The following is a 115,343-nucleotide window of genomic DNA, read 5'->3' on the forward strand; positions in this document are numbered from 1 at the left end:
AGCCTGTACCTTTTGCTTCTGCACATCATATACCATTAGGCCGCAATCGCCAAACACCGTATCGTTCATCGGTACGCCGTTCTTCAGCAGCAGCTCCTTCGCAATGGGATGTCCAACGCCAGCCAAATCACCTGTTACGATCAAATCATAATCGCCCGGCGAGCGGCCTGTATCGTTAAAATGAGCTTGGATCGTATCAACCGCTGCCGGAGCCATTGCTCCCCCCATATTAAACGGATCCGTAATTCCCAAATCTATGACCTTGCCAATGGTCGCGCATTCCACGACTGGACCTTCACCTTTATTGGCAACGATTGCAGCACCCGCGCCGGTGACCGTATATTGTGCAGTTGGCGGCTTCTGAGAGCCATACTCGGTCGGATAACGGAACTGCTTCTCCGCTGTACAGTTATGGCTGCACGTACCGGCAAGCACTTGGCTTCCAGCGCCTGAATTCACAATCAGCGAAGCGAGCGCCAGCGTCTCCATCGACGTGGAGCAGGCGCCAAATACGCCTAAATAAGGGACACCTAATGACCGTGCCGCGAAGCTATTGCTAATAATTTGGTTCATCAAGTCTCCGCCGATATAAAATTGAAGCTGATCCCTTTCGATACCTGCGTTCTGAATGGCAAATTCGGACGCTTGTTCCAGCAGCAGCCGCTCCGCCTTCTCCCAGCTTTTCTGCTGCATATCGAGCTCGGGATGGACAAGATCAAAGTCAGCTGCGAGCGGGCCGTCTCCCTCATCAGGACCGACGACAGTCGCTTCGCCAATAATGACCGGACGATTCTCGAACCACCATGATTGTTTTCCTCGAAGCATGTTACTGCCCCCCAGTGCCCAATATGAGATGTGCAATACCAACAAAAAATGCAGCGACCGTTCCGAAGACAATGACAGATCCAGCCAGCTTGAACATATTGCCGCCAACTCCGAGAACGAGCCCTTCACTCCGGTGCTCCAAAGCGGCTGAGCACATGGAGTTCGCAAATCCTGTTACCGGTACAGCAGAGCCTGCGCCGGCCCACTGCGCTATTTTGTCGTATACCCCAAGGCTCGTTAAAATAACCGATATAAGAATAAGTGTTGCAACTGTAGGATTGCTGGCAGCTTCCTCACTCATTCCCATCAGATGAACGTACATCTCCTGAATAACTTGTCCAAGCACGCAAACCGCACCGCCAAAGACGAAAGCCTTCAAACAATTCGCCAAAATCGAGCGGGGAGGCTCCATTGTTTTGGCGTATGCCTGATATTCCTTTGGCGACATCGACATCTTTTTGTAATTATGCCTGCCTTTGCTTTTGGTAGCCACTGCTGCAACCTCCTTCTATGCTGCGGTTCTCGGCACGACCGAATAACATAACCGCTTTGCTTCATTATTTGTAACAGCAGAGGGCATTATGCCAGCAAAAAAAAGGATTGCCCAAGACCAGTAAACCAGTCAAAAGCAATCCTTTCTCATAAACAAATAGCTAACAATAAAATGACAAGCAAAACGTACAAAATGAGCACGAGTATGCTTATAGAAAGCCGTTTTTGCCGCTTCTTGGACATCACGCTGCTCCCCTCAAACGGGCTTTTTACCTACAGCATATGCCCAAACACTCACATTGGGAGCTTATCCGCTGCTTTTTTCATTAGGCATTTGGTTAAAAACGAGGGAAGAGAGCTCACAAAATGAGCTCTCTCCTACTTTGCTTATTCAAGTTTTATTTCGACCAAAGCTCTACGCGGTCCTTCACCATTTTTGTGAATTCTTCATTCAATTTCGCTACGCCTGCATCTTCAAGATCCTTCAAGAATGCATCGTATACTTTATCAAAATCAGCCGGTTTAGCAAGAATCGCTTCTGGAATACGTTTTTTCATAATATCTTGCGTTTTTTGGAAAATAACGTTTGCTTGGGAGCCAGTTTCGAATGGAAGCGTCCAAGCCGCGCCGTATTTACGCTCTGGGAATGCATCGTCTGCTGGCCACAGATCTTTATACGTTGTTGCGCCGTAAGCTGCAAGCGTCTTTTTGTCTTCTTCCGAGTAAGCCGTTTGAATTTGCTCAGGGAATGTCGTCGTGTAGTAGTTACCGGATGGATCCTTCACGCCGTCTCCGTAACGGGCGGATATCAAGTAGTTGCCGATACCCGTTGTTTTCTTGAATGTGTTGTTATCGTTTGATTTTTGTTCTTGAACGTCAGCAGGAATGACGCGCTTGCCGTCTTCTACATTGTAATGCTTGCCTTCAATACCCCAGTTTACGAGTACTTGACCTTCATCGGAAGCCAGGTAATCCAGGAATTTGATCAGACGAACCGGATCCTGTGCATCTTTCGTGATCCCAATTCCGAAGCCAGTAAGGTAACCAGTGCCTTGGAAGGAATGATCTTGGTACGTTTCGTTCAATGTTACAGGGAAACGAGCGTATGTCGAACCGAATTTGCCTTCAGCTTTCAAAGCGTTTTCAGCTTCGCCGTAATCCCAGTTTTGGTCGATAAGACCAAGAACGCGGCCGGAAGCGATTTTTGCTTTGTACTGATCGTATTTTTGAACGAAGCTTTCTTTGTCAAGCAAGCCGATATCGTTCATGTGGTTCAGCCAACGGAAATATTCTCTTTCTTCAGGACGCTGGTAGTGCATGATTGCTTCATGAGTATCTTGGTTAATGAAGAACTCGCCATCATCCGGAGCGCCGGTTGCATAGAAAGCCGGGTTTGTTACGGAAATCAGAATTTGCCATTCGCCGCCGTTAAGCGACATACCGATTGTTGGTTGGCCGTCTGCTGTTTTTGGATTTTTCTCAATATAGGCTTTGATTGCAGCTTCGTAATCTTGAACGGTTTTGATTTCCGGGTAGCCGGCTGCTTCAAGCACTTGGTGCTGCAATTGGAAGCCGCCGCCTGCATCAAAGTACGTTTGCCCTACGCCGCTTGACGGCAGTATATAAATTCCATCGTCATCCTCGCTCCAGCGAAGACGGTTAAAGTATTCGCCGTAAACCTTTTTAATGTTAGGACCATGCTCTTCGATCAATGGACGAAGGTCGATCAATGCGCCAGCATCAACCAATTTGCCTGCGCTGCCCTTAGGCATAACCAAGTCCGGATACTCATCGCTCGCTACCATAAGTGCGAACATGTCAGAGTCAGTACCGCCAACAGGGAATTCTTGTTTGAGTGTAATTCCTGTTTTTTCCTGAATGAATTTACCTACATCGGACTGCATATCATCCCAGCTCGGGTTGTTATCGCCGGATGCCATACGGATCGTAATTGGCTCAGCTGCCGGCTCATTTGTTGCATTAGTTGAACTATCTGGCGTTGTCGTGTTATTGCCGCCTTCATTATTCGAATTGCCGCATGCTGTGACGAATACGAATACGAGTGCCAACATCAAGCTAAGAGCCATTTGCATCTTTCTTTTCATTTCGTTAAAGCCTCCCTTTTTTCTGTGCGTGATTTGCATGTATATAACAGGAAACCTGCTATTACCAAAATTAGCTTTTTACTGCGCCTAGTGTCATTCCTTTAACAAAATACTTTTGAAGGAATGGATAGACGAGCAAGATTGGTACAGTAACGACGATCGTAATCGCCATCTTAATGGATTCAGGCGATACCGCCGCCATCGATTGTTGTGCGTTCGGGTCGCGGTAGTTGCTGCCCGTCTGTGTAGATAACAGCACCTTCATCAGCTCGTACTGAAGCGTCGTATTTTCCGGACTCCTGTTATTGAACAAGTACGTATCAAACCAGGAATTCCAGTGTCCGACAGCTATGAACAATGCGATTGTCGCAAGTACGGGTTGACAAAGCGGAAGGATAACCTTCCAAAATATAGTCCAATCATTCGCACCGTCAATTTTCGCTGATTCTTGAAGCGCATACGGAAGTCCGTCGATATACGAGCGGATCACGAACACGTTCCAAACGCTGAGCAGTGCAGGAATGATGTAAACATAAAAGGTTCCAATCAAGCCTAAGCTTTTCATCAATAGAAAGCCCGGAATGAGTCCGCCGGAGAAATACATCGTGAGAGCAAACACAACCGACATCCATCTTCTAGCCTGAAAATCAGGTCGGCTTAACGTGTAAGCCATCATAGACGCTGCCACAACCCCGATTGCTGTACCGACTACCGTCCGAATGACGGAGTTTTTAAAGCCGGTAGCTAAGCCCTCAAAGCCGAAAATCGTCTCATAGTTTTTAAAGGTGAATTCACGCGGATAAATCGTCAGACCGCCTCGAACGGTATCCACTGAATCGTTAAATGAAATCGCGAGTACATTTAAAAACGGATATAAGGTTACAATAGCTACAAACGCCATGAATACGTAGATGAAAATGTCGAACACTTTATCGCCAATATTTTTTTGAACAACTCCTTGCATGTGCCCCACCTCCTATATGATCGATTCTTTGGTGACTCTCTTGTATATTCCGTTCGCGATAAACACTAATAGGATGCTGACTACGGAGTTAAAAATACCGATTGCCGTACCGTACGAATATCGGCTCATTTGAATACCGTACTTCAGCGCATACAAATCGAGTACCTCTGAAAAATCGGATACCAGAGGGTTGCCAAGCAAGAACTGCTTTTCGAAGCCAATGCTGATTAAGTGTCCAATAGACAAGATGAACAGAACCATAAAGGTTGTACGGATGCCAGGCAGTGTGATATGCCACATCTTGCGGAATCGGCCTGCGCCGTCAACCGTCGACGCTTCGTAAAGCTCAGGATCGATGCCTGCCATCGCCGCCAGGAATATAATCGAGTTCCAGCCCATTTCCTTCCACAAATCCGAAGCCGTTACTATACCCCAGAACCAGCTGCCCTTAGCCATAAACTGAATGGGCGCATCGATAATGTTAAGCCACATAAGCAATTGGTTTACCGCTCCGCCGTCTGTCGAAAGCATCTTCGATACGAGTCCGGCTACGACAACCCATGAAACAAAGTGCGGCAAGTACGAAATCGTTTGAACCGACCGTTTGAAAAACTGACCTCTCATCTCATTTAACAATAAAGCGAATATAACAGGAACCGTGAAGCCTACAACTAGTCCCATCGTACTCATGGCCAGCGTATTTCGCAAAACGATATAAAATCTTTCATCTTGGAATAATTCAATGAAATTTTCAAATCCGACCCATTTCTGATCGAGAATTGAATTTTTTGGTTTGTAATTTTGAAAAGCGGTAAGCCAGCCCCATACAGGTACATAACTGAAAATAAAAATCCATATAACGAATGGAAGTGACATCATGTACAAGTAACGCTGCTGGAAAGCTTTGAACCAGAACCGGTTCCTTTTGTTCGTCGACACTGCTTTCGGACTACCTTCTGTTAGCGGTTTCATCTGTGCTCCTCCTATCTTTGTAAGCTTCCTCTTTATCTGTGATAGCTTACCCTCTCTTATCTGTACTTATCATAAACGATAGAGACCATTCCTTTACACCCGATAAATTAGACCTAAAATCATATCAAAATAAGCTCTTTCAAGCGCTTTCATAACCAGTGGTTACAGTTTGGGAAGTACGAAAAAAAGACACCCTCAAGCTTCGATTTCATAGAAACGAAGCGTTAAAGGCGCTTTTTGCTCACAGAACTATTAGATTTTAATCGGAACACCTTACTCGATGCCAGATTTGCCGGTGACGCTTTTGAACGATGACGGCGAGACACCCTTGTACTTTTTAAACTTGCTGTGAAAATAATCGACGTTTGCGTAGCCGACACGTTCCGACACCTGATGAACCTTGAGCCCTTCCTGCAAAAGTTCAATCGCATGCTGTATACGAACCTGATCCAAGTAAGTATTAAAATGATCGCCCGTATAGTTTTTGAACATTTTGCCTAAATAGCCGCTATTGTAGTTAAAGAGGTCCGCAAGCGTCTCAAGCTTAATGTTTTCATTGTAATGCCGTTCAATAAAATCAGTCATTTGCTTCATGACGGATAAGCTGTCCGACTTACCGATCTTCAGCACGAGATCCGACAGCCGCTGCTTTAGCTGCAAAATCATTTCATTATAATGAAACGCGAGATAAATGGCTGTGATCATCGTTAAATCCTCCTGAACGGATACTTGCGGATTTGACGTTGCAGCTTTGTTCAACACAATCGTAAGCAGCTGCGCCCAGCTCGACTTAACAGACTGCTCAGAATGATCGTGCGCGCATATGTGGTCCGATGCCTCCTGTACCGCTTTATCTACGCCTTCCTTATTGCCGATATCGATCATGTAATACAGCTTCTGAGCAAGTGTATCGATGGAAAGCTCGTCAGCCTGATCATGTTCTTGCCGCTGCTGATCATCTGTTAGCGATGCCATATGAATCTGCTGTCCCTGCAGCATGAATCGTTGCTCCAATAGCCCGCGGACCGCTTCAGACCAGTCTTGCAGCTCAAGCAGCTCGCGAACCGGTTCGCTTGCGGCTGCGGCGAATCTTACCCTTGTGCCGCACGCTTCTTCGATCCATTGTCTCATTTGCTCACGGGAGCCGTTTTGCAGCAAATAATCCTTAAGCAATATACCAACATAAGGCTCGGCAGAAAATACCCATCCGATCTGCTTCTGCTGGATGATTTCTGCAAGTTTCTTTTTCAGAGTAGCATTCATTGTAAGGGAATGCTCCCTGCTGTATAGCTCAATCAGAAGCAATTGATAATATTTCGCTTCTGATCCTAATAATGACTTGAATTCATGACTGTCTGCGGTCTCCAAATCCAGCTTGCCTGCAGTAAGCTTCTGAAGCAACTCCTCACGCAGCAGGACTGTCGTTTGCTCCGAGCTCAGCTGTATTTCGGATTGTTTTTTTAATTGCTTGCTAATCCGCTCTACATAGCTCTCGAGCTCATCCTCGTCAATCGGCTTAAGAATATAACCGTCTACACTGTGCGCAATCGCCTGCTTCGCATAGCTAAAATCAGCATAACCGCTTAAAATCAAGAAATGACAGACCGTATCCGTCTTCCTCACTTCTTCGATCGCTTGGAGTCCGTCCATCCCCGGCATCCGGATATCAATTAAAATGAGATCGGGACTAAGCGCTTTATGCTTCTCGACCGCTTCCCGGCCGTTTGATGCATCACCGATAACGGTAAAGCCGTATTTGGCCCAATCAACTAACGTTTTTAATCCTTCTCGAATCATCGGTTCATCATCGACGATTAACACCTTATGCATGTGGATGACCCCCTGCCGGAATTTCAAACGTAATGGTGGTACCCGAGCCCAATTCACTATGAATCGTCAGACCGTAGGCTTCGCCATATATCATTACTAATCGCTGATGGACGTTGCGCAGACCGATCCGGTACTCTTCGTCTTCTTCCATATCATGAAGCGATTCGCTGATTTGTTTAATTTTATCTTCGTTAATTCCGACGCCATTATCGGCTACTTCAACATGAAGCACTTGATCGCATAGTTTCGTCGTTAACGACACGAAGCCGCCCTCCGCTATATTTTCCAGCCCATGTACAACAGCATTCTCAATTAATGGTTGAATAATAAGCGGTGGAATTTCGATGTCTTGTCCGGAATCGTCAATATCAAGCCGGAATGTCAGCCTGTCGTTTCCGTACCGGAATTTTTGAATCTCTAGATAACAGCGGACGATTTCAAGCTCGTCCTTCAAAGCAATCTTTTTGGTGCCGACTTCCAAATTACGCCGGATCATCTTGCCCAGCATACGGACGATCACGGATATTTCCGTTTCTCCTTTAATGTGGGCTTTCATGCGAATCGATTCGAGCGCATTGAACAGAAAATGAGGATTAATTTGACTGGCCATCATCTTCAGCTTAATCTCTTTCTGCCGCAGCTGCAGCTGTGCTTGCTGGTTATGCGATTCCGCAACCTCATCCATTAGGCCGCGAATGCTGACAACCATGTTGTTGAATTGTTTAGACAATATGCCGATCTCATCGTTCCCTGTCACATTCGATATAACGTTCAAATCGCCCATCGCAACTTTGTTTAAATCTTTATTCAGCACGAGCATCCGCTTCGCTAATATCGTTGAAAAAATATAAATCAATATGAATGCAATGACGAGACTTAGCATAATGATGCCGAAGCCAAGCAGGCTGATCCGGTTCGCTCCGCTTACAATGCTGTCAATCGTAAATACCGATACGATTTTGAGTCCGTTTTTGCTCGATGCCGGCAGCAAATCCTCAACAACGATTTTGGAAGGCTTGCCGTCGAATTTGAACTCGTACGTGCCTTCCGCTTTATTCGTTAATTGGCTGGCGAAATCCAGTTCGGAAATGTTTTTGCCGACCCAATCCGGATTTTTAGCCGCAATCATATAGCCGCTATCGTCGATGATCATCGTATCGAACGGCTCTTGGCTAATCATCGCGTTCAACTCTTTTGGATTGACGCCAATAACAAGCATGCCGCTAGTCCGATAGGTAGGAAACGTGATTTTGCGAATGAGGCTTAAATAATCTCTGTTATTTTTCGTTTCATCATTTATATACGCCCAATGAATGCCTTCCTGCTCCATAGCTGACTTATACCATGGCGTTTCGGCAATCGTTTCAGTCACCTTCAAAAATTCCCAGTTATCCAATATCGTCATGTTCGTCGTATAAAACCGAATGTTATAAATTTCACTATAAAGCTCAATATACTCACGAAAATCGCGGTAATCCCAGAATGCTTCCACAACGTCGAATGTCGACTTATATTGCGTATTGATGACATCCGTCAATCGTTTGTCGACGAGCAGCTTGTCTGAAATTTCGATCGGCATCCGGATAATATCAAGCGTCTGCTTCTTGACCCGTTCGACATTGTTCGTGATTTGCTGGGTCGCTTGATCGAGCACATTTTGGCGAAACGCAACCGTCAGAAAGATGCCGACGATCAGTACAGGAACGAAGACAACGAGTATAAATGAAAAAATAAGCTTGTTTTTAATGCGGATACTGTTCATTTTGTTAGCAAGCTCTTTGATGTTAAACATCCTATAGTCGGCCTCCTCCTACATTAAGGAAAGCGTTTACGTTTATATGCATTTTTTTAAAGCATCCTATATTATAAAACGATTCAAACATCATTCATACATGACCTATTGGTTATTTTATCATATAAAAATTAGAGGCGGTTATGTAAAAAATTCCGCCCTATTTAGAGCGGAATCCGGTATGACGAATATTCCTCAATGATATGCTCGCCCTTGTTATACACCCACTTAAATGAAAACCGATCGCCTAAATAGCCAGTCCGGCTTCGAATATCCGGCAGAATGACAGCCTCGAAGTTATCCGCTATGACTTTTTGAAGGCCAATAATCCGTTCTTTATTCGAAGCGCATTGCTGCTCGGCCTCGTGCTCCGTTTTCGCCGTCTGCATAAAGTAAGCGAGAGCAGTCTCTTTGTCATCTACATGTTCAGGCAAAGGATGTCCCGAGCCGCGGAATATTTCTTTTACCGTAGTTAACCAATCGCTATACAAGTCCATTTGAATATCACTCATCGTATAAAAGCAACTCCTCTCTCCCAGATCATCGCTATTCTCCAGAATACTGCCGCAACAGGCAAAATGCAACTCTTGAAAACTTAAGGAGCCGCACCAGATCGGGTCATCGACCTTCCGGGCAGCTCCTTTTAAGTTGCAGTACTATTAATGAATTTGGAAGAAGCTTAGCTTCACCGTACCGCTTAAGCTAATGACAAGGTTGTTGTCGTTGCCCGCTCCGGACAAGCTTATACTGACCGACTGCCATTGCTGTTCACCGCTTGGACTCACTCTGCAAGCACCAACCACAGCGCCCGTGGCGCTTCCCGTACGAATGGTAAGCTCGCCGCCGTTCGATCCGCCGCTAACTCGCGCTTCCATAGTGGATGAACCGTTCGACCAGTCGATATCTGCAAATTTAATCCAGCCATCCGGCTGCGACAGACGTACGCAAGTGCCGCCTTCTTTGCTTTCGTCCAGATATACATTAGCGTAATCGTCATAGTTCTCTGCACTCGTTTGCAGCGACAAATCGCGGGCCGGAATCGTCTCGCCGTCAATTCGAATGGATGCGGACACCTTAGCGTCAGCGGAAGAACCGCCAGCCGTAAACGTATATTCGGCAGCTTCCAGGCAGAACCGTCCGCGGGTTACATCCCACATCGCGAGCTCTTCCGCTGGTACGATCAACTGAACGTTCTTTGTCTCGCCTGGCAGCAAGCTTATGCGTGTAAAACCGACCAGCTTTTTGAGCGGACGCTGAACGCGGGAGCCCTCTGTGCGAACGTACAATTGTACGACCTCATCTGCTTTCACAGACGCTTCGTTCGTTACCTCTAGCTTTACGGTTACTTCGCCTTCCATGCTCGTGGCATTGTTTGCAATTACAAAACCGCTGTAGCGGAATGAGCCGTAGCTCAGACCGTGGCCAAACGGATATAACGGCTCTCCATCGAAGTACAAATAAGTCCGTTTCCCTTTTAAAATATCGTAATCCATCAAATCCGTTAGCTGCTCTTCCGATTTGTACCAGGTCATATTCAGGCGGCCAGCCGGCGAGTAATCGCCGAACAGGACGTCTGCAAGCGCATTACCCAACTCTTGTCCTGCATGCGACAAGTAGATGATCGCTGGTATTTGCGCGTTGACTTCGTTCAGCGTAAACGGATAGCTTCCGATAACGACAACAACCGTATTCGGGTTAGCGGCGTATACCGCGCTGATTAATTCATTCTGGGATGCGGCAAGATCCAAGCCTGGACGGTCAATTTCCTCTTTACCGTTAATCAGGGGGTTGTTGCCGACAATGACGATTGCCGTCTCGGCTGCCTTCGCTGCCGCTACCGCTTCTGCGATGCCGTCAATAACAACGTCCTTTGTGAACAGCTCATTTGGACCAATAGTGTTCCCCTCTGCAACGACTAACGAATCCGCTCCTCCGTTTGGCGCTGTAACCAGCTTGCCGTTCCATGTCCGAATCGTAAATTGGTTGTCCTCTTGCGCATCGAGCTTGAATACTTCTTTTACATACCAACCGAACGCTTCGTTAGCTGCCGCGGCGATGTTCACGTCGTCTGCGCTCGTCAGCAGCTTGCCGGAAGCTTTACTCTCGAGCGTGCAGCTGCCCCAGCCCCAATCGGTTACTTCAAAAGTTTCGCCAACTGCTTCCGCTCCCCCGGCTTGCAAGCGGCCGTCATTGTCCGCTGCTGCGCCAATCGCCCCGCCGTTAGCCGCGGATTTGAGAATGACGCGGTCATTGCCGCTGCTGTAGGTAACCGTTTTCCCTTCAAGCTTGCTCTTCACGCCATCCAGAGGAGTCACTTTGTATGGAAGCGAGCCGGAGTACCAGTCACGGTAAACGACATCCGCAAGCGGTCCGATAACAGCGACACTATTCAGCTTTTCTTTGTTTAATGGCAAAGCATTGTTTTCATTTTTCAGCAAAACGATGGACTCCCGAGCCGCTTGCAGCGACAATTCGCCGTGTTCAGGGGCGCAGAGCTTTGATTCCGGCATGTTTGCATACGGATTTTGATCAGCAGGATCAAATTCACCTAACCGGAAACGAATGCGGAACGTGTTAATTAGCGCTTTATCCAAATCCTGCTCCGTGAGCAAGCCTTCCTCCAACGCTTCCCGGATGGCGGCGCATGACTTCTCTTTATCGTCCGTAATGCTGTCGATACCGGCTTTAATCGAATGAGCAACGGCATCCTTATAAGAATCATAGTATTTGTGATCGTTTACGATACCTAGCAAATCGCCCGCATCGCTAACGATGAAGCCGTTCATCCCCCACTCCTCTTTCACCACTTTGTTTACATCTTCATGCAAAATGGTCGGCGTACCGTTGACGGAGTTGTACGACGTCATCATCGAATGCGCGCCGCCCTTTACGAAGGCCGGCTTGAATGCCGCTTGATAATATTCCTTCATGTTGCGCGGATCGATGCTTGCCGAGCAGCTCCCTCGATTGATTTCATTGTTGTTGCCGATAAAATGCTTCAGAGTCGCAACCGCTTTAAAGTAAAGCGGGTGATCCCCTTGAATGCCTTGCACGAGCGAAGCCGTGAGCTCGCCTGTCAGCTTCGGATCCTCGCCGTACGCTTCCTCCGTCCGTCCCCAACGCGGATCACGTTCCATATCGACGGTTGGCGCCCATAGCGTTAATCCGTTAATGGCAGGATTACGCTGGAAGTAGACGCGCGCTTCGTCACCGATAACGGAGCCGATTTCCTTCAGCAGCACCGGGTTCCATGTGCAGCCGAGTCCGATTGGCTGCGGAAACGTCGTTGCTTCGCCGAGCCATGCCATGCCGTGCGCTGCTTCCGTACCGTGCTTATAGGCTTTAACGCCGAGTCGTTCAATTTCTGGCTGGTATTGGACCATCGATTCGATTTTCTCTTCGAGCGTAAAGCGGGAAACGAGGTCGGTAACGCGCTCCTCAAGCGGAAGCTCAATATTTTCAAATGGAAAACGTGTGTTCGTCGTCATCGTCTTTATCTCTCCTTAAGGATTGCTGGTAAAACGGTATACCACTCATTCACTTTCGTTTCGAATGGCTTGGATGCATCAATAATGGTTCCATCCGGGGTTTGAACGACGATTGCCGACGCGTGCCGCAGACTGCACAAAGCACCGTGGGTCGATTGGATGCGGGCAGTAATCAGCTGGCCGGCTTGCCATTCTATATCAACGATGAAGCCGCCTCTTGCTTTTATCCCTTTCACGTAACCGCTTGGCCAAGCTGCCGGAAGCGCCGGAAGCAGCACGATGCCGTCCAAGTGACTTTGCAGCAGCAGCTCGGCAATGCCTGCGGTTCCGCCAAAGTTGCCGTCGATTTGAAACGGCGGATGATCGTCGAATAAATTCGGATGCGTCGACCGTGCGAGCAGCGTATGGATAAAACGGTATGCCGACTCTGAATCCTGCAGCCGTGCATATAAGTTAATAAGCCATGCGCAGCTCCAGCCCGTATGACCGCCGCCATTATTAATGCGGCTCTCCAGTGATAATCTTCCCGCTTCTACAAGCTCCGGCGTCTCATCGTTGTTAATGGTTGTTCCCGGATATAAGCCGTATAAATGGGAAACGTGCCGATGTCCAGGCTCCTGCTCTTCAAAATGCTCATGCCACTCCTGCAGCAAACCGTTTGGCGATATTTGCAGCGGCGGAAGCTTGCGGATCGCTGCAGCAATCCGCTCGACCAATGGCTCATCGATATCAAGCAGCCGCGCAGCTTCCATACAATGGTCAAACAGCTCGCGTATAAGCGTAATGTCCATAGCCGAAGACTCAGCCACGCTGCTGGCCTCGCCTTCCGGTGTCAGAAACTTGTTTTCCGGAGACGTGGAAGGTGATGTCATAAGAAGCCCTTCCTTATTCTCCTTCAGCCAGTCTAAACAAAACAAAGCTGCGCCTCTCATTAGCGGATACGCTTTTTCGCGTAAAAAATCAACGTTGGGATTATACAAATAATGCTCCCATAAATGCTGCGTAAGCCATACGCCGCCAAGCGGCCAGAACGCCCAGCTTGGGTGCCCGGCAGTCGGAGTGGACGTCCGCCATAGGTCAACGTTGTGATGCGCGACCCAGCCTTGGCTATTATAGTGAATAGCCGCCGTGCGGGCGCCGGTCTGGCTTAGCTCTTCAATCATTTGAATCAGCGGCTCATGGCACTCACTCAGATTGCCGATCTCCGCTGGCCAATAGTTCATTTGCGTATTGATGTTCGTCGTATAGTCACTGTTCCATGGCGGCTGTACCCGGTCATTCCATATCCCTTGCAGGTTGGCGGGCTGCGTCCCCGGCCGCGAGCTCGCCATTAGCAAGTAGCGGCCATACTGAAAATATAACGCTTCCAATTGCGGATCCTGCCCGCCTATCTTGTATGCATCGAGCCGCTCGTCTGTCGGCAGCAGCCCGTTAGGAGTTTGTCCCAAATCAATCTGCACCCGCCGGAACATGCCGCGGTGATCCTCCATATGGCGTTCGCGGAGCTGATCGTAGCCGTATGCCGATGCGCTGTCTTGTACACGGCAGTTTTGCTCCCGAAGCTCCTCCTTACTCTTCTTCGGTTGACTATCAAATCTCACAAAGCTTGTTGCGGCGCTGAGCATAAAGGTAACCGAACGCGCGCCTCGAACATCAATTTGATTGTCGCTGCTTACCGAAGCTGCTCCTCCATCCACCTTTACATGAAGCCTTGCTTGGAACGTTACACCACGGTCCGCCTCATATTGGACCGCCTTCGGATGGTCTCCCATATAATTGTCTGCAACATGGCTCGGGCATCGTCCGTCCAGCACAATAACGCTGCCGTTCTCAGAAGATAGCTCAAATTGTACAGAAGAATAAAGCGACGCCGTTAATGATAGAAATTGGTCACCCTCTGCGTCATAGCGCATACAAAGAACCTGATCAACGGCGCTCACGAATACTTCCCGGCTGTATACGGTATTGCCGATCTGAAAGCTGGTCGACGCAACGCCGGCATCAATATCCAGCTGGCGATTATAGTTCGCAGCCTGAGCAACCTTCTGATCAAAATGCTGCTCTACAAATAAATCCCCCATCGGTTGATACGCTTCGACATTCGTACCAAGCATCTTTGACTGTACAAGCTGCTCCGCCTCTACAAAGCGCTTCTGCGCAATCAACTCACGAGTACGCTTTAAATAACGCAATGCCTCATAATTGTTCGTATCGCGCGGAAAGCCCGACCACAGCGTATCTTCATTTAATTGAATTCGTTCCTTATCAATACCGCCGAACACCATGCCTCCCATACGGCCATTACCGATCGGCAATGCTTCTTCCCATCTCGAAGCCGGCTGCTTGTACCAAAGTGTCCACGGATGTTCCTTCTCTGCCCATTTTTCCATGTCTCAATCTCCTGTTATCGCTTTCACATTATCGTTAGAAAACGGTTATTATTCATCATAACGGAATTTCCATGTCATAAAGTACCCGTTAGATTTCATGAAAATTCATATAAAAATTAGTGCTAAAATAAAAAAACCACGGATCAACGAATTCCTGTTAGATGATACGGACTGCATGATTTGATATATATTATTTCAGCCTTAGCCTTTGCTTTAAAAATTGGATATTTTATCTAATTATCTCATGAAAACAACGCGAATTGTCCAGGTACACAAGCGCTAGCAAACTTGATATGCTTTTTTGTAAGCGTTACCATTGATCTTTCTAGAACAACAGCGCCATGACGTTCGCCGTAAAGCTGAATAAAAGGAGGTATCGGTATGATATTGGAAAAGCGGAAACGGCCTCTCCGGTTCTTTCTCTGATACTATAAATTCTACTATCCTTAAAAAAAATAAAAAAACGGAAGCCTGGTGAGGCATATGTTTGGGGCGAAGACTCATTTGCTAATGACGATGCCCGAACAGTTCGTTCCCTTTTACATTGAAAGCATAGGATTTAATCCGGTGCAGGAGACGGTCATTCGTCAAGACGGTTATTCATGTTACCATTGGTTGCAAACGGCTTCAGGCGAGGGTGAAATTATCCTGGGAGGCCGAAAATTTACACTCCCACCTCACCACGGCATCCTATTAATGCCGTATGCTGCTCATCGGTATCGTAAAATTGGCGATAGATGGTCTACTTACTATTTGACCTTCGATGGCACGAAGGTCACTCCATTCCTATCCATTTTAGGCATTCTATGTTCGACGGTCTATGATTGGTCAGCCGGTACGGAACTGGAAAAAGCTGTTGAACAAATGCTGGAAGATGCGCTGCTTACCCAAGATTTAACGGGCTTGGATAACTCGGTCGGCATCTACCGTTTCCTTGTCAATCTGAAGAAGCAGGGAAGAACCAATAGAACGCCTTCCATACAGAGCCTTGTCGAACGATTAACGCCGCTGCTTAAATATCTCGATACAGAATATCACAATCCTGATCTTGGCATGACTGATATGGCCGATCGCGTACAAATTAGTCAAAGACATCTTAATTCCTTATTCAAACAGGCCTTCGGCAACACGCCATACCAATATCTCATCAAGCTGAGAATCCGCAAGGCAAAGGAATTGCTGGCCAACCGACGTTCAAGCCCCATCCATCACATTGCGGAAATGGCAGGCTTTCGTGATTCCAGCCATTTTATCGCGACATTTCGCAAGCTTGAGCGGCAAACGCCCGAACAATATCGAACAACTTAAGCTCCGTTTATTACATGGCATGAATGAAAAATGTATGGATTTCAATAGAATAAAAAACCAAGGCCTAATCCAACCTCTTCGAGATTGGACAGGCCTTTTCATATTCAATTGGATCAGCTATTAGGAAGCTTCGCCTACAACGCTTGTACCGCTCTTCGTGATCGTGTAATTGATGACCGCACCGCTCCAGAAGTGGAACTTCAGGTTGACTACTCCGTCATTCACTTCATTAAAGAAATTTTGTGTAAGCGTAATTTGATTGTTAGTGTAGGAAGGCGAGAACGTATAGGTGAATTCCTTGAACGAGGTCCAGTTTTGCGGACCGGCATTGCCGCCTGCAGCGTACACGGCCTCCATTGTTGCAAGACGGTCGCCGTTGAAGGCTGTCGGAATCACAAAGCCGCTTGTCGTACCGGAAGCGTTTTGCAGCACCGGCGTATTATAATAGAGCACATGGATGCTCCAATTGGCGCCTGCGCTGAATTGGGCCGTCAACACCGCCTTCTCGCCGGTCCCGCCAGTGGTTAGCTTGGAGAGATAACTTGCTTTGACGGTCAATGTGCTGCCGCTCAACGTGTAGTCTCTGCCCGATTTCAAAGTGCTGTTTCCGTTCTTGAGCGAGACAAAGCTATTGCCATTCAAGTTCAGAGCGATCGAAGCGTCCGTAACCGAAGCGCCTTGCTTGATGAAGATCTGATCGGTTGCGGCGGTAGACGAACGACCTGTCAGGCTTGCCTTGATGACATTATAAAGCTCCGGATCATTCCACTGGAATGTGCTGCGGTTAAAATGCTGGCCGTTATCCCACAGCATATGGGTTATGCTTTTCGATTTGGCATACTGGGTGAAGAACTCAAAATACTTCAGCATCTCGCCATGCTCGATTCCACCCACGCCTCTGTCGAAGCCGAGCAGTCCATATTCGCCTATGACTACGGGAATCCCATTAGCTACAAACGTATTATAGAGACGGTCAAACGATGAAGTGATATCGGTAATCGATGTGTCATTAAACTTGGTTTCGCCCGCGATGTTTACGCTGAACGGCCAATATCCGTAATAATGCACGGTGGCAATCAAATTCGTATCATTCAGACTGGCCATCGTATTATTGAGCGAATCCAAATATTCTTGCGAGGAATTGGTCCATATCGTCGGCAGCACGAGCGGGCGAACGGCATTTCCTCCGCCGGACGACCTTACAATATTGAAGAAGGACGTATTAATCTCATTGAGCAGCGTCAATTGCGTCGCCGTATCAACGTTAAAGGTCGGTTCGTTGATGCTTTCGAACATCAGCTTGTTGGAATGATTTTTGAAGTGGTTGGCGATTTGAGTCCATGCCGCATTATATTTGGCCAGCATTTCGTCATGATTCGTCCCCATCGTGTTTAGCCACAACCATGAGTCATGGTGGAGGTTGATCATGACATATAGACCCGCATCCAGCGACCAGTCAACAACTTGCTGTACCCGGGCCATGAATACAGGATCGATCGTATAGTCCGGAGCGGCGCCCATCCGGTGGTTCCATGTAATCGGAATCCGGATGCTCTTATAGCCCTGGGCGGCAATCTGTTGAATCAATGCTTGGGTAATTGCCGGATTGCCCCAAGAGGTTTCGTCGCCTGTCGCGTCGAGCGAATTGCCTAAGTTCCATCCGGGCTGCATCGCGTCGACATAGGTCTGCATAGGCGTTGCAGCAGAAGCCGAAGTCGTGAATGAAAACATACTCATAAGCAAGGCTACGGTCATCATAATTCCAAAAAAAGATTTTTCACTTCGTAACGTCATCGAAAGTCTCCTTTGACTAAGTAATTTGATAAAGCTTCAAAAACCGTCCTAAAGGGATTGAAGTATATTTGTAAGCGCTGCCTTTTTTAAAAAACACATCCCTCCTTTTGTTGCTGGCGGCTTTCAGTGGGTCTCGATGTTCTAATACCTCTCTTATGATACAGGTTATCTCTTCTTTGAAAAATATGAAAAAAAAGAATATAAAAAAACGGAAATGATTGAGACCGTCAAATGCCTGTCCTTTTCAACTTTAAGAAATAAAGAAAAGCGTGAATCCTTTGCGGAATCCACGCTTTTGTACTTCACTTCTTATAACCCGGCAGCGTTAAATACTTTATCGAAGCCAGCCTTCGAGCGTAATATAAGCTCTTCAGGTGACTGGTTAGGAGCCTCCGCCGTTAAAATCTCTTGTGAAACGGCTCCCTTGTAGCCGATTTTTTGCAGCGCCTGAAGAAACCCGACCAAATCGATGACGCCTTCCCCCGGATAAATACGTCCGTTGTCTAGCGCTTCCGAGACCGGTACATTCGGCGCGTCATTAATATGAACATGTACGATTTGATCAGCCCGAAGCGACTCTATCTCGGCAACGGTCAGCCCATTAGTGTACCAATGATAAGAATCGAATAACAAGCCGACATTGCTCTCGCCAATGGCTTCGATCCAATCCAGCGTCTCCGCGAGCGTCCATATAAATGGATTCGCCCAACGCGTTCGCAAATGATGCGGACCTACGAATTCAAGCCCGAGACGAATGCCGTATGCACCGAGAATTTGTGCGCATGTACGCAATCTGCTTGTCGCGAGAGCCATGAAATGCGCTGCTTTTAAATCAGTCGAAGGTAAAATGTACGTACAGCAGCTTTTGCAGCCGAGCGCAGCTGCCGCGGCAGCTGATGAAGCAAGCTTTTTCAAGCCTTCCAGAAATGCCTCTTCTGTCGTTCTCCATTCCACGGGCAGACCAATAGAGCCGATCACAACGCCGCTCCCGGCAAGCAGCTCGCGCGCTTTTTCTACGCCATGACGCTCTACGAACGCGGCAGCATCCAAATCTACTGCTTGAAATCCATGTGCTGCGGCCAGCTCGATCAAACGTTCGTCGCTCTCAATACGGCCAAGTCCGGCGCCGGTTAATCCTCTTAGCATTCGGTTCCCTCCTCTTATATCGTTATTAGGATTAGTTCAGATTCCAATCGAGCTTCACTTCATTGCCCGTACGGGAAGATTCATAGATCGCGTCCAGCACTAAATTATTCGTTAATCCAGACAAAGCCGATGTAATCGGCTGCTTGCCTTCGCTGATACAATCCAAGAAATGACGGCTTAAGCGTGCACGCTCGCCTTCATCGTTATCTGCTTTACGAAGCTCCGTCTCGATTGGACGGTCGAACTTCTCCGTCAACAGCTTACCTTGACCGCCGCGATAGCTTGCGCCGCCTTCCGATCCCATTAAATGGATGAACGGAGTATTGTCCGTATCCATATGAACGGCCCAGCTCACTTCGAGCGACAGCGTGCTGCCGTCTTCCATTTTGATCAAAGCGGTTGCCAAATCCTCTACGTCGTAAGTACCGTTCCAATTCGGCTTGCCCCATGTGCCGATTCCTTTGCGGCTTGGACCAAATTCCGCATAAGTGGCGCCATATACCGATACCGGCTTCGGATTGCCCATCAAATACAGAGCCAGATCAAGCATGTGAACGCCGATATCGATGAGCGGGCCTCCTCCCGATTGATCCATTTGCGTGAACCATGTTCCCCAGCCCGGAATGCCTTTGCGGCGGAACCAGCCGGTTTTTGCCGTATAAATTTTGCCGAGCTCGCCCCGGTCAACTTGCTCTTTGATTTGCATGGGAACCGATTCCCAGCGCATTTGATGACCAACCATAACAACGGAATTTGACGCTTGGCTGGCTTTCAAAATTTGACGGGCGGCATCGCCGTTTATTCCCATCGGCTTCTCCAGCAGAACATGCTTGCCGGCATCAATGGCCTGGATGGCAAGCGGTGCGTGAAATTGGTTAGGCACGCCGATGATGACCGCATCCACGTCCGGACGCCGGATCAGTTCTTCGGGAGACGCAGCAACGTTTGCGATACTGTATTGCTTTGCTTTCTCCTCGGCTAGCGGTAAATACGCATCGGTAATCGCTGTAATTTCGCACAGATCCGTTAGCTTTGAAAATTCGCCGGCATGAACGCCACCGATGTTTCCTGCACCAATAATGCCAATTCTAATTTTATTTGTATTCGCCACGTTGTTTCCTCCTAAAAAGGTTGCGGAGCAAACTTAGCTTCGTAAGCATAAGCTTAAAACTGCTCTCTTTATTTATGTTAGAATAAACGATAAAAGAAAGCGTGCTTGTTTTTCGGAAAAAGTCTCAGTTTTTCGGAGGAATCGACTAAAATATGACATACTATCCCGACTATTTGAAAACGTATCCAAATATGAACACGTCTTCTCCTCTTCATATTAGCTTAAACCGGCTTTATCACGGATTTCGTCCTCACCGCCACGATTTTTTGGAGTTTTCGTACGTTGTTGACGGTAGAGGCTCGGAGTCGATTAATGATATGAGGCATCAGATGCTGCCCGGAACGTTTACATTTGTTCTCCCTTACCAGGTGCATGAGCTGTTTACGGAGCCGGGCAGCACGTTAGTTTTATATAATTGCATGTTTAGCATGGACTTATTGATGGAGCCGGGACAGGAAGAGGGCCTGCTGGACTTAATTGACCGAAATACGATGCCGTCGTTTGCGCAGCTGGATGGGCAGGATAATGAACGAATGCGTTGTTTAATAGAGGACATGTTTAACGAATATAAAGGGCAGGAACCCTGGCGGCGAACGATGCTGCAGGTCAAGCTGAAGGAGATATTAATTGGTTTTGACCGATATCGCCGGAAAACAGCGCCGACACTTACCGTTGCGAATCCCGCTTCCAAAACGAACGCATCGGTATGGCCGATTATCCACTATATCCATAGCCATTATCAAGATGATCTCGCGTTATCCGATTTAGCGGTCCGTTTCTCGCTCAGTGTCTCTCGTATCAGCGAGGTCATCAAACAAACGACCGGGCAAACGTTCGTTCACTTCCTGCATGATTTACGCCTTCGCCATGCCTGCAGTCTGCTCGTCTCCACTGAAATGAGCGTTGCAGAAATCGCGCTCGAGGTCGGGTACGGCTCCTACAAAACATTCTCCCGCATCTTCCGGGAAATAAAGGGTGTCGTACCGAAGGACTACCGGAAAATGAAGCTCGGCATTTAGCCACATATATCGGTTTTTTTTGATTAACAAACAGGAGGCTGTCTCGAAAGTAGAAACATCTACTTACGAGACAGCCTCTGTTCTGCCATGCGTTTACTTTACGAGGACGTCGATCAGAATCACGATGACAAGCAAAGCGTAAAGTACAAGCGACACAACCATTAATGTCCGCTTACTCACAGCGCTACTCCCCTTCCAACACCGTTTAGGCTATACACCACTATTGTATGTGGACGGGAACAACGCGGAAATTGTCCGAACAAAAATACGATCGCGAATTTTATTTTCTATTCATATGCATCCATCGCTATCGAATGCCAGTCATAGGAACAACCATTTTACTAAAAACACAACAACACCTGCAGTTAAGTTAAACCATCCGAGAAAACGTGATACTTTTTGTTCCTTGTTCCTTGCAGCGGAGTGATGTCCTTTTGCATCGAAGACTAATATAAACAATCCGCTAAACAACCATAAGAATATGCCGTAATTGAGATAACTAATGGAATAGCCGCCGCCAAGCAAATTCGGTTTCCTCCTTAAATTCAAAATTGACAATCGGCTATCTAGCTTTCATGCCGATCCGTCTAACTTTTATGGTTACTTTAACATCGAACGTCATCTTTTTGTACATCTCTCTCCATCGCTCTGTGGTTTGAATATGCTTATTCCAATAGCCAGGTTCTTTCGCCCTCACATATTCACCGAAACCAAATATATCCGAACCTTTTTCCTGTGTTTTTTTTATAATATCCGAGTAAAGTTTCACCGAAGCCTCGGTTTGTTCTTGTTCGATTTCTTTGAGGATGTTAGGATCATTAATATTTATTGCCTCACTGATTTTTTCCTCTAGATTAACCTCGAGAGCAGTTGTAATCGTGAAATGAGGTATGCCGTTTTTGATTCGAACGTCCAATTTTGAGTTGCGGTGGGTAGCACCGGTTATTACCGTTTCGGATGAACCATCCAGCTTGACAAACACTTGATACCCCGCGGGATTCATCCCTTTAATTGCCATATAACCGCCTATTTCAAGCGGTTTCGTTATGCCTACCATTTTATCGGCTACAAAATAAGCCAAGCCTTTAATCTCTACATTTTGTTCTTTCTTAAGGCTGACATAAGGCAGAAATCCTTCTTGTCCTTTCTTAGAAGAATTACTCCAAAATATTCCTAGATAATCTTTCGGAAACTTGCCCATCCGGATGCCTTCATCCAACGTTGACATAAGGTAGAGGGTAGGCACCCGCGCTAATTGTGGCGCAGCCTTCATGATCTCCAGCGCTTTTCCTTTTGAAATCATCATCCATGCCATTCTGCGCACTTCCGAATTACGGCGGAAATAATCATTGACATTTCCCAGTCCTTTTTTTGCTAATGCTTCAGATACAACGATGACACGCAAGTGACCAAAAAAAAGTCTGCTGGAGAGCTGTTGCTGTAAATTCATAAAAGCATCATCGATGGAATGACCTACTACATCAATGATCCATACGGTTTCTGCCGAAGCACCCTTTCCTCCTCCGCCTTCACCCGGTCCGAGCGGAATCCGTCCCGGAAGGGCAATTTGAACGGCAACGCGAACCAGTCCTCTTTCCGGAGCTGGAAACGTGCCTTTAAGATGGGTAATGTCATCCTCTTCTCTCTCGGCTTCCGGCTCTGCGACGTCAATAGATACGCCCAAAACAACGGCTCTTTCCTCAATCTCCAGCCGGTCCCAGCACCCTGTAAGCAATGGCATCAAAACAGACACGGCGCACAATACTTTAACTGTTTTTATCCAAGTTCTTTTCTCCAACAGGATTACCTCTCTTTTTACGAAAGATAGAAATCAGCAGCAGCAGGCCCGGATAGCCGATGGTAAGGGAGAGTCCGATGCGTCCAACGGTTTCGATAATGCCATACAACTGTACAATGTTTTGAGGCAGCATGGCCGTTATAAAGACAAATGGCAAAATGAATAAAGAGAATATTTTATGGTCACGCAATCGAAACAGGTGATTTATCGCCTGAATAGTAAGAAAATAACTAGAAAGCAAAGTGGTAAATACAGCGGTAACCCAGACAGCGAGAAATGCCGCATCGAGACGCTCTAAAATATTGGCAGGCAGGGAGGTCGCCTTCGCTAATTCCAGAGTCGGCCAAAGCAGCTGCTTTATCTCTTCTGCGCCAAATACACTAACCGCGGCGACGACGAGTATGACGTATAGGCCGCCGGCAATAAGCATTCCAAATATACTAGCCCTCATCGCCCTCTCAGGCCGCCGCATGGAAGGAATGACTAAGGTCATGATGAAGGAGCCTTGAAATAGCGCAGCAATAGTTAAAATACCTTTCATCGTCCCATTCGGTTCATTGCCCCATATAGGCTGCAGATTGATTACATCGCCATTATTCAATGAAAGCGCGACGATCAACAAAGCCGGAAATAAAAGTAATGGAAAATAAAAATGATGGATGTAAGCAAATGTCGTGGTGTCATTGCGTGTTGAAATGGCTGCGAGCAGCAGCATAACGATAACGGTAACTTCTACAGGGGTTGTTTTCAGTACTGAAGTAACGACGACTTCGCCGAACTCACGTGCGGCGAGAGATGTTAATACGGCAAAGAAAACGATAATAAAAGCACTGCCGAGCCAAGCAAACCATTTCCCAAGGATGTCCTCGCTGTATTGAACGATTGATTTATTAGGAAACCGCATACCAAGCACCGTAATGAATACCAATCCGACAAAGGCTACCATCATACCGAGAAAGGTAACGAGAGGAGCTCCTGAATCCGCTGCGCGTACGGCAAAAAGCGGGAGTGGAAGCACACCTACTCCGATTATGGTGCTAATAAGAATGGCGGCTGCTTGGATGACGGTAATCTGGCGAGTCTCCATTAATGTCAACATCCCTTCTTATTTTTGATATTTCGATGGATCAAGCACATTTTCTTCCGTATTCTTGAGATCTTCATAAGTATGCCCGCCTAATTTTGTCTCATCTACAGGCTGCAAGAAGGCTGGTCTTTTCCTCATCCACCATAGAGGGCCTCGCACCAACAAATCCTTCATTCCTTGAAAATCTCCGGGAACAAGCGGGCTCAAGTAAGGAACGCCAAACGATTTAAGTGACAAGAGGTGATTCGCAATAACGATCAGTCCGATCATGACCCCGTAAAGGCCAAAGACACCCGCCATAATAATGAGCGGAAAGCGTAAAAGCCGCAGTGCGAGTGCCGCATTATAAGCTGGTGTCGCAAAGGAACCGATTGTTGTTAACGCGATAATGACGACGGTAATCGGGCTGGCAAAGCCGGCAGCCACGGCAGCCTGTCCGACAACAAGTACGCCGACGATGGAGAGGGCGCCCCCGACCTGCTGAGGCAAACGGATCGTCGCTTCGCGCAATACTTCCATTGATATTTCAATAATCAATACTTCAATGACGGCCGGAAAAGGAACACCCGCTCTCCCGCCTGCTACGGCTACGGCAAACTCCGTCGGAATCAACTCCGGATTAAAGGAAATGATCGAAACATAAAGCGAGGGAAAAACTAATGAAAACATTAAAGCGATAAGCCTTGCCATACGAATAGAGCTCATTAACAAATATCGTTCGGTATAGTCCTCTACGGTTTGATAAAACTGGCTGAAGACGGTTGGAATAACCAAAGCTAAGGGAGACCCGTCGACTAAGATGGCAATCCTTCCCTCCAGCAGGTTTGCAACTACTTTATCCGGACGTTCCGTATACTGAACTTGAGGAAACGGCGAAAGATGATTATCCTCGATATACTGTTCCAGATATCCCGAATCCAGCACGGCATCAATATCGATTTTGGAAAGGCGTTTGTTCAGTTCCTTCACAAGATCCGGATTTGTAATGCCTTCCATATAAAAAACAGCTACCGTTGATTTCGTTCTGCGGCCGATTTCCATCGTTTGGATTCGAAGATCGGTCGATTGCAACCTGTATCGGATCAGACCGATATTCGTCCCAATCGGTTCGATAAAGCCTTCCCGCGGACCTCTAATCACCTGCTCGGTTGCCGGTTGATCTATAGATCTCTTTTCAATACTGCGCATACCTACAAAAAAAGCTTCTTCAATTCCTTCAACGGCAATTACAGTCCCGCCACGCAAAATGCCTTCAACCAAAGTAGCGAGTTTCTGTTCCGACTTCCCTTCGCTGTGGTACAGGGTCTCGTTCAACAGAACATCCTTTAATTGATCCTGCTCAATGGATCTTCCTTCCAGATGAGAGGGGGGATACATTAATGGTTTTAAAATATCCTCGTTTAACAACGTTTGATTGATCATATTGGAAAAGTAAAACATGGCAGCCGGGTACTTCCCGAATACATGGAATTTGCGCATGCTAAAATCGTCGTTCACGCCTAAGATGCCCTTGATAAAAGTGATGGTATCTTCAAGATTGCCGGTTACTCTATCATTTTTATGCTCTTCTAAAAAAAGACTCGGAACAGCGGCATTCGATTTTGTTTTCGACTTTTTGAACCCTCTAAGCATAGAAATCTCACTCACCGTCCAATCGCTATAATAGAATTTCTCTAAAAGAAGGAAGTAATTACTCCTTCTAATCTTTTACATATCATAGCGGTTTTAATCATTTAGCTGACCCGGTTTGATTGTTTCCCCGCGATTAAACCAGAAAAAGACGATCCTGTTCCGACAAAATTGCCGGGTTCAGAATCGTCTTCTTGGATCGAACCAAATCTAACTGCTTTATTTAAAATCCCGTCTTCGGAATTTCCTTCGGACATTCCCCGTAAGGCTCGATTTCTCCTATCCGAATCTCATACATCCGGTCGTAAGCCTGCCTCATTGCTTCGGTGAACGGGCGGTAGGGCTGCTGGCAAACGTCAACCGCACCGATCTGATAATTCTCTCCGTCGAACCGTCCCAATACGGGCTGATCGTTTAATTGAAAATAATGGACGCCGATTAGCTCCGGAATAGATGCCGCCTGCTCTACAAAGTAACGATAGGCCAGCCCTCTGTCCTCCTGTGTTGCAACCGCGCGAATACCGTAAGCCAGCATTCCAACGTCAGCGGCTCCAAAATGAAACTCGCCAATCATGACTGGTATATTCAGACGCTTACTGATCCGTTCGATTAGCTGCCGATCCGGCTGAAATTGATAACAATTAATCGAAAATACGTCGAATAGCTCACAGCCCTCGAGCAGATCGTCATTGGCAACCCATGCATACCGCATCCCCAGATTCAAGTGATGGGGATCCGCTTCCTTGCAATAACGGGCAGGAACCTCCACATAACGGCGTATCATCATCCGGTTGAATGCTGCAAAATCTTCTTTGCTTGCACTGCTTTCAGTAATTTCAACCTTCCGACAATCCAAAAGCTGTTCAAAATGCAGGTAAGAGGTTTCCCAGGCCGCATTCAAATGGCCAATAACCTCATATTTTTCCTCTACCCAAGCGACAAACCGCTTTTTACAGTCAAACACGAATGGATGCCGTAGCATTTCCTCCGTCAAATCCAATCCGTCAACAAATGCCCAGTGGGGTTCGTTCCGCATAAAATAGCCTACTAATCTGCGATCCTCCTTAAAGGAAAGCAGCTGCTCCGCAAATGCCATTGCATTCTGCTCATATTCCGGGCTAAACACATCGGGAAAATCGCGAAAGATCGTAGCCTTCGTTGTTGGGAAATCGAACATCGGATACACATACGGGAGCTCGGAGCGGCCGATAAAATCTGCTCCCGACCAATTCCCGACCGTATTGATTCCCCATTCCTTTAACCGGTGCTCCGTAAGGTCGGCCCAAGCCTCCCGCCATTCCTCTCCAAAGGCGCAAATCAAGTTGCTCACAGCAAAGCTGTAGCTATGGGAGCTCCATGCGTCGCGAAACGGTCCGTCCACAGCCGGAAGCGGAGGGATCAGATGCTCCATTCCATTTACCCGCATGTGATCATGCGGGTTGACGCAATCCATTCCCGTACTGAACAGCGCATAACCCTCAGGATCAACGAACCACCAGTTTTTACCGTCGAATTCTGTGCGAAAATAGCCGGAAGGTTCAAAACAAAGCTTCTTCCATCCTCCGTAATGCCCCATACTCGCATGCGTTTGATTATTTTCACGCGCTGTATCCCGCTCCTTATTGAGCATATGGATAAGCTCTTCCAGGGACTGAGTCTTTCCAGCCCAATCCTTACCCGTTAATTGACCAAGCTCATCAATGTAGGGAGCAGCTTCATATTCGAAATCCGGCAGCGAGCGGCTTAGCGTTAGCCCGGACAATTCAAAGCTTCTCACTGCAACAGATTCAATCGTCGAAATGGCAAAACCGCTTATGCGCCTCCGGTCAACGGAAGAATCGCCCCGCAGCACGGATTGCATAATGCCCGGGTACCGGTCAAGAAACAGTCTTTCCCCATTCAAAGCCTGCAAAGGCAGGCAAATCTTTGTTTTCACATAAGGCAGCAGGCCGTAATGGACGGTAATCGACCGGTTTCCTTCTTCGTAAAAGGTAAACAGCAGCACCAGCACATTATGAGATTCATGGTATGCCTCTGCGGTTAGATAATCGTATTCAGGCCAGTCTACCGTTCGGCATTGGGACTCATCCAAGCGAATGCTACCGCCATCTTTGCCGGTTACTACCTGAAACCGGTTTTTTTCCTTGATGTTCAGCTGCGAAGCTGAATCCGTATGAAACGAGGCTGCCGAGAAAACATAGGTCATGCTTCACCCGCCCTTTCTATTCTTTTACAGCGCCGAGCACGATGCCCTTAACGAAATATTTTTGCAAAAACGGATAAACGAGCAAAATAGGCAGTGCGCCGATAAAGATCTGAGCCGCTTTGACGGTACGCTGTGACAGGTTTTCCAAATCCTCCGGATTGATGCTCATCTTGCTGAAATCCTGCTGAACGACGACAGTCTGCAGGAAAGTGGCCAGCGGATACTTCGACGTATCCATCATATAAATGAGCCCGTCGAACCAGGAATTCCAATGCCCTACAAGCGTAAACAGCGTAATCGTCGCAAGGGCAGGCATCGATATCGGCAGATGGATATAAAACAAAATCCGGAACAGCCCGGCACCGTCGATCAGCGCCGCTTCTTCGAGCTCGCCGGGAATCGTGCGGAAAAAGTTCATCATCAGAATCATATTATAAACGCTTAATGCCGGCGGCAGTACAAGCGCCCATATCGTGTTGATCAGACCAAGGTTAGTAATAAGAATATAGCCGGGAACCAGCCCTCCTGAAAAGAGCATCGTAAACACGAAAAACCACATATAGCCGTTCCGGCTTTTAAATTCCTTATATTTCTTGGACAAGGCATATCCTGCGAAAATGATGACCGCCATTCCGATTCCGGTTCCCAGAACGGTACGATATACCGAATATAGCAGAGCCTTTATAAAAGCAGGATTATCGACCGTCTTCTGATAGGATTCAAGTGTGAAGTCCACCGGCCATAAATTGACGATGTTGGCCGTCGCTGCCGACTTCCCGCTCAAAGACACAGCAAACACATGAAGAAGCGGCAAAATGCAAATCAGCGACATCGTAATGAGAAACAAATGATTAAAAACGTTAAATACCTTATAGCCGTTCGATTTATAGTACATGGCTTCTCCCCCTCTCTCTTAGAAAATCCTGTAATTCGCGAATTTATAAGCCATTCGGTACGAGATGATGATTAGTACAAAGCTAATGATTGATTTAAACAATCCCACCGCCGTTGCAAAGCTGAAATCCCCTTTAAGCATGGCTGAGCGGTACACATAGGTATCAATGACATCCCCCTTGTCGTATACCAAAGGGTTGTACAGGTTAAAAATTTGGTCGAAGCCCGCGTTAAGCACATTGCCCAGCTGCAGCGTCGCCACTACGACAATAATCGGCAGCATGGTCGGAAGCGTGACGTTGATTGTCTGCTGCAGACGGGTCGCCCCATCGACCTCGGCAGCCTCGTACAATGCGGGATTCACGGCTGTAATCGCAGCCAGATAGATGATCATACCGAATCCGAATTCCTTCCATATATCACTGACGACGACAACGAACCGGAACCAGTCTCCGTCGCCAAGAAAGAATATAGGCTGCGAGCCGAACCAATCGGTCAGCATCCGATTGACCAGTCCGCCCTTAACCGACAACAGGTCAATCAGAATGCCGCCAAGGATAACCCAGGATAAGAAATGGGGAAGGTAGACCAGTGTTTGGATGCCTCGTTTAATACCGCTTTTGCGGATTTCATTAAGCAGTAAAGCGAATACGATCGGAACAAACAATCCGCAAACGATCTTTAACACCGAAATGATCAGCGTGTTCCAAATGACCTGAACAGATTCATCAAACATGAATAAAGACTGAAAATGCTTAAACCCTACCCAATCCGATTTAAAAAATCCGAGCCATGGCTTGTAGTCCTGAAAAGCCATAACAAGTCCGAATATCGGGAGATAATGAAACACCAACGCAATGATTAACGCCGGTAGTATCAATACGTGCAGAGGCCAAGTCTTCTTAAACCCCCTCTTCCATTTCGACTCCGCTCTGACCGCGGGAGTATGTGCGGAAGGCTCACTCAGCCCGCTCCTCATACGCCAATCTCCTCTCTATAATTACCATGATTACACTTGCAAACGCTTCTGCTACTATTATATCAACGGGCTTCGTCCCAACCTATGATAAGGTCTTAACATCTATATCCCCACTCATAACCTGTTTCATTAATCTCAGCCCGGGCGGTGACGATCATGATAAAATATAAAATATTCCACAAGCTTCTCATCATGCTGGCCGTATTGCTCGTTCCGGCCACGCTGCTGTTTGCGTATGCCAACCAGACGAGCGAAAACGTTGTCAAGGAAACCTTGGAAAATTCAGCGTCGAAGCAGCTTGAATTTACGATGCAGCGGCTGGAGCAGTCGTTAAGGCAGCTCGAAATACAAACGTTATTGCTTGTGAACGACTCCAGCATCAAGGCATATGCCAGTTCATGGGAGTTTCCCGAATACGTCAACCATTTGCTCATGCGTAAAAATGTGGAAGAGAAGCTTATACTGCAAAGTCAGGTAGATTCGCTTATTCATGAGTTGACGGTTTATTGGCCAGCGAGCGAGGAAGTCATATCAACGTCCGATCAAGCGGATTTTAACCGTGTACTGCTCTCCCATACACCTAAAAACCGGTGGCTGGTCCGCAAAGAGGAAGGACAGCTATCCTTTCATCTCTATTTCACGAACCCTTCGATTACAAAACCCGATTTGTCGAATGTCGTATCCATCGTGGAGACAACCTTCACGAGCGACTATTTGCGGTCGGTTCTCGAGGGGCTTGATTCCTCCGGTAACGGCAACTCCTTCTTTTATTTTCCCGGGGGAGAGCTGATCGCTAATGATGAAGTGAACGGAAATATGATCTCGCTCTTGGAGAAAAAGAACGTATTCAATTATACTTCCTCCTCTCAGCCGCAGCTTACCGTGTTAGAGATGGACGGCGTGGAGTATTTGATTCAAACGATTCACAGCCCTTCGCTAGGCGGCATCCTTGTCAGTTATATTAAAATTAACGAGTTTCTTAATCCATTGAACCATGTAAATTTGCTCGTCAACGGCAGCTTAATTTTGTTGTTTATATCCGGTGTTGCGATTTCCTATTTGTTTTACCGGCATTTCCGGATTCCGTTCGGCTACTTAGTCAGAAAAATTGAAAATTTGGGTGCAGGAGATTATACAAGCAGAGCGACTGTCAAAACGAACAACGAATTCGACTATTTATTTGAACGCTTTAATGATATGGCCTCGCGTATACAAGCTCTGATCGAAAACGTATACGAAGAACGCGTACGTACGCAGGAGGCGGAATATAAACATCTTCAATCGCAAATCAATCCGCATTTCTTGTACAACTGCCTTTTCTATATTGTGAGCATGGCGAATAAATCGCCCGAAGCCGTCATTTCCATGGCTAAAAACCTGTCCCAATTTTACCGCCACATCACCCGGAAAGCGGGTACCGACACGACGCTGGCTGACGAAATCCGCTTGATAGAAAGCTATCTTGAAGTGCAATCGATGCGCAACAAGCGTCTTCGGTACGAAATCGATATTCCGGCGCCTATGCTCGAAATGTCAGTACCTACCTTATTGCTGCAGCCGCTTGTAGAGAATGCAGTCGTACATGGCATAGAGCAAAAACGTGAATCTGGACGCATTCGAATCATCGGCGTAAAAGTAAATAACCAATTCCGGATAACCGTAGATGATGATGGCACAGGCTTAAGCAGCGAAGCCCTTCAAGCGCTTATGAACCAGGTTCACAATCGTCAATCAGCGGACGAGACAGGCTGCGGCTTATCGAATATCCACCATAGGCTGATCCATCGTTTTGGACCCGAATCCGGATTATCCTTTTCAACCAATGAGTGGAAGGGCTTTCGGGTAACCCTTCAATTATCGTATAGGACACAGGAGGAGTCAGTCACATGAACGTCTTATTGGTAGATGATGAAGATTACGTACTCGACTACTTAAAGGAAGCGATACAGTGGGAGGAATATGGGATCGAAGAGGTATATGGCGTTAGCTCAGCGGAGGAAGCGCTCGACATTTCAGGACGTGTGCCGATCTCGGTTATGGTGACGGATATTCAAATGCCCGAGAAGAGCGGCCTGGAGCTGCTGAGGGAGATGCGGCACCAACACCCGGAGACAAAGGTCATTTTATTGTCCGGCTTCTCGGAATTCGAATATGCCAAGAAAGCCTTGCAGCATGGCGCCGCCGATTATTTATTGAAGCCTGTCACCGGAGACGAAGTTACTGCTTCTTTGTTTAAAGTTCTTGCCCTAATCGAAGATGAGAATCGGCAGCGTAAACATTTATTGGCGGCTAAAGATGTGCTTCAGCTTGGTCTCACGCGAATGAGGGAGCATCTGCTGTTAGATATGCTGCTCGGCAACCGTTACTCTCCAGAGGAGCTGGAACGGCAGCTGGACACGCTCCACCTGCCGTTCGCTCCCGATCAGGAATGTTTTCTGGCATTGATCCGAATTGAAACCGGAAACGAAGCCGCACGGCATGAGGACTTCGAGCTGCTTAGCTATGCCCTCCTTAATATGGCGGAAGAGATTTTCTTTCAGCAAATCAAGGCAGTTCCATCCTTGTGGTCATGTAAGGATTCACATCGTTTTGTGGCCATTGTCCTTCCTGCCGCGGCATTCGATGGGAATGGAATCACCCGGAAAATAGAAACGCTTCAGCAAGCCGTCCAGACGTATATGAAAAGAACGGTGTCTATTTTGTTGACGCGTCCATTCGTATTCCGGGAGGACATTCACCGGCAATATTTGCTGGCATTGAACACCTTCTGGCGGTCAATTGGTACTCGCACCGGTCTTTTGCTCACGATGGACGAGGCCTCCGACGCTGCTGAGTTGAGGCCGTTAACACGGCTCCATCAATCGCCGACGATGCTGCAGCTGATGGAAACGGGGCGATGGGACGAGGTTGAGGACAGGCTGGATCAAATTATCGAGGAGCTTGACTCCCCCGTCTGCCGGACGCAGCAAAACTTGATGGAGGTCGTCTATTACTTGTTCAGCAGCTTCTCCTACATGGCCCATAAACAAGGAGACTCGTTTTCAGAAATGATCGGGGACGTTTCATTCCTTGATTACCCTATATATTTTCACTCTACCGCCCAAATAAAGGAATGGGCATTGCCTTTAATGGAGCAGTTTCAAAGAGCGGTATCAGAGCCCGCTTCCGGCCGTAGCCATATTATCCGGCAAATACACGATTTTATCGAGGAACATATGCAGGAGGATGTCTCCTTGACCAGAGTCGGCGAGCATGTGTATCTCCATCCGGTCTATTTATCGCGCCTGTATAAGAAGGAAACCGGAGAAAGTCTCTCCTCCTATATTTTACGCGTGAGAATGGAGAAGGCGGCCCGCATGTTAAAATCTACGAACAAGAAGGTCGCGGATATCGCCAAAGAGGTCGGCTACCAAAAAACGCAATATTTTATTCGTTTGTTCAAAGAGCACTATAATTGTACGCCTCAAACTTTCCGGAACAACTGAGGAAACGGCAGCTTTATGAATATCAAAATAGGAACTGCCGATTCATTAAGAGTCGGCAGTTTTCTTATTATATTCACGCTTATGTTTTCTATATTCTTGTTTATTTCACCACTTATGGCCGGACCGGTTGAAAATAAAATACTAGCAGATCCACTTACCCCCTCATTAATTAACTCGCTTATTGCGGAGCCAAAAAAAAATAGGGAGCCCTTAGGGGCTCCCTGACTTGCGTTATTTGCTGATGCTTGCGTACCAATCGTTTACTTCTTTTTCCATACTGTCTCCGCCTTTGCTTTTCCAATCAGCCACGAATGCGTCGAATTTGTCCAGCGGTTCATTGCCGTAAATGATTTTGGCGAAGGTTTCAAGCTCCATCGTTTTCAAGTTATCGCCCTTGCTCCGCATCGTTTCAGTCGGAGCTCCCATGAACTCGTTCGGGGAATTAAGATTTTTCATCTGGAAGTTTAACGCGCCTGCCCGAATTTGTTCCTTATCCGAAGTCGCAATCGATTTCTGAGCAGTCGTCTCCGGTGTATTGCCTTGATAGACAAAATCATAATCCTGCGATCCCTTAAACGGAATGCTAGGATTGTTCCAGAACAAATTGTATTTGCCGGAGGACGCCGCCGCCTCCAATGGAGTCGGGAACTTCTTCGAATCGTAGACCGGTTCGCCGTCTACCATGGCATAATCATAGCCCTCGAAGAAGCCGTATTTGAAATCGCCTGTGCCAAACGAACTATCATAAATTTTGTCCATATAGTAGAAGAAAGCATCCATATGCTCAAAATCTTTGTTGAACATCATGACTTTCCCCTCATTAACAGAGCCGGTATAGCGGGCAGACTTGCCGTCCGGTCCCTCAGGAAGCGGATAGGCTCTAAGCAGGGCATCGGGATTCGTTCCTTTCACATCCCCGAGCGGCCAACCATTCGCCCAGAAAGGTGCGGCAATCATACCTGATTTGCCTTGTATTAAGCTTTCCGTCGCTTTCACCTCGTCAAGAGCAGCTAGTTCCGGATCGAGGTAGCCTTTCGCGTACCATTCTCTCAGCTTGCCGAGACCATCCTTGATTTCCGGTTGAACCGAGCCGTATTTCAAGCTGCCGTCCTCTGCTTTCTGCCAAGCCCCCGGAATAAACTTTCCTGTATAAGCACCGAAGACAAAGCTGGCATCGGACATCCAGTTGGACAGACCGTTGCGGGCGGAGAAGCTGAAGCCAAACGTATCGTCCTTGCCGTTGCCGTCCGGATCCTGTTTAGTGAAAGCCTCCATGACCTTCTCGAATTCTTCAATCGTCGTTGGCGCTTCCAGCTTTAACTTATCCAACCAATCCTGCCTGATCCAAAGCACCGGATTCGTTCCGTCTCCTCCGGAGAAGATCGGCAATCCCATCAGCTTCCCGTCCATTTTCACTTGATTGAACGCTCCGCTGTTGTCCTCGTAAATTTGTTTCATCCGCTCGGAAGCATATTGATCAAAGTCCTGCTGAATATCCTTCACTTTACCGGATTGGATAAGGTCTGAAATAAGGTTCACATCTTGTACGATGAATACATCGGGCAGCTGGTCTTGTGTTGTAAGCGATAATCTGATCTTAGTGTGGTAAGCAGCATTGTCGGGTGTGTCCCAAAGATCCTTGATGTTGATGCCCAGCTTCTCTGCCGCCCATTTATTATGAACGTTATTATGAATGTCTTCTCCATTAATAAAGGTGTAATCCGATCCTACTACGCGTGCAGTCGTGATCGTAACCGGCGGCTCAAATTTCCCGTCGGCATTTTGTGCGGATTTCTCCTCGCCGGAAGGCGAATTAGTTGAATCAGGAGGAACTACGTTGTTATTTCCACCTGTAGAACAACCTACAATCGTTACAAGAACACAAACTAGCATGACCGCTATCCATCTTCTGCCTTTCATTTCATTACCCCTTTTCCACTCGTCTTCTAGTACAACTTAATCGTAGCAAAAGAATAGAAACCGGGATATGCCCCAATCTAAACAATCATAGCCTTTACATAAACTGACCCTAATAAATAAAGGGCTATCCCAAAAGGCCATAGACCTTGAGGGATAGCTCCTTTTTCGCGGGCTATATTGGATTCGGTACATAGCCCTACCTATCCAGCACCGGATAGTCGGTCATTCTCCTAAACTTTCATAATAACGGGAGATCTCGATGATCATCGCTCCCATTCGTTCCGTTTCCGGAACAATAATGCGCGTCACGCCGTACTCTTTCAAAGCTTCGGCAGTCACTTTGCCGACAGCTGCTGCTAGAACCTTCCCATTAAATGCGGCTAATAGTGACTTTTCACGCCCCGTTTCAATCGCATACCTGAACAAATATCGCACCTGTACCCCTGTCGTAAAGCAAACCGTATCAACCGATCCTTCCTCTAATTCGGATAAAATCGTTTCCAGCGTGCTTGTTTCCGGCGGAGTATGTCTATACGGCAGCACCGATTGTACATATGCTGCGCCTTTATCGACCAAGAACGACTCTAACTCCGGAGAAGGCTCACCGTGCAGCTGAATCCAAACGCGCTGACCTTTAAAATCGCAAGCTTCCAGATTTTGCATAAGACTGTGTACCGTCCCATCTTCATCACTCACAACCGCATTAAGTCCCGTTCTCTTAAGGAAAGCTGAAGTCTTATAACCTCTTGTAGCTATTTTCGCTTGAGTAAGGACATTTAAAATGGCCTCATCAATGCCCAGCTTTCCGGCTGCTTTTACTAAACTTTCCGCTCCAATCCCAGTGGTCAAAATGACCCAATCGGCTCCCTCATTAGCAAGCTGCTTCAGCTGATCGGATATTATTGTCTCATCAAATACCGTTAATCCTTGAAGAGAGCGAATAACCGGCGTACCGCCCTGCTTCTCTATAATAACTCCCATTTCATCCGTTTTTTGCGAGCCTGCAATTACAATCCGTTTGCCTTTCAATGCTGCTGTTCCCATAAAAGTTAAGCCACCATACTTTCATAAATTTTATTTATTATATCATTCATTAGATGCCTTTTTCGATTTCAGCCTATATATTTTTTTAAAACGATTACCGCATTGTGTCCACCGAAACCAAAGGAATTCGATATTCCTATTTTCAAATCAGCTTGGCGGGCCTCATTCGGTACATAGTCCAGATCACAAACAGGATCCTGCTGCTCCTGATTAATGGTAGGCGGAATGATTCCTTCCTGCATGCTTTTCACCAAAGCGATGGCTTCCACCCCTCCTGCCGCGCCGAGCATATGGCCAATCATCGATTTATTCGCCGTAATGGGAATACGGTAAGCATGTTCGCCGAATAGTTTTTTGATCGCAACGGTTTCCGATTTGTCACCAATTTCCGTACTTGTGGCATGCGCGCTAATCATATCTACCTCTTCCGGTTGAATGCTCGCTTCAAGAAGGGCTTGTTTCATGGCTTGATAAGCACCAATCCCCTCCGGGTGAGTAGCTACTACATGATAGGCGTCCGAACTAGCCCCATAACCAATGACCTCCGCATGAATTCGAGCGTTTCTATTCAAGGCGTGTGATAGTGATTCCAATATGAGAATTCCCGAACCTTCGGACATCACAAATCCGTCTCGTCCCGCATCGAACGGCCGGCTGGCTCGAGAAGGATCATCATTCCGGCTCGATACCGAGGTAGCGTTTCCAAAGCTGGCAAGAGATATATCCGTTATGGCCGCTTCTGTTCCCCCGGCAATAACGACATCTGCGCCTCCTGAACGAATAAGCCGCCATGCTTCACCGATCGCTGTATTACCGATGGAGCACGCGGTGACCGGAGCTAAAGACGGCCCCTGAGTCCCGAACTTTATGCTGATCATCGCCGCAGCCATATTCGCTATCATCATAGGCACTAACGTCGGGCTTACACGTTCAGGGCCACGTGCGTGCAATAGCTCTGCTTGATTCAACAGTGTTTGAATCCCCCCGATACCTGAACCAACGTATACTCCCATCCTCTCACGATCAACCTTATCAAGTGAGAGGCCGGAATCCTCCAGAGCTTGTTCAGCAGCAGCTAATGCGAATTGGCAAAACCGGTCCATCCGGCGCGCCTCTTTGCGGCCAAAGCGTGCTTCCGCATCAAAATCTCGAACAATACCTGCTATTCTCGACTTGTGCCTGCTGGTATCAAATGTATCAATCGTTGAAATGCCCGATTCCCCTCTAATCAAGCGGCTCCAAAATTGCTCCACATCATTTCCTAGGGGTGAAACTATTCCCATCCCTGTTACAACTACCCGTTCCATTGTATACCCTCCTCTGGAGTTACCTTTATGGAATGTAGTTTGTCATAGTTATTATCCTATTACAAGTTGTCGTTTATTATAGTATAATATGTAACACCCTAACGTTACTGCAAAGGCGGATCCTATGATTAATCGTGAAACGAGACTGCAAGCGCTGTCTACCTTTTTAAAATCTAAGCGTGCCAAAATACTCCCTGAGACCGTTGGTTTTCCTTCCGGAACACGCAGAAGAACTCCCGGCTTAAGAAGGGAGGAAGTCGCTCAGCTTGCCGGAGTCAGTCCTACCTGGTACACCTGGCTCGAGCAAGGCAGGGATATTAAAGTTTCAGCGTCGGTATTGGATTGCGTAGCGGCTGCGTTGCAGTTGAATGATGACGAACGCAAATATTTATACGACTTGGCGCTGGAGACAGGTCATGGAGCCATTCTGCTAAAGGAAGAGCTGTCTGAGATCACTCCCTCTTTAAAAAGAATATTGCAAGAGCTTCGCTTTTGCCCTACCATCATTTCTGATCGTCGCTGTCAGATCGTTGGATGGAATCACGCGGCCTCACATGTCTTCTTGGACTTTGAACAAATACCGGCCGAGCAGCGAAATATGATTCAATTACTATTTACCCGGAAAGAATTTCGGCGGTTAGCGGGAAATTGGGAGCATTTTGTTGGCGGGTTTCTTGCTATTTTCCGGGCTTATTACGGGCAATATGTACAGGACGAATGGTATGATCGTTTTATTAATGAAATGAAGGGAAGCCATCCCGAATTTGCATACCTGTGGGAGCAAAGTCAAGTCAGCTCTGCTCCGGATGTTTTGATTGAATTCCGGCATGCCAAAGGGGGTAAAATGCTGTTCCACCTGACATCCTTACAGGTCCAAGGCAATACCGATCTGCGATGCAGCGTCTATACGCCTGCGCCCGAAACGTCTACGGAATCTAAATTAAGGCGGTTAATGGAGCGTAATGATTGATATGCAAGGTCATTTCCACGCGGGAAAAAGAGGGCGAATGGGCGTAGGAAACTTCATTCCTGCAATGAAAAGGATACCGATCGCCCATGCTGTAATCATACAGCCCAGAAACACCCACTTTTCCGCACCTTGCCCGTATTTTCGCCAATACTGAAATTGGTGCACCGCAACAACAACTGCCCCTAGAGTGAACAAAGCAAGAGGTAACCACATCACTTTTTGACCTCGTCTTCCGGGATAAATAGTGGCGCTCCAATAGAACCGACACCGGTTATCTTGGCGCTTACTTTCCAATTGATCGTTTGATTCGGATACATCTCCGGCCAATCCTTTTCAATACGTTTCCAATAATCGGGGTACTTCTTATAGATCATTGCTCCCATTCCTGAACTGTCCGCACGAAATTCTTTTTGCAAACGGCGAAACAATGATTGGAATGTTTTTTCCATTTCTTCTGAGAAAGCTTTGTTTAGCTTCCGGATTATTTCGGGGTTCGATAGATCAAGATTGGTACGATTGTCAAGAATGCGCCCATAAGCCTTTACTTGAAAGGAGAATTTCGGTTCACCTTTTGAGAGGGCCACCTTGCGCTGCAGCTTTAAACGGTCAAGACGTAAGGAGAGGTCCCCTTTCACCTTAGGGATGCGGATCGTCATGCTTCCGCCCGTTTTTCCGCCCAGCATGCCTGTCAAGGCAACGGCCTCTTTCCCCTTCACAAAACCTTCCAGCTTGTTGTCGCGAAATATTGCGATACCGCTCATTATGATTTTGTTTTCTTTCGTTTTGGCAAAGCTTGCCGCTATTGGTTGCTGCCCGGGCGTAGTTGAAGCGATAAAATAATCTTTTAATGAAGTCGGAATACGTGTTTTTCTGAGGCTTATCTCCCGAAAGAGTTCCACATCGAAAGTTTCCAGCGGAACTTGCATATCCATTAGCTTTTCTGCTTTTGTGTTTTCGGCTACGACCAACAAGGTGCTTAACCGGTTCATCGGATTACGGCTGATCTGATCGAGAATATCTTTAATTCCCTTGCGGGCCAACGGCTCACCTATAAGATAAACTCTGCGGTGAGAGGTTACGATGTCCCGGGACAGCATGCGCTCCGCTTTAGAACGCGTTTCGTCGATATTACGTCCTTCCGTAACAACGTGGGTGACGGGTTCCTTCCTTTTTTGTCCTGATCCAGACTCCCCCGGCCCACCAATCCGGATCGGCTCTGCGATATGTGCATGTACCCGATAAATCCCCGGTTTTTGTCCTTCGTCTACTCCGGTTATCATCACAATGGCCACGTCTACGATTTCTCTTCGATCCCAGCATCCCGTACAAATCCATAGCGCTAGCAGCAGGACGGGAACTAAAGAGGAAAGTTTTCTTTTCAAGCCGGATCCTTCCTCCTCTTTTTATGGTCGTTCAAAGGGCTGTCGAATGATTAAATTTTTTAAGCTTTTCCATGAAAACGGAGCGATCGGTGTCAGATAAGGCAGCCCTGCGGAGCGGAGTCCGGTCAAGTAAATCTGGGTAAAAAACAAACCTAACGCTATTCCGAAAAATCCCAATCCTCCCGCCATTAAGAGCAGTATGATACGAAGTATTCGAATGGCAAACGTCGTCTCATAATGGGGAATCATCAGGGAGGCGATGCCTGTAATGGAGACGACAATGATCATGGGAATGGAAACGATGCCGGCCTGAACGATCGCTTGTCCGATGACCAATGCGCCGACGACGCTGACAGCTTGAACCAATACACGCGGCATTCGTACAATGGCTTCGCGTATGGCTTCAAAGATGCTTTCCATGATTAATGCTTCGACAAGTGCGGGGAAAGGAGAGGCTTCTCGGGATGCCGCAATGGATAGAAGCAGATTCGTAGGCAGCATTTCATTATGAAAAGTTGTAATTGCAACATAGAGGGATGGCAGCAGCAGGGCCGATAGAATAAAATATGCCCGAATCCAGCGTAAAAACGTGGCGCTGCTGTAAGATAGATAAATATCTTCTACCGTTTCAAAAGCGTTCCAGAACGTAAATGGAAAAAGCAATGCAATCGGCGTATTGTTGACGACTACAGCGACTCTCCCTTTCATCAGCGCATTAGCGACAACATCCGGCCGCTCCGTTTTTTGTACGGTCGGAAACCAGCTCAGCGGCCGGTCTCTAATGGACTCCGCAATATAATTGCTGCCTAAAATATCTTCCAAATGGACACCGTCCAATCGTTTGGACAATTCCTCCACCAGTTCGCCCGGAGCTACCTGATCGAAGTATAACAACCGGACTTCGGTATGTGCGACCGATCCAAAATGCCAAACCTTCATCCGGAGCTTTTCGCTTTTCGTGATGCGACGAATCAGTGCAATATTGGTGTCAAGATTTTCCGAGAATGCTTCCTGGGGACCAAGAACGGCTGTCTCGATGTGAGGCTCGGGCACACCGCGAGTCGGGAAAGCTGCGAGATTCGCTAATATCACCTGATCTCTTCCGCATATAGCGACTGCAGCCATGCCGGATAAAATCGCTTGCACCGTTTGTTGATAATTATTCGTCTGCTGCACGGAAGGCGTTTTGATTGAAAAGGGCTCCGTCTCATGGTTTGCCGATAACGGTTCGACAATCTCACGCTCAATCCGCTGTTGGTCGGCAAGGCCGGAAATATACACGATTAGGGAAGAGCCTACTGAACGAAAGACCAGATCGGGCATGGAGCCTAAAGTGGTTTTCAACTCCTCCGCAAACTGTTCCAAGTCAGCCTCATTTGATAAACGTATCGTTTGCTGTTCCATCCTAGCTCCCCCCTATGCCGACGATTTTTTTAAGCTTGATTACGAGTAAAGTCAGCATCGGAAAAATGACGAAAAAAGGCATAAAGACGACCCATATGGCCCATTGATGACCGGTAAAGAGATGGCTGCTGAGGCTCTCTGTCATGTAAAAAGCGAATAGGAATACAATTGCCGATACGGGGATAACGGCAGATCTGATGTTCACTTTCCAGAGATCCGAGATCATCGCGCATGCCGCGTAGGTGAAGATCGAAATTTTGAACAGCACGCCGATCAAGAAGGCGGTTACGATGAACGGATCGATATTTTGGATAAAATCCGCAAAGTTGACCAAATGAAACGTTGTCATCAGCGGGAAGAAAGAACGGGCAAAAAGCTCCGGCCCGATTGAACTGATCGCCAAAATATCCAAAACGATAAATATTAACCCAGCCGTTGCGCAAGACAGGATGGCTGCTTTTCGGAAGTTTTTGGGCGGCATCGTCTTTGACCAAAACGCGGCGAAAGCGAAGGCTTCCGAATACGGTACGGTCAAGTTTCCCGGAATTGCGGCTGTAATGATCGGTTTCCATTCTGCGGCGACCGGAGTCAGCAACGACAAGTGAATGGTACCCGAAGCGACCAATAAAATGACTTCCAGCAGAAAAATGATGAAAATAACAGGAACATTCAATTCCGCCAAACGCCCCATTCGTTCCACCCCTGCATAACAAATGTAGGAAACCAGGAGCTGGAAGAGAACCATTGTTATCCCGATCGGAGTCTTCGGAAGCAAAAACGTACTCGTCAGTTCTCCGATGTCACGCAAATCCCGTCCGGCTGAATAAATAAAAATAAAAACATAAATCACGCATAGGATCGATCCAACATATCGTCCAAATGAGCCCGTTAGTAATCCGGACCAATTCTTGTCAACATTCGTTTCATAAAGTTTCGAATATAGCCATAGGAGGGCGGCGCCAAAAAAAGTGCTGATGCAAGCGGTAATCCATGCGTCCTGTTTAGCAGTGCTTGCAATACCAAAGACAACGCTGGTTCCCAATAAAAACAGAAGCACGAGGCCATACAACTGCCATGTGGTTAAAATCTTCACTATACCAATTCCTTTTTTGTATTATTGTTCCATTTCATTCGTATTTGATGCAGTTGAACTAAAAAAGAGCCCTCGCATTCAAGGACTCGAAAGGTTAAAACTTATAATGAAGCGTAGTGATTGATTTTTTTCTCACGATTGTTTAACAATGCTCTTCCATGACGACAGCATTCGCTGCCGGTCATTCTCGGAATCAATCATGGCTTTAAGCTTTTTTAGTGTACTTGGGCTATTCCATTGCGTACGTTTTTCGAAGAATTTGCTCGATAACCCGTAAAACAAATGAGGAAACAAGAGATCAGCATAAATAATTTGGCATTCATCATCGCTAAGAGGATGGACCTCGCGGTAAGCGCGGAGCATTAAAACGGCTTTCGAAGAGCTCCATCCATGTTTCTTCATTACTTTATTGAATATTTTACGTATATCTCTTGCCGGCAAGTCAAAGGTTAACGAATCCATGTCAATAATGGCTATGCCTTTATTCGTTTTTATCAGATTGGCCGCTGCAAAATCCTGATGACAAAGATTTTTTTGCGCAGTGACTTTGTTCACCCAATTTGTATAATAGTTGCTTTGAATCCACTTTAAGGCTTCTTTCCCTTGGCTTATGAAGTTATCGGCATAAAGAAGATACAATTTCTCGAATTCATTGCTGCTGCTTTTGGCCATTTTTTTATAATTTTCCAACCGTTCTATATACCGTGCATAGTTTTGCGCCCAACCCCCTAAATGTTCTCTTTCGTTCGTCGTAAAGTTCGATTGAAATCCTCTTGATGCTAAATGGAACTTGCCAAGCTCTTTCATGATGCTAAGGAGGTCTGATGTTTTGTAAGTAGGCTTGGTGCCTCGTACAGCGTCGGACAGAATGTAACAATTGCCGCTGCTGTCTTGAGAATATTCTTTGCCTGCACTTGTTTTCACCATAGCGGGAATAGGTGCACCGTTTTTTTGCAAATGCTTAATGGCTTGAATTAAAAAGAGCAGCCTCTTTTGGGTTGCGGGCGATTTTTTCAATATTTTTGTTCCTGAGCCAGTAACTATGGTCCAGGTTGCTTTTTTACCCTTGTCGGAAATTAGTTGAACTTTCCTCACTCGAAGAGGGTATTGGGACATAATGGAGTTAACCGAATTTACATTCTCCTGCATGAACGTTACCTGCCTCATTATTGATTTTTTTTACGAGTGAGGGCGATGCTGTTACGTGAACGCAGCTTACGCGCGACTTTCTTTTTGGATGTGGTCAAAGCGGAGAACGATGTCGGTTTACTGGAATAGGCATTCAAATAAATATTGTTCAATCGCTTGGCTACATGCTCGAATGTATAGTTGCTTTCTACCAGCTGCCTTCCTTTTAGCGCCATTGCCATAGCCTTTTCTTTTTTGGTAAGCATATAATTTATCGCTTTGGCAAACGAAGTCGGACTTGTATAATCGCGGACAATATAACCGTTCTCCTTATGCCTGATAACCTCGGCGTTGCCGCCGCGATCGGTTGTAATGACCGGAACGCCTGCTGCCATGGCTTCATAGTGAACGCGTGCTAAAGGCTCTTGCCATTGTGAGCTGCACACAAATACATCGCCCATCGAAAAGTAATTTTGGATTTCATTAGCCGGAACGAACTTTGTGAATATGACCCTGCTCTTATAGGGTTTGGCTAATTTCAACAACCATTCCCCATAATCGTCAACGGTGTTGTCACTGAACCATTTTCCCCCCACGATGACAAGAACGGCATCCGAATGCCGCTTCAGCACACGCTCCATGGCCTTAATGAGCAAATGAGGCCCCTTTTTGACGCTGAGCCGTCCGACAAACAGTACAACCTTCTTCTTTTGAACGCCATAGCGGGTCCGTAACTGCTCGCGAATACTCTTTCCTCGCGCCGTCCAAACCGGGTAATAACGATCGGGATCAAAACCGGAATATACCGGCACGACTTTGTTCTCGGCTTCGGGGATGCGGTCCGTTACGGTTCTTTTAATGAAATTACTGACGGTAGTTATTTTGTTTACGTATTGTACGCACAGCTTTGCTTCCTCATCGGTAATTTTGTTGTCGGCAAACATCTCATTATGAAGGCTTAACACAAAACGGCTGGATGGAGATGCAGCTTTATACTTTAAGACATTTACTGGACGGTTAAAAACATGAACGACATCGTACGTGTTTTTTTTAAGCGATTGACATACTTCTTCCACGTACTGTTGACTCGGGAAACGAATGTATTTGATGCCGCTACGCGTCTCTTGATCGGGCAATGACTCATCTGTCACCGAATATATCGTTAATTGATGCTTACGGGCGAGAAAAGGAGAAACTCCATCTATCGTCATTTGAATAGCCCCTCCCTTTATGGCAGGGGAAGGAAGTTTCTCTGTACAAATGAACGCCAGTCTCATGCAGAGACAGCCTCCCGTCATTTATAATAATGAATGAAATAGGCAAGCTCTTCGGCTAATCCTTCCGTCAGACTTACCTTTGGTTCGTATTTCAAAAGACGGGCAGCCTTCGAAATATCAGCCCATGTATGCATAGGCTCACCGCGCATTGCTCCGATGTTCACAATATGCGCCTGTTTTCCCATCAAATTCTCCAACGTATGAATAACATTCATGATCGAAGACCGTTCCTTGCCCCCGATGTTAATGGTTTCTCCTATCAGAGAAGGCAGGCTTGCAACTGCTGCCGTCGCTTCGATACAGTCGCTGATATACGTAAAATCCCTCGACTGCGTACCGTCTCCAATTAATGTAATCGGTTCACTCGCAATCATTTGTTTAATAAAGCGATGAAACGCCATATCCGATCGCTGACGAGGCCCATATACCGTAAAGTAACGCAGTATGACAATGGGAACACCGTCGTTCTTCCAGTACACGCGGCACAAATGTTCTCCGGTCAATTTACTTACGCCGTAAGGCGAGAGCGGGGCCGTGATTCTGTCTTCCGGCACTCTCCCGGATGTTTCTCCATAGACGGAAGATGTGGATGCATACACAAATTTTTGAACCTTGGAATTGCGGCATGCTTCAAGCAGCTGCTGAGTGGCGAGTATATTCGTTTCCGCATAATGACGGAAATGGTTCCCCCAACTAGACCGTACTCCGGGTATGCCGGCTAAATGGTAGACGATATCAACGTCTTCAAGCGTCTTCACCCAATCGATTTGCAGCAAATCTGACGTAACCAACATGAATTTGGGATGTAAATGGAAAGTTTCAATGTTTTTGGTGCCAATGATTTTCAACTCGTCGCGAACGAAAGCATCGATTCCGATGACTTCATGTTTACCGCTCTTCAGTAAAAATTCGCAAAGGTGAGAACCAATGAACCCTGCAGCTCCAGTAACAACAATTTTCATGTCCGTTCAGCGCCTGCAAATTTAAACCCTTTCGCTTCTATCATTTTTAGTATATTCATGTAAATTTCTGGTTGTGAACGGTTAATTTTCTTTACGGCTCGCAACAATTCCATATTGAGCTGTTTGGTCAACTTCGTATTGCATAATTCGTATTTCTTAAGCTTGTCTATATTTAAAGTTTTCATTACATCACCCCACTCAAAATCTAGTAATATACTATATTAATTGATTGTGAAGAAATGTAACGGCCAATTTGTAAAAAAAGAAAAAAACAGCCCTTCCACAGTGGGACAGGCTGATTTTTAACATAAATCTTAGTTTACTCGATATCGTCTTCCGGGTTTGGTTTAAATTTATCAGCTAAATTGTTATTGCTGCCTCTAGTTGGAACGCCTGCTGCACCCTTAACACCGGTTTTTTTGCCATCCTTATGCTTATCTTCCTTATGCTTATCTTCCTTATGCTTATCTTCCTTATGCTTATCTTCCTTATGCTTATCTTCCTTATGCTTTCCGTCAGCCTTACCACCGGCATGCTTACCATCATCCTTATGCTTATCATCCTTATGCTTATCATCCTTATGCTTACCATCAGCCTTACCACTGGCATGCTTTCCTTCCTTATGCTTTTCTTCAGCCTTACCACCGGTATGCTTTCCTTCCTTATGCTTACCTTCGGCATGCTTACTTTCAGAATGCTTACCATCAGTATGGTTGTTTGAGCTTTTAGGCATATGCATGTTACCTCCTTCGGGATGTTCCTTATAATATATGTTTGGATTCTATTATTCGTAACTAGACATCTGACCGTTTTATAGAATAGTAGCTCTATTAAATGGAAAAACTGACATCCAACTGATGGATGTCAGTTTGAATGTCAGTTTTTTATTACTCAAAAATCGTTTAGTCCGCTACCGGGACTCTAACGGACACATTGTCTATATGAATGGTGGCGTTATCGTCATACCAGACACGGAACTGATAAGCATGCCCGTCGACAAAATCGGCATCGATGACAAAATCCTGATAGACGCCGGCCGATGTGAAGTCAGTACGCAGGATCGCTTTCTCGCCGACCACTCTGTTGCCTGTACCATCAAAAATATCTAAGTTCAATACCCGATTGGCATTGCCGGTATTAATGTCGATTTTCATCCGGAACATGACCTTATGGCTGCCTGACGGAAGATCCGAAACGCCCGGTCCGTGCAGCATGTGGCCTGCGCTATGCTCAGTCATGTTGGCGGACCAGCTGTCACCGGCTGACGCTCCGGTATTGTGGCCAAATTCGCTCTCGGCTTCAAATAAACGGTACGCATAGGTATTTGCTACAAAAATCGGGAGCTCCGCTTCCAGTCCGTTATAAGCAGATTTGACAATGGCTGCGCCGCTGCCAAGCACCTTTAACAGCCCATCATCGCTGATACTGACGACATCGCTGCCACTAACGACTGACCAGTCGGCTTCCGCCGTCAGATTGACGTCAGGCTTTCCGGCCTGAACCGCTTTTCCCCACGCCTGAAGCTGTTTTTCTTCTGCGTCAGTTCCAAGAGCCAGCGACTCCACGTCACCACCTCCGAATTTAAAGTAAATGGCGTTCGTTTCAGAAACAACCTGGTCCGGCATATCCAACCGCACGTGATCCACCTTGATGTTTGCGGTATCGTCATAATACACCCTAAATTCATAGGTACTGCCGAGCGAGACGGGTACATCGATAAGAGTATAATCCTGATAAACACCGGGCGCCGCAAAATCGCTTCTCATCAGATCTTTGGAAATGATAACTTGGTCGAGACTTGGGCTGTAGACGTCGAGCAATGCGACCCGCTCGTCAATATCAGTATCCGAACCGCCGCTGATCATCGCCTTGAAGGTAATATCGTGTACACCCGTCGGGATGTCGGCCACATAAGGACCGTACAGCATATGCCCTGGACCATGCAGCTCCTTATTGGCCGTCCAGCCGTCTCCATCCAGCTTTCCGGTGTTGTGTCCAAAATCATTCTCCGCCTCATAGATGCGCTGTGCGAGATTGCTGTCCATAACGACAGTTACGCTATCGATTTTCACATTAGCGTTGCCATCATACCAAACCCGAAATTCATAGGCGTGGCCTTGGACAAAATCCGCTTCAAGCACCAGATTTTGATAGACGTTAGATGCTTGGAACTGTGAGCGTGATACCGCTTTTTCCGCCACTACCCTGTTGTCGGTGGCATCGTAAATATCCAGGTTCAATACCCGGTTGTTGTCGGCTACGTGATTATTGATCATCGTCTTGAATTTCACATGGTGACGGCCAGCCTTGATATCCGCGGCCCCGGGCCCGAACAGCATATGGCCCGCAGCATGCTCTGCCTCATTCGCTGACCAGCCGTCTCCATCCTGTTTCCCCGTGTTATGTCCGAAATCCGTTTCCGCTTGATATACCTTGTTAGGTATATCGTTATTTTGCTGCGGGACCTGTTCCTTGATCAGCCCTACCATTTCGACCGGCGTTACAACCCTGACATCGTCATCCAGCTGATCGATGACCGCTTTTACGTCATCCATAGATTTGGACCAGGCATGAACCAGGACAAGAGAATATCCCGCCGCGCTCTTTGGATTTCGCGGAGCGGCATTGATGTGATTGACGACAGACGCATTATCGCTGCCGGCATTCCCCTGCCAAAGCATCTCTCTCGGCGTTATGACCGGCTTTCCGTTTGCCCATTTAATAGCGCCATTCAACGCCTTATGATTGCTGTATTCCAAATAAATAACACCGTCAACGTTAGGCTGCGCCGTATATTTATCCCAAAGCCCGGCATTATTGAACGCATTGAAGTCGATGACTTCCACCAGCCCCAAATCCATTCTGCCCATGTAATTATTCAAGCGTTCCAAATGCTGGTCGAGCTCCGCAGCCGGATATTTGCTCGGATACATATATCCGCCGCCAGAAGGACCGACTACAAATGCATCCTTCCCGGTTGCATCCTCATAAAACCGGTTAACGACGGAAGGAGCCAGATCGATCATGCTTGGCGATACCGCCCATCCCATGTCAAAGCTGCCGCGATTTTCGTTACCGAACCAAGGTTTTCCCTTCTCGCCCAGATCATTGAGCATCCATTGTATATTGTCGCCGTCAGACATAACAAACGACACGTAATGCACATTGTACTCTGCCGCAGGCGGCTCGCTTGCTTTTTGCTTAAGGCTATCCAGCTCAAAACCGCTAAGCACCGATAAGTTGAATGCGTGATCGGCCGGCAGTGTAAAAAGCCCCGCTTCCGAGCTCGGCATGATGAATTGGTCTTCCCCCCTCGATGCATCGCCCCATCCGAGCACGACAGAGTCGTCATCCGCTTCAGCCATTACCGCATTACGAAATGCGCTGTTTCCATCATAAAACATAAACGCACCTGTCATAGCCGCATAGTCCCTGAGCTTTGGTCCCATTTCTTCTTTCTGCTCGATCAACAAGTTATGCTTCAATTGGTTCCAATAGTTTTCTTTTACCCAATTCTCATCCTTGCCTGTTAAATCCATCACCTGCTTGTAGTCTTCCGCTTTCGTGACATCGCTTTGCTCAAGCAATACAGCATCCTTGAGATGAGCTAGAGATGAAGCAGCGTTAATGGAGCTGTTGCCTTGTTGCCAGAGCAGGTAGCCGTTAAAATACTTTTTATATTTTTTCAAAAGCATCCAAGGATCGTTGTAATATTTTAATTTGACGCCGTATTTGTCCTTTAGATCCGTGAGCCACAGCCCATAATTTCCTGATTCCGGCAAAATGTAAATTTGCTCCGATGTCTTATTGGCGATTAAGCCTTGGAGGGAAGCGATCATCACACTTTCTGTTTCAGACATGTCGTTAAGTCTGATTACGTTAAGCTTCTCGGCCCGGTAAGCGGCTTTTTCATAATAAGTGCCGCCTTGCTGATTCGAATCCGAACGAGCATCAGCATAAGAAGTCGTCCAGCCTGCCAGCAATGCTCCAAACAAACAAACCGTTAACGTTAGAGCAAAAAGCTTTTGCATGATATTCCTCCTTCGTTTATGTTCCGTATAAAGAAATGCCGGCAATCTCTGCTGCCGGCATTTCATAGAGCAATCCTGTTACCACTGCAAGTTAACGGTAATACCCTTCGGCGCTCCCGGATACCGGATCAGCACCGTTCCCGATATCGAATCATAATGGAATTCCGCCGCGGTGCCTCCGGCCGTCACGATCCGCGGTTCGCCCGGAACGCGAACCCTCGTGCTCACGTTTACATCCGACGGGGACTCCGACACGAAAGAAAATCCCGTCTCATCAAGCTGCTCCTCGCGAATCCGGGACGAACTGACGAGTATGCCGGGAACGCGAAGCTTCTCGTTAGATTTATTTAAATCATAAAGCAGGCTGTCTTCACCGGGCTTCAGCTCAACAGAATGCCGCACCGGAAGGTCAGCCTCGAACAAATCAAGGAACAGTCCCTGCAGGACAACCGGCTTTTGCGATTCCGTTTCGTCAAGCACGTGAGTGATCAAATAAGGACCGCGCTTCATTTGAAGCAAATCGATTTCCCTGTATTCGCCTTGCTCGCCGCGGATTTCGAGCGCCCGCCTCACGTTACTCCGTACCTGCTTTGCTCCGGAATCCGTGCGAGACAGTACGGCCGGGTTCACCCGGTGTATAAGGACAGCTCCGCTGCCTACCTTGTGCTCGCCTTCTTCCGGGTTTCGGCTGAGTCCTAACGACTCGAACAGATGCTCTTCGGGCCGTTCATAAGCTCTTCGACCCTTCGCACGGTTCCACCATTCGCGGACGGAGTGAAACGGATCGGAGCCATCCCCGACATAGATTAGAACTCCCCCCTCTCTCACCCATTGCCCGATCGCCTGATGGATGCCCGGATGCTCCGGCTTCATGAATTCGTAGCTGAGCAGCAGCACCCTGTAGCCGTCTATATAACCGGGAAAAGTCATGATGTTGTCAAGCTGTACCGGCCTAAGCGGGATTCCGCCCTTCACGAGGGGCAGCGCTAAGCCATAGAACGCGGACCAATCGAGCAGCTCTTGCTGCTCCGCCGATAATCCGTCGGCAGCCGTTGTTCCGTCATATTTGAAGGTTTCGCCGTGCCCGCTTTCGTCCGGTACAACGTCGCCCCTCTGATACATGGCCGAGTTGGAAAGACAGAGCCCAATCCCTGACGTGTAAGAGTTTCCTCCATCTTCCTCTTCGTGATTGTGCATGTCGCGAAGCACGTACATGACCGTCAGAAGTACGGTGGCATAATCGCCGGGAATCGTCTCTTTGCCTTGACCGTTCTCCGTCGGGTAGCTGCCTTCGAAAACGCGGCGCGGCCAAGGACACACCTCGTATTGCTTCACCTCGGGATGAAGTAGAGAAGCAACGACGGTAGAACAGTAATTTTTACGGTAATCGCTCCAGCTGTAGCCGGGGTTATCCTCGATGGGATCATGCAGAAACCACATTTCCCGCCCAGTTCCGCGGGTGAGCTCCTGCATGATTCCGTATTCCAGGTACGCAGTCTCGAAGGTCCGCTCCCGGCGCAAGCCTTTGTAAACGTTAGGCGTGCGCGCTGTCCCCGTCCAGATTTGGGCGATAAAGCCATCGCAGCCCGGCATCGAGACGAGCAGCGCTTCAGGACTTATAATCCGCCATTGCGTGTAGTTAATGAGACTATGAGTGGGAACGTAGAAGCGTACCGTCCTTCCGTAGGTAACAAGGGAATACTCTTTCATTTGGCTGCAAAGCCGGTCGAGGGCCCGGTAATACATCGCCGCCTTCAGCTTAGATGCCCGGTATTGAGCATCCGGAGAAGAGTGGGGAGGAATCCACTCCTCCCCGTAATAATTCAGCCACTCCCGCTTGAAAGCATCCGAGTAACCGGAAGCCGCCCAAAATTCCGGTTCCTCCAGATGGATAGCCTCGGCGCCGCAGTCGATTGCCCGTTTGATATGGGACGCCAAATATTCGGCAAACGATATAGTCGGCACCATGTAAGGTACATCCTTACCGTGGAGCAGATGCTTGCCGCTGCGGTCGGTTTGAGCTTCATCCCAATGATTGCGCCCGTCGAAACGGCCGTACAAATAATCCTGATATTCGCCCCATGATACGCCCGTCATCAAATGGATTGTGTACCCTGCCTTCTTCCAGCCTTCGATACGCGCAGGCAGATCCTTCGAAATACCATAAACCATGACGAAATCAGTCCGTAAATCGTACTTCGGTCCGTATGGACGCGACTCCTGAAACCCGGTCCATTCCTGCCGTTCATCCGCATTCGTATTCAATGCGCGAAGCCCCCTTTAATTCGGCATTCCCATCGTTACCACTTCTTTGCCTTTAAGGTTATCGTTCACAAATTGAATCGCTTCCGGATAACCCGTCTTGTTCATTTGTCCACGAAGGTCGTTAATAATCTTGAGCGCCGCCTCGTCGGATTTTGCAAAAATCGCTTCTTTCCATACGTCGCCGATTTTGTCTATAGACGGCTTCAGCATTTCCCATTGCGATGATTTCATCATGACATCTCCCGGATTGTATGCCGATATGACGCTGATGCCGTTTGGACGAAGAATTTTGCGGGCGTTATCCATGGCAGCGAGTCGATCTTGATCGGCCCAGATATCTCCTCCACCGACGGAATTGATACGGTCCTGACCGGAGAGGGATTCAAAGCCAATGCCGATGCCTTCATTTTTCTTAAGCTTGCCTGTTGTGTCAGCCGTAAATTTGTCAAACCATTCCTTCTTCGCTACAGGCTTGCCGTTCTCCATATCCCAATGTACGCCTTGTACGCCGTATCGTACGAGCAGAAATCCTTCGTCGGACGCAAGATAGTCCAGCAGGCGAAGCGCTGCGTCCACATTTTTGGATTTTTTCGGAATAATGGTTACGTTATTGCCTTGAATAGATAGATCGGCCGGACGGTTCGGTTCGGCACCGGCGCGCTCCAACGGACCGACCGGTACATAGTCAGAGCCTGGATGCGCTTTCACATAGTCCTTAGACGAGTCGAGAATAGCCGGATAGTGCGCGGCCAGCACGGCAATGCGCCCCTGCTTAATTTTCTCGTTCGCGATCGGATCAGTCTGGGTGAACGCTTCCGGATCGAGCAGCCCTTCCGCAAGCAGTTTGCGGTAGTACAGCGTGTAGTCTTCATAGGCTTTCGTGAAAAAAGTGTTTTCCAGCGTGCCGTCGCCTTTGTCTATATAACCCGAGCCGTAAAACATCGTATTGCCGATTCCGACGGCCCAACCATTATGAAAGCCGCCTAGCGGAATGACCGGCATTCCATTTTCTTTTAGACCCGCATCCTTGATCTTCTTCAGGAAGCTGTACAAATCGTCCTTCGTTTTGACCGATTGCGGATCTACCCCGATCTTCTCTGCGATGTCCTTCCTCACATAGAAGCCATACAACCAATCCATTGCATCCTCAGGCGTCGCGGGATGATTCTGGTAAAGCAAAAACTGCTTGCCTCCGTAAGCGTCAAACGCTTTCTCGTAAAGCGCGGGCGGTACGTTCTCTTTTGCTATCGCTTTGGCAAGGTTCGGGTATTTATCAAGCTTATCCGTCAAATCAACCAGCTGATCCTCCTTAGCCGCTTTGATAATGCCGTCCAGCTCGCCGCCCCATGCCGGACCGGTATAGATATCCGGCAGATCCTGCGTTGCGAATATCGTATTTACTTTCTCGACCTCGCTGCCTTTCGTATATTCCCATTCCACGGTTACGCCGGTTTTCTCTTTGATGACCTTTGCGACAGCTGTCATATCGACGTCGGCGCCGCTGGAGCCGTTCCAGTTGTGAAGGACTTTGAGTTTCACTTCTTTTTCTGCTGTACCGCTGTCCGTTGTGCCGCTGCTGCTCGAAGGACCATTGCCGCTTCCGGTGTCACCGCCGTTGTTATTGCTGCTGCAGCCAAACAGCGTTACCGCTATAAGAACTGCCACAAGCAGCAACGAAGTGCTTCTTACCCGCTTGTTCTTCATAAAAACCCTCCCGTGAACTGTAATTAAAATATGATAAAGTCCCGTTTAGAGACGCTTATCCTTTCACCGAACCAATCATGACGCCCTTGACGAAGTACCGCTGCAGAAACGGATAAATACACAAAATCGGGAAAACCGTGATGACAAGCAGCGCCATCCGGAGCGATTCCGGCGTGGCTCCCTCGATATTGACGTTGACCGTCTGCCCGCCCTGCTGCGCCGCCCTCTGCATGGAAGAGGAGAGCGCTTCCGCTTCGGTCAGCATCTCCTGAAGAAGGGTCTGGACGGGAATAATATCTTTGTTCGATACGTAGTAGGCACCAGAGAACCAATCGTTCCAGTGGGAAACCCCGATGAACAACGCGATAGTCGCGAGAACGGGTCCTGACAGCGGCAAAATGATCCGAACGAAAATTTGAAAATCTCCATATCCGTCTATACGGGCTGATTCCTCCAGCTCCTCGGGAATGCCCTGCAGAAACGTCCGGAGAATAACGATATGCATGAAATTAAAAAGCATCGGAATCACGTATACCCAGAAGCTGTTAATCAGGTGCAGCTTTTGCAAAGTGATGAAATAGGGAATGAACCCCGCGCTGAAGATCGTCGGCAAAAAAATATAAAATGTAAAAAACGTCCGTCCCGGCAGCGATTTTTTCGAAAGCGCGTAGGCCATCAACGTACAGAGGGCCACGTGAAGGAACGTACCGAGCAGCGTACGATACAGCGTAATTTTGTAAGCCTGCCAGATGCGGGCGTTGTCGAACACCTCCGCGTAATTTTCCAGCGTAAATTTCCGGGGCAAGAAATATAAAGCACCCAGCATAGAATCTTTACCGTCGTTAAGCGAGTAGGCAAGAATGTAAATGAACGGATAGATCATCGATAATCCGAACAGTGTCAAAAATAAATAATTCAATCCGCTAAAAATGGAAAATTGGCGCTTCGCCATAACAAATCTCTCCTTAGAACAGGGATACGTCGCTGACTTTGCGTGCGATCCGGTTGACTGTCAATATGAGAATGAGTGCGATGACGCTTTGGAACAATCCGACCGCTGCGGCATAGCTCAATCGGCCCTCTCCAATACCCGAGTTGATAACATGCACGTCTAGTACGCTGCCGATAGCGGCCGTGGCCGGCCCGTTGAGAAGCAGCAACTGCTCGTATCCGGCGCTCATCAGACTGCCAACCGAGAGAATGAACAGGATAACGGCAATATTACGAATGCCCGGCAGCGTGACATGCCAAACTTGGCGAAAGCGCCCCGCGCCGTCGATCTTCGCCGCTTCATATAACTGTTGATCAATACCGGCAATTGCCGCCATATAAATGATCGAGTTCCAGCCTATATTTTTCCATATATCCGAACCTACTATCATTTGATAGAACCAAGTCGTGTTGTTCAGAAACTGGATAGGTTCCATGCCGAAGGAAGATAGCAGATCGTTTAGCGGACCGCCGTAAGGCGTCAGAAGCCTTTGCATCAACGTAACGACGACGATCCAAGAGACGAAATAAGGCAAATACGAGAGTGTTTGCACCGTTTTCTTGAATGTAACGTTTCGGACCTCATTTAATAGAATGGATAATATAATCGGCATGGAAAACCCGATCAAAAGCTTCAACAGGCTGATGACGATCGTGTTGCGGATTAATTCGAATGACTGATAATAGGAGAAAAACTGCTCGAAGTATTTAAGTCCTGCCCAAGGGCTTCCTGTAAAGCCCCCTGAGAACATAAAGTCCCGGAAAGCGACCTGTATACCATAAAGAGGGACGTAGGAGAAGAGAAAAAACCAGATAATGCCGGGCAGCATGAACAGGTAAAACAGCTTGTGCCGCCAGATTCGTTTCCACAGCAGATTTGCAGTCAAATGCCTCACCTCCTTGCTAATCTGATCGTTTTGATTTCGAACGGAGTGAAGGATAGCGTGAACGCCCCGCCTTTCGGATGAAGCTGTTCGATTGGCGCTTCCATTAAATCGGCGAGCCAACCTTCCGAAAAGCCAAAGTCTATATCAAGCGTTGCCTTGATGCGGGTGCCCGCTGTTTCATACAGCCGGACGATCAGATCTTCACCGTCTTCTGCTTGCTTTACCGTTTCGATCATGACGTTCGGATGATCGAGACGCAGGAAGGAATGATGTGCTGCCGGCAGCTTCCTTGCTGTGCCGTTTCGAGGCACGTTAACCGACCGTAAAGGCACATTCAGCTCATAGCCCCGTTTATAAACCTCCGCCTGGACATGATCCCCTTTATGCGGATAGAGCGAATAAGTAAAGCTGTGCTCCGCCCGGTCAGCTTCCGGGTCGGGATGAGAGGAGCTGCGCAGCAGATTGAGGTCAAGAACGTTCTGCCAAGCGCGATGCCCGTATTTGCAGTCATTTAGCAAGGCCACCCCGTAATCCGGCTCGGAGAGATCCACCCAGTGATGGGCGCATATTTCATCTTTGGCATAATCCCACATCGTATTGCGGTGCGTCGGCCGCTTGATGTAGCCAAACTGGATTTCACAGCTCGCGTTGTCCGAACGGATGGCAACCGGAAACGAAGTACGGAGCATTTTACCGGATTCCTTCCAATCTACCTTCGTTACAAAATCAATTCGGCGGCTGCCTTGAGTGAGCAACACCTTCTGCATCAAGGATGAATCGCCGAACGTGTAGCTTAGAAGCAAACCTATCGTTGGTCCATCTTGAAATACGGTGCAATGGGCTGGCTCAAGTGGCACACCACCGGATTGCCGGTAATCTTGACGAAAATCCCAAGCGTCGCCCTCGTCATGGTACAGGTACAGCTCATTGGCCTTCTGCCCATGTGGAATGACTTCCCGGCCATGCTCTTTGTCTACGATGGATATAATGGTAAAGTCATCTGCGAATGTCACTGCAAGCAAGTCGTTCTCCACGACACGGTCAATAGCTGAAGCTCTCATGTTCTGGAAAACGGAATCCATTACCGCCGCCTCCGCCTTCACGAGCATATCCGTATTCGCTAAGGCATATCCCATCGCCGGCACACGAATCTGCATCCAGCTTCCTTTCTCCTGCACCCACTCTTCACGCTCCCAAGACAAGGAGTTGAAAAAGGCAACTGTTCCCTCTTCTGCCGAAAATCCTTCAGCAACCGCATCGTATGCCTCAGCAATCATTTGCTCGACTCGCTCCAGCAGCACGGCGTACCGTTCCAACGATTCGTCATATACCCGCTTGATCGAGGAGCCCGGCAAAATATCATGAAACTGGTAGAGCAGCACTTCCTTCCAAATGCGCTCCAATTCATCGGCAGGATAATGCCTGCCTCGCGTCAACCCGGCTAAAACGGCTGCATACTCAAGCTCGCGAAGCGACTTCTCCAGCTTCCGGTTATATCGTTTATTCCGGGCCTGGCTCGTTAACGTTCCTTGATGCTTCTCTAAGTAAAGCTCGCCGGACCAGACTTGGTAGCGACTCACTCCTTCAGCCAGCTTCTCGAAGAAACGCGAGGATGGTTCCTGTACAACCGGACTTAAGCCAAGCAAGTTTTTTTGCCGCATGAGTCTCTCCAGATGCTCTTCGCCTGGACCGCCTCCTCCGTCGCCGATCCCGAACAGCATGAGACAATGGTCCGACACGTTTTTGTCCAAATACTCATTCTCCGCCTTCACGATCGAACGGGGTGCCGCAGGGCTGTTATAGGTATCCTCTGGCGGCATGTGCGTCAGTACCCGCGAGCCGTCGATACCTTCCCAAACGAATGTATGATGGGGATGACGGTTGTACTTGCTCCAGGACAGCTTCTGCGTCATCATGTAATTTACGCCGGATTTGCTCAAGATTTGGGGCAAGCTGGCTGTATACCCAAATACGTCAGGCATCCATAACGTCTTCATCTCTTGCCCGAATTCCTCCAGAAAATAACGCTTTCCGTACAAGATTTGACGGATCAGAGATTCCCCGCCAGGTACGTTGGTGTCTGATTCGACCCACATCGCTCCTTGCGGCTCCCAACGTCCTTCCCTTATCCGCTCTTTGATCCGCGCATACAGATTTGGATAATGAATTTTCATCCAATCGTACAGCTGGGGCTGACTCGCCCCGAATACGTAGTCGGGATAACGCTCCATCATTTTCAATGCGGTAGAAAACGTTCTCGCTCCCTTGCGGATCGTTTCCCGAATCGGCCACAGCCAGGCCAAATCCATATGCGCATGACCGATGGCACTGATTGACAGTACCGGGTCACCGCCTCGCTTCGCTAACTGTTCACGCAAGACTGACAATGCCTTGGCGACTCGTTCATCTGTCAGTTCGGTAAGCAGGAGCGATACCTCGTACATCGCCTGAAAAATTCGTTCCCTTCGCGCGGAGCCTTTCGGCAGCTGCTCTGCTGTTTCCAGCAATACTTCCGCATCGTAATACAACCGGCGGATGTCCTCGCGGCAGACCGCGACGACCGCTTCCTTCAGCGTACCGCTGCGGAAATGCCCAAACAGGTCATTGCAGCCGGCATCGCCCCACAAATCGACTGTTTCTTCCCCTGTCGACGACTCGCTTACGCTCACAACCCGCTTGCCGGGCAGGCCCAGCGAGTAATCAAATTCGGAATTGATATTCGTCAATCCCTGGACGGGAGATCCTTCATCATCGACGAGACACAATTCACCGTTAACATCGATGAGCAGCACGACCCTTGAGCCTTTCACGATTTCCGTCACTTTGCCGGTAAAGTGAAACCACGCACAATCCCATAAATCCCCCCATCGGTCACCAGGGGAAAGCACCACCCTTTGTCCTGTCAGCCTGGCTTCATAAGGAACCGGCTCCGGTGTTACCCAAGCCGTTACGCTTAGCTCCGAAACTTTCTTATACATGTTCCTATTCAAACGATCCAACATCGACTTCAACTGATCCGAATTTACCGTTTCGTAGGGCATTGCATATCTCCTTTTCCGTTTTATAGGTTTGATCATAATATAATATATAAGTTATATATATTCAATATATAAATAAAAAAAGATCTTTTCCTCAACGGAAAAGATCTTCTGCTTCTTATTTCTTGCTTATTCAGAAGGATATCGTCCAGTCGTTTGTCCAACGACCAGCTCCGGTTTAATTAAGGTTTTGCAGTACTTGCTGTTTCGGCCTGTTCCACCCTCAATAATATCGAGAAGCGTGCGGGCCGCGCGAAAGCCCATATCGTGCTCAAACTGTTTGACATGGGTAAAAATGCTAAATTCCTCTACGATCGATGTAGGATCGTCAAAGCTTACGATGGACAAGTCATCCGGCACCTTCAAACCTGCTTGACGCGCCATTTGATAAATTTGGACCCCAAGTCTTCCGTTAAGTGTGATATACGCCGTCGCCATACGATTACGGATATACCGGTATAACGGATGGTTTTCCGCATCCTTCAAGCTATTCACCTGAAATCCGGTGATCATATGAGCCGGATTTATGAGCGCACCCTTGTTTTTTAGAGCGTTCATGTAACCTTCAATCCGCTCCTGCACCGTTACAGTCTGCAGCGGAGAATCGGAGCAAATGGCGATTTCCCGGTGTCCGAGCTCCCAGAGGTAATCGACCGCAAGACTTGTGCCAAGCCTGCCGTCCGCAGCAATATAATGAGTCTCCACCCCCGGCAAGTATCGGTCTATAAGCACGAAGGGATAGCCCGCAAACTTCATGCTCAATATCTCCTCGTTGTAATTCTCCTCGTCTACCGGGAAAACTAACAAGCCTTCGGCTCCGATATCCTTAAGTGTCTTAATGGACTCTTTTTCTTTCGCAATGTCGCCGCCTGACAAAAGAATCATGCTCCGGTAGCCTTTCTCGCCGAGCGCCTTCTGAACGCCTTCGATCAAACGGATAGCGAAGTAATCGTCAATGGAAGGCATAATAAGGCCGATAATACGCTCACGAGGGCCGTTCTCTTGCCGCTCTCCGATCGAAATAGCTGCTGTGGATCGGACTGCTTCTTGAACAGGCATCGGCTTACGGCTGCTGACGAAGCTTCCTTTGCCTGGAACCCTTGTAATAATATCATCATTCGCTAAGCCTGCCATGGCATTAACAACCGTGATCTTACTGACGTTAAAGCGTTTCATAAGATCCTTTTCCGTCGGAATCCGATCACCGGCCTTCAAGCCTTCAGAATCAATCAGATCGCGGATATAGTCCTGGATTTTCTGATAGAGCGGCGTGCGAACTGTTGAATTCATTAGCAATCACCAAACTTCATATTGATATTTGTTATATATAGTATATTGTAAATCCGTATTACGCAATAGCTGCTCATTTGTCGAATGGTGCAAGATAAAAACTAAACTGTCTTATATACGTCAGCACTACCAAATTACTGGTGAAAATTGTCGATATGGAGTCTGAGTCGAACTATGATGAATATATATAATATACATAAATGAAGGAGTTATGAACCGATTTCTGTACCAAATCCAATGTAGAACACTAGTCTAAGATCACGAAAAAGGGGCTGTCCCAGAAGGTTTATAACCTTCTGGGACAGCCCCTTTATGAAACTACTTTGCGGCGACTCCAAGACAAATCCGCAAAATAAATTAGATGTTTCTTAATAATATGACTCTTTCCGTTTTTCAGTAAAATTATATAAACCAATTCTATGATCAGTATTTCTAATTTTCTCAATTAATTTGCATAGATTGATCATGGAATCAGAATCCCTTGTCGACGAAGCGATTTGATAAAGGGTATTAAAGCTTCCTAAGGCATGCTCTACATTTACCGCGCCGCTCTTAAGGTTAATCAATACTCTCTCAATTTCCGCGTTAATAAACCATAATGCTCTTTTTCTAATTTTCGAATTATCCATGATTACCTCCGATGTCTTTTAAATTACCATCACCTCATTTAGTATATCGCTCTTCTTTTTATAATATTGTCGAAATGAGTAGTCGAAATATATTAATTTTAAAGGCTGAATAAACCGATCGTAATCGAGATGCTGATCACTTCATAAAGGAGTACGGTGTCCGTTATAGGAAATATTTTGTTATCTACTTTTTAAATAAAACTTGATAATGTGGAAGATAAGGATAGGCGCGTACGACGTTCGATAAAATATTAGTCGCACTTCTACCCTGTTAGCGGGCAAGATATGCGAATAATAAATATAGAGGTGAACTGTAATGCAGAAGAAACTCTGTGTGTTCTGTAATGAAATCGTTCCAATAGAATCAAAGGGCGAACATGATAGATATGTGGGCTGTCACTGCTCACCTGACGGCTTCTACAGCCTCTTGAGAGACAGCTATGATCCAATCCGTGCGTTCCCGCATCATACGAAACGCCAACTATTTCCCATCATATCGGCTTATATCCGGGAGCTGACAGATTGTGATGAAAGGGTCACTCTATCGATTGAAGATTTAGAAACCATTAGAAATTCCCCGAGAATACCTGTGACCATCGAAGAGAAAGGGAGCCGTTTGCTGCAATATTTATACAGACATTCGGAAGGGCCGGGAGATCCCGTCGTCATTAATCCGCTGTCTCAAAGCTTTAACTTGACGTATTCTCCAAATTTACAAGAGCTCGTTTATATCATCGAGAAGCTGAGAGAAGAGCAGTTAATCGTAAGGGAAAGCGTGACCTTTAGGCTAACGGAGCAAGGATGGAGCGAAGCTGCCGTAAGAGCCGGAGGAAAAAAGCTGAAGTCATGCTTCGTTTTGCTTCCGGATGACATTGATTTGTGTGCGGAGTGGTCGGAAATATTGCTTCCAAAACTCGAACAGTGCGGGTATCAGCCGCGTTTGATTAATCATTCGGGTTCGGACAATACGGATTCCATGCAGCAAATTTCCGAAAGCAAACTTATTATCGCGGATTTGACTAACCATTCGCCGGAGGTATATTTTGCGGCGGGTTATGCGCTCGGCATTAATATCCCGGTCATCTGGACGGTTAACCGCACCTATGCGGACAAATTGTTCGTTCAAACACAGCAAATCCGCCCAATCGTTTGGGACACTGTAGAGGAATTGGCAGCCTTATTGCAGCAGAGATTGAGTTAATAAATTGCCACCGAAAAAATGCCATGCGTCCGGGAGCAGCTTCAATCCCTTCGCATGGCATTTCACATAAAGCTGCCTCCAGCTCTTTCGGAAGAACGCAGTGAGCTGATAACAAGCATATAAATCAGTCGGGCGCCATATTGAAATTACAAGTTAACCGGATCCGTCAAATGACTTCCCGCTCATCATTCCCCGGCAAGGCCGGATAAGCGGCGTGCGGCTCCAGCTGATACCAGAACGCAGTCGAAGCAATATCGCTTTGCTGCGGCAAATACCTGCTTCCCGATCGCCAGCCCAGGTCTTGAATCGTTACTCTTAAATCCTTCTCGAAACGGATCGGATCCATGATGTGCCACCGGTACATGCCGAACCGCTGTTGGCTGCGGTATAAGCCATCCGGCTTGATAAGCTGATGCATGCCGAGATACGCGGTTGAGTACGTGGAATACTGTCCGATCGGCTGTTCCCAGTTCCATGCTCCGCCAAAATAATCCTCCGTTCCCGTTCCGCAAATCGTCGGAAACTCCGTATCTCCATCCATGAAAAACTTGATTTCGCCCTCTCCCCACCAGCCGGTATTGTTTACCTGCCAGGCCAGATAGGTTCCGATGTAGTGGCCCTTTCCGGTTACGCCGTCCAATATCGTATGGACGTCGCCGTAGGGAACGGGGTTTGATCTTCTCCACTGGGCATGAAAATATGCCATATCGTCCGGTACATCCGTCAACGTATAGTCAACCTGATAGTAAAGAACAACTTTGTCAGGCTCCCTGTTTTCCACCGTGATTTTGGCATGCTTGCGGAATGGCATCAGCCAATAGCTGTTCATTCCGCCTGCGGGATTAACGGCGACCGGTTGTGAATTCACGTCGCACCGTTCTTGCCAGCCATTGCAGAAAAAATCTCCAAGCGGCACTTCAACGGAAGGCTGCTCCTCGTTATCCCAATACATGCGGAGAATCATATTCCGCCAGTGACTGGGAAAGCATGTAAGCCATATATGCTGAATGGCCCCCGGTCCGTCAATATCAGCCATCGTAAAGGTCGTACCTGCAGCAATTTCGACCGAAGGAGAGATCTTCCAGCCAATGCCAAGATCACGCGCGCACTCAGCGCCCGTTCCTTCCGTCGCCATGCCTCCCTTTCCTTTTGCCCCGTTAAAATTTTCTGCGCTGATCGAACGCGTCTGCGCATTGGATACCCTCGCCAAGCTCCCAATTCCCATCTCAAGGCCGTTAAATGGTTTCATGTCCGTGTGCTCCTTCCAGCATAAATGTAGCCGGCAAATGAAATGCATAGCTCCAAAAGTTGATGTGCAGAGGCAGTCATAATATAATAGAAGATGCTGTCTATGATCAGGCCTCAAAATCATGTTAACGATTACATTGCCTATGTTATCACATATTTTTTCACACTTCTTTATTTCAACTTGTTATTATTTATCCAATCTTGCTATTTTAGGGTGGTCAAATGGAAACGCTTACCGATTCGAAGAAGGCATTAATGATGAAGCTGTCGCCTAACGTCCGCAGAGCATGGAACCATCGCGAGTCCGGGATGCGTTTGAAAGCCCGGATCATTTTCGACTATGAGCTTCTTTACCTGGAGAAGGGACAGCTTACCATCCGAATCGGCGATACAATTCATACCATCATGCCGGGCGACATCATCCTCTTCAAACCGGGCAAGGAGCATGAATTTATCGAGTCGAGCGGTGAGTGCTGGATGCCGCACATCCATTTTGACGCTCTGCATGAGGATGACTTCGAGGAGGTTCCCATTAACTACAAAAATTTGTCGGAATGCAGTCAGAAAGAAAAAGGATGGATTCGTGAGGAAGTGTTAGAATCGGTGCTTCAAATACCGGATGTCATTCGGGTAGAAAACCACGGGGAAATATTAAAGACGCTTCAGCAGCTAATTCATACTTATGAAAGACGCGATCTTGATTTCTTTATTCTGCAAAAATCGTTGGCGTTAAAGCTGATTTATCTTATCGTCAAAGGGCTGGAAGCCAGCCAAGCATCCGGACTGAAAGTTCACGATAAATCGCTCGATGCGACAGCCACTCTTATTATGGAGCGGTTCGATCAAACGATTCTCCTTGAAGAGCTTTCGAAAACGGCTACGCTCAGTGTCTTTCACTACTCACGACTCTTCAAGCAGAAATACGGGCTTACGCCCCATCAATTTCAAATGCGGTACCGGATCGAAAAAGCTAAGGATCTGATGATTTACAGCCCGCTGTCGGTTACATCCATTGCCGAGAAAGTAGGCTACGGCAGCGTCTATGCATTCAGCAAGGCGTTTAAGCAAATGGAAGGCATCTCTCCGAGAAAATTCATTCAAACCTTTACCGGAATGAATGAGCTCTGAGTCGCTGCCTCCCATTCGCTGACTTCATGATTCAACCCATTTTATACCTTTGAAAATTATTTCTGCCTTCTTCCTTTACCTTCAACATGGCATAATCGGAGTTCTGCAGCAGAATACCGGGCTCTGTTCCGTGCTCCGGAAAAAAGCTGATGCCGATGCTTGCGGATATTTTCACATCATGCCCGTCAAGCTCAAACGCTTGATCCAGTTTTTCTTTAATTACCTTAGCTGTTAATTCAATTTGATCGTCATTATTCGAGTAAGGGGAAATCAAACAAAATTCATCGCCCCCCAACCGGCAGAGAAAATCATCGCCTTTCAAGCACTGCTTCAACCGCGCAGCTACTTGAATCAAAAGCAAATCACCTATTTGATGTCCCAAAGTATCGTTAACGAGCTTGAAGCGGTCTAAATCGATGAAGAGGATAGCAAAGCAAGCACCCTGAGCGACACTATCTTCTAAACGCTTATAAAAAGACTTCCTATTCGGAAGACCGGTAAGAACATCATGATCGGCCTGGTATTGAATCTCGGTTTGCGCCTTCTCCAGGGACGTCATCATACGGTTGAACTTCATTTCTAATTGTGTGATTTCGTCGTTTCCGGATTCCTGGATCCGAATTGACAAATCCTTTCCGTTCTCGATCTCTTGCATGTTTTCGATCGCCCGATTCAGCCTTTTAAAAATCGTCCGTCCCAAAAAATGAGTAATTAAAAGGAAAAATGCAAAGCCGGCAACGCTGAAATATAGCATATAAAACCAAGTGTTCTTCTTCGCCTGCTCATACAGTTCCCTTGATTGGTCGAACTTTAGGATTACAGCAGGTTTCATCTCATGGTCAGACAAAAGCACATAGTTTGTAATGGATCTTTTACCGACTCCACTCCAAAATGGGAGGGATTCTTTTCCATTCACAGAAACAGTATCCGTTTTCCCCGGCAGCTTAAATAGCGGACCGGCAAGGTCATACGAAAGGTTCACATCCGCTTTTTCAGAAACGTATCGGATGTAGTTGGCATCCAAATACCGGGCAAACACTAGTTTTCCGTGAACAGGACCCTTATTTTCGCTTGTCAGAATCGGATATGAAGCAAGGATAACCGGCTGCTTATCCACTAAGATAAGACCATGATTCCGGGAGGACTCATCGGCATGATACAGTAAAGAAGGATGTTCCCGAACGAGAGCGTCGATAAAGGACTGCGGGTAAGGGAGCTGTATGTTGTTTGTGAAATCGTAGGCTTTTCCAAAATAAACCTTATTCTGGTTATTCATAAGCAGGGTAACATTAAGACGGCTGGACACAAATAATGAATCAGGATAATTTGCCGTCAAGTATGGATCACTCAAAGGAGGAATAGTTGGCCTTTCAATAAAGCGGTAGGTATCATCCCAGCCCGCATAGTTGATGGCAATCGATCCCAGATTTTTGTTCTCATCAAAAAAGGCAAGAAGAACCCGCTTCATATCTTCTCTTGCATTATTCAGCTCCATCGTTTCATAGTTGCGGAGCAACGCTCTTTCGGAAATGAGATAAAGCAGCGTTAATAGACAGATAGTGAGCAAACCGACGTAGATCATTATTTTCCGTTTCAAAAGCATGGCAGTATCGACTCCTGGTGTGGTCGTTTACTCGAAACATTTGCTAGTTTTCCTGTAATATAGTCTGGATTATTTAATTATAAAGGAATATTTTGTTTCTGTAACCGAAAACATTACGCTGTTTCATAAAAAACTATAAAAATAAAAAACATACTTGATCAATAAAAAACTTATTGATCAAGTATGTTTTTTTAGACGCTAATGATTTCAGAAGCTTTTGAAGGCTTAGCAGAAATGAATTCACCCGTTCCGATTACAGTAATGTCACCGTCCTGTTGCCCGATTACCGCCCCGTCTTCGATTACACTGCCTTCACCTATAATTGCTTTATAAATTTGAACATTGCTTCCGATGATTACGTCCGGCATAATGACGCTTTCTTGGATTTCGCATCCGTCGCCGATTTGTACGCCGTTAAATACGACGGATCGTCTTACATTTCCTTCAATCACACTATTTGGATGAATCATCGACTTATGGAATTCTGCAGCAGGGTATAGATTCGTTGTTAGGGGCTGCAGGCGTTCGTTAGTATACATCGGCCACTGTTCAACATCGAGAACGATATCACCGTCGAGCACCTCCATGTGAGCCTCCCAAAGGCTCTCCACCGTGCCCACATCGCGCCAGTAGCCTTGAAACGGATAAGCATACAGATCAGAGTCCGACGCAAGCATCTTTGGGATGATATCCTTGCCGAAGTCATGGGAGGATAATTCGTTCTGAGCATCCTGAAGCAGATAGCGCTTCAGGAACGACCACCGGAACAAGTAAATCCCCATAGAAGCCAGATTACTTTCAGGTTTAGCCGGTTTCTCGAGAAAATTTGTCACTTTGTACGTATCGTCCACATTCATAATGCCGAATTGATGCGCGTCCTTCCAAGGTACACGCTTAACCGCGATCGTTGCTTCCGATCCGCATTCCTCATGGAATTTAATCATGGCGTTGTAATCCATCTGGTAAATGTGATCGCCGGAGAGCAGTAGCACGTGCTCCGGATTTTGCTGCTGTATGTAATCTAAATTCTTGTAAATGGCATCAGCCGTTCCCGTATACAAGCCATTAACCTGACGGTCGGCCGCAAGCAGGGCGATCTCGGTCTCTTTGTTTTTCGAGCAATAACCCCCGTCACTGATATGGGAATGCAAGGACTCTGCCTTATACTGGGTCAACACCCCTATCGTATCGATTCCTGAATTAACGCAATTGCTGATCGGAAAGTCGATAATTCGGTATTGTCCTCCAAATGGCACCGCCGGCTTAGCGAGCTTCTTGGTAAGCGGAGCAAGCCGTTTTCCTTCTCCGCCTGCGAGCAGCATTGCAATACATTTCTTCTGAATGATACGGATCATCTCCTCTAGTAATTGTAGTTTGCTCCTAAGCCAAAAGAGAAACACAAAAAAATAGTACCAGATGATAGTTACGATGTTTGTCATAAGCTGGAGTAACAAAACAATTATTTATCGACAAACGGAAGGGAATAAAAATAGGTTATCTCTTTATTTCTAAACTTCTTTTATTATCATTTTCGACCTACATCATTCGACAACATATTCAGAACCCATATGGTACCTTTTAATTAGTACTACAAAAGAGAGGGTGATTCGTATGAAATTTTTTTGGTTTTCCAGAAAAAAATATCACTGCTTGAACGGACACAGCTTTAAGAACTATTTGGTTATGAATGGCAGTAAACGATGTCCGAAATGTGCGACGGTAACGATTTACAAAAGAGCGGAATGAATCACTCTCTTACAACTATGAAAGAACATCAAGACCTATGCGGGATATTAATATGCTGAAAAAAAAAGAAGATCGCCTATCCACCTGATTGGACAGGTAGTTGGCGATCTTCTTGTAATGAGCTCTAACTAATGTAATAACTGCGAATGACGATGTCCTGATCGTAATTCCCGAATCCCTTTCCGAATAAGGTTAAGCCTCCCCGTCCGCGGGATGTCTCTTCAGCACTTATTCGCAATGTCCACTGTTTACTTTCCCATTGTACATCCTTGATCGTTACGTCAGATATTTGCTGACCATCTATATAGGTACCATTTGCATTTATTCTTAGTACCTTCATTAAACCGTATTGATTGACGTCATCATGCCACCATTCAGGCATCAATCGACCTCTCATTTGACCGAAATCGCCTGGGCTCGTCCATTCTCCAACAACTGTCCCATTGATCGTAAACCGGATATCTGAAGGCCAGTTTTCATTAATATGCGGAGCCTCAGAGCCAATTTCCATCGAGATTTCAATTTCTTGTACGATTTGATCTTTGAATAGATAGTTTGGAACTTTATATTCAACAAATCCTCTAGCAAACCATAAAATACCTGCATGGACACGCTCTGGATCTAAAAAATAGGTAGGATTATCGTAATGACCGATCATCTTCTCTACTGTTGCAATTCCACATGTAGGGAAAGCCTCGAAGTCGGTGTAATGACCGACAGGCACGGCAACCTCCACGACCTTTCTAGTCGCATGAGCAGATTTGGATAATCTGATTTGCAGAAAGTCTGCAGACAGCGTGCAAAACTTGTAGGTTCCTCCGTTGATCCGTTTCATTCTGCAGCTTACGAGCCCTGCTTTTTGCAGCTTGTTAACGTGTGTACTGACAATTGCGCTGCTCAGATAGAGCGCAGAAGCCAGTTCTTTAATATGCATTTCTTTCATATCCAATAAGTCAATAATCTGCAAGCGGGCCTCGCTCGCCAACGCTTCGTAAACCCGGAGCGATTCAGAGTCAGTTGTCAAATTCACTATTACACATCCATTCTTAGAATTAGTTTTTTAGTTAATTCTTATTTATTTGAATCCGCATATTGATTGTATTTATCTATTATGATAAATTTTATATAGGAATTCAATACTTAAGAATTAATTAATTCATTAATTCAAACTGGAGGCCCCTGATCGATGTCTATTAAATCCACTATGCTTATTGACAAGAATTTCACGATTTCGGCTGTAGATCCCCGGCTATACGGATCATTTATTGAGCACTTGGGACGAGCGGTATATGGCGGTATTTATGAGCCGAACCATCCGACTGCAGATGAAAACGGCTTCCGCCGTGACGCGTTGGATGCTATTCGTGCCCTGAACGTGCCAATCATTCGCTATCCGGGCGGGAATTTTGTATCCGGCTATAACTGGGAGGATGGCGTTGGCCCAAAGGCAGACCGGAGACGCCTTCTTGAGCTTGCGTGGTGGACAACGGAAACGAATGAAGTGGGAACGAATGAATTCGCCGACTGGGCTAAGCTTGTAGGTTCGGAAGTTATGATGGCCGTCAATTTGGGTACCCGCGGAATTGACGCGGCTAGAAATCTTGTCGAATATTGCAACCATCCGTCGGGTTCATACTGGAGCGATCTGCGAATATCTCATGGCTATAAAGAGCCTCATCGTTTCAAAACGTGGTGCCTGGGGAATGAAATGGACGGACCATGGCAGATCGGAGCAAAAACCGCTGTCGAATACGGCAGACTGGCGAATGAAACTGCCAAAGCGATGCGCTGGGTCGATCCGACTATCGAGCTTGTAGCGTGCGGCAGCTCATCCAGCGGCATGGATACTTTTGCCGAATGGGAAGCTACTGTGCTGGATCTCACCTACGATCAAGTGGATTTTTTATCCTTACATACCTATTACAACAATAATGAGAACGATTCCTCGAATTTCTTGGCCCGGTCGCTCGATATGGATCAATTCATTCAAAGCGTGTCGGCTATTTGCGATTACGTGAAGGCGAAAAAACGGAGCAAGAAAAAGCTGATGCTCTCATTAGATGAATGGAATGTTTGGAATTCCATCGGATCAAGCCGTGCTGAAGAGCGCTGGCAGGTAGCGCCGCCGGAATTCGAAGACACCTATACAATGGAAGATGCTCTTGCGGTAGGCTGCTTCCTGATTACACTGCTTAAGCATGCCGACCGTGTAAAAATGGCTTGCATCGCCCAATTGATTAATGTCATTGCACCGATCATGACGGAAAACGGAGGCCCATTGTGGCTGCAAACCACTTATTATCCGTACCTTCATGCCTCACTTTACGGCAGAGGAACGGTGCTTCAGCCAATTATCTCTTCACCTAAATACGACTCAAAAGATTTCACGGATGTTCCTTATTTGGAGGCAATCAGCGTTTACAATGAAGAACAGGGTGAAGTAACGATATTTGCTGTAAACCGGCATTTGTCGGAGATGCTGGAGCTTGATGTTGATGTCCGCAGCTTCGGTGATATTAGCGTTATGGAGCACGTCGTATTGGAGAATGAGGATATTAAAGCGGTCAATACAAAATCGAATCCGGCTAATGTCGTCCCTCATAACCGGGGTACCGCAAAAGTAGACGGCGGTCATGTAAAGGCTATGCTTACCAAAGCTTCATGGAACGTAATTAGACTGCGTATAAAGAACGTATAGCTTTCTTTAACTAAATAGCCTGCGCGCCTTGAAGGCGGCAGGCTATTTTTTTGATACATTTAAATATCGAAGTGCTGAGACCATTTAACCATAAGTTTGACATTATCGTTTCCATCCCGATACAATTACGTGAGTCAAATTGTTCAGAAGGCAGGTGAAGATTAATGTCACAATCATGCCCGCAATGCGGTTATCAGGTACTTCCAAATACTTATCTCTGTAAAAATTGCGGAGCTAATTTAATTGACAGCGGTGAATTAATCAGCGCCTTAACCCATATTGACGATACTAAACCATTTTCCCTCGCCATTAAGCTATTGCCTCCCGCAATCATAGCCTGCTCTGGTTTTGTGGCCAAGGCTGTGGGCAGCTATTGGGTTATTGGAGTAGGTGTCCTCGGAGCGATTTTTCTCTATTATTGGCTTCGCAAAAAGAAAAAATTTCGTCCGTAAACTTCGTACGGTGCTGGTGAGAGGAGTACCCATCATGGCATGGCTCAACAAGTTCGGACCAGGACTCGCACTTATACTTGTCATCTCCATTATTTCGACCGGGCTTGGCACTTTTCTGCCCTTAATCGGAGGTCCGGTATTCGGTCTTTTGTTCGGCATCCTAATTAACAATACAATCGGCAAACCGAGACGCGCGCTGCATGGCGTTCAATTTAGCTCCAAAAAAATATTGCAGTGGGCCATTATTGCAGTTGGATGCGGGTTAAATTTAAACCGGGTATGGGAAACGGGCTTGGAATCGTTGGCGGTACTGCTGTCAAGTATGACCGCTGCTTTTATAGCGGCTTTTGTATTCGGCAGGTTACTCCGCATACCTTCAAGACTTACCGTGTTGATCGGCGCCGGTACGGGAATATGCGGCGGCTCCGCGATTGCCGCAGTTTCTCCAATTATCGAGGCTGAGGAAGCCGATATCGCATATGCGATAACGACAATCTTTTTATTCAATATCGCGGCAACGCTTCTGTTTCCCTATCTGGGTCATCAACTCGGCTTAACAGACAGGGGATTTGGACTTTGGGCCGGCTCAGCAATTAACGATACCTCTTCCGTTGTCGCAACCGGATATATCTATAGTCAAGCTGCCGGCGATTATGCAACGGTCGTTAAGCTGGTAAGAACGACCTTTATTATTCCAATTACATTATTGCTGTCGTTCTACGTCTTGAAAAAGAAAAAACGGGAACAAATCAGCATTACATCGGAAGCTTTTAATCCGTTAAAGCTGTTTCCTTGGTTCATCCTTTGGTTCCTATGCGCTTCATTGCTCAATACGCTTGGCTTTTTCGATAATACGGTAATCGCTTTTACCGGTCTCGCGGCGAAATTCATGATTGTCATGGCGTTAACAGGTATAGGACTAAGCTCCGATTTTCGCACGATGTTGAAAACAGGGTTTCGTCCTATTCTTTTCGGCTTGATGGTTTGGTTTACCGTTGCCGTTATAAGTTTGTCGGTACAATGGTTGAACGGACAATTGTAATTATCCTGTTATCTAGACCAGCGGATAATGGCAAGCCACCTGTCTACCCTCGGATAGCGGGAGCAAAAGCGGCTCCTCCTGGCGGCATTTGTCTCTGGCAATGGGACAACGCGGGTGAAAGCGGCAGCCGGACGGCGGATTCGCCGGTGACGGTACGTCACCCTGCAAAATGATTCGTTCCTGCTTATTATGAGGGGTAGGCCTCGGTATAGCGGAAAGCAGAGCTGCCGTGTAAGGATGCATGGGTGCGGCAAATAAAGCTTCCGTGTCTGCTACCTCGACCAATTTGCCTAAATACATTACGCCTACGCGATCAGAGATATGCCGTACTACATTCAACCCATGTGCGATGAATAAGTAGGTCAGCCCCAGCTCCTTCTGCAGCTTCACCAGCAAATTCAATACCTGCGACTGAACAGAAACGTCAAGAGCTGAAACTGCCTCGTCTGCAACAATAAATTTAGGGTTCAACGCGATCGCCCTGGCAATGCCGATCCGCTGCCGCTGTCCGCCGGAAAACTCATGCGGATACCGGTTGCGCCGCGAAGCGTCCAATCCGACAAGCTCCATAAGCTCGACAACCCGCTTGTCCAATTCCTTCGCCGATGCCCTAAGGTGTACACGAATCGGCTCGCCGATAATATCTTTGACCAGAAACCTGGGATTCAAGGAGCCGAACGGATCTTGGAATATAATTTGCATCTCCTGGCGCAATCGCCTGAGCTCATTCGGCTTCAGCTGTCCAACATTCCGTTCCTCGAACAGAACGTCGCCCTCTGTTGCTTGCTGCAGCTTAAGTATGACTCTTCCTAACGTCGATTTGCCGCATCCGGATTCCCCGACCAATCCGAACGTTTCTCCTTTGCGAATGCCAAGTGATAGGCCGTCAATCGCCTTTACATGACCGACCACCCTACCCAGCAGGCCCATTTGAATCGGAAAATACTTCTTAACGTTTCTTATCTCAAGCAAATAGGGGGCGCTCATGCGCGTTTCACCTCCGTTCTGCTTTGCTTCGCTTTCCAAGCGCTGACACCGACCCGCTGACCGGCTGCGGCGGTCTCTTCGTGCAGCCAGCATGCGGCATGATGATCTGCGTTTATCGCAAGCAGCGGAGGCTCCTCCTCCCGGCATCTTGACATGACGTGCGGGCAGCGGGGATGGAAGCGGCACCCGTCCGGCAGTTGATTAATGCTGGGAATGGTACCCTTGATCGTATACAATTCTTCTCCCCGCTCCCCTTCAAATCCAGGGATAGACTTAAGCAATCCTATTGTATAAGGATGGCTGGGATTATCGAAAATTTCCGCAACGGTTCCTTCCTCCGCAATGATTCCAGCATACATGACGGCAATTCGGTCAGCCATCTCGGCGGCAACGCCCATGTCATGGGTTATGAGCAGAATGGACATGCCGAACTCCTGTTTTAATCGCTGGAGGAGATCCAATATTTGCGCTTGAACCGTAACATCAAGCGCCGTTGTCGGTTCGTCGGCAATAAGAAGCTCCGGGTTGCAGGCAAGCGCGATGGCAATAACGACCCGTTGGCACATGCCGCCCGACAATTCATGGGGGTACTGCCTAGCTCTTGTCTCAGGTGCGGGTATACCGACCAGTCGAAGCAAATCCACCGCTTTGCTCCATGCCTCCTTCTTTTTCTTCTTCTGGTGCAGCTGCAGGCTTTCCGCAATTTGATCCCCGATCGTGAAGACGGGATTGAGAGCGGACATAGGGTCTTGAAAGATCATCGCCAATTTATTGCCGCGAATTCGTGTCAGCTCATCCTGGTTCTTCTTCATTAAATCTTCTCCGTGAAACCGGATGCTCCCGTCAAGAATAATGCCGCCAGCGAATTCGAGCAGTCGCATGACTGCGAGAGACGTAACGCTCTTGCCGCTCCCGGATTCGCCCACCAGGCAAAGCGTTTGCCCTTTGTCTAACGAAAGCGTTACCCGGTCAGTCGCTTTCACGATTCCTTGTTCAGATAGGAAGCCGGCAGTTAAGTTCCGAATTTCGAGTAGTCTTTCCGCCATTGATTAAGCCTCCTCCGGGGAATTTTTATTTTTTTGCGCGGATCAAGAGCGTCTCTAATGCCATCGCCGATGAAGTTTACGGCGAGTACGACAATTAAAATGCATAAGCCCGGATAAAGCGCTTGAATCGGATCGACTAACATAAATTCCTGCGCATTGGTCAGCATTAATCCCCAGCTTGTGGCCGGAGACTGCACTCCCAAGCCGAGATAAGAAAGCGCTGATTCGCTAAGGATAGCCCCTCCCACCATTAACGTCGCGTTAACGATAATCGGAAAGCTGGCATTGCGGAGAAGATGCTTAAATATAATCGACCAGTCGGATACGCCTATCGCCTTTGCCGCTTCCACGTACTGCATTTCTCTAAGCTGCAGGAACGTGCCCCGTACGAGGCGGGCCACCCCCATCCAGCTGGTAAAGGCAAGAACCAATATCATATAACTGAATTTGGAGCCAAAGATAGCCAATATAAGAATGTTGAGAAACAACAGCGGTATGGAATTCATAACGTCTACAAGACGCATAAAGCAGGTGTCCAACCAACCTCCGAAATACCCGGATAAAGCCCCGATTAAAGTGCCAATGACAACGGATACGATTGCAACGCTAAAGCCTACGAGAAGTGAAATTTGGCTGCTGTACAATAAACGGGAGAAAATATCCCGTCCCAATTCATCCGTACCCAGCAGATGGTTATCGGTACCGGCCGGCAGGTTTGCGTACAGCAGATCGATTTGAGATGGATTATAAGGCGCCAGCCAACGGGCAAAAACGGCTGTGATAATAAAGAAAAGCAAGATGCAGAGTCCGGTCAAAGCGTACGGATTACGGATGAATTTATGCCATACAGCCCGCCAAGGACCGGGCGGCTTTGGATTGGACCGGGGGAGGTCCGGCTTGCCTGCAGCTTCCAGCTTTGCTCCGCTCATGCCGCTCTACCTCCCTTCCGTCCCAATTGGACACGCGGGTCGACCAGCGCATAGAGAAGATCGGCAATCAGATTTCCGATAATGACCATAACCGCGACGATTAAGGTGATGGCCATCAGTACCGAATATTCCCGGGCCAGCGCCATATTAACGAATAGACGTCCCATTCCCGGCCAGTTAAACACATTTTCCGTCAGGGCGGCGCCTGCCACAAGCATCGGCAAATCCAATCCGAGAATGGTAATGATCGGAATGAGCGCGTTCCGCAAAGCATGACGGAAAACGACTCTCCTCTCCTGCACTCCTTTGGCTCTGGCTGTGCGAATATAATCCTGGTGCAGCACTTCAAGCATGCTGGAACGGGAATATTTTACATAAGCAGCCAGGAATCCAAGCGTTAATACGGTTACAGGAAGTACTAAATGTAACAATAAATCTGAAGGCTGCCCTTCCTTACCCATTGTCCACATATCGGACAGCGGCAGCCAATCCAGCTTTAAGGCAAATATTTCTTGCAAAATGATACCAAACCAAAAAGTCGGCATGGCGAATCCGATATACGAAATAATAGAAGCCGTCTGGTCGGATAGGCCGTATTCGGCGGTACTGTTGTATATGCCCCATGGAATTGCAATCAGCATCGCGAGAAACCAGGCTGCGCTCATAAGCACGATTGTATTCTTAACCGTCGGCCATAAGATGTCCCCTACGGGGATATGATTTTTAAACGTATAGCCAAGATCGCCTTGAAGGAGATCACCGATCCACCGGATATATTGGATATAAACCGGCTTATCCAAGCCTAAATTGTGCATCTGCACCTTCGCTGCTTCCTGGGACATGTTGGGGGAAAGAAAAATTTGAGCAGGCCCGCCGGGCGCTGCATGAATTAATGCGAATGTAACCAATGTGATAAGAAAAAGCACCAGCACGGATTGCAAAATGCGTCGGATCAGATATTCAGTCATTCATCTTCCTCCTAAACCTTAAGGGAAAGGAATAAGAACCCCTTCCCTTAGCGGTTTTGCGATAGCCTATCCGTTTATTAACCTTTAATCCACCAGTTAATAATATTGTATAAATACCCGTAAGCGAGAGTCGGCTCCGGTCTGTGCTCTTCCGCATACTGGACTTTTGCATTAATGCCTTGCGGCAGTCCGTATTGGTACATAAAGATATAAGGCAGATCCGTGGAAATTTCTTTACCCACTTCCTTGTAAATTTCTTTCCGCTCATTCTGGTCTACAGTCGAGTATCCTTTAACCCACAACTCATCCAGCTTCTCATTTTTATACCAGCCGGAGTTTTGACCGGTCGGCGGGAAGTACTTGGACGAGAAGATACTCTCCGCATCCGGATCAGGATTAGAAAGCGACCATGACAGGAGAATGGCATTGTATTTGCCCGGAGTAAGATTCTGGTCGACCCAAGCGGCAAAGTCAATTCCCTTCGGCATTACTTCGATACCGACATCTTTCAGATTCTGTTGAATGACTGCCGATACTTGTTCCCGGCGGCTATTCCCCGCATTGTACTGCAGTTCAAACGAGAAGCGGTGACCGTCTTTGACAAGAATTCCATCGTCGCCGGCTACCCATCCATCCTCGGCAAGCAGCTTTTTGGCTTGCTCCTTATCATAGTTGTAATTCACCGCCGCATCACCCGGATTTGCCCACGAGTTCGGCAGGAACGGCGCATTCATTAATAGTCCGGTTCCTTTCAGCACGTTATCGACCATGCCTTGACGGTTTAGCGCATAGGCGATAGCTTGTCTCGTCTTCTGAGTACCGAATGGAACAAAGTTATCCTTGAAGTTTTTAGGGTCAAAGTTAAATCCCAAATATTCATATTGCGGTCCCGGTTCCAGAATGACGCGTAGATTACTCTGTCCTTTAACCGCATCCACTTGCGTAACAGGTATGGCTTGAACCATGTCAATGTCGCCTTTTATAAGCGCTTGAACCTCTGTATTCTGGTCAGCGTAAATTTTGTAGATGACTTTCTGGATATGCGGTTTTTGTCCCCAGTAGTTTGGATCCGCTTCGAAAGATAAGTATTGTGTCTGCTTCCACTCGCTCCATTTCCATGCACCGTTGGTAACGGTTTTAGCAGGGTCTGTGCCGTAAGGGTGCTTTTGCAGCTCCGCAGCAGGTACATCCTTCAGCACATGGGCTGGAACAAGCTGGGAAAACAGCGAATATTGAAAAGGTGCGTACACCTGTTTTAACTTAATATTTACGGTATGGTCATCGACTTTCTCAATCGAATCCACTTTGTCGAACTGGCTGATGCCAGGTGATCCGACATCGGGATTACGTATCGTGTCGAAGGTGAAGATCAGGTCATCGGCGGTAACTGGCTGGCCGTCGCTCCATTTGGCCGTATTTTTCAATTTAACGGTATAGGTTTTGCCGTCTGCGCTGATTTGCGGTTTCTCAGCCGCAAGCGACCATGGTTCTACGGTGACGTTGCCCGACCGGTCAAGATCATAAAGATAGGCATACAACAAAGTGACTGCATCGCCGGACGAGGTATCCTGCACAAATATAGGATTCACCGTAACAATGTCAGAGAAGGTACCCACGGTCAGCGTTCCTCCGTCAACCGGCTTGTTTTCATCCGTATCGTTCTCCGTGCCGGTCCCGGCCGTTGACTCTGGCGTTACTGTAGGCTCCGTGTCGGGCGTTTTCTCCGAATTTGTGCACCCTGCAATGACTAGTCCAATAAGCATTAGAACCAAAAAAGATGTTGCCCATTTTCTTACATTTCCCATCAACTTTCCTCCTCTTTATAATCGTTTTGTAATATAAATAACGCCATTTACAATTGTACCACTTTTTTCCTAAATTGAAATCATAATTTTCTGAATATTCAATGTTTTTGAAGGGTGAATTGCAATCACATTATTAATAAAAAATGAAAAGGGTTACAAGTCATTTAACAAAAAAAGACGTCAAATGGACGACTTTTACTTCTTTTGGAGGCCGCAAATGCATCAGACTCCTATGAACCTTTTATTGAATTAGGTCATGCTTATGCGGATGCGGACATAGGATTCGTTATTCTAAAAATAACTGTTTTACGGCAAATAACGAATTCCATATCCGCAAGTACATCAAAAGAGGGCAAAACGGAAAAATAAAGGATTCCATGTCCGCGTACACCTATCCATGGACATTTGATCCGTTTCGCCAATCTCCAATAATCAATAAGAAAAAGCTGCCTGCCCTTTAAAAAACAAACCAATTTCTCTATCTGCATTTTCGAGCGAATCCGATCCATGGATGATGTTGCTCGATACATCCAGTGCATAATCACCACGGATTGTTCCTGCAGAAGCCTCAACCGGATTAGTCGCGCCGATTAACGCACGCGCATTTTTGACGGCATGCTCCCCTTCCCAAACCATCGCAAATACCGGCCCCGAAATTATGAATGCGACCAATTCTCCGAAAAAAGGCTTTTCCCTTAAATCACAGTAGTGAAGTTCCGCTGTCTCGCGCGATACGTTTAACAATTTGGCATCAATCAACCGAAAGCCCTTATGCTCGAATCGGGACACAATATCTCCAATTAGGTTCCTCTTGACGCCATCCGGTTTAATCATGATAAAGGTTTGTTCCACAAATGCCACTCTCCTATCGAACCCTTATTTAGTACATCATAAATATAATATAGCGTGTCATATAACGCAATTAGTAAAGCGAAATTTGATTTATACTGATTTTTTAATATATTAATACGCATATTAGATTGATTTATCGTGGAATATGATATTGATCGTTAAACTACAAAAAAAAGAACCCAAGAGGTCTCTAAGGTTCAGTTCCATTAAGCTAAGAAGCATAAGTATACATTCCCTATACGGCGCTTTTTCGTTTTTTCTTAAATAAAGTAATCAGAAAAAGCAAGGGGATATAGAGATAAATATAATAAAATCCGATGTTCCCGTATAACTCAGACAGACGTCTTACGCTGCCGCGGTCATTAAAGAAAATAAACAAAATTAGAAATCCAGCCAGAAACATTAACAGGCTCCACCGTAGTTTAGTATGTAAAGTCGTTCTCAGCACCCTGCCTGCGACCCATAAGGATATTGAAACACTCACTAATACTTTAAGGAACCATAGCGCAACAACTATATATTCCAAACGCTGAATGATTGGTATTTCTATAATCTTCAACATTGTTAGGGTCGGCCAAATAATATGCTTAAGCTGTCCCTCAGTATAATACATGAAGGTGATTAACGTAATAATTAGATATATGAATGTAACAAAAAAAACAGCTGCATGCCCCCATTTTGCAGATTTATCCGGTGTCTTGACAAAGGGGTACACCATAAACAAACATTCAACGCCTAAAAATTGAAATACCATGCTTTTTGTAGACAAAGCAATTTCTTTAAAGGTGTGATTGAACAGGGGCAATAAGTTGATCGGATGCAAATATTTTAATACGAAAAAGAACAATGGAAAAACAATCATATAAGGAAGAATACTCCCCCAAAAGCTAATTCCAGCTAAGGTTCGAAGACCTCCGGCTAATGTATAGTAAATAATAACGATGAATATGATGCAAATCGGATATATATTCATAACCGGAAACATCCAGATCTGAATCACTTCGATAAATACCCTGAATACAATAAATCCTGCTAAATAAAAATACAAGACGTTTGCCAAATTAAATAAAAGACCCAAAGCCTTGCCAAAGCATAGCTTATTAATTAATGTTAAATCCAAAATTTCTTGGTCGGACGAAAACATTCGGTAGATCATCCATAAGATAATATGAATGGTTACCCCTCCGACGATAACTGAAATCCATGCATTATATCCCGCATGATCAATTAATGAACGTTGAAAATTGAGGATGCCGACTCCAATCATATTGCCCTGGATGAGAAAGAAAACGAAAAAAGGAGATATCAAGCTTTTTTCACTTTTTTGATTTTTCATTCACGATACACCCCCTTTTGTCGACCTCACTCTCCAACACCAGTTTGTATAATCTCTATATGTACACTTACACTCGTTTTTAATTTCGGATAAATGCTCTCGAAGCTTTGTTCACTCCAGACTTTTGATTTGCTCCTTAACAAGTCGCCAAAGCCTATAGGGTCAACCATGTTGTTCTTGCATAATGTTATAAAATCCTGGATTTCTTGGACAAAATGAGCTTCCATCTCTTTTTCAAGCTTGCGCAATTGTTCTTCACGGAGCAAATCAATATGATCGGGAACGTCTTTGACTTGCGCTTCCAGCTTTAGGCTAATTGCAATGGAAGGAACCGGATAAATTTCATTTACTTTGTAGGTAGTTCGGGAATTGACGCTGTTCATTAGAATATAATCTTCGTTTTGATTTCTCGGTTCCTTTAGAGGCAATAAGTAACTTCCATTCTTTGAGTTCTCTATAAGCATTTTGAGGATGAAAGCTTTTTTTATACTGATATTCGTTTTGTACTTATCATGCTTAAATAAAACTAAACCGCCAATTTTTATTTTTCCGCGTTCAGTGATCATATATGGTAAAAAAGGATCCTGTCCTTCACCATAAAAATCAAATAAAAAGGTTTGAAGGTTCACCTCCGGCAAATTCCCATTATCGATGTTTTGATTAATCATGCCTGCTATATAATATGGAACATGGAACTTCATGGACATTTGCAATATTTCCGCAGCCTCTTTTTCCGCTACTCCAAGCTGTACCCTGCTGCCTACTTGAGCATCGCGGCAAATGCTGTGGATGACTGCCTCAATGCCTTTTTCGGAAAAGCTTTTTCCAAACAAGACCATCCCTAACTGACCGTATTCGATAGGAGTGTTCGTTTTCGTATTCAGTCTGGGCATAATATCGTAATAGGAGTTGGATTTCGTGTCTAACAGCTGTACATTTGTTTCTCCTTTTTTCTCAAAAGAAGGATAAAGCACGGTACTTTTCACATTATTTCCTTCTAGGTCATAACCAATCGTTTGGATGATTTTTATGTCATCGACAATTTTTTGATTGGTACAAGCGGTTAAATTACAGCTAATTACAATAAGTATAATGGTCTTCAACAGCTTCATACGCTAACTCCTTATTCCTTTCATTCTTCCTCTTCAAAACCACTCGTCTTTTTATTTTTCTTTGGAGAATACCTGATTAAGGAAATCGGCCTTAAATAACCCTGTCTAGTGTTTGTAAGCTCATACGAAGAACGAATAAAGCTATCTTTAAGATCTTTGATCCTCAAGGGATAAAAAGGCACCGTGTATGGATGTCCCAAAGATTTCAAACGTGTAATATGGATCAAAATAAAGCATGTTCCGAAAATAATTCCTAGATTCCCCCAAAAAGCTGCCATTACGATCATAGGGAACCTTAAAAACCTTATTGTATTCGACATCTTATAAATCGGGGTGGCAAAAGACGCCAACGCCGATAAAGCTACCGTTATGATTAAGATGTTGCTTGTCAAAGCAGCCTCAACTGCAGCCTGACCGATGACAATACCTCCAACGATGCCTAAAGTCTGCCCGATCTTCGTCGGCAATCTAGCCCCCGCTTCCCGGAGAAATTCAATTGTTATTTCCAAAAAAAGCACTTCAAGAACAGGAGGGAAAGGCACGTTATTTCTAGAGAAAATGAGGGGGCCCAATAAATCTTTTGGAATCATCTCATAATGGAAAGTCGTTAGCGCGACATAAATCGAGGTCGCATATACCGAAAATATAACGCCGAAGATTCGTATTAAACGAAAGAAAGAACCGAGTATCCAAGGCAAGTAATAATCTTCAGGCGAAATAAAAAAATCAAACAACGTAGACGGACCCGTTACAAAATAGGGTGAACCGTCGCTGATGATCGCTACTTGGCCGCTAATTAACGCATAAGCAACGCGATCTCTTCGTTCTGTGCTGACAAACAACGGAAAAGGCGTAAAGGAGTTGTCTGAAATCAATTGATCTAAAATAGAAGAATCAAATAAGACATCGAAATCAATATCACTTAATCTTTGCTCAACATTTCGAATGTTCTCCTCGTTCGTAACTCCATCAATATATATAATGACGACTTTTGTTTTAGACACCGTCCCAATCGTCATTTCTTTGACAATGAGGCTTGGAATATTAAGCTGGCATCTTAATAAATGGATATTTGTATCGATATTTTCAACAAACCCGATTTTGGGTCCGACAACACTAAACTCATTTTCGGTAGTATTATCATTTCGCACACCGATCTGGCTTGCTAAATTTAATAACATACATTCTCTATCATTCTCATTTATTTGAATGATGGCATGGCCCTTCATCAATTTAAACTGAATATCTTTTATTTCCGATGTAATTTGGGCATCTTGAATCGGTATCCAAGCTCGAATGTCCTCCACATTTTTTAATTCAATTTCAGTATTTCGGTTTTGCAAAGCATGAATGAAATGATCCTGAAGCCACTTTTCATCGATCAAGGTTTTATAATACGAAAGAAATAATTTTTGATTTGCTAATGTAATCGTAGTCGTAATGAAATCGCTGGATAAGCCTGCTTGTTTTTTTAATTCTTGAATATCTTTAAGCTGATTCATTTCAGACCTCCGCAAGAGTGCATAACTAACAAGATAAGGATATTATGAATAGCTGTGCCTTGTTTTATTCAGAGACTTCAGGATAAAGAAACTAATTGAGGTCAATTAATTACTATTTTTTATTTACTTTACAAAAGTGAGTTAATAATATGATGCATATACAAACCATTTGAAAGGAGGCAAAAATGAAATGAATAATGCTCAACAAGTTTAATATTTCCGGATGGTTTCAAAGTATCGAAATTCCGGGATTTTTAGCATATGCAGTAGCCACTGTTGAATTAGTTGGCGGTTTAGCTCTCATTATGGGTATCTGTACAAGATTGGTATCTGCTCTTCTGGCCATTATTCTTCTGATTGCGACGCTTAAAGTCAAGCTTGGAGTAGGCTTTATGGGGAATGGCCAAATGGCCGGATACGAGTTCGACCTCTCTCTGCTTGCTATCGCCCTTTATCTTGTTTTAAGCAGAAGTTATTTATGGTCGCTCGATTCGCTTCTCAAAAGCAAAGCATAATTATGCATAGATTTCTTCCAGGACGAAATAATACTTTGGGTGATGATTAATAACAATGAGTTTGGCTCGCGTCTATGGGAATACAATCAAGGTTGTTTCACCGTTTGAACGACTGTGAAGCAACCCTATTTTGTTACTTACGGAGGAGGAGATTGAACAGATGGAACATACGGAGTGTGACTTCTCGCCTTTAAGACTAAAACTAAAAGAGCAGTTAATAACCATCTCCGAAAACATTGATCAGATCATATCCACCCTCGATAATGAAAATACTTGCCTTCTTAATGAAATCGAAAGCATAGCTAAAACGTTTTCAAATACCGGCACGCTGGCCTCGACTTATTATTTAAGCTGTTTTTTGGCTCCTTACACGAATAAATATAATGAGATCTCTCAAGCCATAAGCCATCTGAGTCTAAAACGGCAAGGAGCTCTCATCGTCATTCAAAGAGAAGATCCTATAGATAAATGGATTACCCCGGGCATTCCTCTTTCGGCGGAAATCTCCAGTTCACTGGTGGAATCCATCTTTGTTACCGGAAGCCCCTTACACGATGGCGCAGTTTTGATTCATCACGATATTATCGTGTCTGCAGCTAATATTCTCCCCCTTACCGAAAAATCATACGGCAATGAAAAGATGGGTACCCGCCACCGCGCAGCGATTGGAATGTCGGAGCGTACAGATGCATTAATCCTTATCGTGTCTGAAGAATCAGGCAAAGCATCCTTTTGCTTGGACGGCAAGCTTTACCCTTTTACACTTTCCTGACTTCACTCTCTCTTATTTCTTTATTTTAACGGTATCGTTTTCTGTACCGATAATGACGGCATGCACCATCGTATGCGAAAATAAACCGTTCTCGACTACACCGGGAATAGAGTTCATTCGAGCACTCAATATTTCAGGATCTTCGATGATATCGAAAAAACAATCGGCAATCATATTGCCATTGTCCGTTATATAGACGTTTTCTGCATCCCGCCTGATCCTCGGTTCACAATCCAATGCGCGCAAATGTCTCAGCGTTAGGTTGGAGGCGAAAGGAACGATTTCGACGGGTACGGGGAACCTTCCCAACTTTCCCACTAGCTTCGACTCGTCGATAATGACAACAAACCTTTTGCTGTGGGACGCGAGTATTTTCTCCCTGAGAAGCGCGCCACCACCGCCCTTAATCAAATTGTTATTGTTGTCGACTTCATCCGCTCCATCGATCGTAATATCGATAGAATCAATCTCTTCGATTGGTACAAGTGCTACTCCGAATTGCTTTGCCAGCTCTTCCGACCGTTTGGAGCTTGCTACCGCTTTTATTCGGAGTCCCGAACGAGCCCTTTCGCCAATTTTCTCAATCGCATAATAAGCTGTAGAGCCTGTTCCGAGCCCAACAATCATACCATCCTGTATGTATTCGACAGCCTTCTCGGCAGCCCGTTTTTTAGAGTTCAACTTACGTGCCTCCTCCCGTATTATTCGAAAATTATAGCATATTCGAATCATACGCACATGCAAGTCAGTCTCTTTCTTTACCGAATGCCCCCCAAGCAAAAACAACAGCGAGAGAAGCTAATACAACGATTGGCGGCAATACCGAAATAAATAAGAAATCCATGTTCTAGCCCCTTCCGAATACTACCTTCCTTGAACATATTTTGCGTTGAACAGAAACAACCTCATTAACAGGACGAGGGATGGGACTAGCAGCAGCAATCCTGCAATAAATGCAACAATCATTGAAATACCCATAGTCCGGTTCGTAAAATGCTCATACATCGTAAGATAGGGATATAGTAAATAGGGAATATGCGCCGCCCCATATCCATAAAATGCAAATGCAAATTGACACATCACGAAAATAAATGACAACCCGTAATATTTTTTACGCCAAACCAAATAGACCGCGCCTAGAAAAAAGACAAATGAAAGGACAAACATCCAGGAGTGCTCCAGCATCTTTTGAAAATGGTCCGGATTATGCAGATCAATCGCATAAAATACGATTACGCTGCAAATGATGGTCGGGCCACTCCAAGTCAGCGCCCACTTCCGTACGATTTCAAGCGCGGGATTGTCTCTCGCTTTGGCGGCATAGAAGGTAAGGAACATAGCAGAGATATAAAGGACGCTGACGATAGCCAACAAAACAACTGACCAGGAATAAGGACTGACAAACAGCCTTTCATATAGAAACACGACTTTTCCGCCAATTATCTCAATAAACCCTCCTTCGGAAATGGTTAGCACCGTTGACAGTGAAGCCGGGATAAGCAGCCCTGTTGCGCCATACAAAAAAATATATACTTTGCTGCTTCTGGCCCCATATGTGCTGAACGCATAATATGATCCGCGTATAGCGAGCAATAGGATCGCAACGCTTCCGGGGAGCAATAATGCCGTTCCATAGTAATAAGCGGTATCCGGAAAAAAGCCGACTATGCCCACTATAAAAAAGATAAGAAAAACATTGGTCACCTCCCAAACCGGGGATAAATAGCGCTTAATCATATTTTGGACAAGATGCTCTTTTCCCGTTCTATAACTGTAGTAGCTGAAAAAACCGGCTCCAAAATCGATAGATGCCACGATCAGGTACCCATATAGAAAAGTCCATAGGACCGCTATCCCCATTACCTCTATATTCATTTGAAGCCACCTTCCGATTCGATTGCCTCGAGTTCGTCTTCAGTAGGGTTGCTTTTAAACATTTTTGTTATCACCCGTATACACGTTATTCCTAAGACCGCATACAGCACTACGAATACATAAAAGAGAACATCAACATGTTCTGAGGTAGTAGCCCCCTCAGGTGTTTTCATGTATCCCCGCAAAATCCACGGTTGTCTGCCAACCTCCGCGTAAATCCATCCATATTCAATAGCAAACATAGCCAGCGGACCGCCAACAACAATGGCCCAAAGCATGAGCTTGCTGTAAGGGTTCCCTTTCCGGAGCAGGTACACAAGAAGAAACAATAAAGGAATAAGGGTCAGGTACATACCGATAACAACCATTGCATCGAATGTATAGTGAATCCAGAGCGGCGGAATTTCATCCGCGGGAAAATCATTCAAGCCCAGCACTTCCGCGTTAGGATTTCCATGGGCCAATACACTTAGAGCAAAAGGTAATTTTAAAGCATATTTGATTTCATTATTATCCGTTAAAATCCCTCCTACAATAAGAGGGGCTTGTCTCGACGTATCAAAATGCCATTCCCCGGCAGCAAGCTTTTCCGGCTGGTATTTCGATAAATATTTTCCGGACAAGTCTCCAATCAAGAAGGTTGAAAAGGCGAATACCAATGCAGCAAATAAGGTCATCTTCAGCGCTTTCTTATAATAAATGTGATTTTTACCTCTCAGCAGGGCATAAGCAGCGATAGCCGCCAAAATAAAAGCCGAGGTTAGGTAGGCCGAAACTAATACATGCGACACTTTTGTAGAACTAGCTGGATTAAACATAATAGAAAGAGGCTCAACATTACCGATTATCCCGTTAACAAATTCAAACCCCTGCGGCGCATTCATAAAAGAGTTGACCAACGTAATAAAAAGCGCGGAAGCGGAGGCTCCAATAACCACTGGGATGATGAACAAAAAATGAACGATAGGTTTAAAACGTCCCCATGTATACATATAGATGCCCAGAAATATCGCTTCGAAGAAAAAGGCAAATATCTCCAAAAACATAGGCAGTCCAATGGCCTGCCCGGCAATACGCATGAAATTGGGCCAGAGCAGGTTGATTTGCAATCCGAGTGCTGTACCGGTAACAACTCCTACGGCCACAGAAATAACATAGCCCCGAGTCCATCTTCGCGCCATCAATGTGTAATGAGGGTCATTTCGACGAATGCCGGTCCATTCTGCCAAGGCTATCATAACGGGTACTCCCACACCGACGGTGGCAAATATGATATGAAACACAAAAGTTAGTGTCATCAGAGCGCGGCTGTATATGACCGGATCATATTCAAACATGATTTCATTTCTCCTTTCTACATGCAGCTAACTGCATGATCTTAAATAAATAAATGCCGTGACAAGGATAATAACAAAATGACCGCAATGACCGCGCACAGTATGATTAGATTCTTTTCATGCTTCTGATGACGTTCCATGTTGTCCTCCTTATCCATGATTTGGATTTTAGTTAGAATGCCATTGATGAGCATAAATTATGTACATGTATCAGGTTTTCACAGATTATTCATATATATAAAAAAAGGTCTATTTACATAGCAATATGGGTGTCCGTTGTAAAATGATAATTACTTATAACTATTAATTTCTATTGACTAATTTGTCTGTCTACGTTTATTATATAACTATATTACTAGTTATTTATTAATTTAGGAGGTATCGGCATGAAAATAGATCTTACTATTATTGGATATATTTCAAAAATGAAAGGAAGCGGCAGGAGTCCATTAAAAGTATCGCCCAAAAATATGGCAATCGGTTTTATCGGCGGTTTTACCGCCATTGCAATACTGGCTTTTTTGACGGGTTTTACATCAGAAGCATGGATTATGGCTCCATTTGGTGCAAGCTGCGTGCTAGCTTTCGGGGTATGGGATTCTCCCTTGTCGCAGCCGCGCAATATAATCGGCGGACATCTGATATCTGCTTTAGCGGGGTTATGCGTATATCACGTATTTGGCAACGGAACGATAAGTATGGCGCTCGGAGTCGGACTGGCAATAGCATTGATGATGCTGACAAGAACAACTCACCCGCCTGCCGGTGCGAATCCGCTTGTTGTCATTATGGCGGGAAGCAGCTGGTCCTTCTTGGTCACCCCTGTATTAATAGGAGCCGTTATCATTGTATTGGTAGCACTGCTAGTCAATAATATGGATAACAAACGACGTTACCCCAACTTTTGGCTGTAGCTCGGTGAGTCAGTTACAGGGTCTAAACAGCACGAAAAAACCACCAAAAGAATGGTGGTTTTTTAACATTTTGTTTTAGTTGTCGGTTTTAGAAATCTCTTTCAGAAGATTTTCACTACTTTTTTCCAGCACCATAGGATAAAAACCTACTTTATCTGGAGCTAACGATTTTAACTCCGTATAAACAGCAGCAGATGCGTAAACTTTATCTGAATGTTCTATGGTTTCAATGAGTTGCTCCCGGTTATCTATGCCGATCGCATTGGATTGGATCTGGGTAATACCGGCTTCTTGTATGCTTCTTGCCATCCATTGTCCGCCTGCTTTTCCGAGACATACAAAACTTACCTCACTTCCAGGCTTAAGCTTAGAAATTTCTAAGAGCAGAGACATATCGATCGTTGCTCCTATGACCAAAACTTTCTTCTCATAACGGGAAAATATTTTTTTAACTTCGTCGGCATGATTCAACGTGGTTATCATCACATTGGAATATTCAAGCGCTTCAAGCATCAGACTTTCCGTAGATGTAAGGTCTTCCAAGAAGACCGTTTTGACTTCAGCATTTGTGACACGCACAATTTCATTGCGATAAAAGAGATGGTCATGTTCTTTGCACTCTACAAAAACGATCCGCAATCGATAAGGAACATTTGTATGCAGTAGAATATAAGCTAAACTCGCTGTAAAAAATTGCTCAAGAGGTATCCCTTTTTCAGTTGCTTCCTCAATCGTCTTCGTCACTAATTGATGCATAGGCTGACGTTGCATCTGTAATTCCTCAATTTTCTTGTTATCCATGACTTGCGTTCCGCGACCCTTATGCATCGAAACATAACCTTCATCACGCAATTGATTATAGACCAAATTAACCGTATTCCTGTTTAAACTGAGTAGATCGGCCATCTGGTTAGCGGATGGAAGCATGTCACCCGGCAGAATCTGACCGATACCAATCAACCATTTAAGCTGCTCTTTAATTTGCGTATTTACACTAAAGGTTAAACCGGAATCAACTTTTAAAACAAGCTCATCGGTCATAACTATCTCCCCTTCTGACAAGCTGGAAGTTACTTAAATATAAACTACCGTATCATTTAACAAAGTACTATTTATTTAGTTATTTATTAATTTACTGTACGTTCCATAAAAACGCAAGTTCGTTCGCTGTCCTTTACCAATTAAGTGATAAAGCTATATAATAAAAGGAATTACGATTTATCGAACCAAGAATGACATATGAGCCCGAAATGAGTTGATTCCCCGATGCACAAAGACAAGCAGCTGCCCTTCAAAGAAAAAAACATTATCCTAATAGGTTTTATGGGAGTGGGCAAAACAACCATTGGTATTCATATCGCGAAAAAGCTGAATCGAGATTTTATCGATGTCGATCAGGAAATCGAAAAGCAGTATGATATGCCCGTAACACAGATTTTCAAAACGATGGGCGAGCAAAAGTTTCGTCAAATGGAAAAGGAATTTATCGTTGATTTATGTTGTAACTCCCGCTTGAAAATAATTTCCCTTGGCGGCGGCGCTTTTCTTCAGGAAGAGATTCGCAACGTATGCTTGTCTACATCGATTGTGTTTTTCCTTGACCTCTCATTTAATTTATGGAAGGACAGGCTGCATTTACTTATGGACAACAGACCGGTTCTTCAAAATAAAACGTTAGAAGAGATTGAACAATTGTACTATTCCCGTCAAGGCATCTACGCCTTAAATCATTCAAAAGTCAATACCGATTATCTAAAGCCCGAAGAGGTTGCCGACAATATCCTTCATTCTTTGAAATTAAATTGGGAAATAAATGAACCGATAAATTAGTTGAGCTCTCTCAAATATAAAGGCTGTCCCCAAGATCCGGAAAGATCTGCGGGGACAGCCCTTATTTTGGCTAGGCTAAATAGACGAATACAACCTTATTCTTTCACCGAACCGAGCGTGATGCCATGAATAAAGAAGCGCTGCAGGAACGGATAAATGACCAGCACGGGAATCATAGCGATAAATATTTTGGCCGCATTCAGCGTCTGGTTGGATAGTTCGCTGAGCTTCTTATATTCGTCTTCCGTCATGCTCGTCGTATCGATGACCACCACGAGCTGTTGAATGTAAGTTTGCAGCGGATATTTCTCAGCCGACGACATCAGCACTAACCCGTGGAAAAATTCGTTCCAGTGGTACACGATACTGAATAGCGTTATGGTTGCGAGAACAGGAACGGCCAGCGGGACAAAGAGCCGGACCAGCATATACCACGGCCCCGCCCCGTCCACAAGCGCCGCCTCCTCAAGCTCCTTCGGAAGGTTCCGGAAGAAGTTCACAACGAGAATAACATGAAATACCTGCACGCCTCCCGCCAATACAAGTGACCAAATCGAGTCCATCAAACCGTAATTCTTAATGACCATATACCAAGGAATCAAGCCGCCGTTAAAGAGCATGCAGAATACAAGCAGCCACATAAATACGTTGCGCAAGCGGAAATCCTTCACGGATTTCGATAACGGGTAAGCCATCAACACCGTAACAATAAAGTTGAAGACAGATCCAAGCAGAACCCGTTGCAAGGAAATGCCGAACGAATTAAAAAACTTCGAGTCGGTCATTATCGTTTGATACGAGTTAAAGTTGAAGCCGACCGGCCATAAACGCACGATGCCGGCAGCAGCAGCCGACTTATCGCTTAAAGAGACAGCCAGCGTATACCAAATCGGCATAATGCACACCAGCGCGATAACGATCAGGACGACCAAAAGCAGGATATCGAATAGCCTGGAGCCAAACGATTGTTCTCTAACCATTGTTCATGCTCCTTTCGATTAAAATATGCGGTAATTCGCGAACTTCGAAGCGAGCATATAAGAAACGACGATTAAAATAAAGCTGACCACAGATTTCAACAGCCCCATCGCCGTCGCCAAGCTAAACTGAAGGTTCAGCAAGCCTGCGCGATAAACCCACGTATCGATAATGTCCCCGCTAGAATAAACCAACGGGTTGTATAAGTTGAAGATTTGATCGAACCCCGCGTTCAATACGTTCCCTAAGCTTAATACCGCCAGCAAAACAATCGTCGTCGTTATGCCGGGCAGCGTCACATGCCACAAACGTTTCATCCGCGTTGCGCCATCGATCGCCGCCGCTTCATACAGCGCCGGATTAATCGAAGTAAGCGCCGCTAAGTATATGATCGTGTTGAACCCGAATTCCTTCCACACGTCGCTTCCTACAATAATATAAGGAAATAAATCGGCCCTAGCGAAAAATAAAACCGGCTCTACGCCAAATGCTCCCAAGACGGAGTTGATCGGACCTTTGAAGGCAAATACGTCGAGTAAAATGCCCGATAAAATAACCCATGATAAAAAATGCGGCAAATAAACAATCGTTTGAACCCATCGCTTCACAATCTGCAGGCGCAGCTCGTTTAACATAAGCGCAAATACAAGCGGAACAATCAGGTTGCCGATGATCTTCAACACTGCGATATAAATCGTATTAAATAAGACCGTCTTGCTGTCAGACAGCACAAACATATATTCAAAGTTCTCTAAACCGATCCATTCCGATTTCCAAATCCCCGCCCCCGGGTTAAAATCCTGAAAAGCCATTACAATACCGCTCATCGGGACAATGTTAAACAAGACTAACCAAATCAGGCCGGGCAGAAGCATAAGGTAGTAATGTTTCTCGAAGCTTCTGTTTCTCATGATTAATCTCTCTCCTATCTGTTCAGCAATTCTCTAAGTGCTGCACTTATCAATTTTTGGTACAAAGGCGCCGGAAACAAGATCCGCCGCCTCTGCAGATTTGATTATCCCTTGACTTCCTCTTCTACCTCTTGCGTCACTTTATCTCCGCCCTGCTTCTTCCAATCCTCGACGAATTTATCGAAGGTTTCGATCGGCGCTGCTCCCATAATGATTTTCAGGAAGGTTTCGGTTTCCAGCTTCTCCAGGTTAGCCCAGCGGCTTTCCATCGTTTTGGTCTGGGAATAAACCAAGCTATAAACTTCGTTGCGCGGTTCCAGCAGCGGCGCGCCGCCGACAAAGATCGAATACATGCGGCTCCAAGTGCCTATATCATCCGTATTCCAATATTGAATGTCATTGTTGTCGAACGGCTCAAGCTTCGCTTTGCCCACCTTACTTGCATCGTCTGCAAGCAGCTTATAACCAGGAATATCTAAGTCCGCAGCCGTCTTCGTTCCAGCCAGCACTTCTTTGAGCGCGTTCAGCGAGTACTCGATTTCATCGACCGGCGCGTACACGATCCGAACCGGATAGTGGTTCAAGGTAACGCTCACATCGAATTTAGCTTCGTCTCTAACAAGCAGGTTCATCAATTTAAGCGCGGCTTCCGGATGCTCGTAACCTTTGCGGACCGCAAGGAATTGAGTGGAAGGCGTCGCCATGTGCGGGCTAAATTCGCCGTTCTTGTCAAGCGGCAGCGCATAGGACTGCCAATTCGCCTTAGGATCGTTCTTGATCGCATCCGGAAGCGGCCAATAGCCCATCCAGAATGGACCGAAGAATATTCCCGCTTTGCCGCTGACGACCGGCTCTGCCGCGTCTTTGCGAATGCTCAGTTCACGGTCAATCGCGCCGCTGGCATACATGTCGCGCAATTTGGCCAATGCTTCTCTCACCTGTGGCTGGATGGAGCCGTAGACCGGCTTACCGTCTTCGCCTTCCAACCAGAAACCGGGATACGCATTGAAAGCGGAGAAAATCGGATCTAAGCCGAATGTGTTATTGCTCGATGCAAGGAAGTTGGCATAGAGCTTGCCGCCAGCCTGCTGTCCGGCAATGCCGATCGTATCCGGCTGTCCGTTCCCGTCCGGGTCGCCTTGGGCAAATGCTTTGGCCACCTTCTCTAAATCTTCTACCGTCTTCGGAACTTCCAAGCCCAATTTGTCCAGCCAATCCTTGCGGATCCACATCGTGTGAACGGCGTCGCCTCTTGCCGTTACGTTCGGAAGCGCCATCATCTTGCCGTCGAAGGTCACCGCATCAAGGGCGCGCCCCTCAGTCTTCTCGATAATGCCTTTAATGGCAGGAGACGCGTATTTTTCGAATGTTTCCGTCAAATCCTCCACTTGGCCGGCTTTCACCATCTGTCTAAGCTGTGCGTCATTGACGATGACCAGGTCAGGCAGGTCGTCGCTCGCGATGGATAGGTTGACCTTCTGGTCGTAGTCTTTGCCCGTGGCGGTCCGCCAGATAATCTTCGTGTCTATGTTCAGCTGCTCTTTGATATGTCTCGTATACTGGTTATTCTCCGGTGTATCTCCCTGCGGCAGGCTGTTGTCCGTAGGATCGTTCGCTTGGCCTACATTAATGGTGACGGGCGATTCGTATTTGCCGAAAGGATCTGCCGTCTCCGCAGCCGCAGTCGGCTCGTCATTCCCGGCAGCGGCGCCCAATCCTTCATTCGTACTGCCGCCGTTACTCGGCTGGTTCGTGGAAGTACACGCTGTCAGTGCAATAAGAAGCACGGCCAGCAATAAGAGTAAGCCGTTTTTTGTCGCTTTCATCTCTTTCTCCCCTTCGTTCATGAATTAACTACACTAATAGGATACCACCGATGAAAGCGTTTTAAGTTAGAGCCGGGTTGCGGGTTAGGGTAGAGCGTTGGAGAGAGTTTTACGGTCAAAAAGACATCTCTCCCCCCTGGCCGCCGACTTTTATCTACCCCGGCGGCTTTTGGCGAAACTCGCTCGGCAGCATGCCGGTATGCTCGCGAAATAAGCGGCTGAAATACTTTTCGTCCATATACCCCGTATGCTCCGCGATCCATTGAATCGGTTTATGGGTATGCATCAAAAATGCTTTAGCTTTCTCGATTCGGATTTCCCGCACGTATTCATTAAAGGATTTGCCTGTTATATCTTTAAAGCATTGGCTGAAGTAGCTCCGGCTCATGTTCACCCTCTTGGCGACGTCCATCGCGAATACCTGCTGGTCCATCTCTTCTTGCACGATCTTCACCGCTCTCATAATGCAGTCGACAACCTCCTGCGAATAAGACTGGCTGCTCGTTATTTGCGCTGTAAGCGTGCGGATCGATTTCAGCCAAGCTTCCGCTTCAAGCCAGCTGTCGAATGGCCCCGGCTCTGCAAGCCGCTTGTCCGTTACCGCAGCATAGACGCGATTCCATTCACTCTCGAGCGTATAGAGAAATTGGACCAGCCTGGGCACAGGCAGCCGCATCGCTTTCAGCTCATCCCGGAGCTGCGCGTAAGCCGCTTCTTCATGAATCCATTCCAGCGTCAGCCACTTCTCTCTCACAGCAGCCAAATGACTTTCGTTAGCGGGAGATTCTTTTTGCAAGGCTTCGACAGTCATTTCGACCCGTTTATGGTTTGGATGATAATCATAAAAGAAATCCTTCTGTTTATACGCCCGCAGCAGCCGGTAGAGCAAGCTTTTCTTCTGTCCAGCCAATCCGACCAGCTTCATCGCTATCCACCCGTCTTGGATCTGAGCAGGCTCGGCTTCAGCCTCTTCGGGAACCCACCACCAGACGTTTACATCCGACTCTTCCAGGATACCTCCCTCAAGCAGCTCGGTTTGGGCGAGCCAGCTGGTGTCCGGCTGATCTTCCTTTGCCAGAAAAGCGTAACCGGCATCCGCAGCAAAGCTGTCGGAATTCGCCGCCTCTTTGGAAAGCGGGTCGCCGGCGGCGCTCTTCTTCCTCTCTTCCTGAATGCGGAGATATACTCTCTCAAGCACTTCTTCGAACCTTTCTTTCTCAAGCTGCACCTTTGCAATATAATCGATCGCTCCAAGCCGCAGCGCCTCTTGGATGTAATCAAAGTCCTGGTGGAGCGTCAGGACGACAATATACAGCTCCGGGTACAGCTTTCGGGCGATGCGCATCAATTCGATGCCGGACATGACCGGCATGGCCAGATCCGTCAGCATTAAGTCCACAGAATTCGCATGCAGAAATTCCAGCGCTTTCTCGCCGTTCCCCGCTTCCCCCACTACCTGCATGCCGAAATCGGCCCAAGGCATAGCCGATATTAGCCCTTTGCGCACCAGCTTGTCGTCGTCTACTACGAGTACTTTAATCATATCTCTTTCTCCACCTCTTTTGCCGGTAAACTCAATATGACGCTTGTTCCTTTTCCTACTTGGCTAATAATTTGCATGCGGGCTTGTCCTTTATAATAAAACTCGATCATCCGTTTTACGTAATTCATTCCGATTCCCATACCTACTTTTCTTTTCTCAACCTCTTCATTGTGCAGGAGATGTTGAATCGTCTCTTCCGTCATCCCTTCTCCGTTATCATGGACAGACAGTTCGATATAGCCGTCAAATTTGACATCCACACGAATGCTCCCTTGGTCGTTCAAACCGTGGTAGAGCGCGTTTTCCACGAGAGGCTGCAAAATAAACCTGGGAATGATCAAGTTCAGCACATGCTCATCGGCTTCAATCCGCACATTAAACTCGAAGTCGTAGCGGATTTGCTGCAGCGTTAAATACTCCCGAAGTGCATCAAGTTCTTCTTTCACCGTAGCCTGCTCGCCCAGCTTGCCTAAATTGTAGTACAGCAATTTGTTCAAGGAGACAACGAGCTGATCAATTTCATGCTGATCGTTCATCACGGCTAGCCAATGTGCGGTATCGAGTGTATTCATCAGAAAATGCGGGTTAATCTGATAGCGCAGCTTCTCGATCTCCAAATCCGCCCTGCGCTTTTCTTTAAGCTCCACTTCTGAGAACAATTCCCCGATCTGATGCTTCATGTCCCCAAATTCCCGCAGCAAATAGTCAAACTCCGGAATATATGTTTTTTCGGATGCGGATTGAAAGTCGCTTTGGCCTGCCCGCTTCATTTCCTTATGAAACTTGGTCAGCGGACGGTAAACCATCTTCCAGAGCAGCCAAGCCAGCATGAGACTGATGACCAGCACGATGAGAGAGAAAAAAACGATCTGGATCAGCCAGCGGTTTCTTTCTTTGTTGTACTCCGCCTGGGGGATAACGGAGACAATGCTCCAACCTTGGCTGCTCGTGCCTTTAAACCAATAATAGTCATTATAAGTGCCGTGATCGGCATTGGCGTCCTCCAGGGGAAACACGCTATTTTCCGGAAAAATGTCCGGGATCTCGCTGAATGCAATTTTTCTCTCTTTGCTTAAAAGCAGATGGTGAGAATTTTGAGTGAGTTGATCAGTTTCTAAAATATTTTGTGTCAGCTTGAATCCCGATTCAATGTAAATATAAATATCGTCACGCTCCGGTATGCCTGCCTTTCTTATGACAGACAGCACGTTATGATTATTCAATCCGTCTTGGCTGGTATGCGGGGAATGATACGTAATCTTGTTCGAAACGGCCAGCCGGGGAAGCTTGCTCGGATCGAAATGATCACTCACTACCAAGTTCTCAAACATATGCGATCCGTCCGCTTGGAAATAATACATCGTCAAACCGATATTGGGATTAGTGAAGGTGATCGTTCCCACATCGCTTTTTATTTCGCTTACCAGGATCGCCTGCTGGTAAGGTTCATCCTCCATCAAGTACCGATCCAGCTTCTTCCCCACGCTTCCGTCAAATGAAAGCTGCTGTGACACATGGTTCATATTGTTAATCGTATTCTCCAAAGACAGCTGAACCTGCTTGACATTGCTCTGGATGCCAAGTTGAATTTTATTAAACAAGATCGAATCGATGGTGAAATAGGAGATCAACCCGATCCCGATAAACGGAATCAGGGAGGCGGCGATAAAGAGGATGACGATCCTCCTTTTGAGAGAAAGGTTCCGATACGCGCTGCTTTTAATGAATCTCATGCCGTTCTCATCCGTCCTTTCCGCTATGGTGCTGCTCCTTCTATCCTATAGCTAATTGTAAAATGGAACAATCCCCCCTGCGGGAAGATAAAAACCGCCCGGAAAATATGAAAAAAATCGCCCTGCACCTCGTTAATGGAGGATTAGGGCGACCTTTATGATGAAAGGATCACAAGACTTTTTATTTCAGGACTTTTTCTTTTTTATGGGTATACATTCGTTGATCCGCTTGGATAATTAATTCACCTAAGGTTACAGGCATAGCCGGATTAAAATGAAATAGCCCGAGACTAATCGAGAGGTGATAGATTCGGCCGGCGCTCAAATTAAAGCTATGTAACTTTTGCTGTATTTTCAAGATAATCAACTCTTCAAATGCATCTAAATTCAATGAATATCCAAGTTTATCCGGTAAGACAACAGTGAACTCATCTCCACCCATGCGGGCAATAATATCGGAATCGCTGAAAACCTCTTTCAAAATATTCGCCGTATCCATTAAGGCCAAATCTCCCATATGATGGCCATAGGTATCGTTGATTGTTTTCATGCCGTCCAAATCGGCAACAACCAAATAAAAGCCTCTGCCTTCCTGAGCATTCGCATTCATATACTGCTGCGCTTGATTAAAGAAGCCCCGACGATTGTAGAGACTCGTTAGCTCATCAATTATAGATAAATTATACAGCTCACCCTGAAGACGGTGCCTTTCTATTGCATAACGCATTGAACGCATAATCACCGAACTATTTACTTGTCCTTTAATCAAATAATCCTGAGCCCCATGCTGTACGGCGTTTATCGCAACCTGTTCATCATCAAGTCCTGTCAATACAACGATTGGGATTGCAGGCGCTTGCTCCCGAAAGCTGATAATTGTTTCCATACCATGACTGTCCGGAAGTGAAAGATCGAGTAAAACAACGTCGAATATATCCTTGGATATCAGCTCAATGCCTGTTTCCAATTGATCGACCCATTTCAGATCAAAATTCAGATTATCTGTATCCGATAAAACTTCCCGAATCAATCTGGCATCTCCCGGGTTATCTTCTATTAATAAAACCTTTATCAATAGTTTTACCTCCTAGGCAGCTTAACAATCGTAAGCCAAAAATTTTCAATCGATCGTACGACTGTTAAAAACTGCTCTAAGTTGACAGGCTTGGTGATATAACAATTCGCATGCAGATCATAAGCTTTTAAGATGTCTTGCTCTGCTTCGGAAGTCGTTAAAATAATGACTGGAATATATTTCAGTAGCGGATCCCTTTTGATTTCGGCAAGAACCTCGGTGCCATTAATTTTGGGAAGATTTAAGTCTAGCAATATAATATCCGGCACAATCGAATCCTGGTAGCTGCCTTCGCGCCTGAGATAAGCCAAAGCCTGCTCGCCGTCTTCAACCACGCTTAAATTATTGTTTATTTTCCCTTCTTTCAGCACTTCGACAATCAACCGAATATCTCCGGGGTTATCTTCCACTAAAAGAATTTCTACATTTTGACCCAACTTATCATCGATCATGTTATATGTTCTCCTCTATCCGGCAGCGTGAAGTAGAAGGTTGTTGAATGACCCGCTTCCGACTCAACCCATATTTTCCCGCCATGGCGTTCGACAATTTTTTTACAAATGGACAAGCCTATACCCGTGCCCTCGTATTTTGTTTTATTATGGAGCCTTTGAAAAATGAGGAAAATTCGGTCCCGGTACCTCGGATCAAAGCCAATCCCATTATCTTGAACTGAAAATAACCAGTCTCTATCCTGTTGTTTAATCCCGATATGAATGATGGGGGCGCGGTTAGCATCGCGAAACTTAATGGCATTACCTATTAAATTTTGCAATAATTGCACCATTTGTGTAGAATCAGCCATTAGCGTAGGCAGCGGATCATGCGTGACCCGTGCATCACTTTCTTGAATGGCGTGCTGTAGATTCGCCATTACATGATGCAGCACAACTTCAAAGTCAACTGACTTGAGTTCTTTCCCCTTTGTTCCTACTCTGGAAAAAATCAATAAATCATTGATTAAATTTTGCATACGCTGTGAACCATCCACAGCATAATGAATAAAATCATCCGCGTCCTGATCTAATTTCCCTTGGTATCGCTTGGCGAGCAGCTGCACATAACTGGCTACCATCCGTAATGGCTCTTGTAAATCATGCGAAGCGACATAAGCAAATTGCTCCAACTCCGCATTTGAACTAGCTAATTCTTCTTTTTGCCGCTTCAGCTCGAGCTCATTGTCTTGAATATTTTGCGACATTTGGTTAAATGCCTCACATAGCTGCAGCAACTCAACAGGAGCGGACTTCATACCGCTGTAGTCGATTTTATATTGATAATCGCCTTTCCTCAGCCTTTGGACTCCTTTTAATAAATGCTGAACGGGATGTTCAATGAGATACGATATTCGCAACGTCACAATAATCCCAAATATAAGCACGATACCAATGATAATAATCATAACAATTAATTGCTGATTAAAGGTTCGATACACTTCATTCCGCTCAATTTCGTTAACGGCAATCCATTTTCCGTTATTCACTAACTGATACGTCCCGAAAACTTGCTTGCCGCGGTAATTCTCATAAGTCGAGGCCGATTGTACCCCTTGCTTCGCCCGTTCCAAAATATCGCTGTTCAATTTATACTCTAATATTTTCCAATTTCCCGCGAACCGGGATTCGGTAATCAGATAACCGTTTCGGTCAATTAAATAGGATTCACCACTGTCGCCGCTCTGAAATTGCTCCATGAACTGATCGATTGTCTTTAGCGAAACCGTACCATAGATGACTCCTAAAAATTGTTTGTTTTTATTCATAACAGGAGCTGAAAATAAAATCGTAGGTTGATTGGTAACCTTGCCCATCAACACATCTGATATATACTCACGTCCTTTGGCGGCTTCTTCCCAATAGGTTCGTTCGGTAAAATAGGCGCCAATTTGGTTCATTGTGCTAAATTCCACAATACCTTCTTTATTTGCAAAAGAGACTGCTTCAAACTCCTGCTGATGTGATGCAAAGAATATAAGATTATTTTCAATTTCATCGATGTTAAGCTCTATGGTCGACTGCATATTAGCTAGATTGCGAATTTCAGAAGCTCGGGTCGCTACCCAATTGTCTATCGCCGTTTGCTGAATCGCACCATCTTTTCTCATTGAATTTATCTGATTGTTTTCGGTTTGGCGGTACTGTAAGAAGGAATAAGATGATATCGTTGACAGCCCAACCATAAGCACCAAGGCTATTCCCAGAAACCTTAATCGTGCCTTCAAGCTTTGAAGTCGAAACACTCGCAATAAGAGGTTCATTGGTTCACCATCAATCCAGAATAAGGGTCGCCTTATCCCTTATATAATTCACATCGGCTTCTTTCAATTCATTTTGCAGCTCTTTTCCTGACAAAATATGAATTAATGCTGCATTAATAGAGTCATTCGCTGAATTGGTAAACAAATGTCCCGGGTTGATCGATGTTGGATAAAGCTGCAGTGCTTTCTGCACATCCTTCATCGCCGGATTGGTATACTCAGCAATCACATCTTTAAAAGCAGATAAAGCAACATTTTTGCTATAAATCGCCAGCATGTCTTTATCGAGAAGAAGGGACAATAAATATTTCGCTCTAACCGGATGTAATGTCTTCGCATTAATCGACACCTGCTTGTCCGGCGCTGCAGCCATGACCGTTTTTCCATTCTGATCGGGCAGCGCGAAAAAGCCTATTTTAAAATCAGAAGTTTTACTATCTACTACACCAGGCGTCCAACTGCCCATCAGCTGCATAGCGCCTTTTCCGTCAATAAACTGCTGAGTCGATTCATCATAGCCTATTTGCAGAGCATCCGGATTAAAAAAACCATTGTGCGCGAGCTCTTGAAATTTCTGCATCGCATTATTGACTTCAGGTCCGTCAATTTTTGCTTTACCCTCGTATACATCCCATTCAAAATTAGGGTTTTGGAGAAACTCCGACGTCGCTGCAATCGGCAGATAAGCGCCCTGAATCGTCCATGAATCTTTAAATCCGCCTAGTATCGGGGATATTCCAGACTCTTTGATCTTGCCGCATAATGCTATAAATTCATCCCACGTTTTGGGCGGCTGCAATTGCAGACGATCAAAAATAGTTTTATTGTAATAAGCCCCAAAGGTGCTCACATCCAGTGCCGCGCCGTAAGTTTTCCCTTTATAGGCAACCGTCTGTTTCGCAGAATCAATCATTCGCTCAGTCCAAGGCTGATCCGATAAATCCATCAGGTAACCCGCTTTGGCATACTCTTTAATCTTCTGATTAAATAGAATATCGGCAGCTTGGCCTGATTTCAACTGGTTTTCTGTGACTTCGCTAAAATTTTTCTCATCCAATTTGTCCCATTTAATAGTAGCATTCGGGTATTTCGTTTTAAACAATTTTTCTACTTCATCAAAATACCCGTTTTTATCTTGTGCCCAATAGGAGACGCGCAGCGTAAACGACTCATCTGTTCGATCTTCCTGCATTTGAGCCTGTTCATCCGCCCGACTTGACTGCTTCGTTTCCTTGCTGCACCCGGCCGTTGTGATCGATAAGCACAGTGCTGTCAAAACAATGATCCATTTACGCATCTGCTCGCTCCTCCTGATTAGTTATAAACTTCAAACTCATAAATTCTGGCGTAACCGTCAAATCCCGTCTGTGTGCCTTGCGTAATGTACAATCTGACGTACCTTCCTGTTGCATTCACATTGCGATCCGTAGAGTTTGCTGTATTACCCGTCATGCTATCGGCATCGGTGAAATTAATGCCGTCATTACTCACCTGCAATTTGTAATCCTTGGTATTGAAATTGGCAGACTCTCCATTCACAGCGGCATGCTTCACGACCCAGCGGCTAATGTTAGTTACATAGCCAAGGTCAATCTTTAACCAATTCGGGGATGCCGCGATAGACGCCCATTTCGTGCCTGCCGAACCGTCGACAGCATAAAGCGGGGCTTCATTCGATAAATTATACGCGTTAGCCGTGGCTGTCTTGTTAAGAGCTGCATTTCCGCTTGGTGTACCATATACTTCTAATTCGCTAATTCTTGCATATCCGTCATAACCAATCTGGGTGCCCTGCGTTATATATAGTCTAACATATCTGGCATTGGTATTAATGGCGCGATCTGTAACATTTGACGAATTCCCTGTTACCGTATCGACATCGGTAAAATTGATGCCGTCGTTGCTTACCTGCAGCTTAAAATCCCTTGTATTATAAATGGTTGATTCCCCGCCCGCTCCCGCATGTTTAACGACCCAACGCTTCAAATGGTAGGGCTGGCCTAAATCGATTTTCAGCCAGTTCGGCGATGCCGCGACGGATGCCCATTTCGTACCTGTCGAACCATCTGCAGCATACTGCGGCGCTTCACTCGGCAAATTATAAGCATTTGCTGTGGCTGTACGATTCAGAGCAATATTCGCCAAACCATGGACTTCAAAATCGGCAATTCGTGTTGTGCCGCTTCCATCCTGCTGACCTGCCGTTACATAGAGACGAACATATCTGCCATTTGCGGATACATTCCGGTCTGTAAGATTAGCGGTATTCCCCGTTACAGCATCAACGTCGTTAAAATTTGTGCCGTCACTGCTGATTTGCATCTTATAATCCTTTGTATTATAAGAGGTCGATTCTCCGTTATAACCTGCATGCTTGACGACCCAGCGGCTTATATCATAGGAAGCTCCCAAATCAACCTGCAGCCAATTGGGTGCTGCCGCAGTCGAAACCCATTTGGATGTGCCCATGCCATCTACTGCGCGATTAGCCGTATCCCCACCCGAAGAGCTGCTGCTAGTTGCCGTTTTGTTTTGCGAAATAGGAAGGGAATACGTGCTCAGATCCTTGTCGTACACATTAACGCTGCCTCCGCCAATACTGACGCTTTTGACAATATTGCCCCAAAGCAGAGAATCATAGATGTTTAAAGTACCGCTAAAAGCAGAAGTCGTCCGCACATAGTTTTGCATGGTGCTGCTTCCCGCCTGCAGCCCAATCATCTGGATCGTTCCGCCCCCTTCCAAGGAAACGTTAGGGCCGGAAGAAGTATCAACGGAAGGCAAATAAAGCATTAAGTTTTGCGGTCCGGCACCCGCGCCTTCCTTGATCGTACGAATCCCTGATTTCACACTGAAGGAATCGACTGCGAATGTTTTCAGATCATTGCTATTGCCGACGGTCAGAGCATCCGTATTAGCAAGCGTATAGTTAACGGCATGTGTAAAGCCATACGTATGAGGACTATTGTTATGTTTGGATTGAAAATGTGTGCCGAAGGTGACCACCGTCTGCTCCACCCAGCCGCGCAGCGTTCCGCCGCCCACAAAAACCGCTTTTTTGGCTGCATTGATCCAATTGCCGGAAACGACAAAATCATTCGAAGCATTCGTGGCGAAATCTGCGCCGTTGTAGCTATTTTCAAGCTCGACATATTTCATCCAGGTGCCTGAACCTGCGCTGCGTACAACATACGGATAAGTATGAATGGGATACAGCGTCCTTAAATCGGATGGAACAGACGTATCGCTGCCATTCACAAAACCTTGCTCGGGATGAAATACGGTCAAACCGCGGACACCTGCGTTCGCATTCAACGTAATGAAGGCCGTCGCCGTATCCGGTGAAGCCGTATCCTTGCCGTCATAGGCAAGCAATACAGTCGTATCTAAATTTTCATGCGCATGCAAGTAGTCGTAGCTTCCACGCAATTCAACGCCGCTTGGAACATTCAACGTCGTGGAAATTTTATAAGAGCCGGGAGGAAGAAAGACCGTTCCGCCGCCTGCGTTTCCCGCGTCTGTTAAAGCCGTTTGAATCGCAGTACGGTCGTCGGCGATCCCGTTCCCAGCCGCGTTGTAAGGCGCATTTTTTACATTATAAAAATTCGTATCGCTTGCAGGCTTCTTCGCCGGGGCAAACGAATAATGTTGCCCGCGAGCTTGCCATACCTGATCGGGATTAAGAAATTCGCCGACCTCCGGACGCAAATAATCCTGCTGTACGGAAGCATTTATTTTCGACATCGCTCCATAAGAACCGTTAGAGGAAGGCGGACCCTGCTCCATCAAAATTCCCATTTTCGCATCGTTGATGCTAATACCGTACATCGTTAACCCGTCATTTTTCCACAACTTCATTCCATACAAATAGGTGTTCGTGTAATTTTTAATATAACCGGTTTGCGTACTGTCCGGTTTATTAGTGATCGCTGAAGGCGCATTTTTCCATATTCCCGTATCCATAAACACATTCGTGATATAAGAATATTCATAATTGCCATCCATCGTAATGCCTTGAAACAAAAAGGTACCGTAGACATTACTGATATTAGTGCCGCTAGCTGATGAAAAATTGATTCCTTTAAAAGAATTATAGAACGTAACATTTGCGACATTCGCCGCAAAAGAACTCGAATCAATCGTGTACGGATATGTGGTTGGCGAAAAAATGCCGCCCGCATAGCTGCCTTGATTCGGATACCAAATGCTGAGATTGCGTACAGTCGTATTCGGCGCGTTCAAAGAAATCGCAGAAGTCGTCGTGCTGTAAGCAGCCAATATCGTACCTGCTGCAGGTGTCCCGTCTAAAGGATTTTTCCAATCCCCGCGCAGAGTAACATTAGTTGGAATCGTCAAGCCTCCGTTCAACCGATAAATCCCCGCAGGCAGGAAAACGACACCGCCACCCATTTCCCTCGCTTGGTTAAGAGCCGCCTGAATGATTGCTGTCGCATCATTCGTCCCCGTTGTATCAGCGCTTACCGTCACATTGGCTACAACCACTTCATCAGAGGAAAGTAAGCCGGTTTTAATAGTTGGAGAAGGATATGTCGGCACACTCCCTCGCTTCGTAAATGTAATGTTGTCTAAATATGCCGCCGGATCAGGACCGCCAAATTCAATCGTCAGCACATGTGTCCCTGCGCTCAAATTAACAGGCATCGGCAGCGTGTAGTCCTGGAAGGCTGTTCCAGTAATCGCAGGTGTTGCACCGAGCTGAATTCCGTCTACAAGAACGGTTATCGTCGATTTCGTTGTCGAGTTACCCATCTTCGCTCGGAATTTGATATCGTACCAGCCGGCATTCCCGCTGCTGACATTCATCGTATATTTCAAATATTCGCTTACATACCCGGCTGTCGGCGACCCGCTGACCTGATCATTGGAACTTACTATGTAACGATTGGTTACCGAATTAATCACTTCTTTGAAAATATCAACATTCTGCACATCCCGATAGGTTGTATCACGAGTAATTTGGGTGGACGGGTGAGCAAAATAAACGTCATTAATCGCGCCTGTATTGAAATCCTCCGCTTCAAAGGTCCCAGGTAAATGAATCGCGGAAAATGGAGTTCCATCTGAAGCGTGGGCGATTTGCGGCGGCATCCACGGAAACAAACTGAATACCAAAAAGAAACTTAAAACTACAAGATTAACTCTATTTTTCTGAATAAACATCATATCAATCCCCTCGACATGTTATGGTTCATATTCGTGAATAAAGTTTGAGTAAGAAGATCAGATTAACGCCGAGTGAAATTTAGGTCATATTACCCAAGAACATTTTACCATAAACAAATGGAATATATTATAAAAATCTACAAGTTTCGAATAAATTCTAATAGATTCGACATATTATTCAGGCAGATTGAAAAAGCTGACTCCGTTTGTTACCGAAGTCAGCTTATTATCTTACTATCTCGGCTTAAAGGGTTAGCTTCTCGCCAGGCTTTAACACTTGACCTTTTATACCCTTTTCATTAAGCTTCTTCACAAAATCTTCAGCTTCCTGGCGAATAACAGGAAATGTATTATAATGCACAGGTACAACGAGTTTGGCGTTATACCATTCTGCTGCTTGCAGAGCGTCCTCAGGCCCCATTGTATAATGGTCGCCGATTGGAATGAAGGCAACATCGATCGAATGACGTTCCCCGATCATTTTCATGTCGCCGAATAAGGCCGTATCTCCCGCATGGAGAATATTCAGACCATCGGCTTGAATAATAAAACCGGCTGGCATACCCGCATACATTATATTTTTCTGGTCTTCAAGGACGATGCCGGACGAATGGAAAGCTTGTACCATTTTGGCCTTAGCAAAACCCAGATCAACGGTTCCGCCGATATTCATGCCGATTGTTTTCACATTTTTCCACGACATATAAGAAGCAAGCTCTACAATAGCCACAACTGGCGCATCATTGTTTTTGGCTATCAAATCTGCGTCCAATATATGATCAATATGCGCATGCGTCAGTAGAATGGCATCCGTCCTGATGTCCTCCGCATTCGTAACAGCCTGTTCATTGCCTCTGAGAAACGGATCAATAATGAGTGATTTCTCTCCGCTGATCATTTGAATGCAAGAATGGCCGTGATATACAATCTCCATAATTTTTCAATTACCTCCTTCGTATACTTGCTCACACTATCTATTCATAACCGTTCCTCCTAACTATAACATAGCCATACAGGATTTTCGTTTTTCGGGTTAACGGTAAAAATCAGCTCCTGCTCCATTGGGGCTTTTTTCCTGTATCTTAGGGACCGTTACCGGGTGTATGGTACAGGTTCTCATTCACAGTTTTTCCGGTATTACACGTTAAAAAATTCAAAAAAAACCACTAATAATAACCGCTCAAGATGACGATAGAAGACTAAGAGGAGGAAGATGGTATGAAAAACAGCTATAGGTTTATTCGAAGCGGTGTTTTGACGATTTTGTTGGTTTTTGTCGCCGCATCTGTTTTTGTCCCGATCGGTAAAGTTGAAGGGGAAGGCACTCTGCTAAAAACAGGGAATTATATCTACAGTCCTACTCCTAACGGAGGAAACTCCCCCGACTGGAAGGCGACCGGGAGTCTATCTATGATAAATGGCGTGTTGTTCGACGAAACACCGCTTTACGCTGGCTGGATGGGGAGCTCGACATCTCCTTCGACTGTTAATGTAGTTATTGACCTGTTGAAGGACTACCCCTTGGACCAGATCCGCTTAGTGCTGAATTCACCCAACAAATATTGGGGGTTTAAAGACGTTACCATAAAGTATCGCCCTGAGTCGGCAACGGGTTATTACATTATCGACAGACACGTAAGAACGGGAACCGATTTGAACTACTCGGTAACCGTCCCGATGTCCAACAAGTCGGCCAGGATAATCATACTAACCATAAGACGTACCCAGCCCTATCAACATATTCCCCTGACGGAAGTTGAAATTTATAGAGGCACGGGCGTTGAATGGCAGAATCCAGAATCCGCTTTTACTGCTGAAGAATTGAAAGCCGAACTGAAGAAGGAAGCCCTAATGGCTGACAAATTCGGTCAATGGATGAGTGAAACCTGGCCGGGTAAGGTTAGATCTGACGGGCAGTTGCAGCAGGAATATGCGGATGAGGCCAAAGCATTGGCGAATGTTGCGCTGGATTCAACAAAATATGATCAATATGGAGGCATTAAAAGCGGAGAAAAGCAAACAAGCACCGGATACTTCAGGCTTCAGAATATTAACGGCAAATGGTGGTTTATTACGCCGGATGGATATCCCTTTATTATGAAAGGGATTGATGCCACAAGTTTGTGGGAGTACGGATATAAGACACCGATCCTGAAAGCGGACGGCACCCCGAAGCAGATTTTTGAGGAATTGCCCGATCAGACTGCTTACTCTCCCGCTTACACTAAAGATGCGAACGGTGAATATGTCAGCTTCGTCATCGCTAATGCCATGAAAAAATATGGAATCGACTATGAGTCAAAGTGGGAGGATATCACCCAGAAGCGTTTGATCGATTGGGGCTTTAATGCCTTCAGCAAGTGGACCAAGCCGAGAAACATAGCGTTTCCATACATTCAAGTCCTGCAAGATCCTTGGAATTTGAGGAGGATACAATGGACGTACGACGTTTTTGACCCGCAGAGTGCGCCCACTATCGAGAACGCACTGAAAACACAGCTTCAAAGTGCGAGATACAGCAAGTGGTTGATCGGTTATTCATACGATAATGAAGCAGGTTGGAATTCCGATATAGTAACAGAGGTGCTGACGTATTCTTCGGACTCACCGGCAAAAAGTGCATTCGTGGATTTTCTTGCGCCAAGATATATTGGCAACCTCAACGCCGTAAACCAGCTTCTGGGAACGAATGCTGCATCGTTTGACGCTTTGAAAGATACCCCGATCGATATCGCCAAAGTTCCTGCTGTCGACGTATCGGAGTATATCAGGCTGGCGTCCAGAACTTATTATTCCATGATCAGGGACATTATCAAAAAATACGATCCGAACCATCTTTTCCTGGGCACGTCTATCGTTCCTACTTGGCGAACCAGCTTGGATTGGGATCAGGCGGCAATGGAGTATGTAGATGCCTTTTCCGTGGATAGTTATACAAGGAATGCGAGCTGGATTTCCAGATACGAAGCGTTCGGAAAGCCCTTATTGAATCTGGAGCATTCATTCGGCTCCTCCGAACGCGGGCTTTCCTATGTCAATGCGGCGACGATGACAACAAGCATAGCGGAAAGAGGAATAGCTTACCGAGACTTTGCGGAAAGCCAGGCCGCGCATCCTTTGTTTGTCGGCTCAGGCTGGTTTTCGTACTACGATCAGCCCGTTACCGGGCGCCCGGACGGCGAGAGCTATAACCTCGGCCTGGTCAATCAGCAGGATCAGCCGTATACGGATATGGTCAACATCATGAAGACGGTACACGCCGGTTTGGAAAATATCCACCTGAATGGAGTGGGACCTTAGAAGTTCCGATTCCGTTCAGGAAAGAAACAGAGAAATACATCGCAAAAACGTCGGTACGTAAAACCTATACTAAATGCGAACAAACAACTGTCCCGGCCTCTATGCCGGGGCTTTTTTTTTGCTGTTCAAAGATAATAAAGTCTTAGATTAAAGTTTTTGATCTTGCACGCTTTTTGAATTCCTTCGCAGCAAAGGACACCGATCCATGTCCATCTGCAGCCTTGAGTTGTTGTTGCTTGAATTAATGAGATTCTCGCTTAACCCAAGTCACTTTTTTCGCAAGGAATCCATCGATTAGACTGTATACAAGTCCGCAGATACCGAATATGATAACCGCAGTGAGTTCTTTTAACTCATATCCCTTGACAAAATAATCGCTGAATTGCTTGTGAAAGAGCCACTTCCCGCCAACTGCCCCCAGTACGCTAAAAATGACCGTCCTTACCAGAAAGGCCGTACTATTAACTTTCTGAAAGAGAACGGATAAGGGAAGTAGCGCTACAAAGTACAGCACTGAAGCTGGAAGGGAAATAAACAATAAAATTACGGCTAAATACATGGATCCCAAATTTTGTAGACCGTAATATTCGGTAGTCTTGATTTTCTCCCCTTCCATAATCTCTAATCCAAATGCACCAATGCTAACCAAGATAACAAATACAATCCACATTACTCCATAATGCTTTGCGAACTGAAACATCAAAATCCTCCATTACAGGTCAGATTATACTAACGATTCTCCAAAGCCAACCGTATACCCTTGTGGATCTTTAATTGCGAACTCTTTCATCTGAAAATTATTGGTCCTGAGTTCGTATTGAAAAAGCGCCCCTTTAGATTTGAATTCAGCATATAAATTATCAATGCCTTCTACCATTGCATATACGTTTACGGCATTTTCTCCATGAACGGGATAGTTTGGGACAATGGCATCTGCTTCTTCACTTTCATGAAAAATCATCATTAACCCTTCACGTTCGACAAAACCCATTTCGTAATCACAGCAGAATCCTATTTTACTGTAATAGTCCAGTACCTTTTCTCGCTTTGAAACAAAAAAGATTGCAGAGAAATGTTTAATTTTGCTTTCAAAAACTTCTGACATGGGATCTCTCCTTCAAAATCAGTATTTAAGTCAATTCCTGTGTTTACTCAGTAACTCATCAATCGCGATCCCGTTTATGATTAATCCTGTTATATTACAATCAGTGATAGTCACATTGGATAAATTACATTTCGTAAATAGAGTATTTCTTAGTATGCAATTATCAAATACGACTGATCTATAATTTTCCTCAGGATTATAATTAGCATCAACACCTTCTATTGGCCAGTCAATATCGCGAAACTGCGCTCCGGTCATTTGAGCTTTTTCAAAAATCATATCACTCATATTCGCGATAGTTATTTTTGCGCCTGTTAAATTTACATCATTTAAAGTTAAACCTTCTAGATTAGCACAGTTTATTTTTGTTTCTGCTAGATTCACCTCATCGAACGTGAGTCTCTTTGCATCCACTTGTTGAAATTTTGAATCTGAAATATCGGTCATTCGCAAATCAACTGTTCCTTTCGTCCACTCCGACATACTCATTTTCCTCCTAATTTATATTTCTGAAGCAAATTGAATGCTGTAATGCGGATTCCGTTTAACTCCAAAAAGTAAAATTTCTTGCCCAGATGCCAGTTTAAGGCTTGCAGGTTCTTTATCGTTCCCGTTAAATAATAGCCAATAACTATTTCACGGGTATCAAGATCTCAACTAGCTCTTCTTCTGTATCCTCAATATAAAATAATTCTATAGACCAAGCGTCTTTGAGCTGAATGTAACTGTTCTTTTTCATCCAGTTAAATACCTCACGGTACCCATCACCAATTTTTTTGTTGGTACAATTAACTTTTGCATAAGAATGACCTGGAAGCGTGAAGGTAACCATCCCCTCCGGAATCAGATCACCTTCCTGCACCTCGTAGCACGCCCAATAAGTAGCTATTGAATCACATACGGAGTACGGACTAAATAGCATTCCCGTGTTAACTGACGGTGGAAATTCAGATTTTCTGCTTCCAAGTCGTTGCTGTACTTTAACAGCTTCGGAAGGGAAAGATTGCGGGAATGGTCCCGAGAAACTAAACCCAGCTAAAATAATATCATTTTTGCTAATAAGCTCACATTCAAACATAAGGCACCTCTTCAAACTGGAATATTTATCCACTCTAATAACATACCAAACATACGTTCGTTTGTAAACGTTTTTTATAACTCACCTGACTTTCTTTCGACTTGAACGTTTCGCACTGACTACACCTCCCCTTAAACGCAGAAAAGGCCCACCCAGTTTTGAAAATGGGCTGCCTTTTCATTAAAATTTCCTATAGTGCTTAAAGCTCAAAAGTGCAATTTTTGCTATCCCGCCATTACGAAAGGAACCTTCGTATATCCGTATATCCGTTGCTTCGATACAAATTATGCGCCATCCCGGTAATGGAACTCCCCCGGATCGCTGGACAAACGCACATGTTGATTTGCCTGAGGGGAATATAGGTATGTTTGGGTGTTTGTAATCGACCTCTTGTATACCGTATACACCACCGAGCCGTCCGCGCCCAAATGGTTGAACCTCTATTGAGTCTTTGAACACAAAAAACCGCCCTCTCCATGGGAGAATGACGGTCCAATATGAAGCAGGGTCTACTTTAGAATATTTTCTAAACTTCCCCAGGTTTTAATGGGATTGTAACCGCTAGTTTCTTCCCTGTCGTTCTTTCAACGGCAGAAATACTTCTCCTTTCCCGATCCTCTGTGACGGTAATCTCAAGAGGATCATCGGCTGAGCGGTTTATTGAAACCGCGAAAAGGAAAGCAGCCGTGCGGATATGGTTAAAATCGAATATTCGTTTCTCACCGGAATGAATAACAACATCTATGCACCACAGCTCATTTATCAATGCTGCAGTCCATTGCAGCGGCGCCGGTTCAAACTCATTCGAATCCTGAAACATCCCGTACAGCAGTCGTAACGAGGTTCGGACATGGCCGGCTGTTAGTTCTATTTCATCTGTCTGAACCAGCTTGCATTCCATATTATCCAGATGTCCGCCAACTTCAAAGCGAATGCGCAGATCTTCCGCTTCGATAATGCCGCCCTTCTTATCCAATACGGGATGCGTATCGCCCCCGTTTGTAAAAAACTGCACTCCGCCGATCACATCTCCCTCGTGCTGCGCACTTGTTAAAAGTGCGGAGCAGTAATCATAATCGTCTTTTAGGACGCGCAAATGAATATAGGCAGCTTTTCCCCCGTTATCGAGGTAGGCGATTAGGCTTCGGCACTGGTTCCACATGATTTCCCTGGTGAAGGAACCTAGAGCATACTGCGGCGTCATATAAGCATGTGCTGTTTTTTCGAAGCCTTTCTTATCATCAAGATAAAAGATTTCCCGCACGGTATGAGTTTGCGTTTCCCGAAAATACTTCAGATATATTTCCGGGCATCGAATACCGCTGGCGAACCACTCCGGTGAATACGAGAGCTGTTCCCAAGGCATGAAAGTCGTACCTTCCGTTGCAATCTGTAGGAATGAGGCCGTTTCCGGCTTCAGCAAGGTGCTGTAGCTTCGGCTATGGGGACCGCACCATTGCTGCAGCTCGGGATGATAGTGCTCGGCAACCATTTTCCAGCATAGGCCGAGCATCTCGTCACAGATCGTCTTGACCCGCTTGCCGGCGGACATCATCCGCAGCTTGGATAACTCAAGGATTGTGATGAGCGCGTAAGCCGGGCTGTTATATTCCTGAAAGGTTTGCAGCCGGTTCGTAAAATCACGAAACCGTTCCAGCCGCTGCAGTCCATATTCATAATAATCAGCCCGGTGATAATGCTCGCCTGCAATGACTGTGACGAAAGCTCCCATAATCGCGATATTCGTATAGGAAGGTCCTACATTCCGTTTGATAATGGCATCGGAAGCCCGATAAACCGACTGGCGGATATCTTCCTTCAGCGGCTCCGGCAGGCGATTGCCATGACGTACCTCAGCTTCAAGCAGAAGCTTTCCGCAGAAATCTGCCCAATTCCAGTCCGGCGGAGACATTTGCGACAAAGGCTCCTCCCAAAACCAAGGCCAGATGCCGTACGTATTCTTCTCAGGATCTGTTTCTTGAAGTGAAATTACCGTTCGAAGGATATCAAAGGCTCTCGGTTCGTAAGCCGCGATACCGCTATCCAGCAGTGCAACGGCATACATAAGGTTCGGATAAGTGGAATGGACATAATCCTTGTTTTTTAAGCTGGTATGATAGCCCGGACTGCTAAATGGCACACGAAGAAGCAGAGCCTCGAGGTTATAGTCGGGCTCCCACCTTTCGATTCGCCTCAACAGCAAGTTTCGGTGCAAGGTTTCATTCATAGCGGTTACCTCCGAAAGGTGCTATCGCCCCGCCCCGAAGCGGCTGCGGTATAGGGCGGTTGACCTGTTACAGGATTTTAATATAGCCTATGAAGTCAACATGGAGAAGCTCAAAGTCCGGTACGGGGCCGTCCGCTTGCCCTTTCCATAACTGAATGCTTATGCGGCCATTGTTTTCTCCTGCTTCCTGCGTCATTATACGGATCGTGTAGGCTTCTCCGTTTATTTGCATCAGGCCTTGCATATAAGCTTTTCCGTTTGCCGTCACTGTCCAGCTGGATTGAACGTTGATCTTTTCGCTTATAGAGTTTGCTTTCAGAGTCCACTGCTTTTGAATTCCGTCTTTAAACTCTACGTCAAAGTACAGCTTTTCTTTCCAGCTGCCGTCAGGCCCATATCCGGATGGCAGTTCGACGTACCCTTTCACTTTAAGCTCCTTAGAAGGTGTACCTATCACGGCTATGGTTGATGTCGAGTTGGCACGTACATAGTACGGATTGTCTGAAAGCACTGCGCTCACTTCATATAATCCGGCAGGCAGCGCCGTCATGGTGGAAGCGAGACCAGCAGTGTCGGTTAGAGCCTTAGCTTCATTCGGCGGAAGTTCAACCGGTGTTTTTGATCCGTCCGGCTCGATTGCATTTACCTCGAATGTAAGCGGGAGTCCGCCGAGACTTCCTTGGCTGCCGTCAGAAGGCTCCGTTACTTGCGCTGCCAGAGAGATTGGTTGACCTGTCGATCCAAGGCGCTTGCCCTGATAAGTCAGCGCAGAAGCTTCACGCGACACAATAAGCGATGACGATGAAACCGAGCCGCGAAGATAACGGCTTTCGCTTTGTCTATACTGAGCATCCACCGTGTACGATCCTTCACCTAGCTGAACAGGATAGGTAAGCTCCGACGTTCCCTGTTCATTGGTTACAGCCGTTCCCGCTGGTTGGCCGTTCACCAGGAATTCCACAGTTCCCTCTGAGATCGGGATACCGTTCCGGTCAGTCAATGTCGCTTCCAGCTTTGCCTGATCACTATACACTCCGTTTGCTTGCGCGGCAGCAAGCATCGTAGAGGCGTAAATCGTAAAGGGGATCTGCTGCAACGTTTGATTGGACGCATTATCCTCCGCCTCTACCGTCAGCATATATGCGCCTGGTTGTGTTATAGCGGTACCGCTTACCCAATCCACGCCGTTTAGCTTGATAGAGCTATGCTTCACACCGCTATCCGGGTCACCTATAGACACTACCGGTATCGCTTGATCCGTATATTCACCGCCATGTGCGACTCCCGTTACAGTTACGATAGGCCCGGCTTGGTCAACGGCTTCAATCAGCTTGGCATTGCCCCAAAGTCCGCGGTCGAGGTTGTTCCGGTTTGTGCCGTTCCATTCGTATTGCCGCTTCCGGGTGATTCCGTCTTCGCTCTCATTAAAGCCGAAATCAAATAAAAATTCCCGGCCGATCTCCGGCTGCATCCGCACCGCTTCCCAAGGGAGCGCAGCTTCAAGAATATAGCCCCCGCCGTCTACCGTTGCTTCCACAATCATCTGAATCGGGCTTTGACGCCCTGTATTAAACCATAGCCAAAAGTTTGTCTGATCCTCAATCCCCGGGCCCGCGCTAATAATAATCTGCCGGTCGTCGTATAGGAGCGGGCCGGCCATCATAAGCTCACTAGGGCCAAAGAACAGCTCTACGCCGTCGCCCTTCCATACATTGGTGTTCGGATTATTATTCATCATCGGCGTCGGTTCGTTGATTTGGGCCGTCACATACAAGTGCTGTTCATCCCACGCAAAGGCATAATCTGCGGTAATGCTGTCTCCCCCGCTGCCCCCGACTCGATTCTCGACCGTTAACGTTGCCTTTCCCTCGGAACCTGCCGGGAAGCCGTTTATTTCACCGTCGAGCGGAATCGGCTCCGACGTATAAGGGATGTTGATGATTTGATTTTTCCCTGTATCGCTGCCTGGCGGCTCTTCACCGAAATCGTGGTAAAACGGCTCTTTCTTACTGAGCATGACATCGTAAATGTCATGATGCGTCTGCATCACGCCGTCCAGAAAGATTTTGTAGGGCCGGTCCGCCACGTTAATTAGTCCGGTGTTGTAGCGTTCTCCGGTCAAGCCTTCAAACCAGCGTCCTGTAGCAGCCTGGTCAACATAGTCAAACCAATGCGTACCGACGATATATCCGAGAGCAGCCGCTTGTTCGACATAATTGCGATAACGCCAAGCGCGTTCCTGTTCATTCGCGGCGGCCCCCGCCACAATCGGATTGAGTCCTTGCTCCGCCGTGCCGTAGCTCCATTCGCTTAACATAATTGGCTTGCCGCCCGACTTCGTATAAATCTCATCCAGCATCGTCACATCAAGGTTAGGCGCATAATGGTTGATGCTGATGACGTCCATATATTTACCGGCTTCCTCAGCCAAAATCCCCCGAACCTTCGTGTTCTGCATCGGCACCGTGAGCCACCTATCGCCGAGCAGCAGGTGATTCGAATCGTATTTAGCAAAGAGGCGCTTCACCGTACTGTAATACGTGTTCAAATACAACCGGAAAAAGTTCTCGATATCTTTGTCGGCCTCCGCCGT

Annotated in this window: 90 protein-coding genes (2 of these 90 cut by a window edge); 15 read left to right on the plus strand and 75 right to left on the minus strand. The window is 46.2% G+C overall.

Annotation, left to right across the window (positions count from 1 at the left end; all coding sequences use genetic code 11):
* The 10 genes from spoVAD to DFP97_RS07235 all read right to left on the minus strand — a co-directional run.
* Window positions 1–825, minus strand: partial view of a stage V sporulation protein AD gene (gene spoVAD / locus DFP97_RS07190; RefSeq protein ID WP_114379321.1) — the 5' portion only. The gene continues 189 nt to the left of window position 1, outside the view; only the first 825 of its 1,014 coding nucleotides appear in the window; its start codon is at window positions 823–825; its stop codon lies beyond the left edge, outside the window.
* Window position 826: 1 nt separating this feature from the next.
* Entirely contained in the window at window positions 827–1,279 is a 453-nt protein-coding gene (spoVAC, locus tag DFP97_RS07195; protein ID WP_114379568.1) for a stage V sporulation protein AC, read from the minus strand.
* A gap of 436 nt (window positions 1,280–1,715) precedes the next feature.
* Window positions 1,716–3,422 (minus strand): ABC transporter substrate-binding protein, encoded by a 1,707-nt coding sequence (locus DFP97_RS07200; protein WP_114379322.1) that lies wholly within the window; start codon window positions 3,420–3,422, stop codon window positions 1,716–1,718.
* A gap of 70 nt (window positions 3,423–3,492) precedes the next feature.
* On the minus strand, window positions 3,493–4,386 hold the full coding sequence (locus DFP97_RS07205; RefSeq protein ID WP_114379323.1) for a carbohydrate ABC transporter permease: 894 nt from the start codon (window positions 4,384–4,386) through the stop codon (window positions 3,493–3,495).
* Between the two features lie 12 nt (window positions 4,387–4,398).
* Complete coding sequence (locus DFP97_RS07210) at window positions 4,399–5,358, minus strand: ABC transporter permease (RefSeq protein WP_114379324.1); 960 nt, start codon at window positions 5,356–5,358, stop codon at window positions 4,399–4,401.
* Window positions 5,359–5,631: 273 nt separating this feature from the next.
* Window positions 5,632–7,188 carry a response regulator transcription factor gene (locus DFP97_RS07215; RefSeq protein ID WP_114379325.1) on the minus strand — a complete coding sequence of 519 codons (1,557 nt, stop codon included), beginning with the start codon at window positions 7,186–7,188 and terminating at the stop codon, window positions 5,632–5,634.
* Entirely contained in the window at window positions 7,181–8,980 is a 1,800-nt protein-coding gene (locus DFP97_RS07220) for a cache domain-containing sensor histidine kinase (protein WP_114379326.1), read from the minus strand. Before DFP97_RS07220 ends, DFP97_RS07215 begins: the two co-directional genes overlap by 8 nt.
* Before the next feature lie 164 nt (window positions 8,981–9,144).
* The gene (locus DFP97_RS07225) at window positions 9,145–9,492 is read right to left on the minus strand and encodes a hypothetical protein (protein WP_114379327.1); all 348 of its coding nucleotides are present in this window, start codon (window positions 9,490–9,492) and stop codon (window positions 9,145–9,147) included.
* A gap of 147 nt (window positions 9,493–9,639) precedes the next feature.
* Window positions 9,640–12,468, minus strand: a complete 2,829-nt coding sequence (locus tag DFP97_RS07230; protein WP_114379328.1) for a glycoside hydrolase family 3 C-terminal domain-containing protein — start codon at window positions 12,466–12,468, stop codon at window positions 9,640–9,642.
* 5 nt (window positions 12,469–12,473) lie between these two features.
* On the minus strand, window positions 12,474–14,858 hold the full coding sequence (locus tag DFP97_RS07235) for a glycoside hydrolase family 95 protein (protein WP_114379329.1): 2,385 nt from the start codon (window positions 14,856–14,858) through the stop codon (window positions 12,474–12,476).
* A gap of 510 nt (window positions 14,859–15,368) precedes the next feature.
* Here DFP97_RS07235 and DFP97_RS07240 point away from each other — a divergent pair.
* Window positions 15,369–16,166, plus strand: a complete 798-nt coding sequence (locus DFP97_RS07240) for an AraC family transcriptional regulator (RefSeq protein ID WP_245976010.1) — start codon at window positions 15,369–15,371, stop codon at window positions 16,164–16,166.
* A 120-nt stretch (window positions 16,167–16,286) separates the two neighbouring features.
* Here DFP97_RS07240 and DFP97_RS07245 read toward each other — a convergent pair whose 3' ends face one another.
* The 3 genes from DFP97_RS07245 to DFP97_RS07255 form a co-directional block, all read right to left on the minus strand.
* The gene (locus tag DFP97_RS07245; protein WP_114379331.1) at window positions 16,287–17,960 is read right to left on the minus strand and encodes a cellulase family glycosylhydrolase; all 1,674 of its coding nucleotides are present in this window, start codon (window positions 17,958–17,960) and stop codon (window positions 16,287–16,289) included.
* 309 nt (window positions 17,961–18,269) lie between these two features.
* Window positions 18,270–19,106, minus strand: a complete 837-nt coding sequence (locus tag DFP97_RS07250; RefSeq protein ID WP_114379332.1) for a sugar phosphate isomerase/epimerase family protein — start codon at window positions 19,104–19,106, stop codon at window positions 18,270–18,272.
* A gap of 31 nt (window positions 19,107–19,137) precedes the next feature.
* Window positions 19,138–20,217 (minus strand): Gfo/Idh/MocA family protein, encoded by a 1,080-nt coding sequence (locus DFP97_RS07255; protein ID WP_114379333.1) that lies wholly within the window; start codon window positions 20,215–20,217, stop codon window positions 19,138–19,140.
* Window positions 20,218–20,369: 152 nt separating this feature from the next.
* Between DFP97_RS07255 and DFP97_RS07260 the strand changes: the two genes are divergently transcribed.
* Complete coding sequence (locus DFP97_RS07260; protein WP_114379334.1) at window positions 20,370–21,236, plus strand: AraC family transcriptional regulator; 867 nt, start codon at window positions 20,370–20,372, stop codon at window positions 21,234–21,236.
* A gap of 321 nt (window positions 21,237–21,557) precedes the next feature.
* Here the strand turns inward: DFP97_RS07260 and DFP97_RS07265 are convergent, their stop codons facing one another.
* The 7 genes from DFP97_RS07265 to DFP97_RS07295 form a co-directional block, all read right to left on the minus strand.
* Window positions 21,558–21,761 (minus strand): CLC_0170 family protein, encoded by a 204-nt coding sequence (locus DFP97_RS07265; protein ID WP_114379335.1) that lies wholly within the window; start codon window positions 21,759–21,761, stop codon window positions 21,558–21,560.
* Between the two features lie 37 nt (window positions 21,762–21,798).
* Window positions 21,799–23,034, minus strand: coding sequence for a Ger(x)C family spore germination protein (locus DFP97_RS07270; RefSeq protein ID WP_342773256.1), 1,236 nt, complete (start codon window positions 23,032–23,034; stop codon window positions 21,799–21,801).
* The gene (locus DFP97_RS07275) at window positions 23,003–24,121 is read right to left on the minus strand and encodes a GerAB/ArcD/ProY family transporter (protein WP_114379337.1); all 1,119 of its coding nucleotides are present in this window, start codon (window positions 24,119–24,121) and stop codon (window positions 23,003–23,005) included. The genes DFP97_RS07270 and DFP97_RS07275 overlap by 32 nt, the downstream gene beginning before the upstream one ends.
* An 18-nt stretch (window positions 24,122–24,139) precedes the next feature.
* The gene (locus DFP97_RS07280; protein WP_114379338.1) at window positions 24,140–25,753 is read right to left on the minus strand and encodes a spore germination protein; all 1,614 of its coding nucleotides are present in this window, start codon (window positions 25,751–25,753) and stop codon (window positions 24,140–24,142) included.
* Window positions 25,754–25,973: 220 nt separating this feature from the next.
* Window positions 25,974–27,956, minus strand: a complete 1,983-nt coding sequence (locus tag DFP97_RS07285; protein ID WP_114379339.1) for a beta-galactosidase — start codon at window positions 27,954–27,956, stop codon at window positions 25,974–25,976.
* A gap of 16 nt (window positions 27,957–27,972) precedes the next feature.
* Window positions 27,973–28,851, minus strand: a complete 879-nt coding sequence (locus tag DFP97_RS07290; protein WP_114379340.1) for a carbohydrate ABC transporter permease — start codon at window positions 28,849–28,851, stop codon at window positions 27,973–27,975.
* Between the two features lie 18 nt (window positions 28,852–28,869).
* Window positions 28,870–29,829, minus strand: a complete 960-nt coding sequence (locus DFP97_RS07295; protein WP_114379341.1) for an ABC transporter permease — start codon at window positions 29,827–29,829, stop codon at window positions 28,870–28,872.
* A 156-nt stretch (window positions 29,830–29,985) separates the two neighbouring features.
* Between DFP97_RS07295 and DFP97_RS07300 the strand changes: the two genes are divergently transcribed.
* A complete protein-coding gene (locus tag DFP97_RS07300) occupies window positions 29,986–31,719 on the plus strand; it encodes a sensor histidine kinase (protein WP_114379342.1) in 1,734 nt (577 codons plus the stop codon).
* Entirely contained in the window at window positions 31,716–33,314 is a 1,599-nt protein-coding gene (locus DFP97_RS07305) for a response regulator transcription factor (RefSeq protein WP_114379343.1), read from the plus strand. The genes DFP97_RS07300 and DFP97_RS07305 overlap by 4 nt, the downstream gene beginning before the upstream one ends.
* Before the next feature lie 231 nt (window positions 33,315–33,545).
* Here the strand turns inward: DFP97_RS07305 and DFP97_RS07315 are convergent, their stop codons facing one another.
* From DFP97_RS07315 to fabF, 3 genes are all read right to left on the minus strand, one after another.
* The gene (locus DFP97_RS07315; protein ID WP_114379345.1) at window positions 33,546–35,234 is read right to left on the minus strand and encodes an extracellular solute-binding protein; all 1,689 of its coding nucleotides are present in this window, start codon (window positions 35,232–35,234) and stop codon (window positions 33,546–33,548) included.
* A gap of 222 nt (window positions 35,235–35,456) precedes the next feature.
* Complete coding sequence (locus DFP97_RS07320; protein WP_114379346.1) at window positions 35,457–36,278, minus strand: uroporphyrinogen-III synthase; 822 nt, start codon at window positions 36,276–36,278, stop codon at window positions 35,457–35,459.
* 68 nt (window positions 36,279–36,346) lie between these two features.
* Window positions 36,347–37,585 carry a beta-ketoacyl-ACP synthase II gene (fabF, locus tag DFP97_RS07325; RefSeq protein WP_114379347.1) on the minus strand — a complete coding sequence of 413 codons (1,239 nt, stop codon included), beginning with the start codon at window positions 37,583–37,585 and terminating at the stop codon, window positions 36,347–36,349.
* Window positions 37,586–37,712: 127 nt separating this feature from the next.
* On the opposite strand from fabF, the gene DFP97_RS07330 reads away from it, so the two are divergent.
* Complete coding sequence (locus tag DFP97_RS07330; RefSeq protein WP_114379569.1) at window positions 37,713–38,555, plus strand: helix-turn-helix transcriptional regulator; 843 nt, start codon at window positions 37,713–37,715, stop codon at window positions 38,553–38,555.
* A 9-nt stretch (window positions 38,556–38,564) separates the two neighbouring features.
* Here DFP97_RS07330 and DFP97_RS07335 read toward each other — a convergent pair whose 3' ends face one another.
* From DFP97_RS07335 to DFP97_RS07415, 17 genes are all read right to left on the minus strand, one after another.
* On the minus strand, window positions 38,565–38,771 hold the full coding sequence (locus DFP97_RS07335) for a hypothetical protein (RefSeq protein WP_147275027.1): 207 nt from the start codon (window positions 38,769–38,771) through the stop codon (window positions 38,565–38,567).
* Window positions 38,768–39,937: a Ger(x)C family spore germination protein gene (locus DFP97_RS07340; protein ID WP_114379349.1), complete on the minus strand. Its 1,170-nt coding sequence runs from the start codon at window positions 39,935–39,937 to the stop codon at window positions 38,768–38,770. The genes DFP97_RS07335 and DFP97_RS07340 overlap by 4 nt, the downstream gene beginning before the upstream one ends.
* A gap of 21 nt (window positions 39,938–39,958) precedes the next feature.
* Window positions 39,959–41,341 (minus strand): spore germination protein, encoded by a 1,383-nt coding sequence (locus tag DFP97_RS07345; RefSeq protein ID WP_114379350.1) that lies wholly within the window; start codon window positions 41,339–41,341, stop codon window positions 39,959–39,961.
* A gap of 1 nt (window position 41,342) precedes the next feature.
* The gene (locus DFP97_RS07350) at window positions 41,343–42,434 is read right to left on the minus strand and encodes a GerAB/ArcD/ProY family transporter (protein WP_181873391.1); all 1,092 of its coding nucleotides are present in this window, start codon (window positions 42,432–42,434) and stop codon (window positions 41,343–41,345) included.
* A 132-nt stretch (window positions 42,435–42,566) separates the two neighbouring features.
* Entirely contained in the window at window positions 42,567–43,601 is a 1,035-nt protein-coding gene (locus DFP97_RS07355; RefSeq protein ID WP_114379352.1) for a CotS family spore coat protein, read from the minus strand.
* Window positions 43,601–44,773, minus strand: coding sequence for a glycosyltransferase family 4 protein (locus DFP97_RS07360; RefSeq protein WP_245975976.1), 1,173 nt, complete (start codon window positions 44,771–44,773; stop codon window positions 43,601–43,603). The genes DFP97_RS07355 and DFP97_RS07360 overlap by 1 nt, the downstream gene beginning before the upstream one ends.
* A gap of 83 nt (window positions 44,774–44,856) precedes the next feature.
* Window positions 44,857–45,801 carry an NAD-dependent epimerase/dehydratase family protein gene (locus DFP97_RS07365; RefSeq protein ID WP_114379354.1) on the minus strand — a complete coding sequence of 315 codons (945 nt, stop codon included), beginning with the start codon at window positions 45,799–45,801 and terminating at the stop codon, window positions 44,857–44,859.
* Window positions 45,798–45,986 carry a hypothetical protein gene (locus DFP97_RS07370; RefSeq protein WP_114379355.1) on the minus strand — a complete coding sequence of 63 codons (189 nt, stop codon included), beginning with the start codon at window positions 45,984–45,986 and terminating at the stop codon, window positions 45,798–45,800. Before DFP97_RS07370 ends, DFP97_RS07365 begins: the two co-directional genes overlap by 4 nt.
* A gap of 134 nt (window positions 45,987–46,120) precedes the next feature.
* Window positions 46,121–46,534 (minus strand): hypothetical protein, encoded by a 414-nt coding sequence (locus DFP97_RS07375; RefSeq protein WP_114379356.1) that lies wholly within the window; start codon window positions 46,532–46,534, stop codon window positions 46,121–46,123.
* Between the two features lie 169 nt (window positions 46,535–46,703).
* On the minus strand, window positions 46,704–49,832 hold the full coding sequence (locus DFP97_RS07380; protein WP_181873393.1) for a GxGYxYP domain-containing protein: 3,129 nt from the start codon (window positions 49,830–49,832) through the stop codon (window positions 46,704–46,706).
* A gap of 78 nt (window positions 49,833–49,910) precedes the next feature.
* On the minus strand, window positions 49,911–52,097 hold the full coding sequence (locus DFP97_RS07385) for a hypothetical protein (RefSeq protein WP_114379358.1): 2,187 nt from the start codon (window positions 52,095–52,097) through the stop codon (window positions 49,911–49,913).
* Window positions 52,098–52,112: 15 nt separating this feature from the next.
* Window positions 52,113–53,801, minus strand: a complete 1,689-nt coding sequence (locus DFP97_RS07390; protein WP_114379359.1) for an extracellular solute-binding protein — start codon at window positions 53,799–53,801, stop codon at window positions 52,113–52,115.
* A gap of 55 nt (window positions 53,802–53,856) precedes the next feature.
* On the minus strand, window positions 53,857–54,753 hold the full coding sequence (locus DFP97_RS07395) for a carbohydrate ABC transporter permease (RefSeq protein ID WP_114379360.1): 897 nt from the start codon (window positions 54,751–54,753) through the stop codon (window positions 53,857–53,859).
* A gap of 13 nt (window positions 54,754–54,766) precedes the next feature.
* Entirely contained in the window at window positions 54,767–55,687 is a 921-nt protein-coding gene (locus DFP97_RS07400; RefSeq protein WP_425453499.1) for an ABC transporter permease, read from the minus strand.
* Complete coding sequence (locus DFP97_RS07405; protein ID WP_114379361.1) at window positions 55,684–58,719, minus strand: alpha-mannosidase; 3,036 nt, start codon at window positions 58,717–58,719, stop codon at window positions 55,684–55,686. Before DFP97_RS07405 ends, DFP97_RS07400 begins: the two co-directional genes overlap by 4 nt.
* 126 nt (window positions 58,720–58,845) lie before the next feature.
* Window positions 58,846–60,006 carry a GntR family transcriptional regulator gene (locus DFP97_RS07410; RefSeq protein WP_114379362.1) on the minus strand — a complete coding sequence of 387 codons (1,161 nt, stop codon included), beginning with the start codon at window positions 60,004–60,006 and terminating at the stop codon, window positions 58,846–58,848.
* 368 nt (window positions 60,007–60,374) lie between these two features.
* Complete coding sequence (locus DFP97_RS07415) at window positions 60,375–60,635, minus strand: hypothetical protein (protein WP_114379363.1); 261 nt, start codon at window positions 60,633–60,635, stop codon at window positions 60,375–60,377.
* 316 nt (window positions 60,636–60,951) lie between these two features.
* On the opposite strand from DFP97_RS07415, the gene DFP97_RS07420 reads away from it, so the two are divergent.
* Window positions 60,952–61,836 carry a hypothetical protein gene (locus tag DFP97_RS07420; protein WP_114379364.1) on the plus strand — a complete coding sequence of 295 codons (885 nt, stop codon included), beginning with the start codon at window positions 60,952–60,954 and terminating at the stop codon, window positions 61,834–61,836.
* A 166-nt stretch (window positions 61,837–62,002) separates the two neighbouring features.
* On the opposite strand, the gene DFP97_RS07425 is transcribed toward DFP97_RS07420, so the two are convergent.
* Entirely contained in the window at window positions 62,003–63,085 is a 1,083-nt protein-coding gene (locus DFP97_RS07425) for a glycoside hydrolase family 172 protein (protein ID WP_114379365.1), read from the minus strand.
* A 221-nt stretch (window positions 63,086–63,306) separates the two neighbouring features.
* Here DFP97_RS07425 and DFP97_RS07430 point away from each other — a divergent pair, with 221 nt between their 5' ends.
* Window positions 63,307–64,212, plus strand: coding sequence for a helix-turn-helix transcriptional regulator (locus tag DFP97_RS07430; protein ID WP_114379366.1), 906 nt, complete (start codon window positions 63,307–63,309; stop codon window positions 64,210–64,212).
* A gap of 31 nt (window positions 64,213–64,243) precedes the next feature.
* Here DFP97_RS07430 and DFP97_RS07435 read toward each other — a convergent pair whose 3' ends face one another.
* The 3 genes from DFP97_RS07435 to DFP97_RS07445 all read right to left on the minus strand — a co-directional run bounded on the left by DFP97_RS07435 (window position 64,244) and on the right by DFP97_RS07445 (window position 68,591).
* Complete coding sequence (locus tag DFP97_RS07435) at window positions 64,244–65,815, minus strand: sensor domain-containing diguanylate cyclase (protein ID WP_114379367.1); 1,572 nt, start codon at window positions 65,813–65,815, stop codon at window positions 64,244–64,246.
* Between the two features lie 191 nt (window positions 65,816–66,006).
* A complete protein-coding gene (locus DFP97_RS07440; RefSeq protein ID WP_281270948.1) occupies window positions 66,007–67,170 on the minus strand; it encodes a glucose-1-phosphate adenylyltransferase in 1,164 nt (387 codons plus the stop codon).
* A gap of 515 nt (window positions 67,171–67,685) precedes the next feature.
* Window positions 67,686–68,591, minus strand: coding sequence for an ArsR/SmtB family transcription factor (locus DFP97_RS07445; protein ID WP_114379368.1), 906 nt, complete (start codon window positions 68,589–68,591; stop codon window positions 67,686–67,688).
* Window positions 68,592–68,747: 156 nt separating this feature from the next.
* On the opposite strand from DFP97_RS07445, the gene arfA reads away from it, so the two are divergent.
* The 3 genes from arfA to DFP97_RS07460 all read left to right on the plus strand — a co-directional run bounded on the left by arfA (window position 68,748) and on the right by DFP97_RS07460 (window position 71,753).
* Window positions 68,748–70,259, plus strand: coding sequence for an arabinosylfuranosidase ArfA (gene arfA / locus DFP97_RS07450; RefSeq protein ID WP_114379369.1), 1,512 nt, complete (start codon window positions 68,748–68,750; stop codon window positions 70,257–70,259).
* A gap of 164 nt (window positions 70,260–70,423) precedes the next feature.
* Window positions 70,424–70,711: a hypothetical protein gene (locus tag DFP97_RS07455; protein WP_114379370.1), complete on the plus strand. Its 288-nt coding sequence runs from the start codon at window positions 70,424–70,426 to the stop codon at window positions 70,709–70,711.
* Between the two features lie 34 nt (window positions 70,712–70,745).
* Window positions 70,746–71,753, plus strand: a complete 1,008-nt coding sequence (locus DFP97_RS07460; protein ID WP_114379371.1) for a YeiH family protein — start codon at window positions 70,746–70,748, stop codon at window positions 71,751–71,753.
* Window positions 71,754–71,765: 12 nt separating this feature from the next.
* On the opposite strand, the gene DFP97_RS07465 is transcribed toward DFP97_RS07460, so the two are convergent.
* The 9 genes from DFP97_RS07465 to DFP97_RS07505 form a co-directional block, all read right to left on the minus strand.
* The gene (locus tag DFP97_RS07465) at window positions 71,766–72,740 is read right to left on the minus strand and encodes an ABC transporter ATP-binding protein (RefSeq protein ID WP_114379372.1); all 975 of its coding nucleotides are present in this window, start codon (window positions 72,738–72,740) and stop codon (window positions 71,766–71,768) included.
* The gene (locus DFP97_RS07470) at window positions 72,737–73,786 is read right to left on the minus strand and encodes an ABC transporter ATP-binding protein (RefSeq protein ID WP_114379373.1); all 1,050 of its coding nucleotides are present in this window, start codon (window positions 73,784–73,786) and stop codon (window positions 72,737–72,739) included. Before DFP97_RS07470 ends, DFP97_RS07465 begins: the two co-directional genes overlap by 4 nt.
* Window positions 73,753–74,715: an ABC transporter permease gene (locus DFP97_RS07475; protein ID WP_114379374.1), complete on the minus strand. Its 963-nt coding sequence runs from the start codon at window positions 74,713–74,715 to the stop codon at window positions 73,753–73,755. Before DFP97_RS07475 ends, DFP97_RS07470 begins: the two co-directional genes overlap by 34 nt.
* Window positions 74,712–75,683 carry an ABC transporter permease gene (locus DFP97_RS07480; RefSeq protein ID WP_114379375.1) on the minus strand — a complete coding sequence of 324 codons (972 nt, stop codon included), beginning with the start codon at window positions 75,681–75,683 and terminating at the stop codon, window positions 74,712–74,714. The genes DFP97_RS07475 and DFP97_RS07480 overlap by 4 nt, the downstream gene beginning before the upstream one ends.
* A 77-nt stretch (window positions 75,684–75,760) precedes the next feature.
* Window positions 75,761–77,488: a peptide-binding protein gene (locus DFP97_RS07485; protein ID WP_114379376.1), complete on the minus strand. Its 1,728-nt coding sequence runs from the start codon at window positions 77,486–77,488 to the stop codon at window positions 75,761–75,763.
* Window positions 77,489–77,920: 432 nt separating this feature from the next.
* The gene (gene ndk / locus DFP97_RS07490; protein WP_114379377.1) at window positions 77,921–78,340 is read right to left on the minus strand and encodes a nucleoside-diphosphate kinase; all 420 of its coding nucleotides are present in this window, start codon (window positions 78,338–78,340) and stop codon (window positions 77,921–77,923) included.
* A gap of 235 nt (window positions 78,341–78,575) precedes the next feature.
* Entirely contained in the window at window positions 78,576–79,676 is a 1,101-nt protein-coding gene (locus DFP97_RS07495; protein WP_114379378.1) for a GerAB/ArcD/ProY family transporter, read from the minus strand.
* A gap of 26 nt (window positions 79,677–79,702) precedes the next feature.
* The gene (locus tag DFP97_RS07500; protein WP_114379379.1) at window positions 79,703–80,788 is read right to left on the minus strand and encodes a Ger(x)C family spore germination protein; all 1,086 of its coding nucleotides are present in this window, start codon (window positions 80,786–80,788) and stop codon (window positions 79,703–79,705) included.
* A gap of 20 nt (window positions 80,789–80,808) precedes the next feature.
* Entirely contained in the window at window positions 80,809–82,290 is a 1,482-nt protein-coding gene (locus DFP97_RS07505) for a spore germination protein (protein WP_114379380.1), read from the minus strand.
* 197 nt (window positions 82,291–82,487) lie between these two features.
* Between DFP97_RS07505 and DFP97_RS07510 the strand changes: the two genes are divergently transcribed.
* Both DFP97_RS07510 and cdaS read left to right on the plus strand, forming a co-directional pair.
* Entirely contained in the window at window positions 82,488–82,805 is a 318-nt protein-coding gene (locus DFP97_RS07510) for a DoxX family protein (protein WP_114379381.1), read from the plus strand.
* Window positions 82,806–82,965: 160 nt separating this feature from the next.
* Complete coding sequence (cdaS, locus tag DFP97_RS07515) at window positions 82,966–83,577, plus strand: sporulation-specific diadenylate cyclase CdaS (protein WP_114379382.1); 612 nt, start codon at window positions 82,966–82,968, stop codon at window positions 83,575–83,577.
* Between the two features lie 12 nt (window positions 83,578–83,589).
* Here cdaS and rpiA read toward each other — a convergent pair whose 3' ends face one another.
* The 4 genes from rpiA to DFP97_RS07530 all read right to left on the minus strand — a co-directional run bounded on the left by rpiA (window position 83,590) and on the right by DFP97_RS07530 (window position 86,789).
* Window positions 83,590–84,258: a ribose-5-phosphate isomerase RpiA gene (rpiA, locus tag DFP97_RS07520; RefSeq protein WP_114379383.1), complete on the minus strand. Its 669-nt coding sequence runs from the start codon at window positions 84,256–84,258 to the stop codon at window positions 83,590–83,592.
* Between the two features lie 64 nt (window positions 84,259–84,322).
* Window positions 84,323–84,421 carry a cytochrome bd oxidase small subunit CydS family protein gene (cydS, locus tag DFP97_RS32230; protein ID WP_425453500.1) on the minus strand — a complete coding sequence of 33 codons (99 nt, stop codon included), beginning with the start codon at window positions 84,419–84,421 and terminating at the stop codon, window positions 84,323–84,325.
* 20 nt (window positions 84,422–84,441) lie between these two features.
* Window positions 84,442–85,452 carry a cytochrome d ubiquinol oxidase subunit II gene (locus DFP97_RS07525; RefSeq protein ID WP_114379384.1) on the minus strand — a complete coding sequence of 337 codons (1,011 nt, stop codon included), beginning with the start codon at window positions 85,450–85,452 and terminating at the stop codon, window positions 84,442–84,444.
* Window positions 85,449–86,789 carry a cytochrome ubiquinol oxidase subunit I gene (locus tag DFP97_RS07530; RefSeq protein WP_114379385.1) on the minus strand — a complete coding sequence of 447 codons (1,341 nt, stop codon included), beginning with the start codon at window positions 86,787–86,789 and terminating at the stop codon, window positions 85,449–85,451. The genes DFP97_RS07525 and DFP97_RS07530 overlap by 4 nt, the downstream gene beginning before the upstream one ends.
* A gap of 386 nt (window positions 86,790–87,175) precedes the next feature.
* Here DFP97_RS07530 and DFP97_RS07535 point away from each other — a divergent pair, with 386 nt between their 5' ends.
* Window positions 87,176–87,703, plus strand: a complete 528-nt coding sequence (locus DFP97_RS07535; RefSeq protein ID WP_114379386.1) for an HPP family protein — start codon at window positions 87,176–87,178, stop codon at window positions 87,701–87,703.
* A gap of 75 nt (window positions 87,704–87,778) precedes the next feature.
* Here DFP97_RS07535 and DFP97_RS07540 read toward each other — a convergent pair whose 3' ends face one another.
* A complete protein-coding gene (locus DFP97_RS07540) occupies window positions 87,779–88,744 on the minus strand; it encodes a GntR family transcriptional regulator (protein ID WP_114379387.1) in 966 nt (321 codons plus the stop codon).
* Between the two features lie 225 nt (window positions 88,745–88,969).
* Here DFP97_RS07540 and DFP97_RS07545 point away from each other — a divergent pair, with 225 nt between their 5' ends.
* Window positions 88,970–89,533, plus strand: a complete 564-nt coding sequence (locus tag DFP97_RS07545) for a shikimate kinase (RefSeq protein ID WP_114379388.1) — start codon at window positions 88,970–88,972, stop codon at window positions 89,531–89,533.
* A 95-nt stretch (window positions 89,534–89,628) separates the two neighbouring features.
* On the opposite strand, the gene DFP97_RS07550 is transcribed toward DFP97_RS07545, so the two are convergent.
* The 11 genes from DFP97_RS07550 to DFP97_RS07600 all read right to left on the minus strand — a co-directional run bounded on the left by DFP97_RS07550 (window position 89,629) and on the right by DFP97_RS07600 (window position 105,974).
* Window positions 89,629–90,513, minus strand: a complete 885-nt coding sequence (locus DFP97_RS07550) for a carbohydrate ABC transporter permease (protein ID WP_114379389.1) — start codon at window positions 90,511–90,513, stop codon at window positions 89,629–89,631.
* An 18-nt stretch (window positions 90,514–90,531) separates the two neighbouring features.
* Window positions 90,532–91,422, minus strand: coding sequence for an ABC transporter permease (locus tag DFP97_RS07555; RefSeq protein WP_114379390.1), 891 nt, complete (start codon window positions 91,420–91,422; stop codon window positions 90,532–90,534).
* 104 nt (window positions 91,423–91,526) lie between these two features.
* Window positions 91,527–93,248 (minus strand): extracellular solute-binding protein, encoded by a 1,722-nt coding sequence (locus tag DFP97_RS07560; protein ID WP_114379391.1) that lies wholly within the window; start codon window positions 93,246–93,248, stop codon window positions 91,527–91,529.
* Window positions 93,249–93,402: 154 nt separating this feature from the next.
* A complete protein-coding gene (locus DFP97_RS07565) occupies window positions 93,403–94,791 on the minus strand; it encodes a response regulator transcription factor (RefSeq protein ID WP_114379392.1) in 1,389 nt (462 codons plus the stop codon).
* On the minus strand, window positions 94,788–96,524 hold the full coding sequence (locus DFP97_RS07570; RefSeq protein ID WP_114379393.1) for a sensor histidine kinase: 1,737 nt from the start codon (window positions 96,522–96,524) through the stop codon (window positions 94,788–94,790). The genes DFP97_RS07565 and DFP97_RS07570 overlap by 4 nt, the downstream gene beginning before the upstream one ends.
* 181 nt (window positions 96,525–96,705) lie before the next feature.
* Window positions 96,706–97,599, minus strand: a complete 894-nt coding sequence (locus DFP97_RS07575) for a GGDEF domain-containing response regulator (RefSeq protein WP_114379394.1) — start codon at window positions 97,597–97,599, stop codon at window positions 96,706–96,708.
* A 5-nt stretch (window positions 97,600–97,604) separates the two neighbouring features.
* Window positions 97,605–98,051, minus strand: a complete 447-nt coding sequence (locus DFP97_RS07580; RefSeq protein WP_181873394.1) for a response regulator — start codon at window positions 98,049–98,051, stop codon at window positions 97,605–97,607.
* Window positions 98,048–99,856 carry a sensor histidine kinase gene (locus DFP97_RS07585; RefSeq protein WP_114379395.1) on the minus strand — a complete coding sequence of 603 codons (1,809 nt, stop codon included), beginning with the start codon at window positions 99,854–99,856 and terminating at the stop codon, window positions 98,048–98,050. The genes DFP97_RS07580 and DFP97_RS07585 overlap by 4 nt, the downstream gene beginning before the upstream one ends.
* A 10-nt stretch (window positions 99,857–99,866) precedes the next feature.
* Window positions 99,867–101,153, minus strand: a complete 1,287-nt coding sequence (locus tag DFP97_RS07590) for an ABC transporter substrate-binding protein (protein ID WP_114379396.1) — start codon at window positions 101,151–101,153, stop codon at window positions 99,867–99,869.
* A 17-nt stretch (window positions 101,154–101,170) separates the two neighbouring features.
* Window positions 101,171–105,040, minus strand: a complete 3,870-nt coding sequence (locus DFP97_RS07595; protein WP_114379397.1) for a galactose-binding domain-containing protein — start codon at window positions 105,038–105,040, stop codon at window positions 101,171–101,173.
* A 244-nt stretch (window positions 105,041–105,284) separates the two neighbouring features.
* Window positions 105,285–105,974 carry a metal-dependent hydrolase gene (locus DFP97_RS07600; RefSeq protein WP_181873396.1) on the minus strand — a complete coding sequence of 230 codons (690 nt, stop codon included), beginning with the start codon at window positions 105,972–105,974 and terminating at the stop codon, window positions 105,285–105,287.
* 284 nt (window positions 105,975–106,258) lie between these two features.
* Here DFP97_RS07600 and DFP97_RS07605 point away from each other — a divergent pair, with 284 nt between their 5' ends.
* Window positions 106,259–108,340 (plus strand): alpha-amylase family protein, encoded by a 2,082-nt coding sequence (locus tag DFP97_RS07605; protein ID WP_114379399.1) that lies wholly within the window; start codon window positions 106,259–106,261, stop codon window positions 108,338–108,340.
* Window positions 108,341–108,581: 241 nt separating this feature from the next.
* On the opposite strand, the gene DFP97_RS07610 is transcribed toward DFP97_RS07605, so the two are convergent.
* The 6 genes from DFP97_RS07610 to DFP97_RS07635 all read right to left on the minus strand — a co-directional run.
* The gene (locus DFP97_RS07610; protein WP_114379400.1) at window positions 108,582–109,040 is read right to left on the minus strand and encodes a hypothetical protein; all 459 of its coding nucleotides are present in this window, start codon (window positions 109,038–109,040) and stop codon (window positions 108,582–108,584) included.
* A 24-nt stretch (window positions 109,041–109,064) separates the two neighbouring features.
* The gene (locus tag DFP97_RS07615; RefSeq protein ID WP_114379401.1) at window positions 109,065–109,445 is read right to left on the minus strand and encodes a VOC family protein; all 381 of its coding nucleotides are present in this window, start codon (window positions 109,443–109,445) and stop codon (window positions 109,065–109,067) included.
* Between the two features lie 30 nt (window positions 109,446–109,475).
* Window positions 109,476–109,928 (minus strand): pentapeptide repeat-containing protein, encoded by a 453-nt coding sequence (locus DFP97_RS07620; RefSeq protein WP_114379402.1) that lies wholly within the window; start codon window positions 109,926–109,928, stop codon window positions 109,476–109,478.
* A 148-nt stretch (window positions 109,929–110,076) separates the two neighbouring features.
* The gene (locus tag DFP97_RS07625) at window positions 110,077–110,523 is read right to left on the minus strand and encodes an effector binding domain-containing protein (protein ID WP_114379403.1); all 447 of its coding nucleotides are present in this window, start codon (window positions 110,521–110,523) and stop codon (window positions 110,077–110,079) included.
* Window positions 110,524–111,049: 526 nt separating this feature from the next.
* Window positions 111,050–112,750, minus strand: coding sequence for a hypothetical protein (locus tag DFP97_RS07630; RefSeq protein WP_114379404.1), 1,701 nt, complete (start codon window positions 112,748–112,750; stop codon window positions 111,050–111,052).
* Window positions 112,751–112,817: 67 nt separating this feature from the next.
* A protein-coding gene (locus DFP97_RS07635; RefSeq protein WP_181873397.1) for a sugar-binding protein crosses the window boundary here: on the minus strand, window positions 112,818–115,343 show its 3' portion. It continues 1,641 nt past the right edge of the window; the window shows 2,526 of its 4,167 coding nt (coding positions 1,642–4,167); its start codon lies beyond the right edge, outside the window — the gene reads right to left on this strand; it ends in the stop codon at window positions 112,818–112,820.

Source organism: Paenibacillus prosopidis (genome assembly GCF_003337375.1).
GTDB classification, from domain to species: Bacteria; Bacillota; Bacilli; order Paenibacillales; family Paenibacillaceae; genus Pristimantibacillus; species Pristimantibacillus prosopidis.

Coding starts and splice junctions, on each gene's coding strand:
- DFP97_RS07505 (WP_114379380.1), bottom strand. CDS start 82,290: ATGAATCAGCTTAAAGATATTCAAGAATTAAAAAAACAAGCAGGCTTA.
- cdaS (WP_114379382.1), top strand. CDS start 82,966: ATGGAACATACGGAGTGTGACTTCTCGCCTTTAAGACTAAAACTAAAA.
- DFP97_RS07275 (WP_114379337.1), bottom strand. CDS start 24,121: ATGGAGACTCGCCAGATTACCGTCATCCAAGCAGCCGCCATTCTTATT.
- DFP97_RS07625 (WP_114379403.1), bottom strand. CDS start 110,523: ATGTTTGAATGTGAGCTTATTAGCAAAAATGATATTATTTTAGCTGGG.
- DFP97_RS07480 (WP_114379375.1), bottom strand. CDS start 75,683: ATGACTGAATATCTGATCCGACGCATTTTGCAATCCGTGCTGGTGCTT.
- DFP97_RS07590 (WP_114379396.1), bottom strand. CDS start 101,153: ATGCGTAAATGGATCATTGTTTTGACAGCACTGTGCTTATCGATCACA.
- DFP97_RS07240 (WP_245976010.1), top strand. CDS start 15,369: ATGACGATGCCCGAACAGTTCGTTCCCTTTTACATTGAAAGCATAGGA.
- DFP97_RS07435 (WP_114379367.1), bottom strand. CDS start 65,815: ATGCTTTTGAAACGGAAAATAATGATCTACGTCGGTTTGCTCACTATC.
- DFP97_RS07500 (WP_114379379.1), bottom strand. CDS start 80,788: ATGAAGCTGTTGAAGACCATTATACTTATTGTAATTAGCTGTAATTTA.
- arfA (WP_114379369.1), top strand. CDS start 68,748: ATGTCTATTAAATCCACTATGCTTATTGACAAGAATTTCACGATTTCG.
- DFP97_RS07555 (WP_114379390.1), bottom strand. CDS start 91,422: ATGAGAAACAGAAGCTTCGAGAAACATTACTACCTTATGCTTCTGCCC.
- DFP97_RS07620 (WP_114379402.1), bottom strand. CDS start 109,928: ATGTCGGAGTGGACGAAAGGAACAGTTGATTTGCGAATGACCGATATT.
- DFP97_RS07530 (WP_114379385.1), bottom strand. CDS start 86,789: ATGTTTGAATATGATCCGGTCATATACAGCCGCGCTCTGATGACACTA.
- DFP97_RS07540 (WP_114379387.1), bottom strand. CDS start 88,744: ATGACCGATGAGCTTGTTTTAAAAGTTGATTCCGGTTTAACCTTTAGT.
- DFP97_RS07510 (WP_114379381.1), top strand. CDS start 82,488: ATGCTCAACAAGTTTAATATTTCCGGATGGTTTCAAAGTATCGAAATT.
- DFP97_RS07285 (WP_114379339.1), bottom strand. CDS start 27,956: ATGACCTATGTTTTCTCGGCAGCCTCGTTTCATACGGATTCAGCTTCG.
- DFP97_RS07320 (WP_114379346.1), bottom strand. CDS start 36,278: ATGGGAACAGCAGCATTGAAAGGCAAACGGATTGTAATTGCAGGCTCG.
- DFP97_RS07425 (WP_114379365.1), bottom strand. CDS start 63,085: ATGAAACCATTTAACGGCCTTGAGATGGGAATTGGGAGCTTGGCGAGG.
- DFP97_RS07470 (WP_114379373.1), bottom strand. CDS start 73,786: ATGGCGGAAAGACTACTCGAAATTCGGAACTTAACTGCCGGCTTCCTA.
- DFP97_RS07305 (WP_114379343.1), top strand. CDS start 31,716: ATGAACGTCTTATTGGTAGATGATGAAGATTACGTACTCGACTACTTA.
- DFP97_RS07380 (WP_181873393.1), bottom strand. CDS start 49,832: ATGCAAAAGCTTTTTGCTCTAACGTTAACGGTTTGTTTGTTTGGAGCA.
- DFP97_RS07280 (WP_114379338.1), bottom strand. CDS start 25,753: ATGCTTAGAGGGTTCAAAAAGTCGAAAACAAAATCGAATGCCGCTGTT.
- DFP97_RS07485 (WP_114379376.1), bottom strand. CDS start 77,488: ATGGGAAATGTAAGAAAATGGGCAACATCTTTTTTGGTTCTAATGCTT.
- DFP97_RS07415 (WP_114379363.1), bottom strand. CDS start 60,635: ATGGATAATTCGAAAATTAGAAAAAGAGCATTATGGTTTATTAACGCG.
- DFP97_RS07585 (WP_114379395.1), bottom strand. CDS start 99,856: ATGAACCTCTTATTGCGAGTGTTTCGACTTCAAAGCTTGAAGGCACGA.
- DFP97_RS07235 (WP_114379329.1), bottom strand. CDS start 14,858: ATGGAAAAATGGGCAGAGAAGGAACATCCGTGGACACTTTGGTACAAG.
- DFP97_RS07370 (WP_114379355.1), bottom strand. CDS start 45,986: ATGAAAACTTTAAATATAGACAAGCTTAAGAAATACGAATTATGCAAT.
- DFP97_RS07410 (WP_114379362.1), bottom strand. CDS start 60,006: ATGAATTCAACAGTTCGCACGCCGCTCTATCAGAAAATCCAGGACTAT.
- spoVAC (WP_114379568.1), bottom strand. CDS start 1,279: ATGTCGATGTCGCCAAAGGAATATCAGGCATACGCCAAAACAATGGAG.
- DFP97_RS07630 (WP_114379404.1), bottom strand. CDS start 112,750: ATGAATGAAACCTTGCACCGAAACTTGCTGTTGAGGCGAATCGAAAGG.
- cydS (WP_425453500.1), bottom strand. CDS start 84,421: ATGGATTTCTTATTTATTTCGGTATTGCCGCCAATCGTTGTATTAGCT.
- DFP97_RS07405 (WP_114379361.1), bottom strand. CDS start 58,719: ATGCCCTACGAAACGGTAAATTCGGATCAGTTGAAGTCGATGTTGGAT.
- DFP97_RS07420 (WP_114379364.1), top strand. CDS start 60,952: ATGCAGAAGAAACTCTGTGTGTTCTGTAATGAAATCGTTCCAATAGAA.
- DFP97_RS07580 (WP_181873394.1), bottom strand. CDS start 98,051: ATGATCGATGATAAGTTGGGTCAAAATGTAGAAATTCTTTTAGTGGAA.
- DFP97_RS07550 (WP_114379389.1), bottom strand. CDS start 90,513: ATGGTTAGAGAACAATCGTTTGGCTCCAGGCTATTCGATATCCTGCTT.
- DFP97_RS07430 (WP_114379366.1), top strand. CDS start 63,307: ATGGAAACGCTTACCGATTCGAAGAAGGCATTAATGATGAAGCTGTCG.
- DFP97_RS07440 (WP_281270948.1), bottom strand. CDS start 67,170: ATGATCCGTATCATTCAGAAGAAATGTATTGCAATGCTGCTCGCAGGC.
- DFP97_RS07210 (WP_114379324.1), bottom strand. CDS start 5,358: ATGAAACCGCTAACAGAAGGTAGTCCGAAAGCAGTGTCGACGAACAAA.
- DFP97_RS07220 (WP_114379326.1), bottom strand. CDS start 8,980: ATGTTTAACATCAAAGAGCTTGCTAACAAAATGAACAGTATCCGCATT.
- DFP97_RS07475 (WP_114379374.1), bottom strand. CDS start 74,715: ATGAGCGGAGCAAAGCTGGAAGCTGCAGGCAAGCCGGACCTCCCCCGG.
- DFP97_RS07245 (WP_114379331.1), bottom strand. CDS start 17,960: ATGACGTTACGAAGTGAAAAATCTTTTTTTGGAATTATGATGACCGTA.
- DFP97_RS07460 (WP_114379371.1), top strand. CDS start 70,746: ATGGCATGGCTCAACAAGTTCGGACCAGGACTCGCACTTATACTTGTC.
- DFP97_RS07535 (WP_114379386.1), top strand. CDS start 87,176: ATGAAAATAGATCTTACTATTATTGGATATATTTCAAAAATGAAAGGA.
- DFP97_RS07360 (WP_245975976.1), bottom strand. CDS start 44,773: ATGACGATAGATGGAGTTTCTCCTTTTCTCGCCCGTAAGCATCAATTA.
- DFP97_RS07565 (WP_114379392.1), bottom strand. CDS start 94,791: ATGATTAAAGTACTCGTAGTAGACGACGACAAGCTGGTGCGCAAAGGG.
- DFP97_RS07395 (WP_114379360.1), bottom strand. CDS start 54,753: ATGGCGAAGCGCCAATTTTCCATTTTTAGCGGATTGAATTATTTATTT.
- DFP97_RS07615 (WP_114379401.1), bottom strand. CDS start 109,445: ATGTCAGAAGTTTTTGAAAGCAAAATTAAACATTTCTCTGCAATCTTT.
- DFP97_RS07215 (WP_114379325.1), bottom strand. CDS start 7,188: ATGCATAAGGTGTTAATCGTCGATGATGAACCGATGATTCGAGAAGGA.
- DFP97_RS07260 (WP_114379334.1), top strand. CDS start 20,370: ATGACATACTATCCCGACTATTTGAAAACGTATCCAAATATGAACACG.
- DFP97_RS07465 (WP_114379372.1), bottom strand. CDS start 72,740: ATGAGCGCCCCCTATTTGCTTGAGATAAGAAACGTTAAGAAGTATTTT.
- DFP97_RS07200 (WP_114379322.1), bottom strand. CDS start 3,422: ATGAAAAGAAAGATGCAAATGGCTCTTAGCTTGATGTTGGCACTCGTA.
- DFP97_RS07570 (WP_114379393.1), bottom strand. CDS start 96,524: ATGAGATTCATTAAAAGCAGCGCGTATCGGAACCTTTCTCTCAAAAGG.
- DFP97_RS07560 (WP_114379391.1), bottom strand. CDS start 93,248: ATGAAAGCGACAAAAAACGGCTTACTCTTATTGCTGGCCGTGCTTCTT.
- DFP97_RS07525 (WP_114379384.1), bottom strand. CDS start 85,452: ATGAATATAGAGGTAATGGGGATAGCGGTCCTATGGACTTTTCTATAT.
- DFP97_RS07390 (WP_114379359.1), bottom strand. CDS start 53,801: ATGAAGAACAAGCGGGTAAGAAGCACTTCGTTGCTGCTTGTGGCAGTT.
- DFP97_RS07250 (WP_114379332.1), bottom strand. CDS start 19,106: ATGCTAAGAGGATTAACCGGCGCCGGACTTGGCCGTATTGAGAGCGAC.
- DFP97_RS07295 (WP_114379341.1), bottom strand. CDS start 29,829: ATGAGGAGCGGGCTGAGTGAGCCTTCCGCACATACTCCCGCGGTCAGA.
- DFP97_RS07365 (WP_114379354.1), bottom strand. CDS start 45,801: ATGAAAATTGTTGTTACTGGAGCTGCAGGGTTCATTGGTTCTCACCTT.
- DFP97_RS07495 (WP_114379378.1), bottom strand. CDS start 79,676: ATGAAAAATCAAAAAAGTGAAAAAAGCTTGATATCTCCTTTTTTCGTT.
- DFP97_RS07345 (WP_114379350.1), bottom strand. CDS start 41,341: ATGGAACAGCAAACGATACGTTTATCAAATGAGGCTGACTTGGAACAG.
- DFP97_RS07355 (WP_114379352.1), bottom strand. CDS start 43,601: ATGAGGCAGGTAACGTTCATGCAGGAGAATGTAAATTCGGTTAACTCC.
- DFP97_RS07300 (WP_114379342.1), top strand. CDS start 29,986: ATGATAAAATATAAAATATTCCACAAGCTTCTCATCATGCTGGCCGTA.
- DFP97_RS07605 (WP_114379399.1), top strand. CDS start 106,259: ATGAAAAACAGCTATAGGTTTATTCGAAGCGGTGTTTTGACGATTTTG.
- DFP97_RS07455 (WP_114379370.1), top strand. CDS start 70,424: ATGTCACAATCATGCCCGCAATGCGGTTATCAGGTACTTCCAAATACT.
- DFP97_RS07315 (WP_114379345.1), bottom strand. CDS start 35,234: ATGAAAGGCAGAAGATGGATAGCGGTCATGCTAGTTTGTGTTCTTGTA.
- fabF (WP_114379347.1), bottom strand. CDS start 37,585: ATGGAACGGGTAGTTGTAACAGGGATGGGAATAGTTTCACCCCTAGGA.
- DFP97_RS07595 (WP_114379397.1), bottom strand. CDS start 105,040: ATGATGTTTATTCAGAAAAATAGAGTTAATCTTGTAGTTTTAAGTTTC.
- DFP97_RS07230 (WP_114379328.1), bottom strand. CDS start 12,468: ATGACGACGAACACACGTTTTCCATTTGAAAATATTGAGCTTCCGCTT.
- DFP97_RS07545 (WP_114379388.1), top strand. CDS start 88,970: ATGCACAAAGACAAGCAGCTGCCCTTCAAAGAAAAAAACATTATCCTA.
- DFP97_RS07600 (WP_181873396.1), bottom strand. CDS start 105,974: ATGGAGATTGTATATCACGGCCATTCTTGCATTCAAATGATCAGCGGA.
- DFP97_RS07205 (WP_114379323.1), bottom strand. CDS start 4,386: ATGCAAGGAGTTGTTCAAAAAAATATTGGCGATAAAGTGTTCGACATT.
- DFP97_RS07225 (WP_114379327.1), bottom strand. CDS start 9,492: ATGAGTGATATTCAAATGGACTTGTATAGCGATTGGTTAACTACGGTA.
- DFP97_RS07610 (WP_114379400.1), bottom strand. CDS start 109,040: ATGTTTCAGTTCGCAAAGCATTATGGAGTAATGTGGATTGTATTTGTT.
- DFP97_RS07290 (WP_114379340.1), bottom strand. CDS start 28,851: ATGTACTATAAATCGAACGGCTATAAGGTATTTAACGTTTTTAATCAT.
- DFP97_RS07375 (WP_114379356.1), bottom strand. CDS start 46,534: ATGCCTAAAAGCTCAAACAACCATACTGATGGTAAGCATTCTGAAAGT.